Genomic DNA, 115,343 nt, shown 5'->3' with positions numbered 1-115,343 from the left:
GATGATGCAGGAACACATCCTGCTCGTCCAGGACATTGAATAAATTGCGGCGCTGATGGATAAAGTCAGGATATTGCACATTGAGGGGAGGATAGTTCAAATCAGGCCGATCGATTCGATTAATAGCACTGTAAAAGCGCTGTAAATTGACAGGGCCGTCGCAGTAATAGGTATCCTCATGGTGGAGATGATGTTTCTGCAATAGAAAATCAACAATGTGCTCCGGACATTTTTTATCCACCTCCAAACGAACAACATGTCCATAATGTCTTGAAAACAGTTCCCTTTGTACGGCGACGGCTAAATCTTCAATTTCCTCCTCACGCAAAAACAGATCACTGTTTCGGGTCAGGCGAAACGGGTAACAGCCATTGATTTCCATACCGGGAAACAAGCTGCTGATATGCGTTTGAATAATTGAAGAAAGATAAACGAAATAGCTGCCGCCATCGGTACATAACTCGGAAGGCAAATGGATCATTCTGGGCAGCGAGCGTGGCGCATGGACGACCGCATAGTCAATGTTTCGATCAAAAGCGTCTTTTCCACGCAGGGAAATTATGAAATTAAGACTTTTATTAAATAACCTTGGAAACGGATGTGCCAAATCCAGAGCAATCGGGCTAACGATAGGCAGGATCTCATTTTTAAAATAATGCTTGGCCCATAAATGAATATCATCCGTCCATTCTTCGACATTTAAAAAATGGATATGCTCTTTACGCATCTCAGGCAATAATTGCCTGTTGAAAATATTATAAAGCTCATCGCTTAAAATGTGAGCCTTCTTACTGATCTGGCTGAACACTTCCTCGGCCCGCAAGCCGTCAATATTTAATTTTGGAGAGGCTATGGCTATTTTTTCTTTAAGACCCGCGACGCGAATCTCAAAAAATTCATCCAGGTTTCCACAGCAAATACAGAGAAAACGCATTCGCTCCAGCAAGGGGATCCGCTCATCCTTAGCCAATTGCAACACTCGTTCATTAAAAGCAAGGGCAGTAAATTCGCGATTAATAAAAAATTCCGGATTGTCTAAATTCTTACTCAAGATCGCTCCTGCTCGATATTTAAATTATTCATTATCAGGTATGGACCAAAAAGAAGCAGATGCCAATATAGGCAATAAAGCCCCAGAATGGGGATAGTTGTAGATATACCAAAGCTAAGAAAAATAAGATACAGGCGATTACAACAGGCAGCGAATAATAGCTTTGAATAACGCCTTGCGCCACTGAATAAGAGGCGGCAGCTAATAACGCCAGAGCCCCGTATTGCACGGCGATCATTATTTTCTGAGCGAAGGGAGAGTTGTGATTGTTTAGGAACTGATAACCCACTACAGCAAGAACTAAACCTGGTAAATTCAAGGCAAGAACCGCCAGAAGCAAGCCGACGTATCCGGCCAGCTTGTATCCTATTAATGCTGAAAGTTTTACAGCTGTTAAACCGGGGAAGAGAAAGCTCGAGCCCACCATCGCGATAAACTCTTCCTGACCCACCCAATGGCGATGATTAACCACTTCCACTTCAATCAGTTTAAGCATCGAATTGCCGCCGCCCAGAGAAACTATACCGATTTTTCCAAAGCTTGCGGCCAAGTTAAGCAAGGTATTATTCATGGAAATGAGTCTGCTTTAAAAAACGCACATAATCGCAGGAAATATGCTGTCTCATCAATAATTGACTCAGGCGAGAAACCAACGGCTGAGAACGTCCTTCAATACAGACACTAAAAAATCGCTGATCCGCAATACCAAGTCTTGCCAATTCAAGCTTTATTGTCGGGCTGAGGGGGAATTTATATTTCAGAGCGACCTTGTCGACTCGAATCATTCGGCTTTCCTGCTGAACTTTAGCCAGCATTTCCCTGACGGTCAGTACTGGGTCTCCGGAGAGTATGTCTTCCGGTGCCTGATCCAGCAGGTTGGTTTTATGCCCAAACCCCTGGCATCCCCCTTTTTCTTCAAGTAAAGGTTTGTATAATAATTGATCGCGTCGATCTTTGATATTAAAGTATCCCTCCCCAAGGAGATGATATACATCAACTCGTTGCTTGATTTGATAACGGGACAGATCGAGAAACTCCTCTCCTAATCCATATAAGGTGATATGGCTGTCTGCCGGCCAGAAATAACGAATTTCCCAGCGCAGCGAATCGGACTCCTCCTGAGGAAAAGCAGTGAAATCGATTAAATCGTCAGGGTCAATCTCAAAATTCCAGACCAGGCGGTGTTTTAACATACCTTCGTTTTCCTTCACCAAATAAATCTTTAGCAAGCGACTCTCGCAAAATTAACTGTAACGAGTATATACTACAAAATCAAATGCTTAATTGCTCATTTGCAACTCATAATAAATTAAAGGAATAAACATGGCTACAATTCTGTTTCTCATCTATCTCGTGTTTACTCTGATCATCTTGTATCGCGGTTTGCCCGCAATTGTATGGGAGATTGGCTCGGCAGTTTATCTGATTCTGGCTACTTTTTTTATCGGTATGCACTGGTTGCCAGGAATTTTAATTTGGCTGGCTATTCTTGTGACTGTCATTTTATTACACGTTGAGCCCGTGAGAGCCGCCTTCGTTGATTTTATCTATAAGCGCTCAGTTAAATCCATTCCCAAACTGTCTAAAACTGAAGAAGAAGCACTGAATACCGGGGATACCTGGATTGAACAGGACATATTTACAGGCTCACCGGACTGGGAAAAATTATCTGCTATTTCTTCAGAGCTTACTCCTGAAGAACAATCCTTTCTGGACAACGAAACACAAGCGCTTTGCAATATGCTGGATGAGTGGAGCATAGGACAGGAAAGGGATTTACCAGAAACCGTATGGAATTTCATCAAGGAAAAAGGCTTTCTGGGCCTCGTTATTGCCAAAGAGTACGGCGGTAAAGGATTTTCTGCACGGGCTCATTCCGATATCGTTATGAAAATTGCCAGCCGTTCGGGAGTAGCCGCAGTTACGGTGATGGTTCCCAATTCTCTTGGTCCAGGCGAACTCTTGCATTATTACGGTACAGATGAGCAAAAAGCAAAATACCTTCCCAATCTGGCAAAAGGGATTGATATCCCCTGCTTTGCGCTGACTGAGCCAGGCGCTGGAAGCGACGCGACTTCCATACAATCGGAGGCAATTGTCACTCAGAAACAAGTCAATGGGCAGACTGTTCTTGGGTTAACGATTAATCTGAACAAACGCTGGATCACTCTGTCTCCAGTTGCCACCTTAATCGGTTTGGCTGTAAATCTTAAAGACCCGCAAGGTCTGTTGAACGGAATCGGGGAAGAAGGGATTACCTGCGTATTAATCCCAAGAAATACCGAAAATCTGGAAATTGGTAATCGCCATTTACCGGCGGATCAGCCCTTTATGAACGGAACCATTCGTGGAAGGGATATCTTTGTGCCTATCGATACCATCATTGGCGGGCAGAAAAATGCCGGTCATGGCTGGCAAATGCTGGTGGAGTGTCTATCCATTGGACGTTCAATTTCCCTGCCGGCACTGGCTGCGGCTTCCTCCTCAGTTTGTTATCTGGTTAGCGGGGCTTTTGCGCGCATTCGTCGGCAATTTAGTGTGGAGATTGGCCAATTTGAAGGGATTGAAGAGAAACTGGCTGAGATTGCCGGCTTGAATTATCTGATTAATGCCACTCGCTTATTAACGGTCGCAGCCGTAAATCAACATATGAAACCTTCTGTAGCCTCGGCCTTAACCAAGTACTTTAATACCGAGCTGGCACGCAAAGTAATAAACAATGCGATGGATGTGCATGCTGGTCGCGCGGTAGTCGTTGGTCCAAGAAACTACTTAACCAGCTTCTATGTCAGCCTTCCCATTTCGCTGACTGTTGAAGGGGCGAATATCATGTCCAGAAATCTGCTCATATTTGGCCAGGGTTCGATGGCTTGCCACCCCTTTGTACGCAACGAGTTTTATGCAATTGCCAAAGAGGATAAAAAAGAGTTCGGTAATTTGCTTTGGCAGCATATCCATTATTTTCTGCAGAATTTTGCGAAAAGTATTTGCTCAGGCTGGACCGGTGGTATTTTCATCGCAGCTCCAGATAATGCGCTGAAAAAACAATATCGAAAGTTAGCCCGGTTAAGCCATGCCTTTGCCTGGCTCGCTGATCTCTCCCTGATTTATCTGGGCGGCGAGTTAAAGCGCAAAGAGCGTCTGTCGGCACGTTTGGCAGATGCCATGTCTTATTTGTATCTGGCAATGGCCGCGCTAAGACTTTATCAAAATGACAAGGGCAATACCGATCAGCAACTGCATGCGCTTTGGGCAACCTCTTACTGTTTTTATCATGCGCAACAGGCAATGATTAATTTCTGCCAGAATTTTCCTTCACGGATAATTGGCGGTTTAGTGCAATTTTTACTCTTTCCTCTTGGTCAGAGTATGCGTTATCCCTGTGATCGGCTCGACAAGAAGCTGTCGCGTTCAATGATGGGTAATAATCAATATCGCGACACTATCAAGCACTGGGTATTTCTGAGTGGTGATAGCAGTCAACCCGTTGATCGTATGGAAGAAACCTTGCAACTGCTAATCCAGAATGCCGGCTTGTATCAGAAAGTGGGCGGCTTGAAGCGTTATGAGTTTGACAAATTGCATGACATTCTCGAGACCCGGGTTGCAAAAGGAGAGCTTACCCAGGAAGAAATGGATACTTTAATGAAAGTAGAAAAAGCACGCTGGGATGCGATTCAGGTGGATGAGTTTACGTTTGATTCAATGAAAAACAAAACTTACTCGTCAGTGACAGATAAAATAGCGACACCTTTTGATTGATTTACTATTCTTTAACAATCGAGGAACTTATTTTAATCAATCGACTCTGTTACTCTTTTGCTATACTTTGTTATATTTTTGACAAATGTAACTGCTTGCTCGCCAAAGAAAAAAGGCTGGCAAGCAATTACGAATGCATCCTATCTGTGAGTTAAATGACATGCTGAAAACTACCAAAAGAGGCAGTACAGTTGCCGAGAATATGCCCTATTTCAAAGCAATCAAGCAAGCCGGCGAGGTAGCCTCAACGCCCGAAGCAGCAAGATATCTGGTAGATCAAGCCACTAAAAAAATGATTGCGGTGGGTAAACTGGCTGATGCACAAACCATGCTTAAATCGCTTGAAGAATATCGCCAAAACGTGGAAATGCAAAGAGATAGACCCTCACCGCAATCTGGTGACGGGCCTGTACGTTCTGACTTTCAGAATCTGCAGCATAATCTCGCTGAAGCAGCCATTGAATCGATAAAGGGCCTAGCCAAGGGCAGCGTCAAACTCGATTTTGCGCTGAATGATCAAACTAAAATATTGCGCGGCTTTTCAATGAACGGTGATCTTATCCAAAAAGGAGAGCCTTTACTGGATGCGCTGGACAAAGCCCTTAATGCCTGGCTTGCTGAAAGGAATATGGTGAGCAAGGGAAGTATGATTTATGAATGTGATCAGAGTGGGCAGATTAAAAAAGACTCCGCGGGAAATCCAGTCAAAGCCGATCCGGTTAAACTGGGACAAATGATTAATGATCGGGAACAGGGCTTTCAGAAGACCCTCTCCTCAAAAGGCGTTGACATCAATGTATCGCAGCATCGCTATCCGGAGAAACGCGCCGAAGCCCAGCAAGCCGCACAAGCACAACAGAGACAAGAGCAGGAACCGGAAGCACCTACCTCAGGTTCAGGCATGGGGGCTTAGCGTCAGCTTGGGAGAGGCTTTAATCAATCTCACCTTAATCTCACTGACATTAAATTAAGGGAATTCTGTAATTAGCTAAATGCCATCGTTCGAGAGAGCCTATGTCTATCCAGCTGCCGGCATAATGCTCGCCGCTGATTAGGCCTTTCGCAGCAGTCTCTCGCCAAAGAGGAGTCACTGAAAAACGACCAGGCTGATAATGGTTGAAAAACTGCGGATGGTAACAGGCAATTCCTGAATAGGTGTATTTTTTATCTTCATTACTTACTTTTCGGTATTCATTCAGGCCGAAATCCCCTTTACTGTTATGAGAAGGATTGTCAACCAGAACCAGATGTGCAAGGGATCTCTTCGGTAACTGGATATTTGAAAAATCATAATCAGTAAATATATCGGCGTTCACAGTAAGAAATGGCGCATTACCCAATAATGGCAAGGCATTGATAATACCTCCGCCTGTCTCCAGCCCCCCGGGCGGCTCAGGGGAATAGTGAATATCCACCCCCCAACGGCTGCCATCTTGCAGGTGATGTCGAATTTGACTTCCAAGATAGGCGTGGTTGACAATAATTTTCTCAAAACCCGCAGAGGCCAGATTGTTAACATGATGCTCGATTAAAGGCATGCCCTGAACACGGCACATTGCTTTGGGGCAGGTTTTAGTAAGGGGTTTTAGCCGCTCTCCTCTTCCTGCCGCCAAAATCATCGCAGTTTTCATGGCAAATGGATCCTTCGTTGAATAAATTGATAGAATGGTTTCAATTCCTCATAACTCTCAAGACAATCAAGTACATAATGAAGAGTTAATGGCAAATCTTTTAAGTAACCCGGTTTATTATCGCGCAAATAAAGCCTTGAGAAAACACCAAGCACTTTCAAATGCCTTTGCAAACCACATAAATCAAATGCACGCTGAAACTCTTTGAGACTCATCTCTTCCGTAAGCGTGGACTGATCATAGAAACATTTGACCCATTCATGAACACGCTCTCTGGGCCATTGAATATAACAATCTTTTAATAAAGAAACCAAATCATAGGTGCAAGGGCCTTTCATGGCATCCTGAAAATCGATCAGGCCCAATACTTTTGGCCTGTCACTCAGAATCATCAGATTACGTGAATGAAAATCGCGATGAATCATGGTTTGCGGCTGAGCTGATAACTGGTCCACCAGCCAGTCAAAGGTATTCGCTAACAGACGTTGTTCCGACTCGTCAAGCGTCAGTTTCAAATAGGCATCAACAAACCATTCCTTAAACAGAGACAGCTCCTGAAGCATAAAGCCAGTATTAAATACCGGTAGTTTGCCAACAGTACATTGCTGTAAACGTAATAGGTTATCAATCGCCACAGCATACCAGTCATCCACAGTGTCTGCCTGCAAATGGGCCAGAAGCAACTGGTCGCCGAAATCCTCCAGCACAATAAAGCCCAGCATCTCATCTGCTCTGTATATCTCGGGAGAACGCAAACCATGATGGTTTAATAACTCGGCAATAGCCAGAAAGGAATCGATTTTTTCCCTTTCAGGGGGAGCATCCATAATGATCCCTTTGAAATTGGCATATTCAATCCGGAAATAACGCCTGAAACTGGCATCGCCAGTCAGTGGCTTGATTTGATACGCTTCGCCTACCCAGGGTTTTAACCAATTGTGCAGTGCGTTTTCCCGTTCTTGCATGCTATACTCCAAAACCTTGTTCATAGACTGCTGAATCATCAGCAATCATTAAAATGTTGTGCACTTTGTGCTCGTGGATCATAAGGTATTTTGGTGACGGTGAAAATCAGGTTTTATCAGAAGATCCTATCAATGAACAGCAAAACGATTTCGCGCGCGTTTTGCGCAGGTAGTCTATTGGCTGCGGTTTCGGCCAGCCTGTTTTATTTCCGGAGCGTCAATGCGGAAACTGCCATCATCGAGCCTGTGCAAGCTTGTGTTATCAAACCCAATATGGAAGATAACGACTACAATCGTGCTTTATTTGCGCGCTGTCTCAATTGGCAAACCAATGCCGCAGTTCCGGTTTGCCGCGGCAACTACACAGAAATAAGCATACCGCCATTAGACGAGGATGAAATTCGTCTGCAGGCGGATAATGTATCCTTTTACCGCGAGGGCCGTTCTACCTTATCGGGGGATGTGACCGTTCAGCAGAATGAGCGCATTGTTAATGCCCAAACGGCTTATGTGTATCGAGATGACAAAACCAATGAAATTACCCATGTTGAGTTATTAGGCAATGTCCGCTATCTCGAACCAGGCCGGTTGATGGTCGCCCGCAAAGTCACCATTAATATGCAGGACAAGTCAGGTAAGGCGGAAGATGTTATTTACCGTTTTAATACGCGGAAACAGGGTTCGATTCTGCCAGCCTGGGGACGAGCAAGCCTCATAGAGCGCTTTGCGAACAAAGATTATTTTCTGAATAAAGCGACTTACAGCACCTGTGCTCCACAGGATAGAGCCTGGGAAATACGCGCTGAAAAAATCACCCTGGATGACTCTGAGAAAATGGGGGTCGCTCGCAATGCCCAGCTTTTAATCCGGCGTGTACCTGTTCTTTATACTCCCTATTTAAGTTTTCCCACTTCTAAAGACCGAAAATCAGGTTTTTTAATCCCAACCAAGGGCTATTCAAATGTAGGCGGCTTTGATTTCTCACTGCCTTATTACTGGAATATGGCCCCGAATTATGACGCCACCATCATCCCTCATTTGTATACTAGGCGCGGGCTAATGATGGGCGGGCAATTCCGTTATCTTACTGAAAACTCCAGTGGAAACATCAATGGTCGTTTTTTACCGCATGACCGTGCCTATGCTGATTTTTTACATGACAATCAACTGGATTTTCCTGAGTTGCGCGGTTTATCAAAAGATCGCTGGTCGATGCAATTCTTTGATGTGACCCGCATCAATCCGAATCTGAATCTGCGAATTAATTATCAGCAAGTCTCGGATGATTATTATCTGCAGGATTTCAGCAGTAATCTTGCTGTGCTAACCGAGCGGCAGCTTTTACGTGAAGGCGAACTGGATTATACAACGGAACACTGGCTGTTTCGCGGTTTGCTGCAAAGCTATCAGACTCTGCAGCCAATCAACGAATCCCGAATTGCTGATATTTATCAGCGTTTACCTCAGTTGCTGGCTCATGGCGTTTATGAGGATTTACCCTTTAACGGCAATTTGAGTCTGCATGGTCAATTCGACAATTTTGACTGGCCGAACAGTTTGTATTACCAGCCGGAAGGGCCGCGCTATTACTTCAACCCTATATTGTCTTTCCCGCAGCTTCGACCTTGGGGCTATATCACTCCGAATATCGAGCTGGTGGAAAATTACTATGATGTACGGCGTTATTACAGCGATATCAACCGGGATTTTAACAATACAACCCCCCGTTATTACCTGGACAGTGGTCTTTATTTTGATCGCTCAAGCAGTCTGTTCGGCCAGGCATTTAATCAAACGCTGGAACCTCGTCTGTTTTACCTCTATGTTCCCTTTCATAATCAGACTGAAATACCGGTCTATGATTCGGCCTATACTATTTTCAATGCCGATCAATTGTTCAGAACCAACCGCTTTTCGGGTTATGATCGCATTGGCGATACCAATCAATTATCCTATGCGGTGACCTCCCGTTTTCTTTCTGATGAAACAGGGGCCGAAAAAGCCAGTTTTACCATTGGGCAATCGCGTTATTTTGCCAATCGCAGAGTTCAGCTTTGTCAGTCACCCACCGGCTATTGCAAAGATGTACCTTACACTCTGGGTTATCTATCGCCCACAACAGATTACTCGCCGATTGCCTCTCGAGCCTTGTATCGGTTGAACCCCTCCTGGGTAGTCACCGGTGACTATGTCTGGGATCCGCATACTCGCTCGACTGACAATGGCAATATTAATTTTCATTACCAGCCCGAAGTCAATAAAATTATAACGCTGGGATATACCTATCTGGTTAATGGCGATATAGTGGAGCTTTCTGAAATACCTCTGCAGAAAAATGCGCTGCACCAGGCCTCGGCCTCGTTTGCCTGGCCAATTAATGACGCATGGAGTACATTAGGTGCTTTCAGTTACAATATCAGCAAACGCTATGACATGATGACTTTTATGGGCATTCAATATGACAATTGCTGCTGGGCAGTCAGGCTCGTAGGAGGACGCGCGTTCAAGAGTCTAAGCCAGGCTGCGCGGCCCCAATATAATGATAATGTGTATCTGCAACTCTTGCTAAAAGGCTTGGGTTCAGTGGGGAATAGTGATCCTGCGACCATTATTCATACTTATATTCCGGGTTATCGGGACAGTTTTCATCGTTACTAATTGATTTGTATAATATTGATTACGACTTGTATTTTGTTTAAAAATAACCCAAAATCGCAGAAAAAATAAAATGAGGAAGCCAGGCATGTTTAAACGTTTCGCAGTATTGAGTCTGCTGATATCCTTTTGTGCACCCACACTGTTTGCTGAGCCATTGGATAGAGTGGTCGCCGTGGTTAACGATGGCGTCATTACTTCCAGTGAATTGAATCAGCAGGTCAGTATTCTAAAAAAGCAGTACGAAGCCAAAAATATGCAGGTTCCTTCCGACAAGGTATTGCGTAAACAGGTTTTGCAGCATCTGATTGATGTGGATTTACAGCTGCAATTAGCAAAGCAAAATGATATCAGCATTGATAATTCAGAGCTTAATGAAGCGATTTCCAAGATTGCTGAAACCAATCATATTTCCCTGACCGACTTGCGCGAGGCAGTAGAAAATCAGGGCTTAAGCTGGAATAACTATCGCGAAAATATTCGCAAGGAAATTCTTTTGGGGAGACTGCAGCAAAAAGCGGTTGGCCGGGATCTTAACATCACCAATCAGCAGGTAGAGGATTTCCTGAAAACCTCTTATCAGCAGGATAAAAGCCAATTGACTTATCATCTGCAAAATATTGTGATTCCCTTACCTGAAGAACCCACCACCGATCAATTAAAAAGTGCTGAGAAAAAAGCCAGGGATCTTCTGAAAAAACTTCGCCAGGGCGCTGACTTCAGCCAGATTGCCATTGCCGAATCCAGTGGGGAATTTGCATTAGAGGGCGGTGATCTGGGTGAGCGTCATTTAGCGGAATTACCAGATGTATTTGTCAGCGAAGTAACTAAAATGAAAGCAGGCCAGATTGCCGGCCCGATTCGCACCGGAAATGGTTATCAGTTAATTAAGCTCACAGCCATTGGCGGCGATAATGGTAAGCATGAAGTGGTAAAAACCCATGTTCGTCATATTCTGCTTAAATCCGACTCCAGTCTGACTCCTGCTGAAGCCAGCCGGCAAGCTAATAATCTCTATCAGCAAATCAAATCCGGGAAAGACTTTGCCCTGCTGGCCAAACAGTACTCTCTGGATGCCGCCAGCGCGGTTAAAGGGGGAGACCTGGGCTGGGTCACTCCAGGAGAGTTAGTTCCTGAATTTGAAAAGGCAATGGACGGCTTGCCGCTGCATAAGGTCAGCAAACCGGTAAAATCAGTCTTTGGCTGGCATTTAATCGAGGTGCTTGAGCGGAAAAAAGTGGATGATTCCGCCTCATATCAAAGACAACAGGTTCGACAATTCCTGCAGCAGAAGAAATTTACTGAAGCCGTACAGAATTGGCAGCAGCATTTACGCACCGATGCCTATATCAAAATTATGGATAAGGAATTGGCATGAAGCCTCTGCTGCTTAGCAGTGGTGAACCTGCCGGCATCGGGCCGGATATTTGCCTCGCTTTAGCAGAGGAAGAATATCCGGTGGTGATCGCGGGCGATCCCGATGTTTTAGCCGAGCGCGCCCGTCAGTTAAATCTTGCGGTGGAATTGAAAGAGTTTCGCCGCAGTACTACATTCAGCCCCCGCCAAGGCTGTCTCCAGATATTGCCATTTTCCTGTGCAAAGAAAGTAACCCCTGGTAAGCTTAATGCGCAAAACGCGCCAATGGTCATTCAGATGCTCTCGGAAGGCATAGACGCCTGTCTTGCCGATGAATTTGCAGCCTTGGTGACCGCTCCCGTGCATAAAGCCATTATTAACCAGGCCGGTATTCCATTTACAGGGCATACCGAGTTTTTGGCCGAGCGCTGCAAAGCGGATACCGTGGTAATGATGTTGGCTTGTGAAGCGATGCGCGTTGCCTTGGTTACTACGCATTTACCGCTGCGCGCAGTGGCTGACGTGATCGATGGGCCGCTTATACAATCCGTGATTCGGCAATTGCACCAGTCGCTGCACACTGATTTCGGGATTCGCAATCCCCAAATTACAGTGGCAGGTTTAAATCCCCATGCCGGTGAAAGCGGCTATCTGGGCCGCGAAGAAATCGACGTGATTATTCCTGCACTGCAACAATTGCAGGCCGAAGGCATTGCGGTTCACGGCCCCTTTCCAGCAGACACAATGTTTACTCCTCATCACAAGGCAGATGCCTTTGTCGTCATGTATCATGATCAGGGCTTACCGGTGCTTAAATATGCAGGCTTTGGTGATGCGGTGAATATTAGTCTGGGCCTGCCGATTATCCGCACCTCGGTAGATCATGGAACGGCGCTGGAATTGGCAGGCACAGGCAAAGCGGCTTGCGGTAGTCTGCTTGCGGCTGTTAAAACCGCATTGGCCATGGCCCAACATAGAGCAACATATGAAACTAATTAGCTTAATTGCAGCCGTTGACGAAGCCCAGGGACTGGGTAAGAACAATCAGCTGCTCTGTCATCTACCGGCTGATCTGAAATTTTTCAAGCAAATGACTTTAGGTAAACCCATTATCATGGGACGAAAAACTTTTGCTTCAATCGGAAAAGCGCTTCCAGGCCGTCAAAACATTGTGGTTAGCCGCTCGTCTTTTTCCGCAGCAGAGATTGAGGTGGCTCACTCTCTGGAAGAGGCGCTGAAACTTGCTGATGCGGCACCAGAAGTAATGATCATCGGGGGCGCCAGTATTTATCAGCAAATCCTGCCGCAGGCGCAGCAGATTTATTTGACGCAGATTCATCATCGCTTTGACGCAGATGTGTTTTTTCCAACACTCAATCAGGAAGAATGGAGTTGTGAGAAAATTGCGCAGCATGAGCAAGATGAAAAAAATGCTTATTCAATGAGTTTTTACCGATATAAACGAAAATAATTGAGATCTTCGGAGAGGCTGTCGTTGGTGCGTTACAATGCACTATCCAATAAGTGATACAGGCAATGGCTCTCCTGAGTCTCTGAGCCGCAACTAAAACATTATTATGGCGATCTATGAAATGCTTTAGGCAACCTGCTGCCCCAGGAGCACACCACATTTCAACTGCAATCTCCCTATCCTACACTTGATTTTGGTTCAGCCAGGATAAGTCATTACCTATATGTTTTATAATAGACCAATATTAATCAGTTCGCGATAATAATGATCAAAAGCTAAAGTAATGGCTTATTGTGGCTATATATGGGGCCCTTCTTCCCCATTCACCTACGTACCGCACATAAAGCTTTATCCTTGACTCCAGAAGATCAATTGTGTAGGAAGAAGCCCCCTCGCCCGCGGAAGAAATTCGAACAGAATATGTATGTTTTTCGCGGGAGAGGGTTGGGGAGAGGGTAAAAATCAGTTTCAGCTTGAATGAGAGCACAAATCAAGAATAATAAATAGGAACAGGAGATATTCAATGCCACCTATCCGTCATCGCATTATTCCCTCTCCCCGACCCTCTCCCGCGATGACCAACTGGATTTTAATCAGTTTTCTTGCGCGGGCGAGGGGGCGCCACATCATAAATTCTTATGCCGAAACAAACTTAGGCTAATTGGAAACATTAAGCGTGCAGGGCACAGGCACTTGGGAGCCTGGAAGTGCAGACCATCGGATCTTAATCTCGAAAATTTTCAAACTGTAATTCCACAGGCACTTTTTCCTTTTTCAATAAGGCAATTACTTCCTGCAAATCATCGCGTTTTTTGCCGTTAACCCGCACTTTATCACCCTGAATAGACGTTTGGACTTTGAGCTTGGCCTCCTTGATAAGATTGATGAGCTCCTTCGCTGCAGGCTGATCAATTCCCTGCTTGAACTTCATATTCAGCGTATAGGTTTTTCCGGTATGAATGGGCTTATCTTCGATCTCCACACCGACTAAACTCACATTACGTTTGGTGCAGTGATTACGGAATAAATCTTCAAGTTGTCTAACCTGAAAATCAGACTCTGATTTTAGAGTAACGGTTAGCTCTTTCAAATCGATGCTGGACTCTACGCCGCGAAAATCAAAGCGGGTTCCCATTTCCCTGATGGCATTATCGACTGCGTGACGCAGCTCCACCAGGTTGATTTCAGAGACTATATCAAAAGAAGGCATAATATTTCTTCAGTTAAGGGAATTCCGGTCAATTGTAACAAAAATTTATTTTTTTCGATGCCTTTTTCTGCCAGAAGCAGCACTGGCGGGTTTAAATAGCTTGTTAATACGATTCTCAGTGTGATAAAATTTTACTCACCTTTTGTTGGTGTTTAATAAAACCTTAAGCAAAACCATTTATAATTTTTTCAGATTTTTTACCTTAGGAGTTGGTATGTCAGTTGAACAAATAGCTAAGCAAGCCAAAACAAATCTTTTGCAGATGCTGCAAGAGACAATAACGCTTCCCGAAAATTATACTGAAGGGATGAAGATACCCGATCTTAGACTTCAGAGTACTCAAAAAGCTATTCTTGATAACATCAACAACATTTTGGATGGTGCTTTTCAAGCGATTGAAGAAGTAACCAGAAAGGAATTTGCGGAAATTCATGGAAATAACTTTCTGCGTAAAAAAGGAATGGAAAAAGAATTTAATGATGCAAAAACGAAAGCAAGAAAAGACTTATATAAGAAATTAGCGCTGACTCTTCACCCTGACAGACTTCAACATGACAGAGCCTTACGATCCTATTTTGACTATACTGGCCTTGAGATTCAAGCTCCCTTTCAACTGCTGAAAGCTTTTGAAAATAATACCAATCTTATTAATGAAATGGCTAAAGATCCGATTAGTGGATTTACAGCAGCCATAAAATATTTTCTGGACGCATTCAAGTACATCTTTAATGCTAAATACCGCTATCCGCAACCTTTAAAAGGTTTTGCTATTGCAGTCGATGGAGCAATTGCAGTGGTCGTTCTGCTCACCAGCGTTTTGTATCTGATCCCGTTTGGTATGATTCATGGATTGTCTTCCCTGATGCGTTCAGCAGCTGCTGGTTTTTCCAATCTTGTTACTTCCAACAAATTGGACAAAGTCGCTGAGGATTATCGAAATGATCCGGTGAACTTCGTAGCCGCTGAAACTCAATACTTGGAAAAAGTGCGTAGCACGATGATCTTGGCAGTCGAGCTTATGGCTATACAAAAAGCCGAATGGGATAAAATGGAAGCACAGGGACTTCGCCCCGAACGTACTGCACTTCCTAATATAACCGTTGAAGAAGTTCGAGCAATGACGCGAGAGCAACTTCGCCAACACGTGTTTGCCCAAAAAATGCAAGAAGCTCAAATGCAAATGGCATTCTCAGAGATGACTCGGAACTTACGCGGTGAAGCTCCCCAGGTCACTGAAGAATTTGTTAACCAGCTGATTGATGAAGACATTCGTAATGAATATCTATCCTCCACAGGGTTCACCCGAGTAAAACATACAGCGCAGGCTTTCGGCAGGGCGGTTTTTGGTCCCCTTCCTGAAGGATTCGGCAACAAACTGCTTTCGATTTTTGTCGCCAGACCCTTACAGTTAGCGTTGTCGCCCTTCGCTGTCGCTGCATCTGCTTTTGCAGAGACACTACGCTATGCTAACGTTGCCATGCTTTTGGGAGTGGTTACTGCTGGAGCTCTCGCTTATACAGCCTTCAACATCATGATTAGTCTTCCTGTTCTGGTAGTTGATGGGATTGCAGCAATTGGACGCGCGTTGACTTCTGGATGCTCAAGCAAAGAAGAACCGGATGTAGAAAAAGGCTTCGGGCACTCGCACAGCAAAATGCCAGGTTTTGGCCCAAGGAACGAAACTGGTCATACGCAGAGCAGTAAGCAACGTTACGGCTACGATGGCGAGTCTTCATATGGCTCAGTTCATTCACAGCCTTCTGACAGAAGACCTGCCCCCCGGCAACAAATCGAAGTCGAAGGTCCAAGTTCTGGATGCACAGTTAGCTAATTTATAGTTTTCTTAAAAGCCCCGCTTCAGGGGCTTTTTTATTAGAGCGATTGCTTAGACAACTCTGCACATTTTTCTTCCGCCTCTTTTTGACACTGTTCGAGACAGTCGGAATTGCTGGCCTGGATGCAGACCGACTCCTGACAGTCTCGCACCGTTTCCTGAATGCAAATATCCATATCAAAGTCGTCATCAGCGGCATAAGCAGCCATCGTCAGGCAATTTAAGGATAAACAAAGACAGATTGGAATGAGTTTCATTGTTATTCTCGTCGTGACTATCCATTGTTAATGGTAGACGATTTAGAGAGGATTGGATGAGTCTGATAGGTTCCCCACCCGCGTTTTATGCGGGTGTCAAACTGAATGAATAAACGACTGGTTAATTATTGGAAATCCCAAAGTACATCCGCTTTTTCCCGGGCGGCCGATTTCAACATGTTGACCAGGGGAAATGCCCGATTTGACAAGCTAACCGGCTTTTCTTCCTCCTCATCGTCAAAGCCCTGTTTTGAGGGGGCCTGACGTTGTTTTTCGAGAGCGGATTGCAACATGGCCAAAGCTTCGGGAATCTGCTCTTCTGTAAGAGCGCCGGGAATTTCGCCGGAATGCCCCATCATGCTTATCAATTCCCTGGCTACTTTTTCAAACATCACAATATTTTCATAGGCATCACTGACAAATTTAACGAGCATAGAAATCTCCTTTGCATTGTATTCAGGCAATCGGCTATTAACTCATTTTTAAGCGCACAATGCTATAGTGAAATAAAGGACTGTGAAATATTCGGTCAGGGAGGATGTATCATGGACGGAATCTCAATGTGGAATGCGCTGGAAGTGAGCTCGCAGCCTGCAAGCTCTTTAGATCAGGATCTCGATGTTGAAATTGCCATTGTCGGTGCCGGCATTACAGGGATCACAACAGCCCTTTATCTAATTAATGCTGGAAAAAAAGTAGCTATTTTGGAAGCAGATAAAATAGGAGGCTATACGACTAGCCGCTCGACAGGAAATCTTTACACCGCAGTACAACCCCTGTATCAGCAGATAGAAAAAAACTTTGATCTCGAAACCGCTAAAGCAGTCGCTCAGGCTCGGCAAGCTGCCATTCAGTTAATTGAAACGAACGTCAATAATGAGCAGCTCGATTGCAATTTTTCTCGCCGCCCCTGGTATGCCTATAGCAATGGGCCAAAAAAATCTGTCTTTGATAACGAAGTCGAGGTGTTCAATAGAATGGGTATTGGATTTGATGAAGTTTCTGAGCTGCCCTTCCATTTCCCCTTTCAAAAGGCCATTGTGATGCCAAACCAGGCACGCTTCAATCCTTTACGCTATGTCAGAGCACTTGCGGATAAGATACAAAAGGCAGGCTGTATGATTTTTGAAAATACCCGCGTACTCTCCATTAAGGACGACTCTCATCCTGTACTCTATACTTCGCACAATCGAGTACGCGCTGAGAAAATTATTCTGGCGACCCATACCCCGATTGGAGTGCATGCGATACAAACCTTCACTGCTCCTTATCGAAGTTATGTTTGCGGTTTTAAAATGCCGGAATCCTTATGCCCAGAAGGGCATTTATGGAATTTTGATACCCATCATGTGTTATCTACCCATGCCTTTGATGCAAACAACAGGCCGCAAATCGTTTTTATTTCTGGCGCACATCATAAAACCGGACAGGAAAAAAATCCCGAAAAACACTATATTGAACTGGAGTCGGATTTCCTCAGCAGCCAACCAGAAGCCAAACTGGCATACCGCTGGTCTGCACAGCATTATCAATCAGCTGACGCCATACCCTATATCGGCTTTACTAATAAGAAAACACAAACTGTACTAATGGCTACTGGTTATTTCGCTGATGGTTTGATTTATGGTAGTTTGGCAGGATTGATTCTTGCTAATTTGATTATTGGCAAAGATAATGAGCTCAACCATTTATTTAAGGCGGATCGCAAAGCAAGTTTTGCCAGTTTGCCGAGCTTTTTTAAGGAAAATATGAATGTTTTAAGTCAATATTTAAGCGACTTACCGCAAATTAAACAACCGCTCGTAAAAGAAATCCAAATGGGTGAAGGCCGAATCATCGAGATGGATCGGGCAAAGTTTGCTGTGTCACGTGATGCCAATAATCAACTTCATGTGGTATCGGCTGTGTGCCCGCATATGAAATGTATTGTGGACTGGAATCATAGCGAACAAACCTGGGATTGTCCCTGCCATGGCAGCCGTTTCAGCCCTGACGGGCAGGTTCTGGAAGGCCCGGCAATGCAAAATCTGTCGATAAACTCCAATTTTAAAGAAGAATAATAAGGAACCAACATGCAACTAGTATTAGTCATTTTATTTTGTTTAACGGCTTTGGGTGGAATATATCTGGCCAGTTATGTGTTTAGCAATAAGGAAACTCCTAAGGGTGTGGCCATGGCGCATGGTAGTCTTGGCGCTATCAGTATACTATTTTTTGTCGTACTGGCCTTCTTCTATTCTTTACCTTTAGCAGCGCTTGCCCTCTTTATTCTGGCGGCAATGGGCGGTATTTATATTTTCCTGAGGGATATTAAGGGTGTTCCGCCTTCAAAACTGATGGTACTCGGGCATGGACTATTGGCTTTGTGCGGCGTGTTCATTCTAATCCTGTGGATAGTGAAACAATGACCTATGTCAAATACTAATCGTAACGAAAACAAGTTAGACTGGTCGGCTTTGTTCGCGGGCGCAATTGGCGGCGTTGGCTTGAATTTTTTACTTAATCTTCTGGCTTTAGCCATTGGGTTAAGCAGTTTTTCAATCGCGCAGGAAGGGAGTACCCGCTTCTCACTTGCCGGCTATTCTCTATTTTGTTTTTCCGCTTTTATCGCTATGTTTTTTACCGGATGGCTGGCCGGCAAATTGTCGTCGGGCTTGTTGTTGCGAAAAGCATGGGGCTTGGTGCATGGTTTTCTGGCCTGGTGTCTGCTGTTGCTATTCACTGTAATGCTGATTACCAATCTGATTCAATACACCGCCTTTCATGCAAATTTCACCTCGAATCTTGCAGGTATAAATATAAGCGCCAATTCACCGATGATGACTGAAACCCTGTCTGAACAAAAAGGAGTTTCTGCCATTCCGGATACGGAGAAAGCTAAAAAAATTCTGCGAATCAATAGCTTTCAGACTTTTTTTCTTTTTTTAATTGGCGCCGCCGCCAGCTGCCTGGGCGGCTACCTGGGCTTTATCCCGGGCACTTTGGGAAGACCAGAGCATGAACGAAGCTGATTGTATAATTGACCAAATTGTCGCTGGAAAAGAAAAGGCTTATGTGGTCTTTGAAGATGAGCAATTCATTGCCTTTCTCGATCACCACCCCCTGTTCCCAGGTCACGTTTTGCTTTCCCCTAAAACCCACATCGCCAATTTCGATGAGCTGCCAATCGCGCTTGTTGAGCCATTATTTATATTGGCCCAAAAGCTGAGCAAAGCAATAATCAAGGCCATGCAAGCCAGCGGCAGCTTTATAGCCACGAATAATAAAGTGAGTCAAAGTATCCCTCATCTTCATATTCATATTGTCCCCAGAAATAAAGGCGATGGCTTGAAAGGTTTTTTCTGGCCAAGACAGCGATACCGAAACGATGCGCATCTGCTTGAGACGCAACGAAAGATAATCGACTGTTTGAAAGAAACATAAACAAAGCTGGTTTGTTTTAACCGATTTCCCCGTATAATAAATCTTTTTACAAAGTCGGTGTACATCGTGTCTCAATTCAAAACGTTTCGGGCCTTTTTAAACAATTCCTGGAATTCCTATGAGAATTGTCGCAAAACGCTCTGGTGGCCATACAGCTTTTTATTACTCACCCCGCTTGCAGCGCTGGTTCTGGCATTTGTTGTTCCGGCATTAATGGCCAAAGCAGGATTATTTTCCGATCATTTTATGGATAGCAAACTGTATCATTGCTTTTTGCTAGTGCTGTTTTATTCAGTTGCCGGCCTGTTTATTCATGCCTGTAATCTGGTATGTATGACGCATATTGATGGGGGAGCAATTAATGAAAATACTGGTTTTGTGAGTATACAAATGACCTGGAAAACGGTACTGATCTTCACTGGCGCCTCCCTAATCACCTGTCTTTGCTTTGCGCTATCTCCTATCCTGGGAATTTTAGCCTGGCTGGCTTTTTTATTAGCAGCAACAAGCGCATCCTCTTCACCGACTAGATCATTTAAATCAATTGTACAAACCAACCTGCATTTATACAAAAATCACTATGGCAAAATAATCGGCCTGGGCTTGGCCCGTCTGCTGGTTTTACTGATTTTTGTTAGCCCATTAATACTATTTGCATTGTTTCAGCACAGCCCAGTCGGCCTTCGCTTTTTGACTGCCTTGCTTGCCTTCCCCCTGATGGCTTATTTATTTGTAAGACTTCTTCCCTTTTATGTGTTTCTTCCTAATTATTTTTATAAACACCTGGCTTAGGATCCAGGGTGTGTTCTTAACACACCCTGCCCCCCCAAACCTCTTTGCTCATTCTTAACTCACAAATCTTAAAATTAAAACTATACTTAGGTTGTGTGGAAAAAACTTTATAAAAAAGGATCCATTATGAAGATACAATCTCTAAGTATTTCTAAAGTTTTAACTCCCCTTGCACTGGGTGCGCTTTTGACACTCGGTATAGCTTATACCTCCAGTGCCAATGCAGCTCAAGGTTGCGGCTTTGGTAATCATATGAATTATTGGGGTCGATGCGTGCCTAATGAGCCTGGTCCCTGGGCAAAACCTGTTCCTGGCAGACCTGATTGCTGGGTAAATGATCATGGGGCTTTTCGCTGCTATCGCTGATATTTTCTTTGCTCATCACTCGTTGATGGGCAAATTTCTTTGTTGAGATAAATCAGAGTATTCAGAAGGGAGAATTAGTGGGCTTACCACCGGCCTGTTATGTACAGGTGGAAGTCTGGTTACAGGCTTTAGGCTTCTTCAAATGATGAAGCATGCACACGGCCTGCAAGAGCTGACCTCCTGGGTAATAGTTTGAGCGGTGTAAGCCCAACTAATTCTTTCAATTAGATTAGCGCAATTATTGCTCGTTTACAAGAGCTATTGTCTTTAAAAAAGACATTTTCAGCCAAGCCCAGGACCAGTTTTTCTGCCTTCTAATCGTGGTAATGGATCCATTTTTGACTTTCCATTAGCAAAGTCGGCAATGCTGGTGGCCTGAACACTGTTATAAGACCCATAACTGCTGAGATGCGCGCAAAGCTGCTCGATCACCGTATAACTGTTTCGCTGATTCATCCCGCGATAGACATAATCCTTTAACGTACGACCACCCTCTTTGCTTATCAACAGCGTGTGCAAGGCAAGCACTTTGTTATCCATAGTTACTGCACCGCTTTCAAATAAACGTTGATAAAACAATGCTCTATTCACACCCAGTTTTCCATGATAGCGGGCGCTGAAAAAGCCGTCATGTGAAAATTGGAAACCACTATGATTTTGATAATCCTTGATATAATCCTTGATACCCTGCAAGGCTCTGCCGATCACCTCATCAATGTTGGTTTCATCAATTTTTAAAACTATCGCATCGTATTGCTGCATTTTTTTAAAATAGGAGGCAGCGATCTTCTGATCATCATAACCTGGCTTCGGAATATACTGGCTATCATCAAAGCCTGGGTATACGATACGTCCCTTTCGTGATAAACGACCTTCCTCTATGATTTTGTCACGGTGAGGGATGACTAACTCAGGAATGATATTTTTGACCATTACCTCTGAAGAAACCCGCTTCGCAATCGGCAGACGAGAAGGATCGAAAACATCCCGAGTCCGGATAACTTCAAGCGTGTCCGCCATATTGATCAGCTGGCGAATATAATCAGCTTTTGGATGGATTGCCGCATGCAGGTCCATGAACGTGGTTTGATTATCTTTAAAGCGAACAGCATCCCCAAAGAATTTGGCTAATTTGATTTTTTGTTCATTTGAAAGTTTCTTAAATTCAGGTCCTTGCAGATAGACATCGCTGAAATATTTTTGACAATTTTTCCCACTGTCTTCATCCCAGAGATCCATGCCATCACCCAGGCGGCCGGTATCGTGGAATAAAGTAGCAATCTGAACCATTTCGAGAAGCAGGGCAATATTATTACCCAAACCAAGCTGCTCACAAATTTCCAGCATGGAGTTGTCATAGTCGGAATCGTATTTAGTGTAGATTTGATCAATTCGGGTAATCGACTCCATTGCGGCTGATGCGTGGGGCATACCATGCGATAGTCGAATATAGGTTTCAAAAGTGCCAGCTTCTTTTTGAATGGCAACATCTTCTCGTTTATATTGTATTTTTTTTAAAGATACAGGATAAGGGATTTGCAGTTTGCGCAGGTTAACAATGCTTAAAGGCTTGGAATAATAATTGAAATTTGCGTAATGGACCGCTTTATTGATATTGGACATGTTCGACAACTCTACAACAAAAGTGCGCTTATTTTATCCCATTTGCGCATATATAAACAATAGAGAGGATGTAAAAAGGAAACTATTTCTGCTTTTTATCGTTGGGCCAAGGGCCTAATGGCGCTGCCTTAACATATTTATCTACGTCCCTCGGCTTGTCCGAGGGATCCAGAGATCCAATCCTGGCATGAGATTCCTGGATCCCTCGGACAAGCCGAGGGACGTAGGAGTATGGGTTTAAGTCTTAAGGCAACGCCATTAGGACACTTTTAAAAGTACATCATTTACAACTCATTGACGAGCTGCTTGATGAACTGCAGGACATCTCTTTGTCTTCATGAGATTCCCCGATGTGAAAATCAGTCACATCCTTAATCCTTTTTTGATAAGTATACGGAAGCAGAGACTTAAGCTCAGCCTCCGACAGATTGTTAGCAAATGTTATTTCTATCAATCGGCATTTCTTTCCAAACCCTAGCCTCAGCGTATACTGCTCACCCTGATTCCACTCAATTTTTATGCATTCGCGATTGAAACTATCCAGCTTACGGATAGACACATACCAGACATGGGATTCAGGCTGGCTGGTTTTTTCCAGGAGGTCACAACTGCTCTTGACTGTCTTGGGTAGCATCTCAGACAGCTGATTAAAAGTGAGCTTTGCACTAATTACTATCATCAACCAATGGGAACCATTAGTACGCTGTGCACTTTGCTTTCCATTACTATAAAAACCGGAAAGAAAAAGCTGCTCATAACTAAATCTGAACCTGGTCTTTTTTATTTCTTCTTCCAAGAGAGGTAGCTGTTCAGTAGATAGGGGCAAATAGAATTTTGGTTTTGTAAAAAATTTAGACTCTAAAAACTTTTTGACCGGCTCAACGGGCTCCACTGTTTTTTTTGACTTAACTAAACTTCCAAAGAATGATGAGGATTGCTTTTTGGAATACATACCCTGAAACAGTAAGCAGTCCTCCCTTGAGAAAAATAACAAACTCTCCACTGGTTTTGATGGATCAGCAGGACTGTCAGTTTTCTCTGCATCGGGTATGAATTGCCAGAAATTAACCGGTCCGGAAGTATCCTCAACTACTGAACGGTTAATATAGTAAACACTGCGCGAGGTTAAATGCGTGAGATAAAAAGAGTCTGGATTATCTAAATGTTTTGAAATGACAAAGGGCAATGGCTCTGGAGCTTCCGCACCTAATTCGCCTGCGTGCTCTCCACAGGCTATTGACTGAGTTTTATTATCTTTTACATATTTTTTAATATCATTGAATGAAAGATTATCGAAACTTAATAACACAGCATTCTCAGCCAACCAGGTTTTGGATATCTTGCGCATAACGATTGGCATGCCTCTCTCCTTCTCAAATCTATAAAAGAAGGCATTATACACAAAATAGATAAAATTTACACAGCAATGAAATAATTTAATCGGATTTCTGGTTAAATTATGGAAAGCCATTTCCCTATCAATTGTCTTTGCGAGCTTTAGCGAAGCAATCCAACTCCTGGCCCTGTTCAAATCTTGATCTGGATTGCTTCACTTCGCTCGCAAAGACGACCGCTTAGTTTGCTTGGTTCTATCCACACAACAATGCTTCGTGGAAATGACAGAGGCATGAGGTTGTGCTTGACTCTCCATAGCCAAAGCCTTCACCCGATTCACAAAGTCTGGGCCAGGATCAGTTTTTGAGCGCTCATATTCTGGATCTTTCTCCAGCCAAAGTGCGCTATTTTTGTATCCAAGATATTCATGATGGCCAATCACATGCTCAATTTGCGGATACTTATTTTTTAAATAGCAAACCAGAAAGGCATTGGCCTCTGCTTGCTGCTCTGTTAAATCATCCTTGCCATCAATTCCGCCGACATTTTCAATGCCTATGGCATAATGATTCAGCCCGATTATATGTCTGGCCATTAAATTATCCGGCATAAGCTGATAAATACTACCATCACGGTCCACCAGATAATGGCTGGATACATTCAGGTCATCCGGAATTTCATTCCTGCGGGGGGAATTTGCAGGTAAAGCCGCGGGGTTAAATACGCGCATAGCAAGTTCAAGACTTGGTAAGCAGGTCCAATGAAGAACGATCATTTTGGGTTCGATCTCAATAGAGGAGGAATCGATTCCATAATGAGTGAGTTGATATAACCGGGTAAGCTCCACTCGCTTTTGATCAAATTGTATTGGTTTTTGCTTAATAATTTGCGGTTGATGGCAGGAAAATGCCTGCAGTTTGGCTGCAAACAGGCATAAGAGCAGTTTAATCAGATTCATAAACTCATTGAACTTTTAAAACCTCATTGTTGCAGATTTATGTTGAACAATACAGTTCTCTCAGCTGCTCAGCTTAAAAAGCACCGGTGTAACAGACTGTATTGAATTTGACATCCCGGGGAGATGGTCTACTTTTAAGTAGTGAGCTTTTTTTATGCTCAGTGATATTTATTTCTAACAAAATATAACAAGGAGAGTTAATTATGGCTACTCAAAATCACGGCGGTGGACGAGGTTCTAACCTGACTCAGGCAGATCGTAAAAAAGGCGGTGAACACTCCCACGGCGGTCAAGGCAAAGGCCAAGGCTCGCTGAAGTCTAAAGGCGGCAAAAGCGGCAGTTCTAAAAATAAATAACTCTGAAAGTCCGAAGCTGTTCCTGTAACTCTTTAAAACCTTGAACCGCTTTACTGCTCAAGGCTATGGGTTTTTATACAACAGGCCCGAGCAGTGAAGCATTCAAGGTTTTTCTTTGGATCTATGCAAAAGCATAAGACCCATGGTCCTTTACTTCTGTTTCCTGATGGTATTCAGGATATAATTTTTTAAATTCCGTATAACACTCCTTGAAGCGCCCTTTTTGCAATATCACCAGATGTTCCTGAAGCTCAGCGGTCTTACTCTCCTGCAGACAAACTGATAATAATTTCTGAACAGCAAACAATTCTTTTCGGTTATGCGTTTCATTAAAAAAACAGCCGCCTCTGCGAATGGCACGTTGTAAGCTGACTATTTCCTCTCTAAGTTTATCTTCAAATCCCAAACGAGCGATGTGATTGTCGAGTGTTGGCGTTAATTCGGTAACTGACTTTTGGGTGAGCTGTCCATAAGAAGCCAATGCCTCACTGCAAAGCGCTCTGGTACTGCGATTTATTTCCTCATTGGTCTGAGTTACAAAAAAATCAGCAAGACGACTCCAGAACGAAGTCTGTTGCCGGGCATGGTACTGCATCTGCGCCAGCACCTGAATAACCTTTGGAGCCCAGACTTCCGTATTATAATATGATCCTTGCTGCGCCATGATGTTGAGAGTCGAGACTAACTGACGCAATTGTTTTAGTTCCATCTGAAAATTATGCCGATAGCGGCCAGTTAGAACACTCCACCAGGAACCATAGTTTTGCGTTTGCCGTACCAGCCTCTGTTCTGCCAGAAGATCGGTAATAATCGCCTGTGTTAGTTGCTGATGATACGGATTACTGTCTTTCATAAATAAATCAAGCTTCTGGGTGAACGGCAAGACATTGATAATTCCCTGCGGATTTACAGCGCCTACTCTAGTGGGATCTTGCATCTCCCGGGGATTAAGCTTTATTGATTTAACTCCGGTATTTAATTCATCTGCCAGACGTCTTATTTCAATCACTACCTTCGAGCTGTTAGCAACACGTTCAACACTGAAATGATAATTACGATGCGGAAAGCATTGCTTCAGTTTTTCAGCGACTCGATCGAGCACTTGCTGCGGACTGCTTTTTGAAAAGAACGTCTCAGTGGGAAGCGTTAGTTTGGCATGACTGATGGTTTCTGGCGCCTCCAATAATAGAGCATCGACCAGTGAGTCCAGCGAGTAATAGCTCTCTTCGGGTTCTGCCCATAATAAACCTGTTTCCTTTGTTTTATAGGATTCCGGAAGTTGTTTGTTGTCGCCTACAATGACTATCGAATTATCATAAATCTGGGCCGCGTGCAGCAGGTTGTCTTTTCGGATGAACTCACTGTTTCTGATTAGCTTACTGTCAGGTCCTGTGAATTCATTATCCAGAACAATCAGGGTGCCATGTGCATTGTCTGCCAGAAGCGAGCCGACTTCTGACTCCAGCGGAAATTGTCCATAATAGGACGTATTCCACACAGCGACTGGCTTTTGGGCAATGCTTGTCAATTGCTTCATCCAGAACTGCACTGCTTCAGGAGAAGTTTCAGCATTGATTACCAGCGTAAAACCTCTTTCTGAACGCTGGTATTTGGGAGTGACCTGTACCGTAAAAACCTGTTGCTGAATCAGCGACATGGATTTATTTCTATCAATAGGCTTTAACTGTAAATTGGCTTTATATTCACGCCTTGAGCCAAAGGCGAAGTGCTCATCCAGTACAATACTGGCCTGCAGTTTTTCAGTTTGATCAGGCCCTAAGGTATCCACTGCCTTTGCGGCGAGCACGACTGAATTGCGTTCATCTTCCTCTACAATCTGCAGAAAAACATCTCGTCCTTCCTGACGGCCCAAGGCTTTTTTGGAGATATTCTTAACCTCCAGCTCCAAATCCAAAGGCTCACCAATAGCGGCTGTGTAAAATTTTTTTCTGGGCAACAGTTGAACAGGATAGGAGACTCTGATTGGCGATAAGTCCGACTCAGCATAGGGGCGATCAAGTCTGGTATTCATCAGTTGAACACGAAGATGGGTGGTTTCAACATAGGGCTCACTGCATGCGCCTTTTATGATAAGCGGTTCCCTGATTTTCAAAGTCAGTGGAGCTGACTGATTGTCAGCACTACCACCGGCAGGAATATTCCCCCGCACTTGCCCTGCTCCAGTTTGCTGGAAAATGCTTCGCAAAGACAGATCAACATTAACAGGCATCAACTCGACTGGGGAAGGCATACTGATTGACTGGTTGTGGATGTCGTAAACCACTTGCACTGTATCGCCCGGTTCAAACAAACCATGCTGCTGACCTGTCCTGTATCGCGGATTAGTTATTCTTAGCTTATAAGGAGCTGTATATGTTGATTGAATTATTCCCTGAGAGAGAATGTGATACCTGACGCTGCCGTCAACACCCGGAGCACCTGGATATAAAATTTCTGTTGGCGTATTACCATCTGGGCCGTCTTTACCATCCGGAGCATGGCTATCAATAAAGGGCAAGGGATTGTAGGGTTCAAAATCTTGATGGGGGTGATGATGGTGGTGACGGTGGTAGTGAAGGTTTCCAGGGTCATCAAGGTATCTTCCACCCTTACCGCCCTTGCCTCCCTTGCCGCCCCGACCATGCCTTCCCGCTCGGCCAGGCACTCCTGCACGAACATCTATATTGCTGACCAGGGAGAATAATGACAAATCAGCAGGATCCTCCACGCAAATCTCAACCTCTCCTCCATTTCCGGCAGGACCGCCATTTGTTCCCTTTTCACCATCTTCCCCTCTCTTACCATCCTGGCCTCTTTCAGCGGGAAGGTAACAGGTGGCATCACTTCCCCAAGCACCGTCAGCTCCTTTTTTACCGTCAGCCCCTATCCTTCCATCAACGCCATTTCCACCACGCGCGGATACCTCAAGACTGTCTTTTTTGGAGATAACCCCATTGATACGCTGTTGCCCGGAAGAAGCAGTCTCCACAGTTCCCTGATATCTCACAGAAGAATCAGAATCTTCTGTAAGCGTAATTTTAATCTTCCCCGCCGACTCTCCTGTGTTTCCTGAAACCGATAACTTCATGATGACGACCTCTTCTTGTGAAAATCAGATGCCTTAATCAATCGCCTCTTTCTGCTCTTCCTTCCTTGAAATACCCAACTTTTCCTTTAATCTGGCGACTGCATCAGGATCATATTGCTTGGCAGTTTTATGTTTGACAATAATATCGGCAGCGGATTTGCCTGACTGCTGTACTGGTGAAGGATAGTTACGCTCACCAGGCTGGTTATAATCATAGCTGGAAGAATAATGCGTGTAATGATTATTCGTAGATTTTGATGGCTCAATACGGGCCGATGAGGGACTCACGGGTTTTATCGTTTGTAATTTTCTGGCATTACGAACGCTTTTTTCAACCCGTTTCTTGATCTTTGTCGCGGCTCGCTCGGCTTCGTCTTCGCTTACCTGACTTGTGGCATTGCCTTGTAAATCAACTCGCATTTCACGTGCCTTAAGACAGGCCAGATAATCAAGACGCCGGGTAAAAATGACTACCGCTTCACGTAATTTGCTGCGTGAGATTCCATCTTCTGCTGCTTTGTCTGCATACGCAAGGATATCGTCCATAATCCCGTTCTTTAACGGGCGGATACGCTGCGTGTTATCAAATGCCTGGGGAAACTGTTCGCAAAGCCATATCAGAGCCTGATTGCGTGATTTTTTTGACTGATTTTTCTGTGATTTATTAATCACCGCTGTTCGTGGATGAAGCTCTTGTCTTCTCATTCTGATACCTTGAGTGGATAATGATTAGAGAATTGAAAATAAACCTCGGCCAATCAACAGTCGTTGATGTAATCGCGAGGAAAGGCAGCCATTCTACAAAACAAAAAAATAAAAGTAAATTTTAACTACGCAAAATATGTACTTCATGAACAATAATATTTCTTATTCTTCAATAATATTTTGTCTTGTATGTTATTGACTGCTTCTCTATAGATGCATCGCATCGCCAAATACGATGCATCGGTATATAATACTCTTAAATAACAGCTTTTTAGATGTTGAATGTTTTTTTGCCTGCTTACTGCGGTTTGAGTTGGATGCCCCGGACAAGCCGTGGCACGTAGGGGGAAGTGCGGAGGTCTCGGACAAGCCGTTAAACCTGGGCAGAGGGCACTCCCAACGTCACCGGCTTGCCCTACGTCACCCGACTTGTTCGGGTGATCTAGCTTACTCAAAGGACGGGAGTGAGGATGCCCCGGACAAGCCGTGGCACGTAGGGGGAGGTGCGGAGGTCTCGGACAAGCCGTTAAACCTGGGCAGAGGACACTCCCAACGTCACCGGCTTGCCCTACGTCACCCGACTTGTTCGGGTGATCTAGCTTACTCAAAGGACGGGAGTGAGGATGCCCCGGACAAGCCGTGGCACGTAGGGGGAAGTGTGGAGGTCTCGGACAAGCCGTTAAACCTGGGCAGAGGACACTCCCAACGTCACCGGCTTGCCCTACGTCACCCGACTTGTTCGGGTGATCTAGCTTACTCAAAGGACGGGAGTGAGGATGCCCCGGACAAGCCGTGGCACGTAGGGGGAAGTGCGGAGGTCTCGGACAAGCCGTTAAACCTGGGCAGAGGGCACTCCCAACGTCACCGGCTTGCCCTACGTCACCCGACTTGTTCGGGTGATCTAGCTTACTCAAAGGACGGGAGTGAGGATGCCCCGGACAAGCCGTGGCACGTAGGAGGAAGTGCGGAGGTCTCGGACAAGCCGTTAAACCTGGGCAGAGGACACTCCCAACGTCACCGGCTTGCCCTACGTCACCCGACTTGTTCGGGTGATCTAGCTTACTCAAAGGACGGGAGTGAGGATGCCCCGGACAAGCCGTGGCACGTAGGGGGAAGTGCGGAGGTCTCGGACAAGCCGTTAAACCTGGGCAGAGGACACTCCCAACGTCACCGGCTTGCCCTACGTCACCCGACTTGTTCGGGTGATCTAGCTTACTCAAAGGACGGGAGTGAGGATGCCCCGGACTGGCCGTGACATGTAGCGGGTTAGGGTCTTATTATTGGACTTTCATGAAACCTTGGAACCAAAGTTAGGATTATCATCCATGAAATGGTTAATGTCTCTTTTAGCGCTATTTTTTCCCTGGCTGGTATTATTAATTTATGATAATCCCGGAGGTGCTATCGTCGCATTGGTGATGCAGGCCACTCTTTTTGGCTGGCTTCCCGCCAGTATGTGGGCATTAAGAGTCGTACGGGAAAATTATAAAGAGAAAAAGCGGGTTAAAAAGGCAAAAAAAGCTAAAAAGGATGAGGTGGAGGCGGAAGACTAGCCAGCTTCGCCTACGTACTGCGGCTTGACCGCAGTATCCAGGAATGGTTGCAGGAGGTCTGAATTGGATCAGCCAGTTTGAGCTGGATACCCCGAACAAGTCGGGGTACGCAGGAGGAGGGTTTACGCCGTGGTGGTTCAGATAAGAAATATAATAGAAGGAGAGTATATGACCATACGGGTGATTGTTAATGGTGCCTCAGGCAAAATGGGACGTCTTGCCTGTGCAACACTCCAGGCCCAGGAGGAATTCCAATTGGTCGGAGGCCTTGGCCGTGAGGATAATCTGGAAAGGGCGATTGCTGAAACACAGGCGTCTATCGTAGTTGACTTAACCCGTGCGGACTCTGCTTTTAAAAACGCCATGACCATTATTAATGGAGGTGCCCATCCTGTGATTGGGACCTCCGGTTTATTACCCAACCAAGTGGAAGAATTGCAGGCAACTTGCGCTAATTTAAAACTTGGAGGCATTATTGCTCCCAATTTTTCGATCGCCGCTGTAATGATGATGCATTTCGCGGCACTAGCCGCTAAATTTTTTCAGAATGTAGAAATTATTGAAGCGCATCACCCGCAGAAATTTGATGCGCCTTCGGGCACTGCCATTAAAACAGCTGAAATGATTGCCCAAAGCCGCCAAATCCCGCCGGAAGAAACGCTTACACAGGAATCCATTCTGGGAGCTCGCGGCGGCCAGCATGAAGGGATCCCCATTCATTCTATCCGCCTGCCCGGAATTTTGGCCCGCCAGCAAGTCCTGTTTGGCAGTCAGGGAGAAACCCTGTCTATTGTTCATGACAGCATTGATCGCAGCTCGTTTATGCCAGGCTTGCTGCTGTCATGTCAAAAGGTTACTCAGTTAAACCAGATGATTTACGGACTGGAAAACCTGCTGGACCTCTAGGCCTTTCCATTCCATTTTTTGCCCCGCTAGTGCAGGGCCGCAATCTCTGCCCTGCCCGCTGTGTCGTCCATTAAGGGGATTGCTGCATTCTTCGCAAAAGCCAGGTCTCTCGTTTGCTTAAGCGTTTTCATGGCCGCGCTATACTCCTCACCCGGAGGATTTGCGTCTCTCAGTTTAAGAATGGCCTCATAAACCGCCTTGGTATCTTTATCTCGATAGTCCGATGTGCGGCTTCCCAAAGTATAATAAATCTCCGCTAGAATGCGGGTGCAATCATCCTGCCTGCTGGTCGCCTTCTGCATAAAATCGATACCACCGGGCATGGCATCGACATAAGACGTTTTATTCCAAAAAGGAATACTCTTACCAAATACATAACGCTTATCTTTCCAGAAAGCTGTTTCACCGGTTAATATTTTTATTGATTCCAATAAATCCACGGTTTGCTGATTGTCCAGTCGTTGCGCGGCCATAATGCACTTGGAAAAGCCATAAAATATCAAGCCTTTTTTATGCCCTTCTGCCACCTGATAAGCCGCAGCCTGCTTAAAAGCAGCTATCTTTTTCACTTCATTATTCGTCGCGTTTTTATCGTCGCAAAGCAGTGAGTTTTTAAACGGTTTCATCTTTTCTTCAATTGCTTTTGCAATATCTTGAGGAAAATAATTTGCGGGGGTTTTAATCCCTTCGGTACCCGGCGCGTTTTCATCAGCAAATTCATGAGCATGTCGATCAACGTAAAGATCGGAAACAATATCCACAAAGTTTTCGCGATTTATTCCATCTTCATTAAATTGCGGCCATTCACCATAAAGTTCATAGTAAATCTGCATTGCATCGGTATGTATGATTTCCAGTGCTTTCCTATCCTTACCGCTGACGCAGGATCCATAACTGGCCGCATTGATAAAATCAGCCAATAAATGTTCATAGGAGCTTAAGCTCAGTTCTCTACCGGTATAGTCTCGAAAATTGCTTGTGAATGGCCCAGACTCCAGCGTTTTCTGGTAAGCCTCAATTAACTTATCCAGCGCAGGAATCCTTGGCCACACCGCCTTCGCCGCATAGAGCAACTCCAGACAATTTGCATCATCTGCTGCCGTATAGAGAAGCCGCTTTGCCATATTGAGCGCATGATTTTTACTGAGTATTCTAAACTTGTCTTTGGGCGCATTGGCAATAACCCATTTACGCATTACATCGAGATACTGATCAGGTACCCCAACCAATGAAGCGCCAATCACAGGGCTAATCAAGGTTTGAACAAAAGCAATACTCTTCTTGTAACGCTGCTCAATAATTTCAAGAATTCGTTTAAAATTACGCAGCGCATGCAATTCGCCGATAGGTTTGGGTTGCGTCTTCACATCACGAGAAGCCAGATGGCTGCTACGCAGCCTGGGTGTAAACTTCTTTTTTTCGCTGCAGTCAGCATACAGCATTGCACAATTGTGTTCAGCCAGATTCGCCAACCCTGGAATACTTCTTAATCGGCTTGGCAAAAAATGCACTACATCTTCTATTCGTTCACTTCTATCAAGCGCCGCCTTTAGCAGTTTCTGTTCGGCAAGGGGCAGATAAACAAACCAGCCTGGCAGGTCACGAATCGTTTTAATATATTCGTCTGTAGTCTTGGTAACATTCTGACGAAGCTTCTCGCCCAACTCATGAAGTCTGCCCTCAACGCGTTCAAAACTGTTACCTTCCGAGATCAGCAATACCCGGATTACCTGCCGGCGATTCTCTGGGATACCCTGGAACCATTTTGGCTGTTTTTTTACTGAACCATCGACAATTGCCAGATAATCCGCATTGCTGAGCGGCTTGGCTTCAGTTGCCTTGCGCCACCAGGCTATGATCGCATTATTTTCGCTATTTAACTGCGTGGCTGTCTGGCATTCCTCAGGGGACGTAAGAAAGAAAATCTGCTGATAATATGGAAGTGAATCCAGCCATTTAGGTAAATCAGAAAGATAGGTCTTCTTGATCTTGGCAAGATCATCGATAGTTTCCTGGGAACAGGCGGGTAATGTATTCTCCCAATTCAGGATAAAACCTTCCCTGAATTGCGACACTTTACTGAGCGAGGCTAAGTTGTTACGCCCTTTCTGCATAATGACATATTGCTCAGCCCGATTGAGTAAGCTCACTGCATCCCGGACTCGATAGGGCCAATTCCAATTGTCAATCAGTGAGTTCACCAGCATACCGGTAAAACTGGCTAATACTTCCTGATATTTATCCTGGTCGCCCAACTCGGGCAGCTGGTTACTATGTTTACAAAATTCCAAATAGTTCCGGAGTTCTTCAGGGGTACAACTTGAAGGTGTAATCGATTGATAAATAAACTCAAAAGCCTCAGCCAGAATATCCAGCCTGCGTTGATAAATTTCTTTTAAATCAGGTGTCTTTTCGTGTTCCTTAATCACTAAATCGTCAAGACTATCCAATTTAAGCTGGGATTTCAGATTTTGCTTCATTTCTGAAGTCAGAACGAGTCCTTTTTCAACCCTCAAGATTGTTTTTGGCATTTTGCATCGATCCTTGCATGCTTAGGTCATTTTATTATTGATTAAAAAGCCAAACTTAACAATTTTTTGTTAGTATTTTCAAATAGAAAATTGTTTGCCCTTCATTTTTCCAAAAAAAAGGACGATTTTTCAAGTCATTTCTTTCATGTTAAGATGCTTGTTTTAATCAAGAAAGGTTAAAGGATGACCCTCATCAATACAAGAGATTACACCGGCTATTCAGAAAGTAGTCTGGAAGAAGCCATTGCCCAGGCGCTCGCCAAGTCAGGCAAGGATCAAGATCAGGTCAAAATCATTGAAACCCGAAGCGCTCAGCCTCAGGATAACAAGCGCTATTATCAGGCGACCTTGTCTGCATTTAGCGAATAATTGATAAGAAAGCCGGCCCTTTCTTAAACAGGAGTGAAAAAATGGATACTTCCATTGGGCATTTTATTAATGGCAAAATAACCATTAACGACAGTAAAAACACGCAGCAGGTTTATAATCCAGCTCTCGGCGAAATCATTGCTGAAGTCCATTTTGCAGATGAACAGGTTTGTGAACAAGCTATTTCCGCCGCTGAGAAGGCAGGCAGCGCCTGGGCTGAAACACCTCCGCTCAAACGGGCCCGCGTTTTTTTCAAATTTCGCGAGCTGCTTGAAAAAAATCAGAATGAATTAGCTGCGATCGTAAATCGGGAGCATGGCAAAACCATCGATGATGCGAAGGGTTCTATTGCCCGGGCCATTGAGGTCGTTGAGTTTCACTGCGGGCTGGTCAGCCATTTGCAAGGCCAGTTTTCCGCTGAGGTTTCCTCAGGAATTGATAGCCATACTCTCTATCAGCCACTGGGAATCTGCGCCGGTGTTTCACCTTTCAATTTTCCGGTTATGGTTCCCGTATGGATGATGATCCCGGCGATTGCCTGCGGAAATACGTTTTTATTAAAACCCTCAGAGCAAGATCCCTCTGCACCACTTCGCCTTCTGGAATTACTTGACGATGCCGGGCTGCCTCCGGGAGTAGCCAATTGCATTCAGGGTAATAAGGATACCGTGGACTATCTGCTTCGGCATCCCAAAATCAAAGCGTTCACTGCAGTCGCTTCGACTCCAGTCGCCGAATACATTTATACAGAAGCCTGTGCGCATGGCAAGCGCGCGCATACCTTCGGCGGTGCCAAGAATCACTGCGTCATTATGCCAGACGCAGATTTCGCCCAGGCGGCTCAGGCAGTCACCGGAGCTGCCTATGGCTCAGCCGGGGAACGCTGTATGGCTATTTCGGCTGTAGTTGCTGTAGGCGATGAAACAGCTGATCGTTTCATCAATGAAATAAATCCACTGATTAGAGCCATCAAAGTGGATGCCGGCGATGCGGCAGGCTGCGATATGGGACCTCTGATTAGTAAAGCCCATAAAGAACGTGTTGTTGAGGCTATTTCGAATGGCGTTGAGGAAGGCGCCAGGCTCTTGATAGACGGACGCTCATTTACCCATCCAGAGCATCCTCAGGGATTCTTTGTCGGGCCGACCTTATTTGATCATGTCACTGAATCCATGAGTATCTACCAGAAAGAAATTTTTGGCCCGGTGCTCATTGTACTCCGTGTGAACAGCTTTGATGAAGCCCTGGCTCTGGTTAACCGTAATCAATATGGTAATGGTACCGCCATCTTTACCCGTGATGGCTATACCGCCCGAAGATACAGTCAGGAAGTTCAGGTCGGCATGGTCGGCGTTAATATTCCGATTCCTGTTCCTATCGTTAATCATCCTTTTGGCGGCTGGAAGCATTCTTCTTTTGGCAATACCAATATGCATGCTCTGGAAAGCATTCATTTTTATACTCACCGTAAAACGGTGACCAGCAAATGGCCTTTAACCAATCTGAAGCAAAATGCGTTTGTAATGCCGACTCACGATTAATTGCAAGAGAATAAGGAGAGGCCGCATGGCAAAAATTGGATTTGTTGGATTAGGCCATATGGGATTGCCAATGGCTATTAATCTGGTAAAAGCGGGTCATGACGTGACTGGCTTTGATTTACAGGCAAGCGCTCTTGAAGCCCTGATTGCGGCGGGCGGTTATGCTGCCAGTAAACTTCATGACACCGCCAGAGATAATGAAGTGATTATTACCATGCTGCAATCAGGCTCGCAGGTCGAGCAGGTTTGTCTGGGTGAAGACGGTCTATATGCGACAGCCAGACATGCCATCCATATCGACTGCTCGTCAATTGATGTACAGACCAGCAGGAAGCTCCATCAGCTGGCTGCTGATAAACTGCTGCTGTCTCTCGATGCGCCAGTCTCTGGCGGCGTTGCCGGGGCAAAAGCGGGTACGCTGACATTCATGGTGGGCGGCAGGGAATATGCTCTGGATAAAGCCAGAACCGTGCTGAACAGCATGGGGAAACGGATTATTTATGCTGGAAACGCGGGAAGCGGTCAGGCGGCAAAAATCTGCAATAATATGATTCTTGGAGCCACCATGATTGCGGTTTCAGAAGCGTTTAATCTCGGTCAGGCCTTGGGCCTGTCGGCTGAAAAACTCCATGAAGTGGTTAATTCCTCGTCAGGCCAATGTTGGGTCACTTCAAAATATATGCCGGTGCCGGATGTTATACCCGATGTCCCTGCCAATAATAATTACCACCCCGGGTTTACAGTGGCCATGATGTTGAAAGATTTAATGCTGAGTCAAAAAGCGGCCACCATGACTGGAGTGCATACTCCTATCACCGGAAGAGCAGCCTTGCTCTACCAGCAGTTTAGCGAAGCTGGATTTAGCGAGCTTGATTTTTCTGCCATTATTAAGGCATTGAACGCATAAGGTTTTTTATGAACAGTCATTCAGGCGCTCCTTCGTTTACAGAGGACTTCTGGTCTTCAGTTGCCAATAAACAGATTAGTTGGTATGCCCCCTGGAAATCAGTTAAACAGGGTGATTTCAGGCAAGGATCTATCCAATGGTTTGTCGATGGCAAATTGAATGTATGTTTCAATTGCGTCGACCGGCATTTGCCTCACCGTGCTGAAAAACCGGCAATTATTTGGGAGGGTGATGAAGAACATGAGCAACGGATTCTAAGCTTTGCCGCCTTGCATGAGGAAGTATGCCGTATGGCAAATGCCTTGAAGAAGCTGGGCATTCATAAAGGTGATACGGTCGCTATTTATTTACCTATGATACCGGAAGCTGCCATTGCAATGCTCGCTTGTGCTCGCATTGGGGCAATCCATACTGTCGTCTTCGCCGGATTTTCTGCCCATGCACTGCGGCAAAGAATTCAGGCGGCGGCTTGTAAATTATTGATTACCGCTGATGGCTATCAGCGTGGCGGTAAATTTTATGCCTTAAAAGAGCAGGCGGATGAAGCCAGTGCAAACCTCGCACTAAAAACTATGATTATACGCTCTACCCATCGCGCGATTGATTTTAACCCGGCTGTTAACTTTTACTGGGATGAACTGCGTGAGCAAGTGAGCAATGATTGCCCGCCGGAATGGATGGATGCTGAGGATCCGCTGTTTATTCTTTATACCTCCGGAAGCACCGGACAACCTAAAGGACTAGTACATACCAGCGGCGGCTATATCGTACAGACTACTTATAGCCACCAACTGGTCTTTGGATGCAAGGAAGAGGATGTCTTCTGGTGTACTGCTGATGTCGGGTGGATTACCGGTCATAGCTATGTCGTTTATGGCCCTTTGGGAAATGGCACCACAACACTGATGTATGCCGGCATCCCCAATTGGCCCAATCCATCACGCTGCTGGAAGATTATCGATAAATACAAGGTCAATGTATTCTATACGGCACCTACCGCTTTAAGAGCCCTAAAACGGGCTGGCGATGAATGGCTAAATGACAGCTCCAGAACATCGCTACGCCTGCTAGGAACAGTAGGCGAACCCATTAACCCGGAAGTATGGGAGTGGTACTATCAGCAGGTCGGCGCCGAGCGTTGTCCGGTAGTAGACACCTGGTGGCAAACCGAAACCGGCGCTATCATGATAAGCGAACAACCGCCCTATCATCATCAAAAACCGGGGTCTGCCTCCCAACCTTTGCCAGGTATTTTTCCCATACTGCTCAGTGATGAAGACGAAGAACTGCATGGAGCCGCACAGGGGACACTGGCTATAAAATTCCCATGGCCGTCAATGGCGAGAACTATTCAGGGGGATCATGAACGTTACCGCAAAACCTATTTCAGAGGCGATTACTATATTACTGGAGACGGCGCCAGACGAGACGAAGAAGGAAACTTCTGGCTTTTGGGAAGAATAGACGATGTATTGAATGTTTCTGGCCATCGCCTGGGCACTGCGGAAATTGAAAGTGCGCTGGTGTTACACCCAGCAGTTGCCGAAGCCGCTGTGGTCGGCATCCCTCATCCTATTAAAGGAGAGGGCGTACTAGCCTTTGTCAGTTTAAAGACCGGTTATCAGGCAGAACCCTCATTAAAACAGGATTTGATGAGATTAGTAATTGACGAAATTGGCGCCATTGCCAAACCGGAAAATATTCTATTGGTTACCGACTTACCTAAAACGCGATCCGGGAAAATAATGCGCCGCATCCTTCGACTGATTGCCGCGGGAAAAGCGACATCCATTAGCGATCTGGGTGATATTTCGACGCTTTCTAACCCGCAGGTGGTTGAGGAACTGTTAAGAATAAAGATTGAGTAGTCAAATAGTCTGATGGCGCTGCCTTAAGCATATTTACCTACTTCCCTCGGCTTGTCCCTGAGAGATGGCCACAAAACTTAAACGTAACACATTGATTTATAATTATAATGTTAAACCCTACGCACCCCGCTTTATGCCTGAGGGCTCCCCTCATAAATAGGGATATTAAAAAGTGGCAGTGCATGAAGATATATGATCAAATAGTTTTGCGAACAATTTTGATTAGGATATCTCATGCACATAAAGCGATTTTTACACAATTTGCTATCAAGTACTATCCATGGAAAACGATTTAATACTCTTAATTTATTTATCAATGCCTTACTCAGGGAAAAAAAGCTGTCGTTAACTCAGTTGGGGCGAGCATTAAAAAATAAGGCTCAAGAAAAGAATAATATTAAACGCTGTGATCGTTTTTTAGGGAATAAAAACCTGCATGGAGAGCGATTCTCGATATACCAAAAAACAGCCCATAGGTTAATTGGAACAAATAGTCGTCCTATTATCCTGGTAGATTGGAGCCATGTTCCTAATACAACGCATTATTTGCTTAGAGCCTCATTAGTCGCTAAAGGCCGTGCGTTATCAGTCTATGAAGAGGTATTTCCTCGCCAATATGAAAATAGTGACAAAGCGCATCACTTATTTTTACAGAATTTAAAGCAAGTTCTGCCTGAGACAAGTCTCCCGATATTAGTTACGGATGCTGGTTTTTATAATTCATGGTTTCGGTTGGTGTTAAAACAAGGTTGGGACTATGTTGGCCGTATCCGGGGTAATATATGTTATCGATTGGATACCCATACTTACTGGGAATATTATTGTGATTCAAAGGAAAAGGCGACCGAACAAGGACAATCTCTGGGGTGGGGCATTGTCTCTAAAACAGACCCAATAGAAACATTTCTTTATTTAATAAAGCTATCCGGAAAAAAACGTACACGTTTTAATAAGTACAAAAAGAAAGCGCAAAGCAAGAAAGACAAGGTGTATTCAAAATCAGCCAATGAACCTTGGCTTTTAGCAAGTTCATTAAACAATACAGAAACATCGTTTAACCCTTTTTCAATCTATTTCAAACGCATGCAAATAGAGCAGAATTTTCGAGATTTGAAGTCATCTCAATATGGCTTTAGCTTTGAACATGCTTACTCAAAATCAATAGAGCGAATTCAAGTGTTACTAATGATTGCTATGTTGGCTACTTTAATTGCTTATTTAACCGGCTTCGTTGCTGAAAACAAGCGATGGCATCTCTCTTTTCAAGCCAACACATCCCAAAAAAAACGAGTGCTTTCTTTGTTCTATCTCGGCTGTCGAATCATACAAAGGAAATTTAAACATAGAATTGATTATGATAAAGCCGTCGAGGCCCTGCAAATAGAGATACTAGTTGCAGGGAGAGAATTATGAGGGGATCCCTCAGGCTTTATGCGGGGTATCCAGGCAATGCGTCTGATTGGCAAAAGCATTTAAAACTCACTACCATTGTTATGGATACCCCGCATAAAGCGGGGTACGTAGGCTCTTATAGGGGGCATGTAGGCTCTTATAGGATGGTTAAATTTTGTGACCATCTCTCAGGGACAAGCCGAGGGACGTAGGGCTAGGGGTTAAAACCTTAAAGCAGCGCCATTGAGTGATAATCCGGGTTGTCGCATGGTCTTTACATGCCTAGCTTGATTTTGTCCATATCAGATTCGTCTTCTATATCCATCTCAGACTCATTCTCTTCAGCATCATCAATTTCTTCCAGTTGCGGGGGCATTTCTTCAGGTTTTACAAAGGCGCCGCTATAAAATAGCGCAGATGCAGGTTGGGTCAAAGTGAACTGACTTTTCTCATTTGCAGGCTTCCCGATTAAATGCTCAGAAAATTGCGCAATTAGCTCATTCAATTGTAGCTTGTTGAGTGCTCGCAAACGAACAGGATCCCAATTATGACGCTCGAGCGTACGTATTACATCTTCAGTAAGACAAGTTGCAATGAACGGGGTCTTAAGTTCATGGGCTGGCAGCGTCACCATGAATTTTAAACAGTGGATTGCCCAGGATACCGCTTGAGATGGGTTAGCATAATATCCCAGCAATGCATAACCCGCCACCTGACGCAAAGCGAGGGGATGCCCGAGCTCAGCGGCTGTCTGTAAATACTGTCCATCACCTTTACCCAGAAACGGGTAGCCTTTTTGCAGATCGGCAAGTATATAATAGACATCAGCCGTTCTGGCTTTTTCTCCTAGTTTAGTAAGAAGAGACGCCAGCTTATTGCGCATAGCATCCGGTTGCTCTTGCTTGCAAAGTTCCTCCAGGCGCCTGACCAGATTATAAAAAGATAGTGCATCATTTTCAGGAAGTTCGTCGATTGCCTTCTCCAGCAGCAGTCTCTCCTCATCAGCAGAGAAAAGCTTTACAGGTACAGGCCTGAAAAAACTTGAAATCATTCTTTACTCAGGAATTTAAAACTGAACTCATTTTATACTTAGTGAATATCTTTTTTCAATACTATTAATACCAGGGCTACAAGAGGTAATCATTGAACCAGCTATTAGCCAAATGCGAGACTTCTTCAAGCTTACCTGATTCCTCGAATAAATGATTCGCACCGGCAATAATTTGCAGCTCAGCATGAGAATTCATTTTCATTTTGGCATCCTGGTTAAACTTAATCACCCTACTATCATAACCGCCCACGATTAAAAGAGTGGGCGCTTTTAAATCCTGTAAATAAGCCAAAGCCAAATCAGGCCTTCCTCCTCTGGACACAATGGCTTTGACCTGATCCGGATCGCGAACAGCCGCTTCTATTGCAGCCCCTGCGCCAGTGCTTGCACCGAAATAACCAATACCAGAAGGCATGGGTTCCAAAGTCTGCTGACACCAGTGCTTGGCATCGATCAAACGTGAAGCAAGCAGGGAAATATTGAAGCGGATTTCGCGGGTAAAACTATCGATCGCCTCTTCTTTTGGCGTCAGGAGATCAAAGAGTAACGTCGCATGCCCCATATTGTTCAGAGAACGGGCAACAAAATGGTTGCGGCTGCTTAAGCGGCTGCTTCCGCTCCCGTGGGCAAAAAGTACAATACTTTTTGCCGATTCCGGTATGAATAGAAGGCCATCCAGACAGGCATTGCCACTGGGGATACGAATAGTATGCATTTTGTTTCTGAGAAAATTATTCATGCGCTTTCACAATGCCAGGCCCATATGTTTAATAGTAGACAAGTGCGATCAATTGTGGTGAATATTTATTCAATTAGTCGTGATATTTGCCCAAACCATTGAATTGTAAAGGATGGGCAAATAGTATAAAATGCGTCCAGCTTGAATTGATAGAAGCAGAATATGTTATCTTCTTTTTTCCCCCCTGAAACGACAAGAAACCGCAAGGTCTATGTCCCTGTACCATTACACAACCTCTCTGAAAGCCAATCGGATGTGTCCATCGGACTTAAAACCGACTATGCGAGTTTCTCGGAAAAACAACTGACAGTAGCAATAAGCCTGGAAGAGGTTGCTGGTGTATTATCACGATATTGTTCATCGGTCAGGCGTCAGGTCGGTCTGGACCCGAGTGAAGCGGATAAAATTGTCAATCAAAATGGTATCACCATGTACTACATGATAGTCGAGGCCAACTTGAATGAACGCTATTTGTCTAAAGAAAAAGAATCAGCCTCTTTTGGCAAAGAAGGCTTTCATTTCATTGCCAAAGATAGCAAATTTTCTAAAGTTAACATCATTTCCCTGACACCAATGGTCAAATACAGTACACGTACTCCTCGTAATACACATGACATAACAAAACCGGAATCGCTCTGGCCGAAGGAAGTTAATGGGGAGTACATCACGATTTACAATCCAGTCTATGCTCCCTCGCAAAAAACCTTAAAACCGCCTCAGCCTGCTATTACCCCCAAGGCCTCAACTCGCCTGCGACCCGCTACGACATCTACTCGAACGCCGGCCCCTCAGGAAGTGAGAAAACAGCTCAGTCAGGATATTTTTAATTTTTCTGATAGAACCCCTGAGACATTCGCTCAGCTTGCTGAGCGTGTTGAGCAGCAGTTTAAACTATATGGCGCATCAGCTGAAACGCGGGCAGAACTCACCAGTCTGTTTGATCTACTGGCCACTAAAGCACAAAGCGCAGAAGAACATTTCAGACTTTCCCATTTACAGGCACAATATAAATATTTAGGCGATAAGGCGGTCTTGCAAGTTCAAAAGGCTGCACTACAGGGATACCCATTGGCTCTATGCCAGGTGGCTCATTATGCTCTGCAAGGACTTTACTCTGACAAAAAGAAATCAGTCACCTGGGCAATAAACTGCCTTGAGTTCCTGACCAAGCTCCCGACCAGTCATCACGCTGATGCTGGCAAACGTCTGGACTTCCTGCAAAGTTTGCGATGCGTATTGGAAGCTCATTCCCTTGATAAAGATAACCTTCCCAAAAGCGGTTCTTCCTTGAGTGCCTTGATTAGCAAATGCAAGCAGGGAGATAGTTGTTTCTTCTTAAAAGATCCCGCGTCCTTTTTGTTTTATAAGCATTCGTTTGCGGCGGGTGATCTGGACGTTCCTCCTCCCCTGGAAGATTGTGAAGAGAGTGTTGGTTTTAGATACAGTTAGAAGAATATTTATATATCAAATCAACCCTCACCCTAGCCCTCTCCCAACTTGGGAGAGGGGATTTTCTCTCAGAGAATTTCTCTTAATACTCTCTCCCCTCGGGGGAGAGAGTTAGAGAGAGGGGTTTTAAGAGGACTCGTTCTGAGGATCGGCCAGGCCATACCATTGATTTAATTGTTTAATCAACTCCTCTACCCCTTCTTTCTTAAGGCTGGAAAAAGTCTGAGCCGTGATCAGGTCAGGCATTAAATCGTATTGTTTTTTCACCTTCAGCAAGGTATTTCTGGCTTCGCTTTTGCTGATTTTATCCGATTTGGTCAGTAGGATATGCACGGGAAGCTCGCGATCCAGTGACCAGTTAATCATCATCTGATCGAGTTCTTTCAGAGGATGCCGGCAATCCATCAGCAATATCAAACCTCTCAGGCACTTACGAACTTCGAGATAATGCGCCAGATTTTTCTGCCAGTCCTGTTTAGTCTTTAAGTCCACTTTGGCAAAACCATAGCCCGGCAAATCGACCAAGCGACGCTCTTCATCCAGACTGAACAAATTAATCAGCTGGGTTCGTCCCGGGGTTTTACTGGTTCTCGCCAGTTGCCTGATGCCGGTTAAACAATTGAGCGCACTGGATTTGCCTGCATTGGAGCGGCCAGCGAATGCTACCTCGTAACCTTCATCGTCGGGTAACTGATTGACACGTGCGGCGCTTTTCAAAAAAACGGCCTGCTGATAGGGATTCTTTATCATCTTGTGAATTTCATTTTGGGATTTTTGCCGAGGCAGTGTAACATTATCCTATGCGATAGGGAATTTAAGTTCATTGCTCGTTAAATAGATACAGTGAACTTCTAAAAATCAGAATACTAGTCTTTGGTGCGATATGAAAAAAATAATCCTTGCTGCGATGCTGTTGGCTTTCTCCACTGGTTTTGCGGCTCCGGAATCCGAAGCTTCACAGAATCGGCCAGAAAAAATCAGCTTATGCTCTGCCTGTCATGGGGAAAATGGCAGCAGCAACAATCCGCTCTGGCCCAATCTTGGCGGCCAACATGCCGATTATTTATTGAAGCAGCTGCAGGATTACAAGGCGGGTAAAACCCGTGCCGATGCCAGTATGACCGGCATCGCGGCCACTCTGACCCCACAGGATATGGAGCTTCTATCCGCTTATTATGCAAAACAACCGGTAGCGCTTGGTAAAGTGCCTAAACGCTATGTAAAACGCGGAGAAGAACTGTACCGAGGCGGGGATTTCGATAAGCACATTACCGCATGCATCGCTTGCCACGGTCCACGGGGAACAGGCAATGGACAAGCCGGCTTTCCTCTCTTATCAGGACAGCATGCTGCCTATACGATTGCACAGCTGCAGGCTTTTAAAAACAAGAAACGCAGCAACGATATCAACCACATCATGCAGGATATCAGCAAGCGTATGAGCGATGAGGATATGGAAGCAGTGGCTTATTATATTCAAGGGCTGCACTAGAGGCTGTATTTATTTCCAATTGGAGCATTGGCCTGTTTCGGAGTACAATAGCAGCCATTGCTCCTTACTTTGATTAAATGCGAGAATTATTATGTTAAAAGCGCTTTTATTATCAATTCTGTTATTCCCCGTCATGGGCTTTGCAGAAGATTTTACCGCTGGAAAAGACTTTGAAGTACTTGAATCCGCTTCACCCAAAGCCAGCAGCCAGGTCAAAGTCACTGAATTTTTCAGCTACGGCTGCCCCTGGTGCTATCGTCTGGAACCTAATCTTGAAAAATGGGTGGCACAGCAAGGTAACACGATCAAATTTAACCGGGTTCCGGTGGTCTTCAAACCCGATTGGGGATTTTATGCCAAAGCCTACTACGCAAGCCATCTGCTAGGCTTAGGCGATAAGCTCAATCCGGTTTTATTCAAGACAATTCAAATTGATAAAACCCCATTAAATTCTAATGAGGCAATGATAAACTTCTTTATTTCTCAAGGAGTCGATAAGGATATTGCCGAAAGCGCATTCACGCATTCAACCACTATTGATATGAAAGTAGGCGAAAGCAATGGCTTAATGGCTAAATACCGGGTTAACGCAGTACCGGCATTAATCGTGAATGGCCAATATAAAATCGATTTGCAAATGGCAAAAAGCGAAGAGCGTTTGTTTAAAATCCTGGATTATCTGGTGGCCCAAACCAAGGCAGGGAAAACAGCCTGAGTTTAATTTGTAGCAGCCTGCGTACTAAGTACCAGGCTGTTCTTTAAGAGGAACAGCAGTGACTCCCTTGCAGTTCGCCGTCATCGGCAAGCCCATCACCCATAGCCTCTCGCCGGCTATTCACCAATCATTCGCAGCACAATTCGGAATAAATCTGGAATATCATCGGCTACTGGGCGATGAGCAACATTTCGCACAGCAAATCTCTAATTTTTTCAAGCGAAATGGGAATGGCATGAATGTCACTCTGCCATTTAAAGAGCATGCTTTTCAACTGGCTCAAGTAAGCACCGAGCGCTGCCAGAAAGCGCGATCAGCAAATACCTTATGGAAAAAACATAACCAGCTGCATGCCGATAATACAGATGGCATTGGTTTAATCAATGATTTAAAACGCCATCTTGTTTTAGACAGACTGAACGTTCTGATTCTGGGAGCAGGCGGGGCAGCACGCGGCATCATTTATCCCTTGCTTGAGCAGGGAATAAAGCAGCTGGCAGTTTATAACCGCAGCCCGGAAAGGCTAAAAGCATTAGCCAGTGATTTCCCAGATATCGATCCTCTTCAGCGGGGAGATTTGCGTACTGCTTTCGATCTCGTTATAAACGCAACGTCAAGCAGTACCTTGCAGGAAGCGATACCCCTTCCCGAGGTTTTATGGTCAGCAAAGCCCTTTTGCTATGATTTGTCCTATCAAAAAGAAGCGGATACTTCGTTTGTTTCTATGGCTAAGTCCAAAGATTGCCAGGCAATCGATGGATTGGGAATGCTGGTTGAACAAGCCGCGGAGGCCTTTTCGATTTGGCATGGAGTCAGACCGGATACACAGCCGGTACTGGAGATGCTGCGCGGCAACCAGGTTAAAATCCAATGACTGGAGTATTCAATCCTCAAAAAACTCCAGCACAATTTCCCTTGAAGCAAAGGTATCCTCGTAGCCCATTTTCCACAGTTCGCGAGTAAAGGGGCTTTCAAATAACAGGAAACTTAACAAGTCTCCTGAATGGCTTTTAGCCCCTAGCATGTTTAACATTAGGCGCAGTAGAGAAGGCATTGTATTATATTGGGCCTGTGCAATCGCACCGATATCAGTGCTCGGCCGCAAATGTAAGGTTTGCACCCCCCGCCAGGGCGCATTTCTTTTTTTCCACAGCGACAGCAGCTTGGAAATCTCATTCATTCGATTAACCATTTCTATATCACGATCAAGATTATCCAAAAACAGTCCATTGAGCATACTACCCAGAATCCTGGCAAAACCAATTTCGCCATTGTGTAATTTTTCATGATGAAAAACAGGCAATTGACGAGTTCCCAATATCAATATTTTTTCGGCCTTGAAACGAATCGCACCGCGTAAGGGCGAAACCAGCCCCATACTGCCATCGCCATAATGGAAATTATCGATACGAGTGGTTGGAAAAAACAGAGGTAAAGCGCTTGAGGCTAAAATATGCTCCATCTCAATCGTTGCAGGTTCACTGATATGACGTGGATAATGCCAGTCTTCAAATCCATCCGCATGAGTCTGATAAAAGGAAATCGTTTGCTGGGCATCGTAACAATAGGTAATAACTTCCATTGTACCCAAATGATTTTTAAGAATATTTTCCTTAAGAGTCGAGAAATTAATATTACTGCTGATAAACTCCCGCAAAGGGCTGGTATCCAACAAGTGACCAGATTGTCTTTGTTTGATTACCAGGTTACTGACATTGCGAAAAACGGATTTGCTCAGCGCATAATTACTGGCATTAAAGATCTGCTGGCAATAAATGTTGCTCCACAAATGTTCCAGCTTCTCTGCTGCTTCGAGAAAGTTTTGCGCATTTTCTGCCAGCACCGCCGCATTGATGCTGCCGACGCTAACGCCGCTCACCATCGCGAAAGGCAATTCTCTTACATTAAGGATTTCTGCAATTGCTTTAATCACTCCGGCCTGATAAGCGCCACGCGCACCGCCACCGGCCAGATAAAGGGCTACTTTTGCCATGTTCTTATTATTTATTGGTATCCTGCTAGGAATATAGAGGAGAGCATGCAATGATGGCAAGTAAGAACTTGAAATTTCTATCCTCAAATGAATTGGCATCATTTTTTGTTAATGATTACTTGCTATATTAAAGACAATAACGGGTAATTAATTATGAAAGAGAAAGAAACCGAAATCGAAACATCGACTAATCCCTGGCAGCAGAAGTTGAACAAGCTGCAGCGGATCAGAGAACCGCTTGGCATTACCCCGGTACCGCCCCGGAAAAAAGCCCTGGTACTGGAAGCTCTTAAGCGAATTCCTTTATTTTCCGGGTTTCTTCATAGTGTGGACGGCGCTGGAAATGCGTTTAGCAAACTGGCGATGGTTTCGGGCAATATTTCAGCTCCTGTGCAGAGTGCCAGCCGCGGATTTCAGATTGGCAACGCGGTTTTATCCGGAATTGATTTTATACGAATCCCGCTGATTTATCTGGCAGCCTATATGCTAGGTGAAAAACCTCCGATAAGCCTCTCCAAAAATGCCCGCCTCCTTTATTCGGCCGCTCTGCTTGGCCTGGCCATTACCGCACTGGCAATACCCCCCATTGCCCCAATCATCGCAATGACCGCAGCAGTGATGGCGCTAGGTCTTAGTTTTGTGACCTTGGGAAAGCATCTCCATTCAATCTACGCAGCAAAAAAAGAGATCGCATCGATTAATACAGCCATTGAACTCGAAGAACAAAATCTTAAGAATATTCAGGAGCAGGCTGAACTATTTGAGCGCAAACTCACGGCAGCTATCGATTCAGGGGATGAAGAGGCCGCCAAGCAGTTATCCCGCCATATTGATAAGCTGGATCAGGATTATGAAGCGGTTAAAAAATCGCTGCAGGGCTTGCACGATCGCCGATTTTCACGAGAAGAGAAGCTTAAACGGCTAGGAGGAATGGGGATTGTCGATAAGGTCGTCGGAATAGGTTTATCCTCTCTTGTTATCGCAGGAATGGTGTTAAGTCTGTTTTTTCCGCCGGCAGGTCTTGGTATTGTGGCAGGAAGCGCACTGGCGGGCGGGCTATATGTGTTAGGCCGAGTAGGCATTCCTCTGCTTAAACTGGGGTGGCAAAAAATAACCGGTAAAAATAACGCAGCCGAAGACAAGGCAGAAACACCTGATGATGACGATATAGAAAATGAAAAACAAGAGCTCCTGCAGGAGAGTAAGCGGGATCAGCTTGAATCGGCATCACAATTAACACAGACGCCTGACCTGCCTGATAATGAATCTTCACTCATCTTAAGCTCCACCTTACAAACCGAGTTGAGTCTTGAAGCCCCCAACTCGCCTGCTGTGTTAAAGCGCAAACTGGAGCACCTTCATTGGGTTGGAGAGATAGAGCAAGAGTTGGACAATGCAATCGAGCATTCCAATCAAAGGGATATATTAAAAATCTTTAATCAGATTGCAGTTCATCTCAATGAAAGCCCTGAAAAAATGAATAAAGACCAGGTTAGCGACTTATTGGAGGATTTTGATTGCATGGACTCTGCACTCAATTTGCTCAAGCAGGCAAAGCAGTCCATAATCGAAAACAAGCTGGATATAACTCCCCACGAGATCAAGGATTTCATGGGCTTTGCTCCATTAAAAACCGCTCTTGAAGAACGCAACTTCGATTTCCAGCCCCTTTCCGAGGCTCTTGAGCGGCAAAACTCTGGAGGCAGCGAGGGAGATCAGGATACCGAGCAGGAAGGGATGAAGGAAGAAGCCAAAAACGGCTATCATTAAACGGCAGTCCAGCATAAACAGCCCGGTTCCAGACTTTGCGAGGCGTATTGCAAACTCAGGTAAACTCGTATAGCTTAGATAGATGTGCGTTCAAACAGCGGTATGAAATACCGAACCCACTCACACAATTAATCTAGGCAAAGGACTGATCAACATGCTGAAACTGTTTCGGAAGCAACCCCGGGCTTTTCATATGATTTTCATGCTGGAGATTTGGGAGCGTTTTGGTTATTACACTGTACAGGGAATTTTAACACTTTATTTTATTCGCTTTTTAGGTTTTAACGAAACCGAGTCTTATTATACTTTTGGTGCGTTTTCTGCACTGGTTTATGGAATGGTCGCTTTTGGCGGCTTCCTGGGTGATAAGGTGCTCGGCACGAAGCGCACTATTATTCTCGGCCTGATTATTCTTTCTCTGGGCTATTTGTCATTAGCGCTTGCAGATAGCGAAACTGTTTTTCTGGCATTGGGGCTTGTTTGTGTGGGGAATGGGCTTTTCAAGGCCAACCCTTCCAGCCTGCTTGCGAAATGCTATACGGAAAATGATCCGCGCCTTCATGGCGCCTTCACACTTTATTACATGGCAATTAATTTAGGCTCAACGGTTGCCTTATTTATTGGACCTGTATTTGCCCATCGTTACGGTTATTCCTATGCCTACTTCGCAAGCTTCATAGGCCTGGTATTGGGGTTGGCTAATTATTTTTTTCAAAGAAAACATGTGGCGCACATCAATACACCAGCGGAGCTTAAACATATTCCGCTCTGGCAGTGGCTTACTATAGGGGCTAGCATTGTCGCTGCCACGTTAGCTTCCGCCTATCTTTTGCAGCATGTCAATATTGCCCAAGACTTGGTGTGGCTCGTAACTGCCCTGGTCGTGGGAATCTATTTTATTTATATGCGCCGCGAGCAAAAAGCCGGATTTATGCGCATGCTGGTGGCGTTTATTCTTATGCTGGAAGCTATTGTCTTTTTTACCCTTTATCAGCAAATGCCCACCTCTTTAAACTTGTTTGCCGTGAATAATGTCGTTCCCAGCCTCTTAGGACTAAGTATCGACCCTCAGAGCTTTCAGGCATTGAATCCCATCTGGATTATTATAATGAGCCCGGTGCTGGCAATGTGCTATGGCAAATTGCATCATCAGGGCATATCGTTTTCCATACCTTACAAATTTGCCCTGGGCATGCTCTGCTGTGGAGTCAGTTTCGGGCTCTTGTATTTTGCCCGCTTCGCGCATGATGGCAATGGCATTGTCTCATCCTGGTGGCTGATTATCAGTTATTTCTTCCAGAGCACTGGCGAACTACTGGTTTCTGCCTTGGGCGTGGCAATGGTTGCCGAACTTGTGCCTGCCGGAATCGCCGGCTTCGTGATGGGGATGTGGTTTCTTACTTCTTCGGTAGCGGGCTTTATCGGCGCATCGGTCGCCTCGCTGACCGCCTTGCCAGAACATGTCAAACCCGGAATAGCCTCCCTGGACATCTACACCAATGTGTTTGCTGGAATTGGCGTGGTGACTCTGGTCATTGGGGCGATTATGTGGCTTTTGGCAGGAAAGCTGAATCAGTTCATTCATCCTGGCCTAAGCAAGCCACAATCAGCTGCTGACCAGGGGGCGGGCCCTCAGAATTTAAATCTGTTGGAAACTCCTTAGCTGGTCTCTTATTAGGGCAATAGTGCATTGCCCTAGTATTCTTTTGTCAGAGAATCAGGTAGCTTTACTATTTGCATTAATCATCAAGGACAAATCATGCAAAACTTTATTAAATTTTCGTTACTCAGCAGTGCAATTATTTTTAGTTCAGCCTGCAGTATGAATTCAACAGATTATCTGGAAAACAGCACGCCTGTTCCAATGACAGCCGCACAAAAAACAACCGATGGAAAAATAATTGCCGGACTTATTGCATTAAATCAAAATGAAATTGCTGCAGGACAGCTCGCAGAAACAAAAGCAGTCAATCCTTCGGTCAGGAATTTCGGACAAATGATGGTGAGAGAACATGGTGCTAACCTGTCAACCACTGAAACAGTTGCACAACGCACAGGAATTACTCCAATCAACGGCCCTGTCGCTCAGACTTTAAAATACAAGGGAAGAATGGAGCTTGCCAAGCTAAAACGCCTGAATGGTCCTGCTTTCGACAAAGCCTATATAGCAGCAATGGTGAAGGGGCACGCCGAAGCTTTAAAGCTGATTGATAATAAATTAATGCAACAGGCTGTTAATCCGATGCTGCGCGCTCATTTGGAAAGAACACGCGCTCACGTAAGCCAGCACTTACAACAAGCGCAGGCAATTCAGCAATCACTTTAGAAAGCCTTTAAGCCTCACCCTGGCCTCTCCCAGCTGGGAGAGGTAATTTTGTTAGTTGCGCTATGCGAAGAAAATCCTCACTCCATCCTCTCTCCCTCAGGGAGAGAGTTAGAGAGAGGGATTGTAAATTAGAGTCTCTATCGATTTCCCGGTTTAAAATGAGTACAATACGGTCTTTTCCAATAGAAATGATTATCCATGCAAACCTTGCAAGCTACCTGGCAGAGACTGTCGACCTATAATCTGCCCCCCCTCTTTTTGATCGGCTTATTCTTTGTTGAACCCTTAAGTTCAACAGCAAAAAGTATCTTCCTGGGGCTGGCTGTTCTTTCAATTATTTTTACTCCTCATTATCGTGATAATCTGGCGGCTATATTTCGTAAACCCTGGAGTTTGCTTGCGTTATCCCTGTTTTCTTTGGCACTGGCGGCCAGTTTCTGGAGCCCTGCAAGCTGGGGAGAAAAATTGCTGGTCATTGAAAAATATAGTAAATTTGTCTACTTGCCTTTGTTAACCTTGGGATTTGTGGAAGCGGACACCCGCCGAAAAGCAGTACATGCCTTTCTGGCAGGAATGCTTTTAACCTGCATTTTATCCATTTTACAATCCAAAAATGTCATTCCGGGCGGCAAGGTTAATGCCGATGCGGTTTTCCGTAACCATATTATGACCGGCATTATGATGTCTTTTGCGGCCTATCTATCCGCTTATTACTTTTTTCAGCGCAAGACCACAGGCCGCTATGCGTATGCCCTGATTTATCTGCTCTGCACTTACCAGGTACTTTTTATAAGCACAGGCCGCACAGGCTATGTCATTTATTTTCTTTTGATGATGACCCTTGCCTGCCAGCTTTTTAGCAGAAAACAAGCCCTGATAGCGATTACTCTGATTCTGGCATTATTTGCTGTATGTTATAAATTAAGCCCGGCAATGAATTTCGGGATTCACCAGGTGAAAGCGGAGCTTGATTATTACCACGCTTATAAAGATACGTCGGTAGGTTATCGCTTACAGTTTCATAACTTCGCTAAACAGTTATTCAAACAACATCCCTTGTTTGGTAATGGAACTGCAAGCTTTACCTATCAATTCAAAATGCATAAACCAGTGCCCTCCTGGGATCGGCGGTTACTGGAACCCCACAGCCAATACTGGCTGATCGCCGTTGAATTCGGCTTGACAGGTATTCTACTGTTTGCTGCCTTTTATCTGGGACTGCTTAGTGCCGCCAATCGTTTAAAAGAATATCGCTTCACGGCTTTAGCACTATTGCTTGTCTTTGCGGTAGGCAATGTCTCTGACTCTCTGCTTTTTTACTCAGGGTCGGGATACTTTTTTATTGCGTTTATGGCGCTTTGTCTGGGAGAGTCTTTGCAAAATAAGGGCCAGAAGGAGATTACTCATTAAGGGATTTTTCCTATAAATCCTCTCTCCCCTCAGGGGAGAGAGTTAGAGAGAGGGGTTTAAAATCAACCCTCACCCTAGCCCTCTCCCAAACTTGGGAGAGGGGATTTTCTCTTACGTTTAGGCACGCCCACGCTGGCGCATGAATAACAAACAATTCCTTAACTTAATGGCAATGACCTTGCCCTCTCCCAACTTGGGAGGGGATTTTCTTATTGGTGAATTACATAATTAACATAAATAAAGCCATTCCAATCATCATTAAATTTTCAGTGAGCGAAATAAACCCCAAAGGGACCTTACTGTCGCCTCCCACACAGGCACACTTAAGTTCTCGCTTGTCGATATATACCGCTTTAAATACTGAAACAGCCCCTACAGTTCCAATAAATAATGCAATTGGAACAGAAAGCCAGTTTAAGGCGCCCGCAATCATTAATATCCCTGCCAGGCCCTCTGCAAATGGGTAAATATAGCTGTAAGGAACCCAGCGCTTGGCTAGCAGATCATAGTTTAAAAACATGGTGGAGAAGCTTTCGATATTCTGTAGTTTTAACAAAGCAAGGACTGACATGCTAAAAGCGATAAACCAGCCTAAGGCATGTGGCGTAAACGGATTAGTAAAGCTAGCGTAACTCATTGCCATTGCCATGAGTGCCGTCACGGCGAAAAGTGCAATAACAGGGCGATAGCTTTTTTCCTTTGGATCTCTTATTTTCTTTCCAAAATATACCCGTAAATCGTCATAACCACCTATTCGCTTACCATTAATGAACGTTTGGGGCGTGGTACTTACATTATGTTTGAGCTTAAATGCATCGACCTGCTCACGCGTTGTTAAATAATTGTCTTCTACTTCATAGCCTTGACGCTTTAATAGATCTTTCGCTTTAAGGCCATACGGGCAGACATGCTGTTCCATGACCATGCGATACAAAACCGCTTTTTTAATTGGACTATTATTCATTCCTGCCCTTGTTTGATTATGCTCTGTAATTAGTAATATAGAGTACGCAATCACAGTACGGAGTCAAGTCAGATGCAGAAGGGGGGTTTTTACCGCGGAATCAAGTGCCTCCAGGCGCAGGCGTAATCATAGGGTCATCTGAGAGTTCCCCTGCTTTCAGATTTTCAAGAATTGCTTTCTTTTGCTGAAATAAGAGGTTTTGCGTGGTTTGTGATAGATCGACAGCAGCTTGCTGTGTTTTACTAAAGAAAAGCGAACGTCCTGCAACCCCTCCGCCAAAGGCGGCAGCACTGCCAAAAAACAATGCGGCTACTCCCATGGCAATAGCCGTCCCCAAGCCTGCGCCTTTGACGGCACCGACCACACCGCCAACACTCGCTCCAGCGAGTCCTCCAGCCACATTCCCTACCAGAGTACCGACCAGCGCCCCGGTCACCAAACCGACAGCCGCACCGATAAGAGCTCCCAATAAAGCCCCCACTAATACACTGGCTGCGATGGCAAATTGCTGTTTACCGCTGGGTTTGATGGTTTCCTTCTCAAACTTCTTCACTGAGTCAATGAATTCGTCAATAGCTGCGAGGCGCACTTCGGGGGCCAGACGAGAATCGTTGACTCGGTCATACTGTACCCTGAAAGCCGACATTAACTTTGCGGTCTCTGCAACGATTTCACCAATGCGTTTTGACTCACCTTTGAGATTATCTTTAAAATAAGCATTACATAACCGACTATGAAGAACAGATTTAAATTCATCCAATCGGGTGCCAATGACCAGTAGCTGCTCCTGGGTCTGCGTATTCTTCTGCGTCCAGATTTCACTGGGCAGCATCAGTTCATCAATCTGTTGCAGGGCGATAAACAACTCTTCATTTTCCTGCCATATATTTTGGTAGAAGGCATATAAGATCTGATCACGCTTTAATGGCAGACGACTGACATCTGGTTGCAGAATATTGAGCAAATTAACCTGCTCGGAGCGTTGTAAACGGCAGAAGTGATTTAAAAACAGAGTCTTTGCATGCTCCTGCTTTGAAATCATATCCTCTAAAACAAACGTTTTTATTGAATCGCCTAATGCGGGCAGATTGGTCCTGGCATCTCTTGGTACAGGAGCCCCAACCCGTTTGGCAAATGAAATCAAAATCTCAGGCTTATCTTTATAGATATCTATCGCCCGGTCAATTTCGGCTGTAATTTTATCACTCAATCTGTTTTTATGGATCGTGGAGAATCGAGCTAAAACATGAAAAAATTCATTGCCTTCCGTCAGAGCGACTGGCAGTTTTTTATGATAAGCGGGCGGCCCATAACGTGAGGGACGATAACGGATAAGATCCAGAAGCTTATTAACATGGATTTTTCCATCCAAATGCCGATTAAGCAAACGAAAATCACCCAGAGACCCGCCAAAGTCAATATGTGCGGCGCGTGTATTATTTCTTGCTGGAATAATAAAAGGTTTGCCATTCGTTTCGACACAGTATTCAAGGACTTTATCTGAAACCGTTTCAAGATTAGGTATGCCGTCAACTGGCTGTAGCTCCTCGGCCTCAGCATTATATTGATGGACCTGTTGCTTATAATAAGTCTGAGAGCCAATTTTGACTGGTTCATAGCTTTTGGAGTTATCGGGAACTTTTGTCCAGAGTACGAACCCTTCATAGCGGCCATTCGTAATAATAGGGAGATAATTTTCCGAACCTGAACGTTTTATGGGAACAGCGCCGATATTTTCGTAATGCAAATCAGGATCGTCTGGAATAGCTCTTAAAGCAAGGCCTACCGTTAAATCACGATAACGGCCCGACTGAATCATGACATCGATGGCTTCATCGTGCTGAAAATAGGAAGGACGCTGATTGGGTAAGACCTCCCAATTAGGCACCTGGGCTCTTAGCGGCTTATCTGTAGGCAAATTATAGGCAAGATGAGCATCTAAAAATAAATCACGGTATCCGGTGAATACGTTTGATGCGATGTACACGCCCTCATTCCGGGTCGGAACATAATCCACATTGGCAATAATGTCTGGATTTTCGCCGGTTTCCTCTGCAATGAAGCGCATTAGCTGGCTGGCAAATACTTCACAGATATTCTTGTCTTCCTGTGGGTCTTTTTTTAAATACACTAAGACGTCTTGCTGCTCTTCTGATTTAACCTGGTATAAGCCGCCATGTTTACCGCCGTCATTGGCACCGCCGCTTTTTCCACTGAGAAAACGCCAGTTTTGCAATAGATATGAAAAGCTCGACTGCTCTTTGTCATAACCATCAAAAACGGGCAATATAGGAGGCATAATAAGGACAAACCTTTGAAACACTACCCTTATTATAGAAAAAAAAACTTAAGAAATTATTAGCAATCCGGAATAAATTAATTCACTTCAAAAAATAAACGATTGGCCTCTGGCCACGAATCCCAAAAACCCATCTTTTTTGGCATCCGGTAATTGGCCGGGATTGTAATGATATAACCAGATTTTCTGCTTAAGTTCCGGCGGAATAGTGACCAGCTCCTTATAATGAGCATGCACGCCGCTAGGAAAACTCTGTGTTTCACAATCATGAAAAATAATATCCGCTTCTTTATAGAAAAGCATCATCTGATCAGGCACATACTGGGTATCGGCAGTAAAGAAAATTTTAGTTGAATTGTATTCAAACATTAAACCAAAACAAGGCATTAAAGAATAATCATTAAATACATGGATCATTTGTATTAACTTGAATGTGATCCCTTCCCAGACAAATGTTCCATATTTGTTGATCGAGTGAACATTGAAATAGGTCTGTAAACTGGCTCGCTGATTGGGTAGAGTACTTAAGCCCCCTGCCAAAGACTTTGACCATAAATCACCCACGACGCTATCAGAAACAAACAGATTGGGCTTGCCCTGATATTGCGGATCAAAAAAAGTACTTAAAGCGAACCACTCCAGTCCACCAATATGATCACTATGCAAATGACTGATATAAACGCTGCGAATATTATGGTAATCGATTTTTAAATCATACAGGGCAAACCTGACATCAGAACCCGCGTCAATTAGAAGACTTTCCCCATTTAATTGAAGCAATACATTGGATTGAAAATTATTACTTCCCACTGTAAATGCAGAGCCTGTTCCCAGAAAAGTCATCTTTAGCGACATATTTGCCTACCTGTTAGTCCAACTATTACTTTATGGAGGGATGTCAGCTCCATTTGCAGCGAAGGCGCTTGTCGATTGCCCCCTTTTCGCACTCCATTGATACACTTCATAATCATCGACTGTTTTCCCATTGCTCACAAAACCGCTGGTGTCCTCGGATGGTTTTATTGAGGTCTTTGAGATAGCAATGGTACCCGGCTCAGCATGCTTTTGCATGTGGCCTGCTATGTCAATAACCTGATCGGTTATCTCCTCCAGGGGCAAACGCTCATCATAATAAATCACACCGGCATGAATCCCGCAACGAACCGCGAAATCCCTGGAAATTTGCTTAACCTTTGCATTAAAGTGCTCTAATTGAATTATAGAAGCTTGCGCAGCATTCACTGCATTATCCACCGTGTTAAAACACGCCATAACGCCATCAGGGGTCCAGGCAGATTTCACACAGCCATTTTCATCGAGATTCTTCTGCACCATTTTCTTAAATCGTAAAAAATCGAGTTGAATAAGGGAGCGATCTTCTTTCGTTTTCATGCCGGTAGAATTCACCACATCGATGGACAGAAACGCAAAATACCTCGACATTGCTTCCAGTTTCTTTTTAAGAGCCATGAACTCCTGATACAATTTCTTAGAAACTCTTTTGTTTTTAGTACTATTAATCTGCTCGAGTTTTTCTTCCAATGCAAGATATAAACTACTATTTCGAGCAATTTTGTTCTGGCTTCGCCAGGCAAGCAAATCTTTTTTCTGCTTGAGATAATAAGAGTAGCGTTTAATGCGTTTGTGCAGGTATTTTATGTTGGATAATATAATCAGAAATACAATGATTTTAATCAAACCGGTCAGGTCATGCTCCTTGTTAGGAGGAACTAACTTGGTAATGACTGAATCAATCGGTTTTGAAATCGGCTGTTCAATTTTTTCAAGCGTGGTCACATATTGATTGTTCGCCCATTCAGGTTTCCATTGTTTCAGATAGGGAATCAGAAATAACAGAATAGCGGCGAATAATGCCACTCGAACTAAAAGCAACACCAGGGATACTGTTCTCAGTAAGAAAACCAACATTCTGTTCCTCCTTAAAAACCTGCAAGAACTCTCTAAACCAGTAAATCGTGCGTTCTGAAAATGACTTCGCCATTTTCAATCCATGCCTTGGTAATGGAGTATTCGGGAAGTTCTATCCAGGTTGTTCTATCATTGGTTAAGGGCTCTGAAGCGAATAAAATATTATTCCGCTTATTGAAGCCATGCATTTTATATACCCCATCATACACACCGTACTGCTCACCAAAGGTGACCCATAAACTGTGATATTCCAGAAAAGCCTTTTGTACCTGTCTGGTGTTACGGCCGAAATCATAAACAAACCGGGTTACAATCAGATATTTTCCATTAGTGACAAAAAGATTAACCGGTGACGCCAGCTCTATTTTGCAAAGCTGCCGCACTTCACGAAGAATTCTTAATGTTTCAATCAGTGATTCCCATGCTTCGTCGAGCGAAACATCCGCAGTGTAATCTCTGAGTTGAGAGAGAAATAAAGCATAGATCCATTCACTATCAGTAGTTCCTCTGATTTGCGAAAATACATCCGGTTTGATTCGCTGGGTGAGAACCTGCTTCATTATCGATATATGTTCCAAAGTACCATTATGAGCCAGGGCCAGTTGAGTATTGTCCAACTTAAACGGGTGAACATTCTGCTCGGATACAGTCTCCTCTGTGCTATAGGCAACACCTCTTACATGTCCGAGAAAGCAACTGGCCGATATCTTTTTTGATAATCGATGCAGGTTTTTATCAAAAAAAGGCAATTGCGTGGTTTTATAATAAAAAGGCTCGCTATCATTATACGAGTTGGAAGACCAGGCACAAAAGCCCAAGCCTGCCAAATTCTGAATATGATGCATTAACTGAGGCGCATAGCTTTGATGCGCCAGTGAATTATCCGGCCCATAAAGCAAATCATAAATCGGGGTTTCCTGTTGGCCCAGATAAATGAGTACCCTGCACATACAATGCCCTCACTTCAACAAATGATGATATTCGGTATCGATTCGGATAAATTGTCTATTGACTATATAAACCGAACGGGCGATACCCCGGTGAATATACTGGCTTATTTTATAAAAAATTTCAGGATGCGTTTTTTGCAAGTTCAAATAGTCGGCATCATCGAGTTCCAGAACAATACTTTTTTCACAGATGACGTAATTGGCGTGCTTTCTGAATTCGGCAAGAAAGAAATTTTCCATAAATATCTCGCCCACTCCAAATACCGCAAGTGATTTCTGCAATTTTCCATCTTCTTTAAAGAAAAGCATCACAGCTCCCGAATAAATCAAGGCCAGACGGCGATTGTCTGAATCGTCAGTGATAAAGCGGTAGCCTCGATCATAACTGCGAATGGACATCTGTTTTATCAGAAATCCAAACTGCTCTTTGTTCATATCCTGAAAAAAATTCATGCGTCGAACATACCCTAAATCCAAATCCGTTAAAGTCAGTTCCTCACTGTTGGCTGTGGGATCAGCTAATCGTCTGGCATGGGCACTGGCCCAGTATTCTTCCGGCAACTGATGAAACAATTCACGCATATGATGAAAATTGGCGACAATCTTCTCAGCGGTCTGGTAAGCGATCGCTTTTTCAATTTTATACGCAATTTGCGGAGCCGCTACCCTCAGCATTAGAAGAACATCCTGGGATAAAATAAAGCAGAAGGTGTCTACCTCGGCGATAATATTGGCCGTAAACGGAGCATGAGCCAGAAAGGACACTTCACCAAAACATTGACCTGGCTGCAACGTGGTGGCCTCCTTAGTGTAATCTCCTGGTAAAGCAATCCATACAGATACCAGCCCATCTCCAATCAGATACAAATCACCACCCATGCGTCCCTGGCGTAGAATGGTTTTACCCTGAGAAAACACTTGTTCCTTGATGTAATCAGCAAGAAACACCAGTTCTTCTCGAGTAAGCTGCTCGAAAAACACCATCCTGGTTAATGTTTCAAAATTATTTTTATTCATGATCGTGAATTAGGGGGTCTTACGTGCAAGTATAGACCAACCCAGATAACCTGTTTAAAATCAATACGATTTTGGCAGAGAGCTTACCGGGTAAATACTTCTTTGTTTCATGCAATTCACTAGTCGGTGTAAGATGTTGCCAGCACTGGTAAAAAGGTTTATAGTGAAGCGAATTCTGAACTCTTATCTGTTTTCTTTGATATTAATTCTGGCATTTATTCTGGGGGGCGTTTTTGCTTGTTTTTTTAAACAAGAAGTGAAATATCTTAAACCTGTGGGTGATATTTTTCTTAATTTATTATTTACCGCCATTGTTCCGCTGGTTTTTTTCAGCATCACATCGGCAATATCCCGTCTGGGCTCTCTGACACGCTTGAAAAAAATAATGAGCTATATGGCTTTAGTTTTTTTATGTACCAGTTCTGTAGCCGCCCTGTATGCTTTAGCTGTTGTGAAGCTCTTCCCTCTGGATGGCTTATCAACCTTGCTGATGAACAGTCCACCCCCAATGGAGACAATTAAATTGGGGCAGCAGGTGGCGAGCATTTTTACTGTTCCTGAATTTTTTCAATTGCTGTCCCATCAACACCTGCTTTCTCTTATCCTTTTTTCCTTGTTAGTGGGCATTGCCTGCGCTGAGGCTAAAGAAAAATATGAGCCTTTTATTACGCTGCTACAAATTGGCGAAACGCTGTTCATGCGGATTTTTTCATTCATCATGTATTTGGCACCCCTGGGGTTTTTTGCCTATTCTGCTTCGCTGGTGAGTGAGCTTGGTCATGAGATTATCGAAACTTATTTTCACATTGCTGTCACTTACTACATTGCCGCCCTGATCTATTTCACTCTCTTTTATAGCTTGTATGCCTTTCTGGCGGGGGGATGGACAGGCGTTTCAACCTATTGGAAACATATTTTTCTACCTGCAATCACCAGCCTCGCTACCTGCAGCAGCGCTGCCAGTATTCCTGCCAATCTGGCGGCCACTCGTCAAATGGGGATCCCTGCTGATATTTCAGAAACTACGATCCCTCTGGGCTCTCTCATTCATAAGGACGGCTCAGTCATTGGCGGCATGTTTAAAATTGCCTTTCTACTGACTATTTTTCAATTGAACTTTGACACGGGCAGTGTTCTGTTAACCGCGCTAGGTGTTTCTTTACTGGTAGGGACAGTGATGGGGGCCATCCCCAGCGGCGGCATGCTGGGAGAGCTGCTTATCCTGAATGTTTATGGCTTTCCTCCTTCGGTGCTTATTGCGATTGCGGCGATCAGTATCATCATTGATCCGCCAGCGACATTATTAAATGTTACGGGGAATACCGTCAGCAGCATGCTTATTGCGCGCTTGAGTAAAGAAGAGAAAATCCCCTCTCCCAAGCTGGGAGAGGGCTAGGTGAAGATTGATTTAAGCCCCTCTCTCTAACTCTCCCCTGAGGGGGAGAGAGTATTTCCAAAGAAAGATATTAAACAAGCCTTTGACGCACCGCTTCATATAAGGAAACCGCTGCAGCTACAGAAACATTCAGGCTTTCAACACTACCAAGCATCGGCAGCGAAAAAAGACCATCGCAATGCTCGCGGGTCAATCGGCGTAAACCACTGCCTTCAGCACCCATCACCAGCGCAACAGACGAGGTTAACTCGAGTTGGTAGATACTATCCTGAGCCTCGCCGGCGGCTCCATATAGCCATACACCTTCCTGTTTGATGATTTCCATCGCACGCACCAGATTGGTCACTTTGACTACAGGAATGGATTCGGCGGCGCCGCAGGCTACTTTACTAACCACAGGAGTAATTCCCGCGCTCTTGTCTTTCGGAATAATAACAAAATCCACCCCGGCCGCATCAGCCGTACGCAAACAAGCCCCCAGATTATGAGGATCAGTAACGCTGTCAAGAATGAGGATTAAAGGCGGCTTTTTGCAAGCCGCTATCATATGCGCCAAATCACTCTCACCGTATTCTGGTAACCTGCCTGTAACCGCCAGCACACCCTGGTGCGCCAGGTCAGGATATTGTTGTTTCATCTTTTGCACAGAAAGGAATTCCATTGGAACTCCTGTCTCTTCAGCTAATTTGACTAGCTGCTGCATGCGCTGATCCTGACGTTCCTGGCTCAGCAGTAGTTTATGTACAGGGCGATGAGGTTTTTTAAGTAAAGCGGTCACCGCATGGAGACCATAAACTATTTGATCAGCCATTCTTCTTTTCCTCATCGACAGGTTCAAAGTCAATCTTTCGTTCATCCAGATCAACACGAGCAACCAGAACCGTCATTTTATCACCCAGGCGATAGGTCTGATTCGTCCGCTCGCCTACCAGCCGATGTTTTACTGCGTCAAAAGAATAATAATCATTACGAAGAGACGTGACATGCACCAGCCCTTCGACGTAGATTTCATCCAACTCCACAAAAATTCCAAAGCCGGTAACCGCAGAAATCGTTCCATGAAAAGTCTGACCCAGTTTGTCCTGCATATACTCACATTTTAACCAGGAAACCACTTCTCGGGTGGCTTCATCAGCTCTTCTTTCCGTCATTGAGCAATGCTTGCCTAATTTATTCATCTCATCATGCGAATAGCCGAATGAATCAGAATCCTTTTTATCCAGTAAGTGCCCTATTGCACGGTGAATCAACAAATCCGGATACCGGCGGATGGGAGAAGTGAAATGCGTATAGGCAGGATAAGCCAATCCAAAATGCCCTTCATTATCCTCACGATACTGCGCCTGTTTTAAGGAGCGCAGCATTACTGTTTCAATCAGGTGCCGCTCATGCTTGTCATGGATCATTGACAGGGTTTTCTGAAAATCTTTGGGGCTTGGCTTTTTTCCACCTTCCAAACGCAGACCGAGCTCTCCCAGAAATTGCCTCAAAGCAGTTATTTTGTCTTCTTCAGGCACTTCATGCACGCGATAGAGAGCAGGTATTTCTGCTTTTTCGAGAAAACGGGCAGTGGCCACGTTGGCTGCCAGCATGCACTCCTCAATCAATCGATGGGCATCATTGCGGACAACCGGTACAATTTTCTTTATTTTACGCTTGTCATCAAATTCAATTTTGGTTTCGGTGGTTTCAAAATCCATCGCACCCCGTAATTTTCTTGCTTTAAGCAGCACCCGATACAAATCGTACAGATTTTCCAGCATCGGCCACAGCGGCTGGTGAGTTTCATCAGCATTTCCCTGCTCAAGCCAGTCACCCACCTGGTTATAGGTCAGTCTGGCATGGGAATGAAAAACTGCCCGGTAAAAGCGGGAGCGAGTAATCTTTCCTTCAGAGCTGATGGCCATCTCCGCCACCATGCACAGCCGATCCTGGTGAGGGTTTAATGAACAAATTCCATTTGATAAAGCTTCCGGGAGCATAGGCACCACTTTACCGGGAAAATAGACTGAATTACCCCGTCTCGATGCCTCCTGATCCAGTGCCGAACCTACTTTTACATAATGACTTACGTCGGCAATCGCCACATAGAGCTGGAATCCCCCTTTGGGCTTCTTATAGCAATACACCGCGTCATCAAAATCCCGGGCATCTTCACCGTCAATAGTGACAAAAGGGAGGTCCCTTAAATCGGTTCGTCCTTTTATCTGATCCTCGGTGACGCTTTGCGGAACACGAGTCATCTCTGACTGCACTTCCGGGGGCCATTCGGCAGGGATGGCATGTGCATGGATAGCCACTTCAATTTCCATTCCCGGGGCCATATGATCCCCAAGAATATGAACAATCTTGCCAATCGCCTGATTTCGTTTGGAAGGAAAAGCGATGATTTCAGCCAGAACCATCTGGCCATTTTTGGCCTCAGCAGAAAAGCCTAGCGGAATAGCGATATCCTGGGTAAGACGCTTGTTATCGGGTATGACAAAGCCTACGCCATGTTCGGTAAAAAATTTACCAACCACGCTAAGATTCCCATGTTCAATCACTTCATGGATTTGTCCCTCCGGACGACCACGCCGATCAAAACCGGATTGGAAGGCTAAAACTACGTCGCCGTGCATCACTGCGCGCATTTCCGTGGCAGATAACACAAAATCATCACTGCCATCATCAGGGATGAAAAACCCAAAACCATCCGGATGTCCCTGGACAGTTCCACGCTGGAGATTAATGCGTTTCAGCAGGCAAAAACGATTGCGGCGGTCTTGCATAATTTGACCATCACGCAGCATCGCCTTTAAGCGATAGCCAAGAACTTCCTGTTCATTTTCATCCTCTACAGCCAGCCGGGTTAATAGCTGCTGACGCGTCATAGGACGTCCGTACTCCTCCAGGACCTGCATAATAAACTCGCGGCTGGGGATAGGAACCTCGTATTTTTCTTTCTCCCTTTTATAGTAGGGATCCTTTGATTTTTTGCTCACAATTCTCAATCTAATAATTATATAGTTCAGTCTACCATTTATTGAGACTGATCAGGTAATTTAAATCCTCGTCCACCCAGGTTTGCTGACAGGGAGGCAAGGGGCATATTTTCTGCAGCCCAGAAGGTGCCGGCATTCTTTTCCGGAATTTTTACACCGGTCCAGGCACACACTGCGATCGTTCCCTCACAGGGAATCTGTTGCTCATGGCCCGGTCTGGATTCGATACAACTTAGCTCAAATTTCTTTTTATCGAGACTCAGCGCCGACCAATTACCAGCGGTCAAACGACTGCTCCACCCGGCACTTGCATCGGGTTCGGAAACCGGGTGAGTAATCCATAAATCAGATTCAGATAAATTATGGATCAAGATAAGGACCGGCTGCTTTGTCTTCAACATCACGGTTTCACCCTGAACCGTCACAGGCTGGCAGGTGGTCGGAAAATTGTCTGCTCGACTTATTAAAGAGGGCAATAGAAGCAAAGCAGCTATAATTAATCTCATTAATAACCTCCTGGTGGTGATAAACCTCGCGTTTCTGCGAAAGGCTGGCAGTTGTCTACTGATAGTATCACAATTTTATAGACTGTACCTCTTGCATTAGCTAGGCTATAGTGACTGATAGTCACTATTTTTTATCCATTCTCGAGCTTGATTCAATAAGGTTTATGCAATGAAAAAATTGGCGTTGGGGGTTTTACTCCTGTTAAGCAGCGTTTTACACGCAGAAACCCTCACTGTTGGTACGCTTCCCTACGCTCCTCCTTTTGAAATGGCCGCTGACAAATCCAATCATTTCTTTGGATTTGATATTGATATTATGGAGGAGGTTTGTCGTCGCATTCAGGCTGACTGTCAGTTTATTCCCATGACTTTTGAACAATTAATGGTAAAAACTTATAGCGGAGATATTAATCTGTCCATCGCAGCGATTACTATAACCGATGATCGCAAGGAAAGCTATCTGTTCAGTCTGCCTTATCTTCCCAGCAGCGGCCAGCTCCTGACCAGTTCCAAATCACCGATTAACGCCTTCAATGATCTTGCCGGAAAAAAAGTAGGCTCGGAAAAAGGCACAATTTTCAAAGAAATGCTGCTCGATAAATTTAACAGTAACATACAGATTATTGAATACTCAACGCAACCCGAAATTTTTCAGGCATTGAACAATAACGAGATTGACGCCCTTATTCTCGATGAGGGTTCCTCCAAATACTGGAGCGCTAATGGTGATTTCAAATTAATTGGTTCTGAAATGAAAATTGGTATCGGCTACGGTATTATGGCCAATAAAAATGAACAGGCGCTTGTTGACCGCATCAATAAAGCCTTGCTGAGCATGGAAAATGATGGCACTTATGTCAAAATTTATTCCCAGTATTTTGATCAGACCCAGTAAGTTTCACTGCGGACAAAGATACATGCTACACTAGCGGCTTTTTACATCCCGGGTTTTAACATATGCTTATTGATCTTGATGCGCTTTTTGACTTGCATGAACAATCCATCATCCGCTGGAAAGCAGAAGCACTTCGCTTCACTCAACAGGACTTTTTTGCTCTGGTCGAAGAAAACCATGCCTTTAACTTCCAGTTATGGAATGCTGAAGACAGAGCTCGAAGAGACGATCAAGGCTATCAGTATGTCTATGAGGCAAAACGAGAAATTGACGGTTTTAATCAGCAGAGAAATAACCGTATGGAAGCAATGGATGAGTGGTTGTATAACAACTTATCGCCCAGCACCTCAGCCAGCTGCCCTGTCCATTCCGAAACACCCGGTATGATTATTGATCGTTTATCCATTCTGGCTCTTAAAACCTATCATATGGATTTACAGACAAGACGCGAGGATGCCAGTGAAGCTCATCGTCAATTATGCCAGCGAAAGCTGGATACTCTTCACCTTCAACAGCAACAGTTGCAGCAATGTTTACGAGAATTCATTGAGGAAATCAGAGCAGGAAGCCGGACATTCCGAGTGTATCATCAGTTTAAAATGTATAATGATCCTACATTAAACCCATTCTTGTATCAGAAGAAATGATCGATGTACCCGCAGCGTAAGTGAGTCCTGAGCTTTTAGTGGGTTTGGAGTTATCAGATCGGCTAAACATTCCCCGAGATCTGGGTGAATTCAGTGCTTTTATAGAAACGGCATCATCTTGCGAAGGTCTGCTTAGGGATATATCAGATTCAGGGTGACTTGAGAGGGAAAACATGGACGTTGAACGACGATGAAAACTATTACGGGAGTCAGGATGTCGTTCAACAGGCCGTCCTGATCCCTGTTTCGATGTGGGGCGGGGTTGCTCCTTAAGATCTTTGACCTTGGCTTCATCATACGTTTTGTCTTCTTCGTAGTCATCGAATGGCGGATAATCCTGGCCTTTACCAGCCATATTCTGCATTTCAATATCCTGGCTGTCCTTTTTGGACACCGCATCAATGGCATCACGTCCAAACCCTCGCGCCAAAGCCCTGCCGCCCAAAATCAGCGAATGCACGACTGAACTCACCACCCCCAGCCCAACCATCAGCGGCGTATCATGATAATGCCCATTTTGATCGACATCCTGTAATGGATTGAGGAGAAAATCGGTCGCTTTGAGCCCTTTGTTAGGGTTGGCCGCGCGCACTATTTCAAACCACTCCTGAAAAGGCTGTTGCGGTGAAGGATCGAGTAGAAGCCCCTCTGCGAGAACCGCTGCTACTTCTTCCTGAGCACTCATTTTTTCAGGATTCTGTAAATCAGTACAATTTTTCAGGAAATCGGAAAGGCGGGAGTATGGATCTCTCTTTTCTGGTGTTTGTTGAATACGGTGCTTGTAATTGGCATACATTGTATAAGCCACAAACCCAATCAACAGAGCCAGACCAGAAGACACAAAAGCAATCACTAGCAGGGGTGGAAATGGAACAGCGGCTAAAGTCAGAAAAGTGGCAGCAGAGAACACCATACTCGCCACCGCACCGTAGGCTGCCAAACCATTTTTTAAACCCGCAAGAAAAGCGGAAGAATCTGAAAGTAAAACCAGGTCTTGCAAATACTGACGCCGCTTGGCAAAGCCCTGCAATATTTCATAGATTTCAGAAGTTAAAGCGTCGTGCTGCTCTTTAAACTCTTTGTAATTGTGCTTTTCCCGGGGCTGCGTGTATTCCTCGAGATGTTGCTTTTCATCAGCCGATAGGGCATCAAGCTCGGTATCTCCAAGAGCCCGCTTGGCAAGAGAACCCAAATAAGCTGAACTTCTTTTAGAAATTTCCAGCGTCAACGGCTCCAACTCAGCAAACTTCTGAGTCAGGATATCGCGGTATTCCTGGGTGTAAAGCGCTAATTCAATTTTAGCCTGTGTGATGACAAGCTTGCGTTGATAGTCATACTCTTCATAGAGACGAGTGGCGACGCAGGTCACACAGTAAATAAGACTGAACGCCGTCATGATAGCAAAAGCAGGTATAGACAGCGGACATAAACTCATTACCCCCAGATAAAGGTAAAGGCTATCGATGATTCCGCCATAGGTAGCCGCCATAAGGGCCATCACTCGCACACGAGTAGTCTGCCTTCTGACCGCCGCACGAAACTCTTCAATCTCATTCGCAGCCAGGTCTTTTCTTTCCTGAATCATATCCAGATATTTGGCATTCAGACGCATTGACTCTTTGCGTATGCTGAGCATGTGCCGATACCAGATGCGGTTGAGTGCTGCCAATATTCCAAAACTAAGTCCCATTGGCAAAATCAGAAAGTTAAATGCCTTGCTATTGTCAAGAACATTTGCAATTTGCAAAAGACTTCGTATTCCCTTATACGCATTTTTTAATGCTTTCATCACATCGCGCAGGTAGGGCCAATAGGTGGCGACCGTGCTCTTAAACCAGTTTTTGTCTTTCTCATCGAAATAATTACCCATGACCGACAGGGCAATAAGACTGATGGATTCAGTAATTGCAACGGAGATTCCAACTGGTGTTAGCAGCCAGTCGTGCAGGGCATCGGCAGAGTTTCGAGAAGAGTTTGTAAGAAGTAAATCCCAAAACAGTTTCAGATTGCTAATGGAGAGATTGAAGGCATCTGTTACGGAATAGGCAATATAAATATCGCCGTCATCATGGAGCTTTTTGGCAAGCAGTCTGGCTTGCGCGTCTAACCTGCCAGGAATTGCCAGCATGAAGGCGAGTGCTTGCGACAACCCTTTTTTATACATTTCTTCTGCATCGGGTTTTAACTCTTCTTCAACTTTTTTAAAGCTTTCAGACTTCGACTTCATGCTCGTCAGGCAACGGCTAAGATGCTGCGCATTCTACCGAATTACAGGATAGATGGCAAGAAAATTTTCACATTGATTTCAAAAGATACAAAAAGGCAGGACAGTCAACAATTTTATCACATTAATTTTTTTTTACAACCTATTAAAATAATCAATTTGTTCGTTTTTTGATTCTTTTTTAAAGAAAACCGGTTTAAATCCTTTGAGGAGACTGTATTCTATTAATTATTAAAAAGTCAATAAAAACAGTGCATTATATACATCACTGCTCCCGCCACGACTCCAGCTGCCGGAATGGTCAGCAGCCAGGCAAGAAAGATTCGACGTATGATTGACCAGCGTGTTCCTGCCGCTCCCTGGGCCTCAACCATTCCAACTCCCGCAATCGCACCTGTAACTGTATGCGTGGTTGACACCGGAACTCCATATTCTGTCGCTACAAAAATGGTAATGGCAGCTCCTGTTTCCGCGGCGCTGCCTTTGAGCGTATTCAATTGGGTTATTTTATTCCCCATTGTATGCACAATCCGCCACCCACCGGCGAGAGTTCCCAGGCTTATCACCAAATGACAGGAGATAACTACCCAGAATGGGATATAAAACTGATCACCCAACCAGGACGCTGAGAAAAGCAGGACTGCAATAATGCCCATGGTTTTTTGCGCGTCATTGCCGCCATGAGTCAGACTGAGAAATGCCGAAGAGGCTAGCTGCAACAGTTTAAAAGTCCGCCGTATCTGTCTGGGATGAGAATTGCCAGCGGCCATTTTATAAACACCTGTAAATAGAAAACCCAGCAGCATTCCAAGAACGGGAGAAATGAAAATACCGGCAATCACTTTAAGAAAGCCCATTGGGACAAGCGCTGTAAATCCGGCTTTGACAACCGCTGCTCCCGCTAATCCTCCGACCAGAGCATGAGAGGAACTGGAAGGTAAACCATAATACCAGGTCAGCAAATTCCATGAGATAGCACCGATTAAGGCAGCGAAAATTAATGGCGCGCTGACAATGGAAGTGTCAATTAAGCCGCTGCCAATGGTTTTGGCAACCATTAAATTAAAAACCAGAAAAGCGATAAAATTGAAAAAAGCGGCCCATAACACGGCTTGGCGAGGGGTTAATACACCAGTGGTCACAATGGTGGCGATTGAATTGGCGGCATCATGAAAACCATTAATAAAATCAAAAACAAAGGCAATCATGATAACCAGAATGATGAACCAGGCAGAATCCATAATTGTCATTTCCAGTTATGCGTTGATCTGACCTTTTGGCCAGAGTTTATACCAATGGCGCTTACTTAAAATATTTATCTACGTTCCTCGGCTTGTCCGAGGGATCCAGAGATCCAATCCTGACATGAGTTTCCTGGATCCCTCGGACAAGCCGAGGGACGTAGGAGTTAGGGTTATAAAGCCTTAAGTATGTGCCATTGGGCTTTACACGGCTAAACCAAAACACGATGCCACTTAAGCTATATCTATTTAAAATCCGTCTGTTAATTAATCATTTTCTCTGACAAGAGGTTTAATTCGCACTTTGGCAATCCTCGCACCCTGCATCTGTTCAATCCTGGCGATAAAATCATTAAACTCAATGCTTTCACCTTCTGCCGGCACCGATCCTAACTGATGCAAAATTAAACCGGCAATGGTTGCCGCCTCTTCTTCCTGCTCTTCAGATAAACTAAGCTCCCTGTGCAAGGCACGCTCAATAGTATAAAGCGGGCAATCGCCTTTTACTGTGAGCGATCCGTCTTTATGTTCAACCCAGGCATCCTGCGTTTTATGAAACTCGTCTTTAATTACGCCCAGAACCAAATGCAGGAGATTATCCAGGGTGATAAAGCCAATTATACCTCCCTGACGACTGACAATCAGAGCAAAATGCGGCATTCCTTCCTGGAATCGTCTCAGCAAAACCAGTGCCGGCATGCGATAAGACACTTTAGGAATGGGCCTTACCAATTCCTGAAGATTCAAAAGACCACCCTTTTCTGTCCTATGCAGCAAAGGTTGTATGTCTTTCACATGCAAAAGGCCAATGATTTTCTTTGTTTTCTGATCAAAAACGGGATAGCGGCTGTAGCGATAACGGTTCAAAATTTCTATCAGACCATCCTTTTCAACAGGATTGGGCAATTTAATCATGTCATTGGAGGACTGCATAACATCATCCGCACGAAGATCAGCAAGCTCTAAGGTTTGCGCCAGAATATTGCTTTCCTGAGGACTCAACTCGCCATGCTGCTGACTGGATTGCAGGATTAACTTGATTTCCTCGCTCGAATGGGATTGTTCCCCGGGATGAATCACGTCAAGCCCTAGCAACTTCAGAAAAAAATTGGATGAATAATTGAGCATCCAGATAATAGGAAACATCAACCAGTAAAAATAATAGAGAGGAGCAGCAGTCCATAGTGAGATTTGCTCGCTTTGCCGAATCGCCAGGGATTTGGGCATCAGCTCTCCGACAACAATGTGTAAAAAAGAGAGCAGCGAAAAGGCAAAGACGAAGCTGATGAATTCAACGAGCCCCTGACTTTGAATACCCATTTGATGCAGCAGCGGGGAAATCAACTCGGAAAAGGCTGGTTCTCCAATCCATCCAAGACCAAGAGAAGCCAAGGTAATACCTAACTGGCAGGCAGAAAGATAGGCGTCAAGCTGACTATGCACTCTGGCGAGGATGCGGCCGCGCCAGGGATATTCCTCCGCGATAATTGCCGCACGAGTCGTGCGCAAACGGACCATGCCAAATTCTGCCGCCACAAAAAACGCATTGAGCAGAACCAGGAGAAAAGCTGCGGCAATTAATAAAATAGTCATGGTTAGATGTAATAAGCGGTTTTAGTCATTATTTTAGAGACTACAGACATCATCTTTTTTATCGGCAAGGGCAGCTCCATTGCTCCCGCTTCAATCGCCTCATGGGCATGATTAGTTTCATCCTGTTCCATTTCCTCAATAATTGCACGTGATTTGCGGTCCTGAGCCGGAAGATTTTTTAAATGATTTTTAAGATGTGTGGAAACCTGATTTTCTGTTTCGGCCAAAAATCCCAGGCTCACTTTATCGCCAGCCAGACCGGCCACAGCTCCCAGCATGAGAGAGCCTGCATACCAGACGGGGTTTAAAATACTGGGTTCACTGCCGAGTTCCCTCAGACGCTGCTCACACCAGGCGAGGTGATCTACCTCTTCACTGGCAGCCTGAGTCATTTTTTCCCTGACATGAGCCAGGTTAGCGGTGAGCGCCTGCCCCTGATATAAGGCCTGCGCACATACTTCTCCGGCATGATTCACGCGCATCAGCCCGGCAACATGCTTCCTTTCCTGCATGCTTAAATGCGGCTCCTTAAGCCCCTGAGCCGGCGAGACTCTCGCCGTTTCCCGTTTTTCCGGCGGCAAAAGGCTGCGAATTGCCGTATCAATTTGAGCAAGACATTGATCAAGCAAGTTAAATTCCCGCATTATCTCATCCAGTTAAACAGTTCAATATCTATTATGTTAGCCTGTTTATCGCTTGAATACGAGCCTGTGCAATGAGTCCCTAAGACGAGCCAGGGAGGGCCAATAGTATTACTTTTCACAATTGGTATCGCAGTGTATAATTTCAATCCAATTAAAATCCTGCAAAAGTTTTATGACCATCTTCTTTAAGCAGCCCCCTGCCCTTAAACGGGCTATTCTAGTCCAAATGCCTGCCTGGGTTTTATTTGAACACTATCGTCGTTGGAGTTGTCATTTTAGAAGCCTTGCCGAACAGGCGCTTTTTTTAAAAAACGATGCGGAGGCTGTTGGATACCAGAAAATATTAATGGTTCAATGGGCTCTCTCCCTGGAGACGTTTATCAGCCATCGAGGTCCTGACCATTTGATGGTTCTTGGCACGCAATTAGAGAAATTGATTGAAAGGCCTGAGCTTAGCCCCATTGAACGGTTTTGTGGCTTAAAGTTGAGCGCAGCCATAAGAGGGCTCTCTCTGTCAGAAACTATCCCGAAAGAGGAGCAGTTTAAAACACGATTAGCCCTTAAATATAACCAGGTTTCTAGTTATTACGATTATCAATACCTAATCCAATTAACTTTTGTTACTGGAAAGCAATATGTGGCCGCTATTATGAATAGCCTATTTGAACGGCTCTGTAATAGTGAAGAAAGTTCTAATTCAAGAAAATCCGCAGCCCGCATCCTCAACTACTGGTTCAGCCAATTAGACAAGCCAGAAATTGAAAAGACTGGAACAGCGCTTGCCAAAAAACTCGAACTCCGCGATAAAGTTCGTACGATGGTTGACGCTTGTATTGATTTACATGATCAGCTATCAGGGGGGAACGACGACTTATTTACCTTGAAAATGAAAAGGGAGACTGATTCAGCAACGCTGCAAGTCCTGGCCCCTATTTTGGAAGGCGCGACATTAAGAGACAGGATGACAGTCCTTGTTGACCGCTTTATGGATAATTCCAGATCAATTGAAGAAAGAACACAGACTTTGGGAACCATTGAAATCTGGGGTTTGTATATGGATCAGGAATCGCTTATCGCTTTGCTGCCCAAACTGAAAGAAAAACTTGCCGAAACTGAGGTTGAGCAGTTTCCTTTGGCGATTCTTAACTGCTTGCAGACGTGGAAGGTTTCATTGAATAACAGACCAGCAGTCGCTCTAAAAATGGTTCAGGATCTTGCCCCGCTTCTGAAACATAGCAGTTTATTGATTCGCAAATCAACTGTGAATTGTCTCAGAACATGGGCGGCTCTCCTTGATAAAAAAGATCTTGAAGATTTAAGTAAAACCATATTTAAGCACTTTTCTGATTATGAGCTCGGTTATGAATGCGTACGCTATTTTAGTCGATTTATTTCGCTATTACTCCCAATCCCTGCGGAGGATAAAAATGCTCCAATACAACCATCTATCGGTCAGACAATAATCGATGAAGTACTGAGAAAATTTAAAGCAGGCCAGTTAAATAGTCATGCACGCAACGAGTCAATGGTATTTTTAAGAATATGGATTAAAGAAAAGCCTCTTTTGCTCGAATTGGCTCACTTAATCATACAACAGCTCTATCTGGCTAGCTTGATAGATTATCAGGAAATCTCACGCTGTTTAATTGTCTGGCTCCCACAACTGGATAAAGCAGAGCAAAGTGAAGCAATAAGCAATCTTGTTTTGAACCTGAAATCACCTAATCAATATGCCCGCAAAATAGTATTGGACTGCCTTGGTACAGTCTTGCCGACCCCTGATTCTAATGGCAATAACCCATATAATATAAAAATGATATTTGACAGTGATTCCAGTAAAATGGTTCGCCTTGCCGCAGCCAATTGCCTGGCCTCATGGAAATGTTCCGTTGATCTGAGTCATTACAAAACCCGACTGCAGCAGGGAGATGTCGCCGTCCGTGAAGAATTATTGCAATCTTTAGCCTTCCTGGGCAGTAATTTAGCGGTGGAAGCTCGTCATGAATTACTTGATTACATCATTCAACAGCTTGATAATAATTCTTACTCGGTATGTCTGGCTGCAATCAATTGTCTTAGCGCCTGGGCTAGTTCACTCGATATTAAGCTTGAATTACCCCGGGTTTGCAACGCAATTGCCATTCAACTCAATCATACGAATAAGCAAGTGCGCATGACTGCGCTTAATTTCCTGAACAACTCTTTAAGCCTTACTGATAACCGAATTAATCCGACAATCAAACTTGACTCGGTGGAAAGTTTATTTCTGAAGCAAATGCTTGAATTATCAAAAAGTATTGCCGCACATAAAGTAGAAGCGCATGATTTGGTATTGCAGGAAATTAAAGAGGCTGCAGCACAGAGTATCCTGAGCTAAACTATATAAAACTGCTTCCATATAGAATAGAGCGATGAATAGTGATGCATTTAAGAAGCTGAATGATAGAAAGGGAAATTACTCTGATGAGGACATTGATGCGCTTTTCAGGCAAACCAATGACCTGCAGGACAAGGAGCTTGCTAAAAAAGAGAAGCAACGCGAAAAATACGATCCTTTCAATGAAGATGAGTTTGAAAGCTTTGATCCGAATGAGAACTAGTCGATTTTACTAGTCTATCTTATTTGACTATTATTAAAGTGAGAGGCATTGAACGATGCCATTAACTTAAGATAGGGAGATCTCTATGTTAGGATGGGCACTTATTTTTCTGGTGATTGCAATTATCGCAGGCGCCTTTGGCTTTGGGGGAATTGCATCCACAGCAACCAGTATCGCTAAAATTCTGTTTTTCCTGTTCCTGGTTGTGTTCGTTGTTTTACTTATTTTGAACTTGTTTGGCGGCGGAACGCCACCACCAGTTTAATCCTTGCAATGGTAAAAAAGACACCTTCGGGTGTCTTTTTTATTCAGGCATTAAATAACATTTGCAATTGAGCAGTTAACTGTCCATATCCGGCTTCAATATTAATATAATTTTCCTTTCCTAAAAAATAAGACAGAGAACCGTCATCCTGGGCATGGTCTGATTGTAATGCGACATTAAATGCCAGACGCTTTAATCTTTGAAACTCTTCTTGACGGGTCACAAAGAAAAAATTGCGGAAATTGGAATTGCGCAGATAATTTAATGCCTTGGCATCCGGTGCCAGGGGATGTTTAGGAAAATACTCCTGAATCGAATAGCCTTGGTTGTTGTGGACCGCAATGACTTTGCCGGGAGGAATCAACTCAAGAATGGCTTTGGCGAATCGTCTGACTTCACGATGCGCAGAAGGTGAATAGTTACCATACTGGGTTAAGGTTTTTTTGATGCCTGCATCAGTAAATATGCGATTGGGGTCAAATTCGTAGCGCTGCTTTTTGAGATAGAAAACAATGTTCCGTTTTCCGGAATGATGTAAGGTAATTAATGTGCCGCCGTTAGAATCCACATAAAGTTTGGCAGCCTGAAGCGCGGTACTCTCATTTTCGTGCAAATGCACCAGGGTTTTTCCCTGGCCAGCCTGTCGGATGATCTGGATTTTAGCATCGCCTAAAAAGAAGGGGTGAATTTCAGTATGAAAAATTCCTGTAAACAGAAAATAAAGATAGCTGAAATAAATCATGTTGGGTCCATTGATTTTCCAATGGGCAAATTTTATACTTTTCTTCAGAAAAAAGCACCTGCTGAATTTATAAAAATTCAATTGAAAATGATTATCATTCGTGTATGATATTCGGCTTCTAGCTTAAATGGATTTAAGATGAAATTAGCCGGTTTTTGTCTCTTGGCCCTTTGCAGCTCTGCATTTGCTTTTTCACCGCGCTGTGATGTTCACACCTGGCATGACATCCGTAGTACCGAAGGCAGTTGGAAAATAACGATGAGAATGATCAGCCAGGCAGGTTTACTGGTTGACGAATCCTGTCAGCCCGTTAATGAATTTCAGATTTCACCCACGCGGGGCTTGCGATATGGATTCGGTTTTTCTGATGATGCCAGTTTCGATATTGCCTACACGATTACCGCCATCAAGGAAACAACGGGATTTGAATCCCAGACCTGCGTTTTTGTAGTCACTGCCAATGGACCAGCACAACCAGACATTAATGCACTGGCGTATCATGGCGCATACTGCGACTGGAAAGTAGTTCCAGGCATTGGAGAAGATTTTACAGTAGGTTAAACTGGTTATTTATGGTCACAGCCTATTCAGGGATTTTAATGCCTGGCCATCCGTTTTAATTAAGCAGGAGAGAATATGTCTCTACTGAGATCTGCATTTGCTGGTTTAGGAACCGCATCCGGAGTTGCCTGGCCTTTTTTAGGGCTTTCCGTAGCCATCTTTGGGCTGGCTGCAGGCAGCAGTGCCGCAGTTAGCCTCGGAGTTTTAAGCGGCGGCCTTTTTGCTCTGGTATCGATACCGGTCCTTTACTGGACCTATCAATATTTTCAGAAAAAAGAGAACAAATTATCCGATAAATTCAAGCGCTACTCAGAAGAATATCTCAATCAATTTTACCTGCTGATTAACCAGGCTCAACTGGCTTACCAAAGGCAATGCGAAGCGAATAATGGCTTCAATCAGGACTTTTATCAGTTTCTCAGAAACTGGCTTAATGAAACAGAATTAAATTCCGCTCAGGATTTCTCGCTCAACGTGCAATTCCTGGCTTGCCTTACACGAAATAAACAGCAATGGTTACGTGTTCTGACCTTGCAGGGCGATGCGCGCAAATCGGCTTTAAGGGAGCCTTTATATGAGTTTTTACTGCTTAGCTTTCATTCAGAACATGTAAAAGGGTCAACCGCTGAGCAAAAAAGGGAAATCGCATTTATCGTATTTGCGGGGGCCTTTGGTTCGGTAGCAGGATTTAGTTCAGGATTCTCGGGGTTGTTAAGCAGTATGGGTTTATTTGCCGGATTTGGAAGTTTTCCTGTTCTCGGCCTTGGGATATTGGCTTTGGCCGTGGGTCTTGCATGGTTTGCCGCCAGCCAGGCCGTCGAGCTGAGCGACCAGCACTCCAAAAAGAAATGGCTCTATAAAAGCCTTAAAACATCCAGACAGCATTTGGAGACACTGCAAAATGAGCCGCTTTTTTCTGCAGAACAATCCAAATCAGAGATTAATACAAAAGATGCTGATCATTATCCCCCCTTGATTCATAATACGGCAAACAAGCCTGAATCATCTGCTACATGCGGCCAGGCTCCCGGTTTTAACACAGGACATGGCCTGGGATAATTGGCTGTAGTTTTTGGAATTATTCATTATGCAAAAATCAAAAAAAATTAACTGCCCCATCTGCGGCAAAACGAATACCTGGAAGCCGGAAAACAGCTTTCGCCCTTTTTGCTCGGAGCGCTGTAAATTAATTGATTTAGGCGAATGGGCCTTTGAAACCCGCAGAATCCCCGGCGCTCCGCTCCCTCCACAGTCAACCGATGGCGGCGAGGATGATTTTTCATAGGCTTAGGGCGCTTTTTGACCTAAAGCGAGGCGGCAATCGCCTTACTGATATCTGGCATTATATTCTCCGAGCCAATCAAATCATTCACTCCCGCTTTTTCCAGTTTGTGAGTCACCCGTGTGTTCGCTCCGGAAAGAATAACTTTCACACCGCGGCGCTTAAGATTGCCAATCGCTTCTTTCAAGGTTTGCAAACCGGTGATATCAATAAATGGCACCCAGCGCAAATGGATGATCAGCACTTTGGGGTCGGTATGTGTAGCGGCCAGCGCATGTTCGAAATTTTCAACCGCTGCAAAAAAGAAAGGACCTTCGACTGTATAAACCTGAGTGCCCGCTGGCAGTTTTTCAATGCCATTATCTTTTAGTTCCTTCTGGATATCTTTTTCATCCGCCTCACGAACTTCAACACTGGAGGCCATACGGCGAACAAAATGCAACACCGCCAGAATCACCCCAATATTTACCGCAATCACCAAATCAGCAAAAATGGTCAGTGCAAAAGTGACCAGGAGAATGACAATATCCGCGCGCGGAGCCTGCTTAAGCATTTTGATGAAATGACGGGCTTCACTCATATTCCAGGAAACGACAAATAAAATGGCCGCCAGAACCGCCAGAGGCACATTGACCGCCAGCGGAGCCAGCACCAGAATAATCAGCACCAGCATTAGCGCATGAACTATTCCGGATAAAGGACTGGTTCCACCATTACGAATGTTGGTCGCTGTTCGCGCGATAGCGCCGGTGGCAGCAAATCCGCCCAAAAACGGTGCGACAATATTGGCCACACCTTGCCCTATCAGCTCCTGATTAGAATTATGTTTTGTACCTGCCATTCCGTCTGCTACCACAGCAGACAAAAGAGACTCAATGGCTCCTAGCATGGCAATAGTGAACGTCGGACCAATCAGTTCAATAATCCTTGCTGTTGTGACCGGAGGAAAATTAAGTGAAGGCAAGCCTTGCGGAATCCCGCCAAACGCCTTACCAATTGTGTTAACACCGTCAAACTGAAAGATGGCTTGCAAAGCAGTGGCAATAACCAATGCGATCAACGGAGCGGGGATACGCTTTAAAAAAGATATACGCGGTGCAATGATAAGCACTGCCAGAGAAAAAAGAGCAAGCAGGGTAGTTGTCAGATGGAATTGCGGTAAGGCTTGAATTAATTGCCAAAGTTTTTGATGAAAATGTTCACCCGAAATCGCTGGTAAACCAAAAAAGTCCTTCCATTGTCCAACCCAGATAATAACAGCTATCCCTGCTGTAAATCCGACAATCACTGGATCAGGGATAAATTTGATGATTACTCCCAGACGGGCCAGTCCTAAAAAGAACAGCATAAAACCCGCCATAATGGTGGCAATCTGCAGACCATCAATGCCGTATTTAGCGGTAATGCCAGAAAGGATAACGATAAAAGCACCGGTTGGTCCGGCGATTTGTAAACGGCTGCCGCCAAATACAGAAACGAGAAACCCGGCAACGATCGCCGTGTAAATGCCCTGCTCTGGCTTCGCCCCGGACGCGATAGCAAATGCCATTGCTAAAGGTAAGGCCACAACACCTACAATAGAGCCTGATATAATATTGGACAACCAGAATTTGCGGTTTAATAATCCGGCACGATACGCTTCAAGGATGGCAATCATGAATTACTCACTGAAACAAAATTGTCCAGAATTATAACCTATTGCAGAGAATCCGAACAGCCCCCTGCTAATTTTCAGGTGGCAATGGATACTCGGGAAGCTCTCTTGCTTTTCCAGTCCCTGTAGAAAGCGATGGAGAAACTACAAAAGGCAAGATAGATGACTGCATAGAGCAATGAGGCCATTTCAGGAGAGGTCCATCCAAAAGCCAGTTGCGTCAGATAGTTTTTGAAATTAAGCATCTGGCCTTCTCTTTCAATATGAATCAGAAATTGCAGCTTGAGAAAGACGATGTGAAATACGTACAAACTTAAAGCATTCGCTCCCCAAAATTTAAAGAGCCCGCATGCTTTCTGCTTTTTCTTCAAATCAATGAGCCAATAGCAAAAGCTAAACGCTAAAATAGCCAGGCCGCCAGTCCACAAAACAAAGGAGCTTGACCACAGGCTCTTGTTTATAGGAAACCAATGCCCCCAGCACCAGCCAAAAACACAAAGCAACAATCCCAATATAATCAGTATACAAAGCCGATTTTTTTCTCTGGTGCCGAGAAGGATATGAGCAGTTAGATTACCAAGCAAGGCTGTGCTGATGGCCGGAAAGGTCGATAAAATTCCTTCGGGATCATAAAGTGGGTGATATAAATGCGCCGTTGGAATAAGCAGCCTATCCACATAGGCCGCCAGATTGGATTCCTGAGTTAAACTGCCAACTACTGCTCCCGGCACCGGAAAATAGGCCATGAAGAGCCAATAAGCTATTAAAATCATCACGGTAAGAGCCACTTGAAAGCGTATACTGGTTGAAAGTTCTAATACGGCCGTGAAGAAATAACAGATGGCGATGCGCTGTAATACGCCTGGAATTCTTAGCGTTTCCCAGGAAAAATGAGGGATTGCGTTGAGTAATAATCCACATAGAAACAGCATGATACTGCGTTTTAAAATCTTCAGGAGCAATTGTTCGGTCTGCAATCGGGAGCGGCTGGACTGAATTGAGAATACGGCAGAAACACCCACTATAAAAATGAAAAAAGGAAATACCAGATCGGCCAGACTGCAGCCGTTCCAATGAGAATGAGTCAGAAATCCGTAACTTTGCGGATTTCCCGGGCTATTGACGAGGATCATCAACGCCACTGTGATTCCGCGGAAGACATCAAGCGACAACAATCGGGGAGGACTCTTGTCAGTGGGAATGGCGGCAGTCAATTTATTCCTTAGGCAGCATGCTTTGTTTAAATTTGACTATATGTTCATAGGCTTCGTCAATGCGTGATTCCTTAATTTCTCCCGATTTGACCTTGGCTTCAATGATATCGATTACCTGCCTGGGATCTTGTGCCTTGTCGGTAATCTGATTACCGAAAATGAACATATCAACCCCGGCATTAATAGCCAGCGGCAACGAATCTTCCAATCGATAATGCTCACTGACCGCCTTCATCTGCATGTCATCGGTAATGATGACCCCATTAAAATGCAGGGTTTGTCTCAAAAGACCTGTCAGGATTTTATGCGACAAGGTTGCCGGCAGGCCGGACTCATCGAGTTGCCTGTTGACAATATGGGCAGTCATAATCATACCGCAGGCTGAATTGCTGTTGATTAAATCGCGATAGGGGCTCAACTCATAAGCCTGCCAGGTTTGGGTCACATCAACAAAACCCAGATGCGAATCCGCTGTTGAACTGCCATGACCGGGAAAATGTTTGTAGGCACATTGAACGTTTTCTTTTAAAAAACGACTGGACATCACATCCGCATAATAACTCACCTGTTCCGGATCGGCTGAGAAACTTCGATTCAGTAAGCCGATAATCGGATTTTGGGGATTCACATTGACATCAAGAATAGGCGCAAAATCAAGATTAAAGCCTGCTTTTTTAAGGGTAGTCGCCATTGTTTGGGCCGCTTGCCCTGCCTCAGCCTGACTCATTTTACCCACATCCACTGCAGACCAGGTTTTAGGAAAACCATAATCCTGCTTCAGGCGATCCACAGATCCCCCCTCGTAGTCCACAGAAATAATCAGAGGTAGTTGAGGACGCTGGGCTTTCTCATTGGCCAAACGGGTGAACTTCTGCAGATCTTCATTGAGTTTTTTAACCTGAGCAGGGCTTTCGATGTTTTTATCAAATGACAGGGTTTTGTAGTTATAATCAAACAGAATTACACCGCCCAGATTGTATTGCTCTATGTCTTTTATAATCGCGGCATGGGAGTCAACATTTTTACCCTCAAAGCCGACGATCAGCATTTGCCCAATTTTTTCGCGCAGAGAAATTTCCTTGGAAAAAACAGAACCATTGAACAATGCCAGTGACAAAGCGAAAATGGACAGTTTTAATTTCACACTTAACTCCTAGTCAAGAAATGACAAAAATGCTGCCAAATTATATCAACAGGGGTAAAAAAACACAAACTCATCCTGTTTACCCCAATTAACTACATGCCTTTCTTCTCTTCAGCGACATAAAGAACGGTAGTACTCATCCGTATTAAAGTGCCCAAAACTTAATACATGATAATATATTATACTTATAGTGCACAAACCAACCATTCCGTTTATTATGCCAGGAAAAAAAAACTCTGGAACAAAGTCTGCGCGAGAAGCCATTATTGCACCCGCAGATCAGCTATCCGAAGCCGAATTAACCAGACTTCGTCAATTGAGTGATCATCAGCAGGCATTGATAGAACAATTAGCTCAGTTCAGCAGTAAAAAATTTGAAATTGCACCACAGCTTATGGAGGGAGCCGAGCTCCTGGATGAGCTTGGGAAATTTCTGGAAATAATCCCCCCGTTTGAGCAGCGTATGAGAAGAATCGAATCCAATCAGTTGACGACTGAAGATAAGGCAAGTCTGATTGGTTTGATTGAAGCTGAGCAAAAAAAATTGCTGAACGAGAAGTCCAATCTGGAGCAACAATTACGGGGGATATCCGATGGTGCTCTGAAAGGAGCAACCCAGAGCACCATCAACGACATCTCACAAAAAATCAGATTTCTGCAAACAGTTATTGTTTCTGTTGAAAAAAATCACATCACCGCATTACAGCGAATGCAACTCTCACTCCTGATGCTTCCAGAACGAATCAATCAGTTACAAAAAACTTTAGAAAATATTCAGCCATCCTATACTCATTTACAGTCTCTGGAAAAGACACCTTTGGCATCGATAATTACTGCTGCCAGTGAATTGTATGCAAATGCCAAAGCGGAACTGAATAATCAGCGCAGCAATCTTAGCGAGCCACAGACTGTTGCTGTCAGTCAGAATGCTCGCAGGATCGATTCCTGGTTGGCTGAAATAGAAAAACTAATGCAGGAGTTTTTAAGCACACGCGACGCAATGCCCACTGCAGAAAACCCCCAGAACAATCTGATCAAATTATCCAATCTCAAGTGGCAGCTGCAGCATAAGCATTTTGAAATTCGTCAGGGTATTAAATTAATGGCAGACGAACTGGAGATTAATAAAAAAGATGCCGAAATTAATGATAAGCAACAGCAAATTCCTGAAAAAACAGGATGCTTAAAGCAAGTCCTGGCTGCTATCCAGCTCAACCAGATTACACTTCCGCAATTTAAAGAACTAGAGCGTCAGATAGTAAGTGTTTTAGAAGAAAATGAAAAAGCTGCGGCTCTTGCTCCTCTGAGCAAGGTTGAACTGCAATGGGATAATCGAAGCGAGCTGGCACCTGCTTTGCTTGACCAGCGCGATACGCGTCTTAAGGCTTTGAATCAACAAAATCATCGTCTCGACGAGCTATCAGGCAAAGTCTGTCAAACAATGGAAGTTGAAAAACAGCGGCTGCAGCCCCTTCAGGAGCAGTTAATTTTAGCCTCCAGGAAACAGTCTCTTCTCGTTCAATTAGGACTCACTCAAGAACGCAAAAATTTATTTCGCAACTTTAATCTGCTATTTAACAGTAATTTTAATACTCTGCAGGCGAATAATCCTGGCAATACGATGCACAGCGTATTAAGCCTCTTTCGTTGGGAAGACCCGCAATTTAAAGCAGAAAAACTCATTGCTCAAATTAATTCAGAAACAGCAGCAGCTAAGAAACAGTTTAACAGCAATTATCCCGATTTAAATATCGGAAGTAATTCCTTCCAATATAATGGAAAAAGCTATGACTCTGCCGCTATCATTTCGCTTTTAATAGCAAATCGTAGTTTTCTAAATAATCTCCCTTCCTTTAAAACTACCAATGAGGATTTGAAAGCATTGATTAATAATGCTAACGAAAGGGAGCTCTTACGGTATCTCGAAAAACAGCTGCATGACTATCTGATTGCCTATACCAAACTATCAACGGCATTTGCAGAAGGAGCGAATGATAAAACCGACTATTCTGCAGCCCTGATACAACTGAATGAGAATAAACCTGTGTTAGACAGTATGCTTACGCTCGCCGGACATGCAGCCGATCATGAGCGTATCATCAAACAGCGTGAACAAAATGCAATTGACGCCGCTGCCGCTGCAGAGAAAGCTGCTCAGGAACAGCAATTGCAGAAACTGCAAACTGAAGCAGCCATTAATAACACGGTAGATATATTAACCGCGCAACTGAAAGTCCAGCTAAATAAAAATCTGCTGCTGACTCAACAGGTCAAAGAGATTATTGACAAACTTACAAAAGAGGAACAACGTATTAGTAAAAAAGATCCCGCCGACCCAAGAATCAGCGTACTGCGAAGTATTAGTCAGCAGGTTTTTGCTCCCTTTCAGGATAAACTTAAAGATCTTAATGAGCGAATTCAGCTATCGAGTACTCAACTGACGGCAGATACAATGGAAACTACAAAAAAAGAGCTGGCCAAATATGTTCAGGAAACTAATCAGTTTGTCGTCTCAATACCCAATCAGGTATCCCGGCAACTCAACGATCAGCAGCTTGAACAGCTGTCTGCTGTCAAACAAAATGCCTTTTTGCGATTGATTGACTGGCTTATCCGGCCCTTATATTCCAAACGTTCAGACAGTCTATTCGCCACAGCACTTGAAAAAAATCTGAGCAGTTTTAGAGAAAAGTTTGTATCACAAAATCAAACCGACACGACTATCGAAGAGGATATTGATAGCATTCAGATCCCTCAGAGAAATTAATAATTTAATGCGCACCTAAGGTTTTCTGAATAAGTTGCGCCTGCTTTAAATTCTCGACAAAATCCTGTTTGGAGGATTCAAGATAGTTTTTGATGGCAGGATGAGTTGCAATGGGTTTAAAATCCTGCTCAAAAAGCGTTAAGGCCTTGCTGGAATTACGAATCTCAAATTCGAGATATAAGCTATCCAATTGGCTGTTTTCCGCCTCAGAAAGTGCTTTTAACTCCTGATTTTTTATACCGCGCAATTTCAATGCTGTCGCTGCATCAATAGTTGAAATGCCTGTCGTTTTGCTTAAATGATAGATTTCCTTTAAATGGTGCCTGGCTTGCTGATCAAGTTTTAAGGCAAATTGCTGTATGATCGAATTATTTGATTTTTTATAAATATATCGTGCCAGCGCAGACTGGTTTTCATTAATCACCAGCAGGTTAGCAAGCACAGCCCCATCTTGTTGCTGGGGCAAAGGACCCAGGACTGAATGCTGATTTACGGCAGCAATTTGCAAGAGCCCCAGCAAAAGCAGGCAGATAATACCCATTTTTGTCTTCATATTCAGGAATCATAGAACATCGGCTTAATTTAATTATAGCGATTAACAAATTGATTTTATAATTCTACTGTATCTGGCATTTGCAGGATTATAGCTTTCACGCTTTTCAAAAAGACTGTCGATATCAACCCTTATGTCCTTCATCAGGGCTAATTTAAAATTTCGCCACTCCGGCAAATGCCCTGATTTACTGCCATTACTTACCTGATAGGCATGCAGTTGCTTACTGCCATTCAAAATCCCGTAATGATGGGGTTCAACCCGGCGAGCATGTCCATCATAGGAAAAAAGCAAATGGCATTGCCTCATGATCGCCGAGGTAATAATCGTCTCTAGAGATGACATGAGTCAGCCTATTGCGCTTTCACTGGCGTTTTAACCGTTTCAAGTATCTTGATGTTGTCTACAAAACATTTGGTTTCACCGCTCCACGGAAGCACAAACTGATCACAATGATATCTGAGCACGACATGCCGATTATTTTCCATCGCGGAAATGGCCTGTTTAACCAGATCGGATTTGAATTGTCCCAAAGTGAAATGGAACTCTCTGCCTGTGGCACCACTGGCATTGTCCAGACCTCCGCGAATCAGTTCACCCTCCCAGGTTCCCCAATAACGACCTTCTTTCGCCACCTTAACGATGATGCCGGATTTCTGGCCTTCCTGGACCGTCCAGCAGCCTGTCAGCAGGGGGGTTGTTGCCAGAAGTATTCCGAACAACAGCTTTTTACTCATTCTTTTCTCCAGAACAGTTTTAGAGGTATATCTGCTAAGTATAGAGAATTTCTGGAATTTTCCGATAGTTTTTTACTCGTGTAATGTTATTTCCTGGAGAATAATCTAACGCAGGTTGGGCCAAGGCCTAATGGCGCTGCCTTAAGGCTTAAACTCATACTCCTATCTCCCTTTGCTGTACACAAGCCGAGGGACGTAGACAAATAAGTTAACTCAGCGCCATTAGGCCTTGGCCCATTATGCTTTTTGCCATCTCACCCGATAATGATGATCGAGCCAGCGTAACTCTGCTTCGCTACCCGCTGATATTGAAGTCACACCGGCTGGCGTACCGGTATAAATGATGTCTCCCGCTTTGAGCGGAAAAAATTGACTGATGTAAGCGACTACATCGGCAGGTTTCATCATCATGTGGGCTCCTCTGGCCGATTGTCTGACAACTCCGTCGATAAGCAGTTGGAATTCTGCCTCCAGGTAATCAGGGAATTGGTGACAGGGAATCCACGGGCCAAGAACTGCCGCATCTTTAAACACTTTGGCAGTAGTCCAGGGATGCCCCTGTTTTTTGAGCAGGGTCTGACGCGCTCTTAAGGTCATATCCAGCCCAAGCGTCACATCTGAAATCGCATTTGAAGCCTCTTCAACACTCATCTGATACCCATCGCGGGCAATGCGCAAGGCAATTTCACATTCAGGCTGAACCGCTGAATCCTCAGGAAAATACAAATCAGCTTCCTTATCCCAATCATTGAGCTGTCTCAGCACACTGGCAGGTTTTAAAAATAACACCGGCTTTTCCGGTACCGCATCGCCAAGCTCCAGAGCATGCTCGAGATAATTCTTTCCAACACACACAATTTTATCGATAGACATTGTTAGTACCTTCTTTCTTTTTCAGGAGTTTAGCTTAAACCTGTAGAGAGGCAAACGCATCCAATTTATGAATGTCACGGATAAAGCCTTCAATTAGCCTTAACGGTCTCAAGGACTTAGGTAATTCCCGCGCGGCATTGTTGCGTAAATTAAGATGGGTGCACAAAAAACTGTCTTTGCGAGCGTTAGCGACGCAATCCAGGTCCTTACTTTATGCAAGTTTCGATCTGGATTGCTTCACTTTGTTTGCAAAGACGACAAGTTAGTTGCTTGGCTCTATTTGCGCAACAACGCCTTCGCGGGGATGACAGTTAATATACAATTCTACCGGTTAAAAACTGTTGACGGAAACATCATCATCTCTGTCATTCAAACGTTGACACAGGATTCGATGTAGGAATCGGGCCTTACCAGAATAACCAGATCATTATAGGGTGAATTATTTGTCCAATAACTGTCTTGTTGATGGGTTGTATGAATCTGAATGCAATGGACATCTTCGGATAAATCCGGGCTGATAGTCTGATTGCCAAAAACAAGCAGAGTGAATTTGCGATAATCCAGAAGCGAATAAATTCTTGTTCTGGCCTCTCCCTTAAAAACTTCAAAATCAAAAAGCCGCGTACCGCAAAGTGCAGATTCTCCGTAACGGATACCCATGCCGGTTATATTCCCAGCTCGCTTTTCTATTATTTTTACGTAATCCTGAGCATGACTACCCTCTTTCGCATATTTGGTCGAGCGAACCAGCTCGGCGGAGGTTTCTATCACCGAATGCGCGACTGGTTTGCGCTCTTCCTCATAGGTTTGCAATAGACTGGCAGGATCATGGCCCTTGATTACCCTGTTCAGCTTCCACACCAGATTGAAGGCATCCCCAAGACCCGTGTTAAGACCTTGCCCGCCATTCACCGAATGGATATGGCATGAATCACCCGCAAGAAAAATACGCTCCTGTACAAAGAATTGTTCGGCAACCGATTCTTTAACTGAAAATTGAGAGAACCAGACAATTTCTTTAAATTTAAGACGATGGGGTTTAATTGCCCGATTAATTTTGTCGATTGCATCCTCAAGACTAAACTCTTTAGTATCCATTCTGACGTAAAATCGGTCGACAGGTTCTTCCCTGGGGATCCAGGCGACATCAGAAGTTTCTGCCTGGAACACAATAATCTCCGGAACTTTGGGGAAGTCAGTTTCAATAATTCCATCGATTACCGCCCAGATCAGTTGGGGGCGAATAATATTAAACGCTATGTCAAAATGATTACGAACAAATGAGCGCGCACCATCAGCACCGATTACATAACGTGACTGCACCTGTTCACCATTGGCGAGTGTTGTCAGACAGCCCTCATTATTGAGCTCAATATGCTCAATTGCTATTTTTCGTCTAACCGGAGCGCCTAAGGCTTTTAATTTATTGTCTAAAAGTTTTTCCAGATACGACTGCCCAAGCATCAGAAAATGCTTATGAAAGCAGCCCTCCAGAGACTCCCACCATGAGGATTGACGAGAAGTGAATTCTCCATTGGCCCAGACTGAACTGGTATTACAGGTTTTTCCAAGCGGATACAATTCGTTGAACAACCCCGCCACCTCAAGGAGCTGCAGGCTTCGTGCATTGAGCGCGTCCGCCCGGCCAATCTCCAAAGGGCCGCTGGACTTATCCGCAATAAGCGTTCTAAGACCCGAAATCTGACCGAGGTAGGCACACATCAGCCCTACCGGGCCAGCCCCCACAATTAAAACATCAGTGGCGGTTTTACTCATTGATGAAATTCCAGATTAGGATTCTCAAAAGGCGGATCACTTAAAACATGCACCCGCTGCAGATGTCTTGGCGACTTGGAAACAAATCCTTCGCGTCCATGTAAAAGTGAAAAATTATCGGCAATCACTATATCATTGGCCTGCCACTCATGGGCATAAAAATTATTCGGGGCATAGAGGGCATTTTTTAAGCTGTAATGAAATATTTTTAACTCTTCAGGACCAAGTCCGATGAACTCAAGATCAGGAGGGTTCACAAAATGCCCTTTTTCCTCTGAGCATGGCTCATTGTAACGAATAACAGAATAACCTTTATAAGGATGTTTATTGATGATGGGTGATACGGTTTTACTGTTATAAAATTCCATTTTTCTTTTATAAACTCCTGTTACTTTATTCCATAAATTTCTGGATTCAGTTGATGCGTTTTTTAAAGCAAGCACGGTGTTTGAAAAAGTGGTTCGGCCTCCCTGCCCTGACAGAGGCGCTTTAACGCAATGAAAAATCTGAAACTCGGGAACTTGCGGTCGATACATTCCATCCCAGTGCATGGGCACATAACTGTGATCAAATATGTGATCTTCAGGCTTCTCCTGCTCGATTAATTCGAGTACTTTTCCAAAAGGCCAGACGCTGATTTCCCCCCAGTTTTCACAATAGTCTGAAAACTCCGTTGAATTATTGAACGTCTCAAAGCCTCTTAACAAAATCAACTGTTCTTCTCCACATAACTGACGCAGATGCTCAATGTCGAGTTCATTTACGCTGGTATTGGGATAATCAGGCATAAGACAAAGCCCGAAAGGCTTAAGCCTGCTGATCTTAAAATTCATGAATCCTCTCCCTGCTCTCGTCAGCAGATAATGACTCGGGCGACCATCATCGGAATGAATTAATGTGGCACCCAAACCCTCGGCTTGCGAGCGCTTAAGCAAAATATATCCCTCGTCAGTGTCAACCGCTACACCATGCCAGGGAGTCATCCAGCGTTCGTTTGCAATTAAACGGATCCCCAATTTTTTTGAACCACAGATTTGCGGATGAATTGACAGCCTTATTGCATGCGGGAAACGCTCAGCAATCAACTCACTCCAGGCATTGCTTCTTCTGATGACCTCATATGCTTTATCCCGTGCCTCTTTTTGAATTGCCGAGCGGCTTTTCGTTTGTCCAGAATGAAGAGAGTCTTCAAATAGAAAACGAGTGATACCGCGATACATCCGATTGGCCTCCTGGTCATCGGCATCGGCCAAAGGCTTTGCCCCATTGCGTATTTTCTGTTTTAGATTGTCCAGAGAGTTTCCATAACAGTTCATTAATCGCTCACGCATCGCCTTAAAACTCAGTGACTCATAACAATGGTCGAGATTAAACGTTGACAGATCGCAAAGCGACATATCAGCTATTAACTTATCCAGCTCATGCTGGTAAGCACTGACATGCGTTTCTGTCATACCTACCACATCGCTGAATACTCTTCCATCAGAACATAGCAAAATGCGAATGCCCGGGAAATAATATCTTCTTACCTGCTGACAAAGAGAACCGAGAAAAGCCAGAGAAAGCCGCTCTGCATGATCTGGCAAAGGGCTTAACACTTTTTCGAGATTGGGTGATTTTCCTGGAAAAGCCGGCAATACAAAAAAAACGGGCTCGTTTCGTCTAACGGCAGACCAAATTTTAGGTAAGTGGATTGAATAGCAGCGTGGACAACCCGCGTCCCCACATGATTCACCTGATTTCGCAACACGCCGAAACGCCATAATCTCAGCGAAAATTTTTGTTGCAATTCTAAGCGCCTCCGAAGAGCCGGGGGCAAAATTTCTAATGGTATGATTCTGAGGTATTATGGACTGCATTGCTGTATTTTTCATATTTTTCTCCTGAGTTAAAAAAATACAGGCTTTCAAAGAATAAATAAAATAACTATTTAATATGATTGTGATAAGGATTTCTTATGTCATTAGGTTTGGATGATATCAAGTATTTCATAACCGTTTGTGAAACACTAAACATTACCAGAGCATCGGAAATCATTGGCATATCTCAACCGGCGCTAAGTTATGCGATTAAGCGGCTGGAAAATGAACTGGGCGGAGAGTTGATTATTCGCCTTAAAAATGGCATTCAGCTCACCAAACTTGGCGAGGAATTCGTATTACGCTCCCGCCGTCTTCTCTATGAGTGGGAGCAGGCGCAAAATCTGGCCACATCTGATTCTGGTCTTATTCAGGGCAGCTATACTATTGCCATGCACCCCTCTGTCGCGCTTTATACCATCGGTTTTTTTATGCCTAAAATTCAGAGCGAATTTCCAAAGCTCAATTTTAATTTTATTCATGGCCTGTCGAGAGAGATGACTGAGAAGGTGATTAGCTGGGAAGCTGATTTAGGAGTGGTCGTAAACCCGATAAAACATCCTGATCTGGTAATAAATCATCTATGTAATGATGAAATCACCATTTTTTTTGCAGAGAATGCGGCCAATAAACTCATTTATGATCAAAACCTTGCACAGTCTCAATATATCCTCAAAAAAATTGGCAAAAGCAATTGCTTTGACGGAACGCTTAATTCTGCAAACCTTGAGGTAGTCGCCAAACTCACCTCTCTTGGTCTTGGTTATGGGCTTTTGCCAGCCCGACTTGCTTCACAATATCCTCATCTAGGAAAATTAGCGGATGCGCCAGTGTTCAAAGATGAAATCTGCTTGATCTATCGCCCGGAGAAACACAAAAATTCGGTGAGCCGACGTATTATAGACACCATCAAATCGACGGTGAGCCACTGTTGTAACAGCTGGCTGGATAAGTCATAAACCTAAGTACGTAGCGGTTAAGCCTATTTTTTGAACACAATTTAATTTTAAAAATTATTATTTAATCGTTCTAAAAGGGATTTAATTTGATGTTTTTCCTCTTCTTTAAAGCCGCTTAATGCAAATTGATTCAGTTCACATGCACATTGTTCGATAATGCGCTGGCAATTTCGACCCTTTTCGGTCAATCTGATTTCAATCGCTCGCCTGTCTTTGGGACTTCGAGTTCTGATGATTAAGCCATCACGCTCCATGCGATCCAGCGTTCTGACCGCTGTGGGTTGTTCAATACCGATTTGCTTATGCATTTCCGATTGAGTTAAACCATCTTGCTGGTAAAGAGCCATCAGAAAATAGGTATAAGCATCAGTAAGACCGTAGGGCTTCAATAATTCATTGGCCCTTTTAATTAATAAGCGGCTTGCTTTTTTGATAAGAGTTGAGGAATACATTTTTCTTTCAATTTACATAGCTTGCTATATATTAACAAACTATGTAAGATTAATCCAGTTTCTTTAAAACCGAGATTCGCAATGACTAAACAGACCGATTTCCAGGAGGCTGCTCATGACGCTTAAGTTATTATCACTCTCCGAGGTGAAACAATGTATCAGTATGCCTGAAGCTATCGACGCCATGGAAAGGGCATTTATTCAATTAGCCCAACAAAAAGCAGCCTTGCCTTTACGAACGGGTATTCCTGTAGGCCACAATGGATTAACGCTAACCATGCCTGGTTATTTATCTGATGAGAAAATTCTGGGATTAAAAGTAGTTTCTGTCTTTCCTGACAATATTCAACACAATAAACCATCGATTAATGGGACTATTTTGTTAATTGATGCAAGCACCGGTGAGCCACTCGTTCTCATGGACGCGGCTTATTTAACAGCCCTACGCACGGGCGCTGTTTCGGGTCTGGCAAGCAAATATTTTTCACGCGATGTACCTTCAACGGTCAGCATTCTGGGCGCAGGAGTACAGGCGATGACCCAGCTTGAAGCAGTGGCTGCAGTGCGCCAGATTGAACAGGTATTTGTGTGGTCGCGGCATTTGGAAAGTGCAGAAAAGTTTGCCAGGGAAATGGGCGCTTTCTACAATATTCAGGCTTGTGAGCAGTTATCTTCTGCCTTGAAGAACTCAGATATCATTTGCACCGCAACAGCAAGTACGGAACCTTTGGTGAATATTGATGATCTTAAACCCCATGTACATATTAACGCCATTGGCTCACATCATCCCTCCATGCAGGAAATTAGCGGGGATGTGCTCCAGAAAGCAGTGGTCGTAGTGGACCAGATAGACGCCGTAATGAAAGAAGCAGGTGAAATAATTAATGCGGTAGAGCAGCAAAAAATTAAAAGAGAATCCATTATTGAGCTCGGCTCCTGGTTATTAGAAAAAGCGGCTCCGGTTCAGGAACGGCTCACCGTCTTTAAATCAGTTGGCCTGGCGATTCAGGATTTGGCGGTTGCAGAAGTAGTTTATCAAAATGCCTTGAAAATGAATTTAGGCACTGCGTTTAAGCTTAATTAACAAGGATAATCCCATGCAGTTTCTACATACGCAAACACCGCTTATTGAGTCTCAATATTTAAAAAATAAACTCAATAAACAGGTTTATTTTAAACTGGAATGCTTACATCCTCCTGGCTCATTCAAACTGCGGGGAATAGGGGCATTATGCCAGGAAGAGCTTCAGCGAGGCGCAAAAACGTTCGTTGCTTCGTCAGGAGGCAATGCCGGGATTGCGGTAGCCTATTGCGCAATGAAATTGAACGTTCCTGCTACTGTAATTATTCCTGAAACCAGCAATCCCATCTATATTGAAGCGATTAAATCCTATGGTGCAAAAGTCATTGTAGCGGGAAAAGTATGGGATGAAGCACATCAAGCCGCTTTGGATTTTGCTAAAGAACATCAGTCCGCTTATATTCCGCCTTTTGATCACCCAACCTTATGGAAAGGGCATGCGTCTATGATTACCGAGACGATTCAACAAGGGCTTTCTAAACCTGATGCGGTTGTCCTCTCTGTGGGTGGCGGCGGTCTTGCATGTGGGGTTTTGGAAGGAATGCACCAGCATGGATGGGAAAAAGTCCCTTTGATTGCGGTTGAAACTAAAGGAGCAGATGCGTTTTTCCAATCAGTAAAGGCTAATAAATTAGTTACTTTGGACACCATCACCAGCAAGGCAACCAGTTTAGGCGCAAAACGGGTGGCGCAAAAACTAATGGACTGGACAAAAATTCATAAAATAGAAAATGTCGTTGTCAGCGATGAAGAAGCAGAACAAGCCTGTTTCAGTTTTGCACAGGAACAAAGAATCCTAGTCGAATTATCTAGCGGCGCCTCATTATCCCTGCTCTATAATGATCATCCCGCCCTTCGTAGTGCCCAATCCATTTTGGTAATTGTTTGCGGCGGGGTTAATACAAGCCATTTTAATATATTTGGACATCTACATACCAACTGACATTTAGCTCCCCCATCTGAAAACCATAGGTATCTACACATCTGAAAACAGGCTGGGGATTTTATTCATTATCATGTGAGCTTCTGGCTTGTTCCCGGATTACCCGCTAAATAAGGTCTATTGATTCAAATCTCGACTCATTGTTTCTTAATCAGTTTTACTAAACTTTTCTGTGATTCAGTTAATTCTATTGCTAAACCTTCATCCCGACACCACTCAAGAGCGACATCAATGAACTCTAATTCTCGATAAGTATGCCATTTCTTTTCAAGATCCAGGCGGATTACAACGATAGAATATTAACTGTCTATTGCCAAATTATTTTTATCTGCTGTCATCGGCTGTATTAAGAAAAATCATCATGAACATAATGAAATTAAGGAATAGTCCTGCTTTCATTTGCCCATTCCAATTGGGAGATTGCCACATTGCAAACCACTCGCCACCTATCACAAGAAAACCCACCATGTAGAGTAAAAAGCCTAGAAACAAGCCAATAAATGCAGTCTGCTTATATGAATCAAAGTCTTTATTTTTTATTTTGGAGACAAGAATAAAACAACCAATCCAACAGAGAGTCGCCGCTATCACTTGCCATATGATAATGAAATAATACGCCAGTTTCTGGAGGTTAGAATCGGTGATCGCTCGCCCCATAAGAGCAGTTTCATGGAAGGTAGTATCCATACTTAATACGTGATGTACAAAAAGCCAATTACTGTTGAAATCCACCACATTATTAAAAGCCACCAGACTTAAAAACAGAGCGACGGAGGCCAGCATACCAATTTTTATATATCGCAAACTATAGTTCATTTAAATGATGTGACTGTTACCTTAAAGACAATAATAAGAAAATTAGCAATTGGAATCTACGAAACCTGACGTGATGTAAATATTTTCTTGAGCACTAATTTATTTAAATTTTGAACCCGAGAGTAAACCAGGCTCTTCCTTGTCATTACCTAAAATTTCTTGTTTAAATTTGTCAAGGGCTTTCGACTCATCTGTTTGTTCAAGAGTAAAGAATGTATGTGCAAATTTTTGCCTATGCTCTGACTTAGCCAAGCCTTGATTAACTACTGAGCCCAGAACCATGCCAATGCCAACGAATAAACCAACCACCGATTTAATTACTACTTCAGTAATGCGATATAACCAGCCATGTCCCATAACGTTGTCCGCGGCTTTAATGTGCTCCTTACAAGAATTACGAAAATCAATTATTGTTTTTTTTAATTCCTTTTCAGTTAAATCCAAGGTCAATGTGCTAAAGAAATGCTCCTGATTCTTAAATAAAGCCCTATATAACCTCTCTCCCTCGATTTTGGAAGGTGTATTAATTCCGCTGGCTTTGTTGAGTTCTGACTGTAGAGCCGTCAAATGCTCCAGAAATTTCTTTTGAATGTCGCGTTTATTTGCTTCAAAGCGGGCAATGTTTTTTTGAAGCGCTTCTTCAGACGGCTGAGTCAGAGCAGTATCTTCTGCAGAAACTCTCTTTTCCTCCGTTAAAGGCTGGGCTATGACAGAAGCAGTCAGTTGTTTTGAATTTTGATGGCGATGATACAAAACATCAAAAGCGGCAGTTGCTGGTGCTTCTCCATGTAGAATATCCTGCTCAATATATTCTTCCAGGTCATCATTTAAATCATTAACAAGGATATTTGGGCAATTTAGTAAATTAGAGACTCCGGGTACATCCAGGCAGGTGGCTACATGACCACTACCTATGAGTGCTATATATTTTCCACCCTCATTAAATTCCCTGTACCGCTCAAGCATTCCCATATTCATTGCAGAAAACCGCTCTTTAATAGCGTTGGTATGTTCCAGATCACCCAATGAGTAGGTAACCGCCAAACGATAAGAGGCTTCAGAATCAATCGCCACTATTCTGATCTGATGTTTTTTAGCTGCTTGAACTACCGCTTTAAATGTAGCACCTCCTGATAGATTGCGCTCTTTATCCAGATAATTTAAATAGAGTTCCAAGTCACGCGGCATATCGGCATCGTGCTCTGAATGTAAATAGGCATCGAGTAATGCCTGGTGGCGCTCCTGAAGTAAGTGCTCCATATAGATAGTGTTGACGCCTTGAGATTTAAACAAAGCCATATTATCAACTAAAAACTGCTTGGGACTTTTATGTTCATGAACCTCACCGACAATCAGACCTTCATTGCTGTCAAAGCATTTAGTAATAAATTCAGCTTCGTTGAAGTCTCTTGTATCTTCAATACTGACTTTTCTTTTAGTAGCCAGTGGTTGCGGGGGGAATTCGATGGCCGCAGTTGAAAGAAGACGTTCTTTTTCAGCATTTAGAAAAATTTGGTAATCGTCCTCTATATAGTCCTCTAAAAAATAATTTAATGGGGATTTTCCAAAATAGCTCACACCGCCCAGAATCGTTTTATCAAATACTCCTCCATGATTAAAGAAATCAGGAAATAATGCCGAAATTTCTTTAGGGCCATAACCGATGTCAACACGCAGTGCCTGGTCATCAAAAAAGATTAGTGGATTGCTGAGATTGAGTTCACTAATTTTTTGTTTAAAATACTCTTTGACCCTATTATATCGTGCCGTATGTTTCTCCAGGCCGCTTAATAATCGGCTTGCTGGTTCATCTAAACTACGACTTTGATAATACGCGATCGCTGTAGCTTTTGCGGCTTTTGCATCCTCTGCATTAATAGCGTCACTTACATCCTGCCTGTGAAATTGAATATCGGGTATCTTTAAATACTCAGCCAGTTCTTTAGGCCATTTTGCTATTTTCTCTCGGTCTGTACTTGCAAAAATCTCAAAAGCCACTCGAAAAGGCGCTTTTTGAGGGTTTTGCAGAGCATTAATCATTTCAGACGTATTTTTCATGTTCGTTTAAATTTACAACCAGATGTTCTAATATGAACCATTATAGCATGTGTCTGAAATCAGTTTCGATAAGATGCTGTTATTCTGCATGAAGAACAACAGCTCATTAATAATATCTATCATGAATGTCGATGTTATGTGGGCTAAAAAGATACATTCAAAAAGCTTGACCTTACTTCTGCGTCAACCTTTATCCTTTGCCTTGTCAGTCATTGAGCCAAGTTTCTGTTTTTGATCAGAAACAAAATACTTTAGCAAGCCCAATTCCGCCAAGGCGTCAGCTTTATTGGTCTGAATATCCTGAAGAATAAAATCCAGAAAAGCAGCATTAAGATGATTCCAGTCGATCATAAAAGGAACCCCTTTGGCTTCAGTCGAGCGTAAAACTCAGCAAAACTAAACGTACCTCTCTCTAAATTTTCAAAAATAATTGTGGAGATGAGATAACCAGAGAGAATAAAGAAGATATCAACTCCAATAAAGCCGCCCGATATCCTGCTTGGGAATGCGTGGTAGAGAACAACCGAGAGAACAGCGATGGATCTCAAACCGTCTATATCAGGACGGTACCCAGGGGTTGAAAGACTGATTGCTCCTTTGGTGACAGATGACCCTTGTTCTACGCTCATACGCTTCCTTTGCTTTCCAATATATGAGGAAATTTAGTAGAGCTACAATAGTATAACTGGAATCAAAAGACTGCCGGGTTGGTTAGCAGGTGATGCAAGAATGAAATATATGTCGTTGTTGAAAGGCTGCATAACCCCGACTTGAGTGTGAAAGAACTGAGAGGTATTGGCTTGGGCTGTGGCCAGCTTATCCAGAGGTGCACTGCTCTTTGTACAGGCTACGGAATCGGATGAATTCCCGGAATTGTTTTTCTTCTCCAGTTAAATAAATAGCCATTCCCAAGAAGCAAAGCAGCGCGAGAAAGCTTGGGAATTGACTCCCCAATGATAAAGTTCGATAAATTTTTACCCAGCCTAATCGCCGGTTGTTCGATAAATTTTTCAGAGAAATGTGCTAAAGGCAAAGTGACTATAAATACACACACGGCAATTAATATACCAAACTCTAGCGGATGAAGTTGTACAAAGGTAAAGCGGGCTAATGGTAAAAATAAATTTAATACCATTACATTCCATAAGTATAAACTAAAACTTATTTTACCTAAGTACTGAGAAAATGGTAATTTTAAGAAAGAAGAAAATTTATCTTCTGGATCACTGCTTAAGTAGAGTATTAATATCGCAATGCTGAACCCTTGCAGTAAATTGGCTGTAATACTGGAGTGTATAAAAAAACCTCTAACAAACACAAGTGTAAACAGTGGTAGAAACCATCCTATTTTTTTTATGCCGTTTTTTAATTGCTCTGGAAAAATTGCACAGCAAAAACCTAAATAAAAATAATATACCCAGGTGTTGGCCGCATGAAAATTAATTTTAAAATCATTGTCTATTATTAATATCGATAATGAAGTTAAAATTAATACTATCTTAGTACCCCATTTTTTATACCCGTAAAACGTAAAAAGAATTAATGGGATTGCCCAAATTTCAGATTGTAATGTCCAGCTGGCGCCGTGAAGTGTTATTTTGTAAAGGAAACAATTCTGTACAAAGGGATGAAATTTAATATGAGGGTAAATTGTGGGTAAAAAATAATGCAGACAATTAAAAACCAGATAAAAAGCAGACAGGCATGGAATGAGAGGGAGATAAATTCTAATTATTCTTCTTAAACTAAAAGTGATAATCGGCAGCTGCCCTCTCTTGCTTTTTAATAAAGTAGTAAACAATACCATTCCACTTAAAACGAAAAAAATATTGACTGCGGTATGACCATTAAAAAGCAGGAGAAAAAATTTAGTGATTTTATAATAGTTTTCTTTGATTTGATAAATAGGCGTATACAAAACATCTGTAACTATATAATTACTTAACATTAAGATACTGTGAAATACTAGCACAGCCAGAGCCGCATACCCTCTTAAGCCGTCTAAGAGCTTATTTCTTAAGCTAAAACCATGAGCGGGAAAAGTATCTGAGTTATACATCTCTTAATCCTAGCCGCTAGCTCCATTAATTATCACAACTTAGGAAGGACAAACTTCCAAGTCTTTTTTCAATACGTCAGTAATTTTCAGCTAAGTATGTCTTGAAGTGTACTCGTAGAATATTAGGGGAATTTTTTTTACCAGAAACCATGCTAGATATGGCTCCCCGGACAGGACTCGAACCTGTGACCTAATGATTAACAGTCATCCGCTCTACCGACTGAGCTACCAGGGAATAAGGCGGAATCATAAAGAGATCCCGCTGATGAGTCAAGCGTTTTGTTAATTTTTTTTATCTTTTACAGAAACGACTTAGGCGGTCAAGGGCACTGCTTAAGTTATCCATACTGGTGGCAAATGACAGTCTTATACAGCCCTCATTTCCGAAGGCAGAACCCGGAACCAGGGCCAGACCTTCGTCCTGTAATAATTTTTCAGCAAACTCGACATCGTTGGCATAACCCCGTTTTTCGATAATCGCTTGAACGTTGGGAAAGCTGTAGAAGGTACCATCCGCGGGGATGACTTCAATCCCTGGCATGGTTTGCATACGATCCACCAGATAATCGTGTCGATGATGAAAGGCCTTGACCATATGGTGAACGGTTTCATCGCCGCCGGTCAGCGCTGCTAAAGCGGCTCTCTGCGCGATGGAGCAGGCATTTGATGTGGATTGCGACTGCACCGTTTTCATAGCGTTAATTAAGGCAGCAGGACCCGCCGCATAGCCAATACGCCAGCCAGTCATTGAATAGGCTTTGGAAACACCGTTTAGGACAACAGTTCTATCATATAATTCAGGACAGGCATTAAGTATATTGCAAAAGGCTTGCGTCCAGATAATGTGCTCATACATATCGTCAGTGGCAATCAAAACCTGCGGATGCTTCTTCAGTACTTCGCCCAAGGCTTTTAGCTCATCAAAACTATAGGCAACTCCTGAAGGATTGGATGGACTGTTTATAAAAAACAAACGGGTCCTGGGAGTAATTGCCTGCTCCAGCTGGGCGGGGGTAATTTTATAGCGCATGGCAGGCGTTGTCGGAATAATGACTGGTGTTGCATCCGCTAATAAAACCATATCAGGATAAGAAACCCAATAAGGTGCCGGTATTATGACTTCATCGCCCTCATTCAGAAGGGCCTGGCAAAGATTATAACAGCTTTGTTTTCCACCGACCGAAACCAGAATTTGATTTAACTGGTAAGCAAGTCCGTTATCGCGATTAAATTTTTCTCGAATCGCCTGTTTTAAGTCGCTGATACCATCCACTGGCGTGTATTTGGTAAATCCGGCATTAATCGCTGCGATAGCAGCATCCTTGATATGCTGAGGCGTATCAAAGTCGGGCTCTCCCGTGCCGAGATTAATAATATCCATGCCCTGTGTCTGCATTTGCGAAGCTTTGGCGGCCACTGCAAGCGTGGGCGAAGGCTTTACCTGCTTTACCCGATTAGCCAGTGTAATTTGCATCAATCACTCCTCTTTCTAAAATATTGCCTCTAAACTGACGTGAATTCCTGCTGTTTTGTCATTTGTACATCAGGCAATTATTTACCGCTGTACGACAGATGAAACTATAATGCAGGTTTGCTAAAAATCAAGCTGTAAAAAACTTGCATCTTTTCCTACAAAATGTATATAGTTCTTATTATGAAAAATGTATTTAAAATTTATTCAAATTTTCAGCCCGCAGGCGATCAGCCTACTGCCATTTCTTCACTGATCGAAGGCGTTGAATCCGGGCTGGCAAAACAAATACTTCTTGGGGTTACCGGCTCAGGTAAAACCTTCACTATTGCTCATGTCATTGAAGCAATGAAACGCCCTACATTAATTATGGCACCCAACAAAACATTAGCGGCTCAGCTTTATGGAGAATTTAAAACTTTTTTCCCAGATAATGCCGTAGAATATTTTGTATCCTATTATGATTATTATCAGCCCGAAGCTTATGTTCCTGCTTCAGATACGTTTATTGAAAAAGACGCATCAATTAATGAGCATATTGAACAAATGCGCCTTTCTGCAACCAAGGCGCTTATTGAGCGCAAAGACGCCATAATTGTTGCTACGGTTTCAGCCATCTATGGATTAGGCGATCCGGATTCCTATCTGCGTATGGTATTACACCTCTCGCGCAAAGAACAATGCGACCAGCGTAAAATTTTACGCCGTCTGGCAGAAATGCAATATACGCGTAACAATCAGTCTTTGGACAGAGGGCAATTTCGGGTTACTGGCGATGTGATTGATGTATTCCCTGCTGACTCGGAGAAAGAGGCTATTCGTATTGAATTATTTGATGACGAAGTGGAGCGTATTATGCGCTTTGATCCTCTGACAGGCGATATCATTCAACAACTTCCGCGCGTCACTATTTTTCCCAAAACACACTATGTGACCCCGCGCGAAAGACTTCTGGAAACGATTGAGCAGGTTAAGGAAGAGTTACGGATCAGAGTGGATGAGTTTACCCGGCAGAATAAACTTCTTGAAGCACAGCGCTTGCAGCAGCGCACCTGCTTTGATATCGAGATGATGCTGGAACTCGGTTATTGCTCGGGTATTGAAAATTATTCACGTTATTTGTCAGGCCGCAATGAAGGCGAGCCTCCACCCACTTTATTTGACTACTTACCACCAGAGGCCTTGCTGATCATTGATGAGTCGCATGTCACTGTTCCACAGATTGGCGGGATGTATCGCGGGGATCGCGCCCGTAAAGAAACCCTGGTTAATTATGGTTTCAGGCTCCCTTCTGCACTGGATAATCGTCCCTTACGTTTTGAAGAATTTGACAGCCGCTCACCACAAACCATTTATGTATCTGCAACCCCGGGTCCCTTTGAAAAAGAACAGGCCGATAATATTGCAGAACAGGTCGTTCGCCCTACTGGACTGATTGATCCTCAGGTCATTGTCAGGCCGGTCAGAAATCAGGTGGATGATTTACTTTCTGAAATCCGTCTGGTTCAGGCCCAGGGTGAACGCATTCTGGTTACGACCTTAACCAAACGGATGGCAGAAGATTTAACTGATTATCTGCAGGATCAAGGGATCCGCGTGCGCTACCTGCATGCGGATATTGATACCGTCGAGCGGGTTGAAATTATCCGTGATTTAAGACTGGGTGAGTTTGATGTGCTGGTCGGTATTAATTTGTTGCGAGAAGGACTGGATATGCCTGAAGTGGCATTAGTTGCTATTCTCGATGCCGATAAGGAAGGCTTTTTACGTTCTGATCGCTCCCTGATTCAAACTATTGGCAGGGCGGCCAGAAATCTAAATGGCCGTGCAATCTTATACGCGGATCGCATGACTGGTTCAATGCAGCGCGCCCTGGACGAAACAGAACGTAGGCGTAACAAACAATTAGCCTACAACGAGCAGCATGGAATTACTCCCAAGGGCATTAAAAAATCCATTGAAGATATTATGGAAGGCGCATACAGTAATAAGCGAAAGAGTCAAATTGCCGAACGCCAGCCGCAATATGAGCTTCTGCCGCCGGATCAGCTTGCCAAACGAATCAGACTACTTGAAAAACAAATGCATACTCACGCCCAGAATATGGAATTTGAAATGGCTGCCAAAGTTCGTGATGAACTCCTGGCCCTTAAAGATCAATTGAAAGCCTGAGTGATGCTCTAATGGAACCAAGCATATGACAATCAGTGTAGGTCAACTAAAGCTAATTCTTGACAAGTTTGCAATGACAAATCAGCACCATGAATCTAACAGCAAGTCAGAGCAGCTGGCGGCTTCTCTCGCTTCATTGATCCGCAATATCAAGAATCCAGAGCAAATCGTTGATGCTGAGCTAAAAGCAAAAGTGATTAGATACATCGATCAGTTCTGGCAGTGGGCAGTTGCTAACATTACCGAGGCATCATGGCGAAAAAACCCTCAGGTGGGCAGCTGGATTTCATTACAGAATAATCTGGAAAGTAATGGTTTTAAAGGCGTTTACCAAAGACACTACCCGTTTTTCTTTGCCCGCCACTCAGAGAGTTTTTACAACTCAAAACAGTCATTTTCTCTTGAGCAGGTTTTAGCGCTATTCAAGGCGACAGCCAGAGTCTTAGGTTATATAAGGGTAGAGCAGATTGAAAACCATCCCTTCGCCAGATTTCAGGATCTGCGAGCTCAAATTGAAAAAGGAATTAGCACACAGCATCCACTCCTGGTGGATGCCGCCACCTTATTCGCATGCTTATTTTATCTTCTGCATTTTCATTTGGACGAAAAGCAAATAGTCTTATTGCCGATTCTTATTCGCTGCCGGCCTGAAACCACGGATGAAGAGCGGCATTCTGAAACTGCTTTATTTATCAGCATATATGGCTCCAGCGCTTTATGCAGTATTCAAATTGCCTCTTTAAAAGAGTACCTCGATTATTTAACTGTCCGTTCGCATGAAGCGACCAAACCACTTCTGCACGTTCTTCCTTCTTCCCGTCTGGATCTGGTAAATGTATTTGTTGAAGTTAAACAAAAGCCAGCCGCATTACCATTAGCAACGGCGTTCAATAATGATTTACTGAAAGTAAACCCTTCTAAAGACAAGGCAAAAGGGGTGTCTAAAGTAGAGAATCAGCAAGCATTTGAGAAGGCAATGAATTTTGTCAACTACACGCTGGACATGATAAACACGATTCAACTGGACCAGCCAAAAACAATAATCCAGCAATTACACAAGGGCTGTCTGCAGTATTATCTGGATACCCGGCAGAGTGAATCCCCTTCAATTTTTTCCTTTACTCCTTTTTCTGATAAGGCGAAATGTCAGGTTGCCATGCAGTTGCAACAGGACAGTAACGCGCAGCTGGGCTTCTTCTCAGGCTTTACCAGCCGGCAGGGGAGATTAGGTGTTATTAATGAAATATTTGAAACCGCGTATAAGCCATTGACTGAAAAATCCAGCAATGCGGCTCCCCGCGGATAAATTTGCGCCTTTACTGGTTTAATCATCGCCCATGTAATATTTATGATAAATTGAAGTATAGGTGCCGTCATTTTCTATGTTAAAGATGGCCCTGTTAATTTTCTCGATCAGCGGGGCTTTGTCAGGCAGGCCGATAATGCCATAGCCTTCCCCTAATTGAATGCTCTTTCCCACATTTTTTATATTGTAAATGCTGTTACTTATAAACATATAAGCCACTACATCGTTCAACCCAATGACATCGATTTTATGATTGGCCAAATCAGAGATCAGATCATTCATGCTGTTATAGGCAATAATCTTGTTAATATTCCCATAAGGACTTTCTACTAATAAGGTATAAAATGTGTCCTTCATTGCTCCAATTTTTTTATTCTTGATATCCGCTAACTTGTCAATCCCACTATTTTGCAAAGCGACAAATTGCATTTTACTGACTGCATAGGGAATACTGGCTGCATATTGATCCAGCTCAAAAGGTGTATAGGGGTTAGGCATAACCAGCAAATCGATTTTTCGGTTATCGAGCAGCTCGAATTGATTATGCAGTGTCACACTCTTATATTCACAGCGTCTTCCGATCTGCTTACAAATGGTATTCATTATATCGATGCAAAAACCAAAATAATATGAGCCTCGAGCGCTATCTACCTTCTGGACAATAGGAAGCCCCGGCACTGTGACCCCAACAATCAGGGAGGAGCAGAAACCAGAATTACAGAAAATCAGTAAAATGAAACACAGCGTCATCCCTGGCTTCAAGGCTCGATAGATATCCATATGATCTCTTGGGCATTTTTATTAAATTTAGGAAGAGGATTGAAAATTGTCAATTACGCCGAAAGAGGATCAGAATTCTTGTCATTTCATTGACAAAAATGAATGGCATTAATACACTGAATTTTTATTCAAAATTTCAACCCCTATGGCCGTTGATTTTTTTAACCCTTTCTCAGGGATCCAGGAAGCAAAACGCACCCCTCACGCCAGGACTTTGAGAACCTCCCTTTCGCAAAAAATAAAAGATACTTACTTCATTTTTGCAGGTAATGAGAACCATGTAGGCATCTATGATTATGCCAGCTTATTCATACCGCGGCTTCTTGAAAATGTGTTGCCCTGGAGATGGGCTTTCGCTTTCTACATTCTCCGCGCAATCATCAGCGGTGCGGCTACAACTCTGGTTTTGCCAATTGTGTTAATTGTACACGCTGTTTCGGAGAGCATTGCCTGGAATTATAAAAGACAGGCGATGGAACTTAAGGGGTATGATATTGGCGGTGATCTGGAAAATGGAAAGCTGCAGGGTTTAAGCTGCGCTGAGTTTTTAGAGAAAAACAATCTGGACATCGAAGACATTCAGGTCACTGTTGAAGAACTGAACCCTTATCTTCAAAAAACATTCATTCACACCTCCCATCAGCTGAGATTCTGGCGGCATCCACAGCAGGAAAAAAAGAAGGAGGAAATCACTGATTTTGTAATCCCATTACGGCGAGGAACGGACACGGGTCTGTATTCGTTTTTTCAATTAAATGTTGGACGGGTAGTCAGTACTATTGAACACTGCAATCATGTCCAGGAAACAGACATTAATAATGAGTTACTTAAGCGTTATACGGGATAACTTCAGAACCAAACAACTAAACCCGCCGTCTTTGCGAACGCAGTGAAGCAATCCAGATCGAAGTCTGGACAAGGTTAGGAGCTGGATTGCTTCGCTGACGCTCGCAATGACGGTTTTATACTCTATCTTCATTGCCAGGCGCATAGAACCTTAAGATAAGCCCTCAGCCTGAGCTGCTTTAAATTGACCTCTGCTTTGCCATAAACTACTGATTAACGGTGGAGAACACATCAACAGCAATCCAAGGATTAAAGTCAATTCATAACGGCCTGTGCTTCCGACATTAATATTTTCCGGAGGCATGAAACTGACAACCAGGGTAGCCAGTGTTCCAATGATGCCAACTGAACTAACGAACAGTAAGCCCGCTTTGCCTCCGGGAATGCGAAACGCGCGATAATGATCCGGAGCACTGAATCTTAATTTGATTGCTGCAAGAAACATCATTAAATACATCAGCATGTAGAGCTGGGCCGCGAGAGCCGTCAATAACCAGTATGAACCATTCACACTGGGCATAAACAGGAAGAGGGTTGATAAAAGCGTGACAATAACTGCCTGGGTAATCAACATCACCACTGGGGCATTTTGTCGATTGGTGCGTTGAAAAAACATCGGCAGATTACCATCCTGGGCTGCCACAAGAAGTCCTTTGGTAGGCGCAATAATCCAGTTACTAACGCCGCCAAGACCACCCATAACCAGCATCAAAGCCACTATTGGCATCATCCACACCAGGTGATATTGCTTAAAAAACGCGTTGAACGCCTGCATAATCCCGGCCACCAGATTGATTTCGCTGTTAGGTAATACCACAGCAATAGCCAGTGAACCTAATATGAGGGTGCTTAGAATGATCAGGACCGAGTAAATAAGCGCACGAGGAAAGGCATGCTGCGGATTATTGACATCATTCGCATGTACCGTGGCTATTTCTATCCCGCAGAATGACATCATAATCGCCGTTAACGAAACCCACATGGAGCGATCCTGCCAGTGCGGGCTGATACTTTGCAAGTCAAACTGAACTTGCAGAGGATTGCCGCCTGCCAGCCAGACAGCTCCCAGGCCAATGATTAAGCCCATCGGCAACAAAAGACCAGAAATAGCACAGATATTGCTAAACAGAGCAGATGATTTCATACCGCGCAAATTGACCAGAGTTGCTCCCCAGAAAGAACACACAATCACCAGCCATAAAAAATAAGGATTGTCCGCCATTGCCGGATTAATCAGATAACCGATTGTTCCTGCAACAAAGGAAAGGATAGTAGGATACCAGATGACATTTTCAATCCATTGCAGCCAGATGGCCAGAAAACCGGCTCTTTTACCAAAAGCCTCTTTAACCCAGATATAAATGCCGCCCTGTTTGGCCCAGCCGGAAGCCAGTTCGGCAGAAACCAGCGCGGTAGGAATTAAAAAAAATAAAGCTCCGAGAAAGAAAAAGGAAATCAGCTGGCTGCCAAACAAGGCCGTTGCAGGTAAATTCCGGATACTATCTACCGAGCCTACAGTAATCATTGTCAGACTAAAAATGCTAAGCGCATGCTTATTACTCATTACATTCCTTCACTGCTGGTCCACACTTGCTGAAGCTATTATATTGGCTTTAGCTTAAGAAAATCTTAATTATTGAATAATTAATGGTCAAAATGAGCTATTTATTTTAAACGAATTAAAATAAATTATCAAAATGCATCACTCTACGCCACTCTTTCGCATTTGTAAATAATGGATATGCTGAATAAAATTTGCTCATTTAAGACTACAGTAAATTGCAGGTATTTAACACTGATTGTTTATTCACATCTGAGTTATAATATCTCCTTTCTATTCGCCTGATTTTAATCATGGAAAATACGCTTTTGACCCAGGTGTTCATCTTTTTGGCGGCGGCCTCCCTTATTGTTCCGCTCGCTAGCCGTTTTAAGCTGGGTTCGGTTCTGGGCTATCTCTTAATCGGTATCGTTATTGGTCCTTATGGTCTGCGGCTTATGGGTAATGCCGAGCAAATTATGCATTTCGCGGAATTCGGGGTCATTATGATGCTTTTTCTGATTGGCCTTGAGCTTGAGCCTCCCATGCTTTGGCGCTTACGAAAAGCCATAATCGGCCTGGGCAGTTTGCAAGTGGGCATCACCACACTGGTCCTGACCATGCTTGGTCTTTTATGGGGCTTTAAATGGCAAACCAGCCTCGCTCTAAGTATGGCTTTTTCCTTGTCCTCAACCGCTCTGGTTTTGCAAATGCTGGAAGAAAAAAACCTGCTGCGGACTGTTGAAGGCGAAACCTCTTTTGCCGTTTTATTATTTCAGGACATTGCCGTAATTGCGATATTGATTATTCTACCCTTACTGGCAGCCGAGCCCGGCCTGGCTGCTGCCAGCGAAGCTCATGCAAGCCGTTTTCTGAACTTGCCGGAATGGGCGCATGCCATTACCGTCGCCACCGTCATCAGCTTGCTGGTTATCTCCGGTCACTATTTTTCACGTCATCTGTTTTCAATGATTGCCCGTACCAATCTGCGCGAATTATTTACTGCAACCTCGCTGGCTCTGGTGGTCGGTATCACTTTATTAATGCAAACCATCGGTGCTTCCCCCGCTCTGGGAGCATTTGTCGCCGGCGTGGTTCTCGCTAACTCCGAATACAAGAGAACACTGGAAACTGATATCGAACCGTTTAAAGGCTTGCTGCTGGGTCTTTTCTTTATTTCGGTAGGCATGAGCATGAATTTCAATTTGCTGTCTTCCCATGCGGCATCGGTTCTCACCGGAGTTTTCCTGATTGTGATTATCAAAGCAGTCATTCTGATCGGACTTGGCTATTCTTTTGGATTAACCCGATTACAAAACCTTGGTTTTGCCCTTTCGCTTTCTCAGGTTGGGGAATTTGCGTTTGTTCTTTTAAAGTTTTCTGCCTCACTTGGAGTTATTTCTCTACAAATCAGTGAGTTGAGTATATTAGTCGTGGCGCTTTCAATGTCCATAACGCCCTTTCTGATGCTATTGTATTACCACATTCTCGTACCCCGGTTTATGAGCCGGATTCCAAAGCCTGAATTCGATACCATCAAGGAAAATCATCCTATTATTCTGGCTGGCTATGGACGTTGCGGCCAGATTATCGGACGTTTTCTTACTGCACAAAAAATTCCTTTGACTATTCTGGAAAGGGATCCTGAGCAAATTGAACTGCTTCGTAAATTTGGCTTCAAAGGCTATTTCGGCGATGCCACACGTCTTGATTTACTCCAGAATGCCGGCGCTTCCCATGCGAAACTGCTAATTATTGCAGTGGCTGATCCGGAAGTAAGCCTTGAAGTCGCCGCGATGGCTAAAGAAACCTTTCCCCACTTAAAAATCTTTGCGCGCGCCAGAAACCGCCGGCATGCCTATGAATTGCATAAACTCGGTGTGGATTACTTCAAACGGGATACCTTTGATTCAGCGCTTAATATGGCAAAAGATATTATGATTGAGCTTGGACACAACCCCAAACACATGGCAAAAAAAATGCAAATGTTTGCCGAACTGGATGACGCTTCACTTAGAAAATCCTTTGCCTTTTTTGATGAGGAGTCGACTTTAATCAACTTTTCGAGACAAGTGAACTGGGAACTTGAGAAAGTCTTGCAAACGGATTTGGAAGCCCAGCATGCCGTATCAAGAAAAGAGGTTGAGGCTTAAAGAGTATTTAGTTAAGGAATTATTGTAGGTTGACCCTTGGCACACGCAAAGGCATTGAACCACTCCAGAATTCAATGTTGGGCCAAGGGCCTAACCTACAGGCAATTGCAGAATTTTCTTGGACTTTATACTTATTTAACTACCATAATCCATTTGGAAGAAGGGTCAGTTCGTTTGTTATTATTTGGATTACCTGCAGTGTAATGTTTGCTCATCAAGGTACTGGTATTGCCATCAAATTTATTATTGCTGATGTGTTTTTTCAGACACTCACTCACGGTTTCTCCCGTTGTTTTTCCGCAGAAAGCCTGAGTGAAGTCATAATAAGGCAGAAGTTTGCTGCTATCCGCATTTTTTCCGATGAAATGATAGGTTACATAATCTTTTAATCGCCATGCACTGCCTGAATTTGACCTTGAAAAGCTCAGGGTTTTAAAGGAGGAAGCATTTCCATGGTCCACGCCAAGGCCTGCTGAATAAACGATGGGGATTACATAGCTTTTGTTGCCAACGACCATTGCGTGAATTTCATCATAATGCGAGTGAGCAGCCATCATGCCAATGACGACCTCAGGGTAAGCCTTGATTATTTTTTTGAATGAATTCTGGTAGTCTGTTTCCCAGGATTGTGGAGGAACATGCATTGCAAGTACCACACTGTTATTTTTTGCACGACTGGATTTCAGCTGACTCTCCAGCCATTGCATTTCTTCCCTGGCACCCTCGCGTGAAGGAGAAAAACTGGGTCTGTTCACAAATAACACGCTGTTTATTGACAGCATTTTGAGATGATCACCTAAATAAGCGGAGTAATAACCATATTTTTTATTTTCACTGCTAATACAGGCCTGACCCTTGTATGGGCATTTAGTCCCGGTTGAAAGAAAGCCATTGCCATTTCCGGTTATTGCTTGCAAAAGCGTATAGGCTGAATCATCACGATAACTAAATGGACCGTAGTTTCTTTGTAATGAATCGTTATTTCCAAACACGGAAAAGAAAGGAGCAGGATTTATCTTTTCCTGAAGCGCTTCGAAAACGCCATTAATATCATCCCGGGAGGTTTTACGGCTATAGCCATTATGAGCCGGCAAATCGCCAAGTAACACGACAGAAGGATTGGCAGATCTCTTCAGATCAACCTGTTCTCCGAGTTTACTGATTAGTGTCTGATAGCTTCGTTGGTCCAACTCATTCCTGAGATCAGCCGGCGGATTAATATTGGTTGTTTTGCGAAGCGTGACATCCATATGCGGATCAGAAATTAAAAACAACTCAGCCTGATTACCGTTGCCTGCAGCTATGGCTGGAATGTTGACGGCATAGAGCAGGCTTGCAGCCATTACCATCATCAATTTTTTTGTGTTCATCATTGTCTCCTAATAAACAGGTTGCCAGTAAGCACTATTAGCGTTCACTTGATTACAATGATATCGATTGAGATTTAAGCCCTCGTTAAAGGCTCTACGCATTTTTTGCAAAACAGGTTGAAAAATCAGAAATAGTCTGTTTTCTTGTGGATTTCTAGAAAAACTGCCTTTAAATGGCCCTGCATTCAAAGGCAGATATTCAGACTTAAGCGTTATTATTGTTGTTCATCATAGCGTTTAACGCTGGACAACACTTCCTCTCGGGCCGGTTCGATGCCAGCCCAACCATCGACTTTCACCCATTTCCCTTCTTCGAGATCTTTATAATGCTCAAAGAAATGTTCAATAGAAAGCAACAGCGGCTTAGGCAAATCCTGATAGGTTTCAACGCCTTCATACATTTTGGTTAACTTGTGAGCCGGCACAGCTAAAAGCTTGGCGTCTACCCCTTTTTCATCAGTCATTTTCAGCATGCCCAGTATACGGCAGGCAATCACAGATCCACTGATCAGAGGTACAGGAGTAACTACCAGAACATCAACCGGATCACCATCTTCCGAAAGCGTATTCGGGATATAACCATAGTTTGCCGGATAATACATGGCCGTTGCCATGAATCGATCGACAAATAAAGCGCCGGACTCTTTATCTACTTCGTATTTTACCGGTTCTGCATGCATAGGAATTTCAATTACCACATTAATTTCATTGGGTATGTCTCGACCACTATTAATCCGCATTAAGCCCATTTTCTTCATCCAAAAAATTTTTTCGCAGGTATTATGCTAAAAAGTGCTTTAAAAGGCAAAATTAGTCACTCTCAAGCAGTAAACTTTGAAGTGCCTGCCATCTCGGAGTATAATCATTTATTAAGCCAAATTCAGGAAAACTATGGATTGCTTGTTCTGCAAGATTGCAAAAGGTGAACTCCCGTCAACGATCGTTTTTGACGGGCCTGAGATCATGGCCTTTCGGGACATTCGCCCTCAGGCACCGACTCATATTCTGGTCATTCCCAAGCAGCATATTGCTACAATTAATGACACAGACAGCAAGGATGAGCAACTCCTCGGAAGAATGATCCTGACCGCCAAAAATCTGGCTAAAAAAGAACATTTAAGTGAACAGGGATATCGGCTTGTTTTTAATGTGAATTCAGGTGGAGGGCAGGAAGTTTACCACATTCACTTACATCTTCTTGGCGGCCGTCAAATGACTTGGCCACCAGGTTAGGACATTGTCAATGCATGAACTATATACAAAAATACTTGAAGAAATTGGTGAAGATCCTAATCGTGAGGGTCTGAGAGATACTCCAAAACGAGCAGCCACTGCTTTTCAATATCTGACTAAAGGCTATAATGAGGATCTCCAGGATATCATTAACAACGCCCTATTTGAGTCAGACATGAGCGAGATGGTGATTGTTAAGGATATTGAATTATATTCTATGTGCGAACATCATCTTTTACCATTTCTGGGCAAATGCCATGTGGGTTATTTGCCAAACGGCAAGGTATTGGGATTGTCCAAAGTGGCTCGCATTGTGGAATATTTTGCCCGCCGTCTGCAGATTCAGGAACGTTTAACTATGGAAATTGCCAGTTGTATCGAATCCATTACGGGTGCGAAGGGTGTCGCAGTAGTCATTGAAGCCAAACATCTGTGCATGATGATGCGCGGCGTGGAAAAACAAAATTCAAGCATGTTGACTTCGGTTATGTTAGGCGATATGCGTCAAAATGTGAGCAGCCGGGCTGAGTTTCTGTCTCTAATCGGTAAATAAAATCTCGAAGTAATTACATCGTCTCTCGGCCTCCCGTGAAAGCGGGAAATCCGTTGGCATCCTGTTTATACCCCTTTTATTCATCGAATCGCAACCAGAAAATTGATTGTTTTTTAAACAACTACTATATTTTATTTACAATATGAGTAGTTTATTTCTGGAGCAATCAGCCATGGCCAAAGCTCGTAAAACCTATGCAAAAGAAAACAAAATAATAGCGGATGAAAATCTGGAAAAATTGTCAGGCGGCTTGAATATCCAGGTTATAGGATTTAAGGAAGGAAAAAATACAAAAAATAAAGGGAAAAAGAAAAGCCGTTGATTGATGCTGAACGGATTAGGATTGATTTCTTGAATTGTTGATACAATTTTTTTATGAGAGATCAAAAATTATCAGGTTAGTACTGGAGGTAATTTAGTATGGCCAAAACACCCAAAACCACCGCAAAAGACAAAAAGATTACCGATAAAAATCTGGAAAATTTATCCGGTGGAACTATGCGTACACCCAAAGCCGAGATAATGGGTTATGTATTCGAAGGTAACCCAAACTCATCTCCCTCAAAAAATACAAAAAAGAAACGGCAAACTACAGTTAATCGGCCTTTGTAGGTGTTGGAGAAAAACAAATTGAAATAGCGGAGGACCAGCAATCCTCCGCATTTATTGCTAGAGATTGTCAGAATGCTCAGACAAATACTCTGCGACTCCTTTTGGTGAAGCTTTCATACCTGCCTTACCTTTTTCCCAGCCAGCAGGACATACTTCGCCATGTTCTTCAAAAAATTGAACTGCATCGATTATGCGAATAATTTCATCGATGTTGCGGCCGATTGGTAAATCATTAACGATTTGTGAACGGACGAGACCATTTTTATCGATGATAAAGGCACCACGGAACGCGACACCAGCCACAGGATGCTCGACACCATAAGATTGGCAGATGGTGTGCGTCATATCCGCAGCCAGAGTGAACTCAACAGCGCCAATACCACCTTGCTTGGTGGGCGTATTGCGATAAGCATTATGGGTGTACTGAGAGTCAATTGACACGGCGATTACTTCGACGTTTCTGGCTTTGAACTCATTCATACGGTGATTAAGAGCAATCAATTCAGACGGGCATACAAAAGTGAAATCGAGGGGGTAAAAGAATATCAACCCGTAACGATCTTTTAAAGCACTGTGTAAATTGAATTTATCAGTAATTTCACCATTGCCCAACACTGCAGGCACAGTAAAATCAGGGGCTTTTCTTCCAACTAAAACACTCATTCCTGCTCTCCTTTTTCGGCACATCGCAATGTGCTTAATTCTTATTATTTTAAGAGGTTACTGCTTCACGCAAGATCGCTTCCAGCTCACCTTGCTGATATAACTCGGCTATGATATCAGATCCTCCGATTAATTCACCCTTTACATAGAGCTGGGGAAATGTAGGCCAGTCAGCAATTTGCGGCAGAGCCTGTCGGATATCGGGATTGGCAAGCACATCCACGTAGGCGAAATTAACGCCGCAGGCATCAATGCATTGGACAGCGCGGGCCGAAAAGCCGCATTGGGGCATTTTGGGACTGCCTTTCATGTAAAGTAATATAGCATTCTCTTTGATCTGCTGTTTAATTTTGCTTATAACATCCACTGAAATTTCCACAAAGGCACCTAAAAAAGTTTCGATAAAACATAATTATGGCGAAAATAAGTTCAATTAGCAACTGAACAGCAATCCAGGCCGGTCATTTCAATCAATTTTTATTACAGATCCCCCGGCCCTTCTCATCATTTCCTCTATTGAGAGCTTTGATTTAATTGAATATGCTCAACATCCTGCTACACTTACCCATTCAACTTACTTATTGGAGAAATCATGGCTTTTTCACTCCCTCCACTTCCATATGCAATGGATGCTCTGCAACCCCACATTTCCAAAGAAACTCTCGAATATCACTATGGTAAACATCATAATGCCTATGTTACCAATTTAAATAAATTAATTCCCGGCACCCAGTTTGAGTCCATGTCTCTGGAAGAAATTATCAAAAACTCAACAGGCGGTATATTTAACAATTCAGCCCAGGTGTGGAACCACACGTTCTACTGGCACTGCCTGAGCCCACAGGGTGGAGGAGAGCCTGCTGGACAGTTATCCGAAGCGATTAACAAAACGTTTGGATCTTTTGCAGCTTTCAAGGAACAATTTACCCAGGCAGCGATTACTACCTTTGGTTCTGGCTGGGCCTGGCTTGTTCAGGACAATGCCGGCGATCTCAAGATCATTAGTACCAGCAATGCAGGTACGCCGATGACGGAAAATTTAACCGCCCTACTCACCTGCGATGTCTGGGAACATGCCTATTATATCGATTACCGCAATGCGCGACCGGATTATGTGAACGCATTCTGGTCATTGGTGAACTGGGATTTCGTAAGCAAGAACATGCGTTAATTCAGGAGTTCATTTTTAATTTAAATACTGCTATTTTAGGGGCGATCGATATCGTTCTCGTTCGCTCCGATATCTCTCAATTCCTGCATTAATCCATGCAGCAGCTCGAATAACCCGGAAAAGGAATATCATGGCAATAATAACCAGTTACAGCCCAATGCCAATTTCATTCACTCATGGAGAGGGAGTATGGCTGTTTGATGAGAATGGAAAAGCCTATCTGGATGGCTTAAGCGGCATTGCCGTCTGTGGACTGGGACATGCGCATCCTGATATCACTCGAACCATTCAGAATCAGGCGGCAAAACTTTTACATACTTCCAATGTGTTTCATATAAAAGAGCAGGAACTTCTGGCTGAACGGCTTACCAAAATGACCGGCATGCAGCAGGCATTTTTTGCTAACTCGGGGGCGGAAGTCAATGAAGCAGCTATCAAACTGACTCGTTTATACGGGCATAAAAAGGGAATTGAAACCCCTTCAATCATTGTTATGGATCGCGCCTTTCACGGAAGGACCATGGCAACATTAACCGCTTCCGGCAGCAGAAAAGTGCAGGCAGGATTTGAGCCGCTGGTACCAGGTTTTATCCGCGCACCCTTTAACGATATTCAGGCGCTGAAAACCATTGCTGAAAACCGCGATGATATCGTTGCCGTCATGCTTGAGCCTATTCAGGGTGAGGGCGGCATTTTTCCAGCAGAAAACTCTTATCTGCGCGCAGTATCCGATTTATGCCATCAGCATGACTGGTTACTGATTCTCGATGAAATCCAGACAGGAAATGCCAGAACCGGCAAACTGTTCGCTTTCATGCACGCCGGAATTCAGCCGGATATTCTGACGACAGCCAAAGGACTTGGCAATGGCATACCCATTGGAGCCTGCCTGATGAGCGGCAAGGCCTGCGACTTGTTTAAGCCAGGAAATCATGGCTC

106 protein-coding genes, 1 tRNA gene and 1 other RNA gene (2 of these 108 running past the window's edge) are annotated in these 115,343 nt (G+C 44.0%); 52 read left to right on the top strand and 56 right to left on the bottom strand.

What is annotated here, in order from left to right; all coding sequences use genetic code 11:
* The 3 genes in view from ppk1 to DYH61_RS01020 are tightly spaced (at most 34 nt apart) and all read right to left on the bottom strand, a layout consistent with a single transcriptional unit that may run on beyond the window.
* Positions 1-1,051, bottom strand: partial view of a polyphosphate kinase 1 gene (gene ppk1 / locus DYH61_RS01030; RefSeq protein ID WP_103989417.1) — the 5' portion only. 1,028 nt of this gene lie to the left of the window's left edge; 1,051 of the gene's 2,079 nt are visible here — the first part of the coding sequence; the start codon lies at positions 1,049-1,051; its stop codon lies beyond the left edge, outside the window.
* Positions 1,052-1,085: 34 nt separating this feature from the next.
* The gene (locus tag DYH61_RS01025; protein ID WP_058506308.1) at positions 1,086-1,622 is read right to left on the bottom strand and encodes a chromate transporter; all 537 of its coding nucleotides are present in this window, start codon (positions 1,620-1,622) and stop codon (positions 1,086-1,088) included.
* Positions 1,615-2,244: a hypothetical protein gene (locus DYH61_RS01020; protein WP_058506309.1), complete on the bottom strand. Its 630-nt coding sequence runs from the start codon at positions 2,242-2,244 to the stop codon at positions 1,615-1,617. Before DYH61_RS01020 ends, DYH61_RS01025 begins: the two co-directional genes overlap by 8 nt.
* A 130-nt stretch (positions 2,245-2,374) precedes the next feature.
* Between DYH61_RS01020 and DYH61_RS01015 the strand changes: the two genes are divergently transcribed.
* Positions 2,375-4,813: an acyl-CoA dehydrogenase gene (locus tag DYH61_RS01015; RefSeq protein WP_058506310.1), complete on the top strand. Its 2,439-nt coding sequence runs from the start codon at positions 2,375-2,377 to the stop codon at positions 4,811-4,813.
* Positions 4,814-4,946: 133 nt separating this feature from the next.
* Entirely contained in the window at positions 4,947-5,726 is a 780-nt protein-coding gene (locus DYH61_RS01010) for a hypothetical protein (protein WP_058506311.1), read from the top strand.
* A gap of 49 nt (positions 5,727-5,775) precedes the next feature.
* On the opposite strand, the gene murU is transcribed toward DYH61_RS01010, so the two are convergent.
* Positions 5,776-6,444 carry an N-acetylmuramate alpha-1-phosphate uridylyltransferase MurU gene (gene murU / locus DYH61_RS01005; protein WP_058506312.1) on the bottom strand — a complete coding sequence of 223 codons (669 nt, stop codon included), beginning with the start codon at positions 6,442-6,444 and terminating at the stop codon, positions 5,776-5,778.
* Positions 6,441-7,409, bottom strand: a complete 969-nt coding sequence (locus tag DYH61_RS01000) for an aminoglycoside phosphotransferase family protein (protein WP_058506327.1) — start codon at positions 7,407-7,409, stop codon at positions 6,441-6,443. The genes murU and DYH61_RS01000 overlap by 4 nt, the downstream gene beginning before the upstream one ends.
* 132 nt (positions 7,410-7,541) lie before the next feature.
* On the opposite strand from DYH61_RS01000, the gene DYH61_RS00995 reads away from it, so the two are divergent.
* From DYH61_RS00995 to DYH61_RS00980, 4 genes are all read left to right on the top strand, one after another.
* Entirely contained in the window at positions 7,542-10,067 is a 2,526-nt protein-coding gene (locus tag DYH61_RS00995) for an LPS-assembly protein LptD (protein ID WP_083499139.1), read from the top strand.
* A gap of 85 nt (positions 10,068-10,152) precedes the next feature.
* Positions 10,153-11,442: a peptidylprolyl isomerase gene (locus DYH61_RS00990; RefSeq protein WP_058506313.1), complete on the top strand. Its 1,290-nt coding sequence runs from the start codon at positions 10,153-10,155 to the stop codon at positions 11,440-11,442.
* On the top strand, positions 11,439-12,419 hold the full coding sequence (gene pdxA, locus DYH61_RS00985; RefSeq protein WP_058506314.1) for a 4-hydroxythreonine-4-phosphate dehydrogenase PdxA: 981 nt from the start codon (positions 11,439-11,441) through the stop codon (positions 12,417-12,419). The genes DYH61_RS00990 and pdxA overlap by 4 nt, the downstream gene beginning before the upstream one ends.
* Positions 12,406-12,891, top strand: coding sequence for a dihydrofolate reductase (locus tag DYH61_RS00980; protein WP_058506315.1), 486 nt, complete (start codon positions 12,406-12,408; stop codon positions 12,889-12,891). The genes pdxA and DYH61_RS00980 overlap by 14 nt, the downstream gene beginning before the upstream one ends.
* 724 nt (positions 12,892-13,615) lie before the next feature.
* Here the strand turns inward: DYH61_RS00980 and DYH61_RS00975 are convergent.
* The gene (locus DYH61_RS00975) at positions 13,616-14,101 is read right to left on the bottom strand and encodes a YajQ family cyclic di-GMP-binding protein (RefSeq protein ID WP_058506316.1); all 486 of its coding nucleotides are present in this window, start codon (positions 14,099-14,101) and stop codon (positions 13,616-13,618) included.
* Between the two features lie 214 nt (positions 14,102-14,315).
* Here DYH61_RS00975 and DYH61_RS00970 point away from each other — a divergent pair, with 214 nt between their 5' ends.
* Positions 14,316-15,932: a hypothetical protein gene (locus DYH61_RS00970; protein ID WP_058506317.1), complete on the top strand. Its 1,617-nt coding sequence runs from the start codon at positions 14,316-14,318 to the stop codon at positions 15,930-15,932.
* 41 nt (positions 15,933-15,973) lie between these two features.
* On the opposite strand, the gene DYH61_RS00965 is transcribed toward DYH61_RS00970, so the two are convergent.
* Positions 15,974-16,192 carry a hypothetical protein gene (locus tag DYH61_RS00965; RefSeq protein ID WP_058506318.1) on the bottom strand — a complete coding sequence of 73 codons (219 nt, stop codon included), beginning with the start codon at positions 16,190-16,192 and terminating at the stop codon, positions 15,974-15,976.
* 125 nt (positions 16,193-16,317) lie between these two features.
* Positions 16,318-16,626 carry a DUF1840 domain-containing protein gene (locus DYH61_RS00960; RefSeq protein ID WP_058506319.1) on the bottom strand — a complete coding sequence of 103 codons (309 nt, stop codon included), beginning with the start codon at positions 16,624-16,626 and terminating at the stop codon, positions 16,318-16,320.
* A 111-nt stretch (positions 16,627-16,737) separates the two neighbouring features.
* Here DYH61_RS00960 and DYH61_RS00955 point away from each other — a divergent pair, with 111 nt between their 5' ends.
* From DYH61_RS00955 to DYH61_RS00930, 6 genes are all read left to right on the top strand, one after another.
* A complete protein-coding gene (locus DYH61_RS00955; RefSeq protein ID WP_065236105.1) occupies positions 16,738-18,252 on the top strand; it encodes an FAD-dependent oxidoreductase in 1,515 nt (504 codons plus the stop codon).
* Between the two features lie 12 nt (positions 18,253-18,264).
* The gene (locus tag DYH61_RS00950; RefSeq protein ID WP_058506321.1) at positions 18,265-18,600 is read left to right on the top strand and encodes a hypothetical protein; all 336 of its coding nucleotides are present in this window, start codon (positions 18,265-18,267) and stop codon (positions 18,598-18,600) included.
* 3 nt (positions 18,601-18,603) lie between these two features.
* Complete coding sequence (locus tag DYH61_RS00945) at positions 18,604-19,203, top strand: hypothetical protein (RefSeq protein WP_058506322.1); 600 nt, start codon at positions 18,604-18,606, stop codon at positions 19,201-19,203.
* Positions 19,190-19,615 carry an HIT family protein gene (locus DYH61_RS00940; RefSeq protein WP_058506323.1) on the top strand — a complete coding sequence of 142 codons (426 nt, stop codon included), beginning with the start codon at positions 19,190-19,192 and terminating at the stop codon, positions 19,613-19,615. The genes DYH61_RS00945 and DYH61_RS00940 overlap by 14 nt, the downstream gene beginning before the upstream one ends.
* Before the next feature lie 66 nt (positions 19,616-19,681).
* On the top strand, positions 19,682-20,407 hold the full coding sequence (locus DYH61_RS00935; RefSeq protein ID WP_058506324.1) for a hypothetical protein: 726 nt from the start codon (positions 19,682-19,684) through the stop codon (positions 20,405-20,407).
* 126 nt (positions 20,408-20,533) lie between these two features.
* The gene (locus tag DYH61_RS00930; RefSeq protein ID WP_058506325.1) at positions 20,534-20,773 is read left to right on the top strand and encodes a GCG_CRPN prefix-to-repeats domain-containing protein; all 240 of its coding nucleotides are present in this window, start codon (positions 20,534-20,536) and stop codon (positions 20,771-20,773) included.
* A gap of 68 nt (positions 20,774-20,841) precedes the next feature.
* Here DYH61_RS00930 and ssrS read toward each other — a convergent pair.
* The 4 genes from ssrS to DYH61_RS00910 form a co-directional block, all read right to left on the bottom strand.
* A non-coding RNA gene (ssrS, locus tag DYH61_RS00925) (6S RNA) lies at positions 20,842-20,993 on the bottom strand.
* A 62-nt stretch (positions 20,994-21,055) separates the two neighbouring features.
* Complete coding sequence (locus DYH61_RS00920) at positions 21,056-22,396, bottom strand: hypothetical protein (RefSeq protein WP_058506326.1); 1,341 nt, start codon at positions 22,394-22,396, stop codon at positions 21,056-21,058.
* A gap of 280 nt (positions 22,397-22,676) precedes the next feature.
* Positions 22,677-23,756: a hypothetical protein gene (locus DYH61_RS00915; RefSeq protein WP_115343293.1), complete on the bottom strand. Its 1,080-nt coding sequence runs from the start codon at positions 23,754-23,756 to the stop codon at positions 22,677-22,679.
* A 189-nt stretch (positions 23,757-23,945) separates the two neighbouring features.
* Positions 23,946-24,689: an N-acetylmuramoyl-L-alanine amidase gene (locus DYH61_RS00910; RefSeq protein WP_083499303.1), complete on the bottom strand. Its 744-nt coding sequence runs from the start codon at positions 24,687-24,689 to the stop codon at positions 23,946-23,948.
* A 203-nt stretch (positions 24,690-24,892) separates the two neighbouring features.
* Between DYH61_RS00910 and DYH61_RS15570 the strand changes: the two genes are divergently transcribed.
* Positions 24,893-25,045: a hypothetical protein gene (locus DYH61_RS15570; RefSeq protein ID WP_157072317.1), complete on the top strand. Its 153-nt coding sequence runs from the start codon at positions 24,893-24,895 to the stop codon at positions 25,043-25,045.
* Positions 25,046-25,166: 121 nt separating this feature from the next.
* Here DYH61_RS15570 and DYH61_RS00905 read toward each other — a convergent pair whose 3' ends face one another.
* Complete coding sequence (locus DYH61_RS00905) at positions 25,167-28,133, bottom strand: collagen-like protein (protein WP_058509044.1); 2,967 nt, start codon at positions 28,131-28,133, stop codon at positions 25,167-25,169.
* A gap of 33 nt (positions 28,134-28,166) precedes the next feature.
* Complete coding sequence (locus DYH61_RS00900) at positions 28,167-28,838, bottom strand: ProQ/FinO family protein (RefSeq protein WP_058509045.1); 672 nt, start codon at positions 28,836-28,838, stop codon at positions 28,167-28,169.
* Positions 28,839-30,163: 1,325 nt separating this feature from the next.
* On the opposite strand from DYH61_RS00900, the gene DYH61_RS00890 reads away from it, so the two are divergent.
* Together DYH61_RS00890 and dapB are read left to right on the top strand one after the other, a co-directional pair.
* Positions 30,164-30,391 (top strand): hypothetical protein, encoded by a 228-nt coding sequence (locus DYH61_RS00890; protein WP_058509046.1) that lies wholly within the window; start codon positions 30,164-30,166, stop codon positions 30,389-30,391.
* Between the two features lie 168 nt (positions 30,392-30,559).
* Complete coding sequence (gene dapB, locus DYH61_RS00885; protein WP_058509047.1) at positions 30,560-31,297, top strand: 4-hydroxy-tetrahydrodipicolinate reductase; 738 nt, start codon at positions 30,560-30,562, stop codon at positions 31,295-31,297.
* 26 nt (positions 31,298-31,323) lie between these two features.
* Here dapB and DYH61_RS00880 read toward each other — a convergent pair whose 3' ends face one another.
* Complete coding sequence (locus tag DYH61_RS00880; protein WP_058509048.1) at positions 31,324-33,828, bottom strand: hypothetical protein; 2,505 nt, start codon at positions 33,826-33,828, stop codon at positions 31,324-31,326.
* Between the two features lie 183 nt (positions 33,829-34,011).
* Between DYH61_RS00880 and DYH61_RS00875 the strand changes: the two genes are divergently transcribed.
* The 5 genes from DYH61_RS00875 (at position 34,012) to DYH61_RS00855 (ending at position 39,926) form a co-directional block, all read left to right on the top strand.
* Positions 34,012-34,197 (top strand): hypothetical protein, encoded by a 186-nt coding sequence (locus DYH61_RS00875; RefSeq protein ID WP_058509049.1) that lies wholly within the window; start codon positions 34,012-34,014, stop codon positions 34,195-34,197.
* Positions 34,198-34,238: 41 nt separating this feature from the next.
* Positions 34,239-35,738 carry a CoA-acylating methylmalonate-semialdehyde dehydrogenase gene (locus DYH61_RS00870; protein WP_058509050.1) on the top strand — a complete coding sequence of 500 codons (1,500 nt, stop codon included), beginning with the start codon at positions 34,239-34,241 and terminating at the stop codon, positions 35,736-35,738.
* A gap of 25 nt (positions 35,739-35,763) precedes the next feature.
* Positions 35,764-36,645, top strand: coding sequence for a 3-hydroxyisobutyrate dehydrogenase (mmsB, locus tag DYH61_RS00865; RefSeq protein ID WP_058509051.1), 882 nt, complete (start codon positions 35,764-35,766; stop codon positions 36,643-36,645).
* Positions 36,646-36,653: 8 nt separating this feature from the next.
* Positions 36,654-38,513 carry an acetate--CoA ligase gene (gene acs / locus DYH61_RS00860; protein WP_058509052.1) on the top strand — a complete coding sequence of 620 codons (1,860 nt, stop codon included), beginning with the start codon at positions 36,654-36,656 and terminating at the stop codon, positions 38,511-38,513.
* A gap of 234 nt (positions 38,514-38,747) precedes the next feature.
* Positions 38,748-39,926, top strand: a complete 1,179-nt coding sequence (locus DYH61_RS00855) for an IS4 family transposase (RefSeq protein ID WP_115343291.1) — start codon at positions 38,748-38,750, stop codon at positions 39,924-39,926.
* 253 nt (positions 39,927-40,179) lie between these two features.
* On the opposite strand, the gene DYH61_RS00845 is transcribed toward DYH61_RS00855, so the two are convergent.
* Complete coding sequence (locus DYH61_RS00845) at positions 40,180-40,956, bottom strand: hypothetical protein (RefSeq protein ID WP_058506766.1); 777 nt, start codon at positions 40,954-40,956, stop codon at positions 40,180-40,182.
* 76 nt (positions 40,957-41,032) lie between these two features.
* Positions 41,033-41,695, bottom strand: coding sequence for a dienelactone hydrolase family protein (locus tag DYH61_RS00840; RefSeq protein WP_058506767.1), 663 nt, complete (start codon positions 41,693-41,695; stop codon positions 41,033-41,035).
* A 162-nt stretch (positions 41,696-41,857) separates the two neighbouring features.
* Here DYH61_RS00840 and DYH61_RS00835 point away from each other — a divergent pair, with 162 nt between their 5' ends.
* Positions 41,858-43,144, top strand: coding sequence for a hypothetical protein (locus tag DYH61_RS00835; RefSeq protein WP_058506768.1), 1,287 nt, complete (start codon positions 41,858-41,860; stop codon positions 43,142-43,144).
* 126 nt (positions 43,145-43,270) lie between these two features.
* Here DYH61_RS00835 and yihA read toward each other — a convergent pair whose 3' ends face one another.
* The gene (yihA, locus tag DYH61_RS00830) at positions 43,271-43,894 is read right to left on the bottom strand and encodes a ribosome biogenesis GTP-binding protein YihA/YsxC (protein WP_058506769.1); all 624 of its coding nucleotides are present in this window, start codon (positions 43,892-43,894) and stop codon (positions 43,271-43,273) included.
* Positions 43,895-44,027: 133 nt separating this feature from the next.
* On the opposite strand from yihA, the gene DYH61_RS00825 reads away from it, so the two are divergent.
* From DYH61_RS00825 to aroE, 3 genes are all read left to right on the top strand, one after another.
* Complete coding sequence (locus DYH61_RS00825) at positions 44,028-44,636, top strand: c-type cytochrome (protein WP_058506770.1); 609 nt, start codon at positions 44,028-44,030, stop codon at positions 44,634-44,636.
* Positions 44,637-44,727: 91 nt separating this feature from the next.
* Positions 44,728-45,351, top strand: coding sequence for a thiol:disulfide interchange protein DsbA/DsbL (locus DYH61_RS00820; RefSeq protein ID WP_058506771.1), 624 nt, complete (start codon positions 44,728-44,730; stop codon positions 45,349-45,351).
* 58 nt (positions 45,352-45,409) lie between these two features.
* Positions 45,410-46,225, top strand: a complete 816-nt coding sequence (gene aroE / locus DYH61_RS00815) for a shikimate dehydrogenase (RefSeq protein WP_065236117.1) — start codon at positions 45,410-45,412, stop codon at positions 46,223-46,225.
* A gap of 9 nt (positions 46,226-46,234) precedes the next feature.
* On the opposite strand, the gene DYH61_RS00810 is transcribed toward aroE, so the two are convergent.
* On the bottom strand, positions 46,235-47,344 hold the full coding sequence (locus DYH61_RS00810; RefSeq protein ID WP_058506772.1) for a patatin-like phospholipase family protein: 1,110 nt from the start codon (positions 47,342-47,344) through the stop codon (positions 46,235-46,237).
* A 153-nt stretch (positions 47,345-47,497) separates the two neighbouring features.
* On the opposite strand from DYH61_RS00810, the gene DYH61_RS00805 reads away from it, so the two are divergent.
* The 4 genes from DYH61_RS00805 to DYH61_RS00790 all read left to right on the top strand — a co-directional run bounded on the left by DYH61_RS00805 (position 47,498) and on the right by DYH61_RS00790 (position 52,850).
* Entirely contained in the window at positions 47,498-49,114 is a 1,617-nt protein-coding gene (locus DYH61_RS00805) for a hypothetical protein (RefSeq protein ID WP_058506773.1), read from the top strand.
* A gap of 154 nt (positions 49,115-49,268) precedes the next feature.
* A complete protein-coding gene (locus DYH61_RS00800; RefSeq protein WP_058506774.1) occupies positions 49,269-50,777 on the top strand; it encodes an oligopeptide:H+ symporter in 1,509 nt (502 codons plus the stop codon).
* 96 nt (positions 50,778-50,873) lie between these two features.
* The gene (locus DYH61_RS00795) at positions 50,874-51,440 is read left to right on the top strand and encodes a DUF4142 domain-containing protein (RefSeq protein WP_058506775.1); all 567 of its coding nucleotides are present in this window, start codon (positions 50,874-50,876) and stop codon (positions 51,438-51,440) included.
* Between the two features lie 198 nt (positions 51,441-51,638).
* Positions 51,639-52,850 (top strand): O-antigen ligase family protein, encoded by a 1,212-nt coding sequence (locus DYH61_RS00790; protein WP_058506776.1) that lies wholly within the window; start codon positions 51,639-51,641, stop codon positions 52,848-52,850.
* A gap of 220 nt (positions 52,851-53,070) precedes the next feature.
* Here the strand turns inward: DYH61_RS00790 and DYH61_RS00785 are convergent, their stop codons facing one another.
* From DYH61_RS00785 to DYH61_RS00760, 6 genes are all read right to left on the bottom strand, one after another.
* Entirely contained in the window at positions 53,071-53,814 is a 744-nt protein-coding gene (locus DYH61_RS00785; protein ID WP_058506777.1) for a MauE/DoxX family redox-associated membrane protein, read from the bottom strand.
* A 100-nt stretch (positions 53,815-53,914) separates the two neighbouring features.
* The gene (locus tag DYH61_RS00780; RefSeq protein WP_065236118.1) at positions 53,915-56,113 is read right to left on the bottom strand and encodes a glycine zipper family protein; all 2,199 of its coding nucleotides are present in this window, start codon (positions 56,111-56,113) and stop codon (positions 53,915-53,917) included.
* 87 nt (positions 56,114-56,200) lie between these two features.
* The gene (locus DYH61_RS00775) at positions 56,201-56,968 is read right to left on the bottom strand and encodes an MBL fold metallo-hydrolase (protein WP_058506778.1); all 768 of its coding nucleotides are present in this window, start codon (positions 56,966-56,968) and stop codon (positions 56,201-56,203) included.
* Positions 56,969-56,998: 30 nt separating this feature from the next.
* Positions 56,999-58,042 carry an adenylate/guanylate cyclase domain-containing protein gene (locus DYH61_RS00770; protein WP_058506779.1) on the bottom strand — a complete coding sequence of 348 codons (1,044 nt, stop codon included), beginning with the start codon at positions 58,040-58,042 and terminating at the stop codon, positions 56,999-57,001.
* A gap of 32 nt (positions 58,043-58,074) precedes the next feature.
* A complete protein-coding gene (locus DYH61_RS00765) occupies positions 58,075-58,992 on the bottom strand; it encodes a class II glutamine amidotransferase (protein ID WP_058506780.1) in 918 nt (305 codons plus the stop codon).
* A gap of 9 nt (positions 58,993-59,001) precedes the next feature.
* Positions 59,002-60,009: a cyclic nucleotide-binding domain-containing protein gene (locus tag DYH61_RS00760; RefSeq protein WP_058506781.1), complete on the bottom strand. Its 1,008-nt coding sequence runs from the start codon at positions 60,007-60,009 to the stop codon at positions 59,002-59,004.
* A 163-nt stretch (positions 60,010-60,172) separates the two neighbouring features.
* Between DYH61_RS00760 and DYH61_RS00755 the strand changes: the two genes are divergently transcribed.
* Complete coding sequence (locus tag DYH61_RS00755) at positions 60,173-61,405, top strand: dicarboxylate/amino acid:cation symporter (RefSeq protein WP_234999818.1); 1,233 nt, start codon at positions 60,173-60,175, stop codon at positions 61,403-61,405.
* A gap of 70 nt (positions 61,406-61,475) precedes the next feature.
* Here DYH61_RS00755 and rlmB read toward each other — a convergent pair whose 3' ends face one another.
* Genes rlmB through DYH61_RS00740 form a run of 3 tightly spaced genes read right to left on the bottom strand, consistent with a single transcriptional unit; the run spans position 61,476 to position 64,895 of the window.
* Entirely contained in the window at positions 61,476-62,216 is a 741-nt protein-coding gene (rlmB, locus tag DYH61_RS00750; protein ID WP_058506782.1) for a 23S rRNA (guanosine(2251)-2'-O)-methyltransferase RlmB, read from the bottom strand.
* Positions 62,209-64,389, bottom strand: coding sequence for a ribonuclease R (gene rnr, locus DYH61_RS00745; RefSeq protein WP_058506783.1), 2,181 nt, complete (start codon positions 64,387-64,389; stop codon positions 62,209-62,211). The genes rlmB and rnr overlap by 8 nt, the downstream gene beginning before the upstream one ends.
* 38 nt (positions 64,390-64,427) lie before the next feature.
* On the bottom strand, positions 64,428-64,895 hold the full coding sequence (locus DYH61_RS00740) for a hypothetical protein (RefSeq protein ID WP_058506784.1): 468 nt from the start codon (positions 64,893-64,895) through the stop codon (positions 64,428-64,430).
* A gap of 169 nt (positions 64,896-65,064) precedes the next feature.
* Between DYH61_RS00740 and DYH61_RS00735 the strand changes: the two genes are divergently transcribed.
* Together DYH61_RS00735 and DYH61_RS00730 are read left to right on the top strand one after the other, a co-directional pair.
* Positions 65,065-65,790: a transporter substrate-binding domain-containing protein gene (locus DYH61_RS00735; protein WP_058506785.1), complete on the top strand. Its 726-nt coding sequence runs from the start codon at positions 65,065-65,067 to the stop codon at positions 65,788-65,790.
* A 62-nt stretch (positions 65,791-65,852) separates the two neighbouring features.
* A complete protein-coding gene (locus DYH61_RS00730; protein ID WP_058506786.1) occupies positions 65,853-66,437 on the top strand; it encodes a DUF4254 domain-containing protein in 585 nt (194 codons plus the stop codon).
* On the opposite strand, the gene DYH61_RS00725 is transcribed toward DYH61_RS00730, so the two are convergent.
* From DYH61_RS00725 to coq7, 4 genes are all read right to left on the bottom strand, one after another.
* Complete coding sequence (locus tag DYH61_RS00725; protein ID WP_058506787.1) at positions 66,403-68,664, bottom strand: hypothetical protein; 2,262 nt, start codon at positions 68,662-68,664, stop codon at positions 66,403-66,405. The genes DYH61_RS00730 and DYH61_RS00725 overlap by 35 nt on opposite strands.
* Before the next feature lie 236 nt (positions 68,665-68,900).
* On the bottom strand, positions 68,901-69,902 hold the full coding sequence (locus DYH61_RS00720) for an inorganic phosphate transporter (RefSeq protein ID WP_058506788.1): 1,002 nt from the start codon (positions 69,900-69,902) through the stop codon (positions 68,901-68,903).
* 267 nt (positions 69,903-70,169) lie between these two features.
* A complete protein-coding gene (locus tag DYH61_RS00715; protein WP_058506789.1) occupies positions 70,170-71,495 on the bottom strand; it encodes a hemolysin family protein in 1,326 nt (441 codons plus the stop codon).
* Positions 71,496-71,497: 2 nt separating this feature from the next.
* Entirely contained in the window at positions 71,498-72,139 is a 642-nt protein-coding gene (gene coq7 / locus DYH61_RS00710) for a 2-polyprenyl-3-methyl-6-methoxy-1,4-benzoquinone monooxygenase (RefSeq protein WP_058506790.1), read from the bottom strand.
* Between the two features lie 172 nt (positions 72,140-72,311).
* On the opposite strand from coq7, the gene DYH61_RS00705 reads away from it, so the two are divergent.
* The 3 genes from DYH61_RS00705 to DYH61_RS00695 all read left to right on the top strand — a co-directional run bounded on the left by DYH61_RS00705 (position 72,312) and on the right by DYH61_RS00695 (position 75,004).
* Entirely contained in the window at positions 72,312-74,516 is a 2,205-nt protein-coding gene (locus DYH61_RS00705) for a HEAT repeat domain-containing protein (RefSeq protein WP_058506791.1), read from the top strand.
* A 34-nt stretch (positions 74,517-74,550) separates the two neighbouring features.
* Positions 74,551-74,739, top strand: coding sequence for a hypothetical protein (locus DYH61_RS00700; protein ID WP_058506792.1), 189 nt, complete (start codon positions 74,551-74,553; stop codon positions 74,737-74,739).
* Positions 74,740-74,824: 85 nt separating this feature from the next.
* Positions 74,825-75,004 (top strand): DUF1328 domain-containing protein, encoded by a 180-nt coding sequence (locus DYH61_RS00695; RefSeq protein WP_058506793.1) that lies wholly within the window; start codon positions 74,825-74,827, stop codon positions 75,002-75,004.
* Positions 75,005-75,047: 43 nt separating this feature from the next.
* Here the strand turns inward: DYH61_RS00695 and DYH61_RS00690 are convergent, their stop codons facing one another.
* Positions 75,048-75,746, bottom strand: coding sequence for a hypothetical protein (locus tag DYH61_RS00690; protein WP_058506794.1), 699 nt, complete (start codon positions 75,744-75,746; stop codon positions 75,048-75,050).
* Positions 75,747-75,884: 138 nt separating this feature from the next.
* Between DYH61_RS00690 and DYH61_RS00685 the strand changes: the two genes are divergently transcribed.
* From DYH61_RS00685 to yacG, 3 genes are all read left to right on the top strand, one after another.
* Entirely contained in the window at positions 75,885-76,307 is a 423-nt protein-coding gene (locus tag DYH61_RS00685) for a hypothetical protein (RefSeq protein WP_058506795.1), read from the top strand.
* A gap of 75 nt (positions 76,308-76,382) precedes the next feature.
* A complete protein-coding gene (locus DYH61_RS00680) occupies positions 76,383-77,366 on the top strand; it encodes a hypothetical protein (RefSeq protein WP_058506796.1) in 984 nt (327 codons plus the stop codon).
* Positions 77,367-77,394: 28 nt separating this feature from the next.
* Positions 77,395-77,592 (top strand): DNA gyrase inhibitor YacG, encoded by a 198-nt coding sequence (gene yacG / locus DYH61_RS00675; protein ID WP_058506797.1) that lies wholly within the window; start codon positions 77,395-77,397, stop codon positions 77,590-77,592.
* A 19-nt stretch (positions 77,593-77,611) separates the two neighbouring features.
* Here the strand turns inward: yacG and DYH61_RS00670 are convergent, their stop codons facing one another.
* The 3 genes from DYH61_RS00670 to DYH61_RS00660 form a co-directional block, all read right to left on the bottom strand.
* The gene (locus tag DYH61_RS00670; protein ID WP_058506798.1) at positions 77,612-79,246 is read right to left on the bottom strand and encodes a SulP family inorganic anion transporter; all 1,635 of its coding nucleotides are present in this window, start codon (positions 79,244-79,246) and stop codon (positions 77,612-77,614) included.
* Between the two features lie 74 nt (positions 79,247-79,320).
* The gene (locus DYH61_RS00665; protein ID WP_058506799.1) at positions 79,321-80,457 is read right to left on the bottom strand and encodes an acyltransferase family protein; all 1,137 of its coding nucleotides are present in this window, start codon (positions 80,455-80,457) and stop codon (positions 79,321-79,323) included.
* A 1-nt stretch (position 80,458) separates the two neighbouring features.
* On the bottom strand, positions 80,459-81,601 hold the full coding sequence (locus tag DYH61_RS00660; RefSeq protein ID WP_058506800.1) for a glycoside hydrolase family 3 protein: 1,143 nt from the start codon (positions 81,599-81,601) through the stop codon (positions 80,459-80,461).
* 217 nt (positions 81,602-81,818) lie between these two features.
* Between DYH61_RS00660 and DYH61_RS00655 the strand changes: the two genes are divergently transcribed.
* Positions 81,819-84,368, top strand: coding sequence for a coiled-coil domain-containing protein (locus DYH61_RS00655; RefSeq protein WP_058506801.1), 2,550 nt, complete (start codon positions 81,819-81,821; stop codon positions 84,366-84,368).
* Positions 84,369-84,372: 4 nt separating this feature from the next.
* Here the strand turns inward: DYH61_RS00655 and DYH61_RS00650 are convergent, their stop codons facing one another.
* From DYH61_RS00650 to DYH61_RS15805, 6 genes are all read right to left on the bottom strand, one after another.
* On the bottom strand, positions 84,373-84,921 hold the full coding sequence (locus DYH61_RS00650) for a DUF4142 domain-containing protein (RefSeq protein ID WP_083499169.1): 549 nt from the start codon (positions 84,919-84,921) through the stop codon (positions 84,373-84,375).
* 42 nt (positions 84,922-84,963) lie between these two features.
* Entirely contained in the window at positions 84,964-85,266 is a 303-nt protein-coding gene (locus DYH61_RS00645; RefSeq protein WP_058506803.1) for a WYL domain-containing protein, read from the bottom strand.
* An 8-nt stretch (positions 85,267-85,274) separates the two neighbouring features.
* A complete protein-coding gene (locus DYH61_RS00640; protein WP_058506804.1) occupies positions 85,275-85,658 on the bottom strand; it encodes a hypothetical protein in 384 nt (127 codons plus the stop codon).
* A 237-nt stretch (positions 85,659-85,895) separates the two neighbouring features.
* On the bottom strand, positions 85,896-86,531 hold the full coding sequence (locus tag DYH61_RS00635; protein WP_058506805.1) for a fumarylacetoacetate hydrolase family protein: 636 nt from the start codon (positions 86,529-86,531) through the stop codon (positions 85,896-85,898).
* Between the two features lie 369 nt (positions 86,532-86,900).
* Positions 86,901-88,307: an FAD-binding protein gene (locus DYH61_RS00630; RefSeq protein WP_058506806.1), complete on the bottom strand. Its 1,407-nt coding sequence runs from the start codon at positions 88,305-88,307 to the stop codon at positions 86,901-86,903.
* Complete coding sequence (locus DYH61_RS15805; protein ID WP_234999819.1) at positions 88,304-90,181, bottom strand: L-tyrosine/L-tryptophan isonitrile synthase family protein; 1,878 nt, start codon at positions 90,179-90,181, stop codon at positions 88,304-88,306. Before DYH61_RS15805 ends, DYH61_RS00630 begins: the two co-directional genes overlap by 4 nt.
* An 83-nt stretch (positions 90,182-90,264) precedes the next feature.
* On the opposite strand from DYH61_RS15805, the gene DYH61_RS00615 reads away from it, so the two are divergent.
* Positions 90,265-91,125: a LysR family transcriptional regulator gene (locus tag DYH61_RS00615; protein WP_058506807.1), complete on the top strand. Its 861-nt coding sequence runs from the start codon at positions 90,265-90,267 to the stop codon at positions 91,123-91,125.
* Positions 91,126-91,172: 47 nt separating this feature from the next.
* Here the strand turns inward: DYH61_RS00615 and DYH61_RS00610 are convergent, their stop codons facing one another.
* Positions 91,173-91,577, bottom strand: a complete 405-nt coding sequence (locus DYH61_RS00610; RefSeq protein WP_058506808.1) for a MarR family winged helix-turn-helix transcriptional regulator — start codon at positions 91,575-91,577, stop codon at positions 91,173-91,175.
* Positions 91,578-91,692: 115 nt separating this feature from the next.
* On the opposite strand from DYH61_RS00610, the gene DYH61_RS00605 reads away from it, so the two are divergent.
* Together DYH61_RS00605 and DYH61_RS00600 are read left to right on the top strand one after the other, a co-directional pair.
* On the top strand, positions 91,693-92,661 hold the full coding sequence (locus DYH61_RS00605; protein WP_058506809.1) for an ornithine cyclodeaminase family protein: 969 nt from the start codon (positions 91,693-91,695) through the stop codon (positions 92,659-92,661).
* A 13-nt stretch (positions 92,662-92,674) separates the two neighbouring features.
* A complete protein-coding gene (locus DYH61_RS00600) occupies positions 92,675-93,601 on the top strand; it encodes a pyridoxal-phosphate dependent enzyme (RefSeq protein ID WP_058506810.1) in 927 nt (308 codons plus the stop codon).
* 324 nt (positions 93,602-93,925) lie between these two features.
* Here DYH61_RS00600 and DYH61_RS00595 read toward each other — a convergent pair whose 3' ends face one another.
* From DYH61_RS00595 to DYH61_RS00570, 7 genes are all read right to left on the bottom strand, one after another.
* Positions 93,926-94,405 carry a DUF2165 family protein gene (locus DYH61_RS00595; RefSeq protein WP_200823624.1) on the bottom strand — a complete coding sequence of 160 codons (480 nt, stop codon included), beginning with the start codon at positions 94,403-94,405 and terminating at the stop codon, positions 93,926-93,928.
* A gap of 111 nt (positions 94,406-94,516) precedes the next feature.
* Positions 94,517-96,475: a membrane-targeted effector domain-containing toxin gene (locus DYH61_RS00590; RefSeq protein WP_115343289.1), complete on the bottom strand. Its 1,959-nt coding sequence runs from the start codon at positions 96,473-96,475 to the stop codon at positions 94,517-94,519.
* Between the two features lie 183 nt (positions 96,476-96,658).
* Positions 96,659-96,826, bottom strand: a complete 168-nt coding sequence (locus DYH61_RS15565; RefSeq protein WP_157072287.1) for a hypothetical protein — start codon at positions 96,824-96,826, stop codon at positions 96,659-96,661.
* Positions 96,823-97,104, bottom strand: coding sequence for an acyltransferase family protein (locus DYH61_RS00585; RefSeq protein ID WP_058506813.1), 282 nt, complete (start codon positions 97,102-97,104; stop codon positions 96,823-96,825). The genes DYH61_RS15565 and DYH61_RS00585 overlap by 4 nt, the downstream gene beginning before the upstream one ends.
* A 218-nt stretch (positions 97,105-97,322) precedes the next feature.
* On the bottom strand, positions 97,323-98,534 hold the full coding sequence (locus DYH61_RS00580) for an acyltransferase family protein (protein ID WP_058506814.1): 1,212 nt from the start codon (positions 98,532-98,534) through the stop codon (positions 97,323-97,325).
* Between the two features lie 159 nt (positions 98,535-98,693).
* Positions 98,694-98,769, bottom strand: a tRNA-Asn gene (locus DYH61_RS00575).
* A 57-nt stretch (positions 98,770-98,826) separates the two neighbouring features.
* Positions 98,827-100,008, bottom strand: a complete 1,182-nt coding sequence (locus DYH61_RS00570) for a pyridoxal phosphate-dependent aminotransferase (protein ID WP_058506815.1) — start codon at positions 100,006-100,008, stop codon at positions 98,827-98,829.
* A 180-nt stretch (positions 100,009-100,188) separates the two neighbouring features.
* Between DYH61_RS00570 and uvrB the strand changes: the two genes are divergently transcribed.
* Both uvrB and DYH61_RS00560 read left to right on the top strand, forming a co-directional pair.
* Positions 100,189-102,177, top strand: coding sequence for an excinuclease ABC subunit UvrB (gene uvrB, locus DYH61_RS00565; protein ID WP_058506816.1), 1,989 nt, complete (start codon positions 100,189-100,191; stop codon positions 102,175-102,177).
* A gap of 25 nt (positions 102,178-102,202) precedes the next feature.
* Complete coding sequence (locus DYH61_RS00560; protein ID WP_058506817.1) at positions 102,203-103,483, top strand: hypothetical protein; 1,281 nt, start codon at positions 102,203-102,205, stop codon at positions 103,481-103,483.
* A gap of 18 nt (positions 103,484-103,501) precedes the next feature.
* Here DYH61_RS00560 and DYH61_RS00555 read toward each other — a convergent pair whose 3' ends face one another.
* The gene (locus DYH61_RS00555; protein ID WP_058506818.1) at positions 103,502-104,263 is read right to left on the bottom strand and encodes a transporter substrate-binding domain-containing protein; all 762 of its coding nucleotides are present in this window, start codon (positions 104,261-104,263) and stop codon (positions 103,502-103,504) included.
* A 145-nt stretch (positions 104,264-104,408) separates the two neighbouring features.
* Between DYH61_RS00555 and DYH61_RS00550 the strand changes: the two genes are divergently transcribed.
* Entirely contained in the window at positions 104,409-105,110 is a 702-nt protein-coding gene (locus DYH61_RS00550) for a hypothetical protein (protein ID WP_058506819.1), read from the top strand.
* A gap of 150 nt (positions 105,111-105,260) precedes the next feature.
* Here the strand turns inward: DYH61_RS00550 and DYH61_RS00545 are convergent, their stop codons facing one another.
* Positions 105,261-106,673 carry an APC family permease gene (locus tag DYH61_RS00545; protein WP_058506820.1) on the bottom strand — a complete coding sequence of 471 codons (1,413 nt, stop codon included), beginning with the start codon at positions 106,671-106,673 and terminating at the stop codon, positions 105,261-105,263.
* Positions 106,674-106,963: 290 nt separating this feature from the next.
* Between DYH61_RS00545 and DYH61_RS00540 the strand changes: the two genes are divergently transcribed.
* Complete coding sequence (locus DYH61_RS00540; RefSeq protein ID WP_058506821.1) at positions 106,964-108,802, top strand: monovalent cation:proton antiporter-2 (CPA2) family protein; 1,839 nt, start codon at positions 106,964-106,966, stop codon at positions 108,800-108,802.
* Between the two features lie 131 nt (positions 108,803-108,933).
* On the opposite strand, the gene DYH61_RS00535 is transcribed toward DYH61_RS00540, so the two are convergent.
* Positions 108,934-110,175 (bottom strand): metallophosphoesterase, encoded by a 1,242-nt coding sequence (locus DYH61_RS00535; RefSeq protein WP_058506822.1) that lies wholly within the window; start codon positions 110,173-110,175, stop codon positions 108,934-108,936.
* 212 nt (positions 110,176-110,387) lie between these two features.
* The gene (gene ppa / locus DYH61_RS00530) at positions 110,388-110,921 is read right to left on the bottom strand and encodes an inorganic diphosphatase (protein WP_058506823.1); all 534 of its coding nucleotides are present in this window, start codon (positions 110,919-110,921) and stop codon (positions 110,388-110,390) included.
* 142 nt (positions 110,922-111,063) lie between these two features.
* Between ppa and DYH61_RS00525 the strand changes: the two genes are divergently transcribed.
* The 4 genes from DYH61_RS00525 (at position 111,064) to DYH61_RS00515 (ending at position 112,570) form a co-directional block, all read left to right on the top strand.
* Positions 111,064-111,405: a histidine triad nucleotide-binding protein gene (locus tag DYH61_RS00525; protein ID WP_058506824.1), complete on the top strand. Its 342-nt coding sequence runs from the start codon at positions 111,064-111,066 to the stop codon at positions 111,403-111,405.
* A gap of 10 nt (positions 111,406-111,415) precedes the next feature.
* The gene (folE, locus tag DYH61_RS00520; RefSeq protein WP_058506825.1) at positions 111,416-111,958 is read left to right on the top strand and encodes a GTP cyclohydrolase I FolE; all 543 of its coding nucleotides are present in this window, start codon (positions 111,416-111,418) and stop codon (positions 111,956-111,958) included.
* Between the two features lie 172 nt (positions 111,959-112,130).
* On the top strand, positions 112,131-112,280 hold the full coding sequence (locus DYH61_RS15560; RefSeq protein WP_157072288.1) for a hypothetical protein: 150 nt from the start codon (positions 112,131-112,133) through the stop codon (positions 112,278-112,280).
* A 98-nt stretch (positions 112,281-112,378) separates the two neighbouring features.
* Entirely contained in the window at positions 112,379-112,570 is a 192-nt protein-coding gene (locus tag DYH61_RS00515) for a hypothetical protein (protein WP_058506826.1), read from the top strand.
* 57 nt (positions 112,571-112,627) lie between these two features.
* On the opposite strand, the gene DYH61_RS00510 is transcribed toward DYH61_RS00515, so the two are convergent.
* Both DYH61_RS00510 and grxD read right to left on the bottom strand, forming a co-directional pair.
* Positions 112,628-113,233 carry a peroxiredoxin gene (locus tag DYH61_RS00510; RefSeq protein WP_058506827.1) on the bottom strand — a complete coding sequence of 202 codons (606 nt, stop codon included), beginning with the start codon at positions 113,231-113,233 and terminating at the stop codon, positions 112,628-112,630.
* A 49-nt stretch (positions 113,234-113,282) separates the two neighbouring features.
* The gene (grxD, locus tag DYH61_RS00505) at positions 113,283-113,600 is read right to left on the bottom strand and encodes a Grx4 family monothiol glutaredoxin (protein ID WP_058507301.1); all 318 of its coding nucleotides are present in this window, start codon (positions 113,598-113,600) and stop codon (positions 113,283-113,285) included.
* A gap of 225 nt (positions 113,601-113,825) precedes the next feature.
* On the opposite strand from grxD, the gene sodB reads away from it, so the two are divergent.
* Together sodB and DYH61_RS00495 are read left to right on the top strand one after the other, a co-directional pair.
* Positions 113,826-114,404 (top strand): superoxide dismutase [Fe], encoded by a 579-nt coding sequence (sodB, locus tag DYH61_RS00500; RefSeq protein ID WP_058506828.1) that lies wholly within the window; start codon positions 113,826-113,828, stop codon positions 114,402-114,404.
* A 130-nt stretch (positions 114,405-114,534) separates the two neighbouring features.
* Positions 114,535-115,343: the 5' portion of an aspartate aminotransferase family protein gene (locus DYH61_RS00495; protein ID WP_058506829.1), read on the top strand. Its footprint extends 361 nt past the window's final position; only the first 809 of its 1,170 coding nucleotides appear in the window; the start codon lies at positions 114,535-114,537; the stop codon falls past the right edge of the window.

This window comes from Legionella quinlivanii (genome assembly GCF_900461555.1).
Lineage (GTDB): Bacteria > Pseudomonadota > Gammaproteobacteria > Legionellales > Legionellaceae > Legionella_C > Legionella_C quinlivanii.
The sequence above is the reverse complement of the archived record's forward strand: the minus strand, read 5'-3'. Positions and strand labels throughout refer to the sequence as shown.

What these genes read in the sequence shown, in the direction of transcription:
- DYH61_RS00585 (WP_058506813.1), bottom strand. Translation starts at nt 97,104, where the DNA reads ATGAGCGTAGAACAAGGGTCATCTGTCACCAAAGGAGCAATCAGTCTT.
- DYH61_RS00820 (WP_058506771.1), top strand. Translation starts at nt 44,728, where the DNA reads ATGTTAAAAGCGCTTTTATTATCAATTCTGTTATTCCCCGTCATGGGC.
- DYH61_RS00775 (WP_058506778.1), bottom strand. Translation starts at nt 56,968, where the DNA reads ATGTCGCTAAAGATGACTTTTCTGGGAACAGGCTCTGCATTTACAGTG.
- DYH61_RS00760 (WP_058506781.1), bottom strand. Translation starts at nt 60,009, where the DNA reads ATGAATAAAAATAATTTTGAAACATTAACCAGGATGGTGTTTTTCGAG.
- DYH61_RS00770 (WP_058506779.1), bottom strand. Translation starts at nt 58,042, where the DNA reads ATGTTGGTTTTCTTACTGAGAACAGTATCCCTGGTGTTGCTTTTAGTT.
- DYH61_RS00615 (WP_058506807.1), top strand. Translation starts at nt 90,265, where the DNA reads ATGTCATTAGGTTTGGATGATATCAAGTATTTCATAACCGTTTGTGAA.
- ppa (WP_058506823.1), bottom strand. Translation starts at nt 110,921, where the DNA reads ATGGGCTTAATGCGGATTAATAGTGGTCGAGACATACCCAATGAAATT.
- DYH61_RS00680 (WP_058506796.1), top strand. Translation starts at nt 76,383, where the DNA reads ATGTCTCTACTGAGATCTGCATTTGCTGGTTTAGGAACCGCATCCGGA.
- DYH61_RS00975 (WP_058506316.1), bottom strand. Translation starts at nt 14,101, where the DNA reads ATGCCTTCTTTTGATATAGTCTCTGAAATCAACCTGGTGGAGCTGCGT.
- murU (WP_058506312.1), bottom strand. Translation starts at nt 6,444, where the DNA reads ATGAAAACTGCGATGATTTTGGCGGCAGGAAGAGGAGAGCGGCTAAAA.
- DYH61_RS00610 (WP_058506808.1), bottom strand. Translation starts at nt 91,577, where the DNA reads ATGTATTCCTCAACTCTTATCAAAAAAGCAAGCCGCTTATTAATTAAA.
- DYH61_RS01015 (WP_058506310.1), top strand. Translation starts at nt 2,375, where the DNA reads ATGGCTACAATTCTGTTTCTCATCTATCTCGTGTTTACTCTGATCATC.
- DYH61_RS00870 (WP_058509050.1), top strand. Translation starts at nt 34,239, where the DNA reads ATGGATACTTCCATTGGGCATTTTATTAATGGCAAAATAACCATTAAC.
- DYH61_RS00785 (WP_058506777.1), bottom strand. Translation starts at nt 53,814, where the DNA reads ATGAATAATAGTCCAATTAAAAAAGCGGTTTTGTATCGCATGGTCATG.
- DYH61_RS00650 (WP_083499169.1), bottom strand. Translation starts at nt 84,921, where the DNA reads ATGAAGACAAAAATGGGTATTATCTGCCTGCTTTTGCTGGGGCTCTTG.
- pdxA (WP_058506314.1), top strand. Translation starts at nt 11,439, where the DNA reads ATGAAGCCTCTGCTGCTTAGCAGTGGTGAACCTGCCGGCATCGGGCCG.
- DYH61_RS00880 (WP_058509048.1), bottom strand. Translation starts at nt 33,828, where the DNA reads ATGCCAAAAACAATCTTGAGGGTTGAAAAAGGACTCGTTCTGACTTCA.
- DYH61_RS00915 (WP_115343293.1), bottom strand. Translation starts at nt 23,756, where the DNA reads ATGCCAATCGTTATGCGCAAGATATCCAAAACCTGGTTGGCTGAGAAT.
- DYH61_RS00970 (WP_058506317.1), top strand. Translation starts at nt 14,316, where the DNA reads ATGTCAGTTGAACAAATAGCTAAGCAAGCCAAAACAAATCTTTTGCAG.
- DYH61_RS15805 (WP_234999819.1), bottom strand. Translation starts at nt 90,181, where the DNA reads ATGAAAAATACAGCAATGCAGTCCATAATACCTCAGAATCATACCATT.
- DYH61_RS00780 (WP_065236118.1), bottom strand. Translation starts at nt 56,113, where the DNA reads ATGCCTCCTATATTGCCCGTTTTTGATGGTTATGACAAAGAGCAGTCG.
- DYH61_RS00835 (WP_058506768.1), top strand. Translation starts at nt 41,858, where the DNA reads ATGTTATCTTCTTTTTTCCCCCCTGAAACGACAAGAAACCGCAAGGTC.
- DYH61_RS00535 (WP_058506822.1), bottom strand. Translation starts at nt 110,175, where the DNA reads ATGATGAACACAAAAAAATTGATGATGGTAATGGCTGCAAGCCTGCTC.
- uvrB (WP_058506816.1), top strand. Translation starts at nt 100,189, where the DNA reads ATGAAAAATGTATTTAAAATTTATTCAAATTTTCAGCCCGCAGGCGAT.
- DYH61_RS00695 (WP_058506793.1), top strand. Translation starts at nt 74,825, where the DNA reads ATGTTAGGATGGGCACTTATTTTTCTGGTGATTGCAATTATCGCAGGC.
- DYH61_RS15565 (WP_157072287.1), bottom strand. Translation starts at nt 96,826, where the DNA reads ATGATCGACTGGAATCATCTTAATGCTGCTTTTCTGGATTTTATTCTT.
- DYH61_RS00920 (WP_058506326.1), bottom strand. Translation starts at nt 22,396, where the DNA reads ATGTCCAATATCAATAAAGCGGTCCATTACGCAAATTTCAATTATTAT.
- rlmB (WP_058506782.1), bottom strand. Translation starts at nt 62,216, where the DNA reads ATGGCTGATCAAATAGTTTATGGTCTCCATGCGGTGACCGCTTTACTT.
- DYH61_RS00900 (WP_058509045.1), bottom strand. Translation starts at nt 28,838, where the DNA reads ATGAGAAGACAAGAGCTTCATCCACGAACAGCGGTGATTAATAAATCA.
- DYH61_RS00855 (WP_115343291.1), top strand. Translation starts at nt 38,748, where the DNA reads ATGCACATAAAGCGATTTTTACACAATTTGCTATCAAGTACTATCCAT.
- DYH61_RS00690 (WP_058506794.1), bottom strand. Translation starts at nt 75,746, where the DNA reads ATGATTTATTTCAGCTATCTTTATTTTCTGTTTACAGGAATTTTTCAT.
- DYH61_RS00995 (WP_083499139.1), top strand. Translation starts at nt 7,542, where the DNA reads ATGAACAGCAAAACGATTTCGCGCGCGTTTTGCGCAGGTAGTCTATTG.
- DYH61_RS00670 (WP_058506798.1), bottom strand. Translation starts at nt 79,246, where the DNA reads ATGATTGCCATCCTTGAAGCGTATCGTGCCGGATTATTAAACCGCAAA.
- DYH61_RS15560 (WP_157072288.1), top strand. Translation starts at nt 112,131, where the DNA reads ATGGCCAAAGCTCGTAAAACCTATGCAAAAGAAAACAAAATAATAGCG.
- DYH61_RS00735 (WP_058506785.1), top strand. Translation starts at nt 65,065, where the DNA reads ATGAAAAAATTGGCGTTGGGGGTTTTACTCCTGTTAAGCAGCGTTTTA.
- DYH61_RS00795 (WP_058506775.1), top strand. Translation starts at nt 50,874, where the DNA reads ATGCAAAACTTTATTAAATTTTCGTTACTCAGCAGTGCAATTATTTTT.
- DYH61_RS00950 (WP_058506321.1), top strand. Translation starts at nt 18,265, where the DNA reads ATGCAACTAGTATTAGTCATTTTATTTTGTTTAACGGCTTTGGGTGGA.
- DYH61_RS00645 (WP_058506803.1), bottom strand. Translation starts at nt 85,266, where the DNA reads ATGTCATCTCTAGAGACGATTATTACCTCGGCGATCATGAGGCAATGC.
- DYH61_RS00910 (WP_083499303.1), bottom strand. Translation starts at nt 24,689, where the DNA reads ATGAATCTGATTAAACTGCTCTTATGCCTGTTTGCAGCCAAACTGCAG.
- DYH61_RS00545 (WP_058506820.1), bottom strand. Translation starts at nt 106,673, where the DNA reads ATGAGTAATAAGCATGCGCTTAGCATTTTTAGTCTGACAATGATTACT.
- DYH61_RS00800 (WP_058506774.1), top strand. Translation starts at nt 49,269, where the DNA reads ATGCTGAAACTGTTTCGGAAGCAACCCCGGGCTTTTCATATGATTTTC.
- DYH61_RS00725 (WP_058506787.1), bottom strand. Translation starts at nt 68,664, where the DNA reads ATGAAGTCGAAGTCTGAAAGCTTTAAAAAAGTTGAAGAAGAGTTAAAA.
- coq7 (WP_058506790.1), bottom strand. Translation starts at nt 72,139, where the DNA reads ATGCGGGAATTTAACTTGCTTGATCAATGTCTTGCTCAAATTGATACG.
- DYH61_RS00600 (WP_058506810.1), top strand. Translation starts at nt 92,675, where the DNA reads ATGCAGTTTCTACATACGCAAACACCGCTTATTGAGTCTCAATATTTA.
- DYH61_RS00940 (WP_058506323.1), top strand. Translation starts at nt 19,190, where the DNA reads ATGAACGAAGCTGATTGTATAATTGACCAAATTGTCGCTGGAAAAGAA.
- DYH61_RS00960 (WP_058506319.1), bottom strand. Translation starts at nt 16,626, where the DNA reads ATGCTCGTTAAATTTGTCAGTGATGCCTATGAAAATATTGTGATGTTT.
- DYH61_RS15570 (WP_157072317.1), top strand. Translation starts at nt 24,893, where the DNA reads ATGGCTACTCAAAATCACGGCGGTGGACGAGGTTCTAACCTGACTCAG.
- mmsB (WP_058509051.1), top strand. Translation starts at nt 35,764, where the DNA reads ATGGCAAAAATTGGATTTGTTGGATTAGGCCATATGGGATTGCCAATG.
- DYH61_RS00765 (WP_058506780.1), bottom strand. Translation starts at nt 58,992, where the DNA reads ATGTGCAGGGTACTCATTTATCTGGGCCAACAGGAAACCCCGATTTAT.
- DYH61_RS00550 (WP_058506819.1), top strand. Translation starts at nt 104,409, where the DNA reads ATGGCCGTTGATTTTTTTAACCCTTTCTCAGGGATCCAGGAAGCAAAA.
- DYH61_RS00875 (WP_058509049.1), top strand. Translation starts at nt 34,012, where the DNA reads ATGACCCTCATCAATACAAGAGATTACACCGGCTATTCAGAAAGTAGT.
- DYH61_RS00810 (WP_058506772.1), bottom strand. Translation starts at nt 47,344, where the DNA reads ATGGCAAAAGTAGCCCTTTATCTGGCCGGTGGCGGTGCGCGTGGCGCT.
- DYH61_RS00905 (WP_058509044.1), bottom strand. Translation starts at nt 28,133, where the DNA reads ATGAAGTTATCGGTTTCAGGAAACACAGGAGAGTCGGCGGGGAAGATT.
- DYH61_RS00980 (WP_058506315.1), top strand. Translation starts at nt 12,406, where the DNA reads ATGAAACTAATTAGCTTAATTGCAGCCGTTGACGAAGCCCAGGGACTG.
- DYH61_RS00740 (WP_058506784.1), bottom strand. Translation starts at nt 64,895, where the DNA reads ATGAGATTAATTATAGCTGCTTTGCTTCTATTGCCCTCTTTAATAAGT.
- DYH61_RS00640 (WP_058506804.1), bottom strand. Translation starts at nt 85,658, where the DNA reads ATGAGTAAAAAGCTGTTGTTCGGAATACTTCTGGCAACAACCCCCCTG.
- DYH61_RS00965 (WP_058506318.1), bottom strand. Translation starts at nt 16,192, where the DNA reads ATGAAACTCATTCCAATCTGTCTTTGTTTATCCTTAAATTGCCTGACG.
- DYH61_RS00945 (WP_058506322.1), top strand. Translation starts at nt 18,604, where the DNA reads ATGTCAAATACTAATCGTAACGAAAACAAGTTAGACTGGTCGGCTTTG.
- DYH61_RS00715 (WP_058506789.1), bottom strand. Translation starts at nt 71,495, where the DNA reads ATGACTATTTTATTAATTGCCGCAGCTTTTCTCCTGGTTCTGCTCAAT.
- DYH61_RS00720 (WP_058506788.1), bottom strand. Translation starts at nt 69,902, where the DNA reads ATGGATTCTGCCTGGTTCATCATTCTGGTTATCATGATTGCCTTTGTT.
- DYH61_RS00580 (WP_058506814.1), bottom strand. Translation starts at nt 98,534, where the DNA reads ATGTATAACTCAGATACTTTTCCCGCTCATGGTTTTAGCTTAAGAAAT.
- DYH61_RS00955 (WP_065236105.1), top strand. Translation starts at nt 16,738, where the DNA reads ATGGACGGAATCTCAATGTGGAATGCGCTGGAAGTGAGCTCGCAGCCT.
- DYH61_RS00840 (WP_058506767.1), bottom strand. Translation starts at nt 41,695, where the DNA reads ATGAATAATTTTCTCAGAAACAAAATGCATACTATTCGTATCCCCAGT.
- DYH61_RS00605 (WP_058506809.1), top strand. Translation starts at nt 91,693, where the DNA reads ATGACGCTTAAGTTATTATCACTCTCCGAGGTGAAACAATGTATCAGT.
- DYH61_RS00790 (WP_058506776.1), top strand. Translation starts at nt 51,639, where the DNA reads ATGCAAACCTTGCAAGCTACCTGGCAGAGACTGTCGACCTATAATCTG.
- DYH61_RS00705 (WP_058506791.1), top strand. Translation starts at nt 72,312, where the DNA reads ATGACCATCTTCTTTAAGCAGCCCCCTGCCCTTAAACGGGCTATTCTA.
- DYH61_RS00590 (WP_115343289.1), bottom strand. Translation starts at nt 96,475, where the DNA reads ATGAAAAATACGTCTGAAATGATTAATGCTCTGCAAAACCCTCAAAAA.
- DYH61_RS01010 (WP_058506311.1), top strand. Translation starts at nt 4,947, where the DNA reads ATGCATCCTATCTGTGAGTTAAATGACATGCTGAAAACTACCAAAAGA.
- sodB (WP_058506828.1), top strand. Translation starts at nt 113,826, where the DNA reads ATGGCTTTTTCACTCCCTCCACTTCCATATGCAATGGATGCTCTGCAA.
- DYH61_RS00540 (WP_058506821.1), top strand. Translation starts at nt 106,964, where the DNA reads ATGGAAAATACGCTTTTGACCCAGGTGTTCATCTTTTTGGCGGCGGCC.
- DYH61_RS01020 (WP_058506309.1), bottom strand. Translation starts at nt 2,244, where the DNA reads ATGTTAAAACACCGCCTGGTCTGGAATTTTGAGATTGACCCTGACGAT.
- DYH61_RS00510 (WP_058506827.1), bottom strand. Translation starts at nt 113,233, where the DNA reads ATGAGTGTTTTAGTTGGAAGAAAAGCCCCTGATTTTACTGTGCCTGCA.
- DYH61_RS00930 (WP_058506325.1), top strand. Translation starts at nt 20,534, where the DNA reads ATGAAGATACAATCTCTAAGTATTTCTAAAGTTTTAACTCCCCTTGCA.
- DYH61_RS00570 (WP_058506815.1), bottom strand. Translation starts at nt 100,008, where the DNA reads ATGCAAATTACACTGGCTAATCGGGTAAAGCAGGTAAAGCCTTCGCCC.
- DYH61_RS00630 (WP_058506806.1), bottom strand. Translation starts at nt 88,307, where the DNA reads ATGAGTAAAACCGCCACTGATGTTTTAATTGTGGGGGCTGGCCCGGTA.
- DYH61_RS00635 (WP_058506805.1), bottom strand. Translation starts at nt 86,531, where the DNA reads ATGTCTATCGATAAAATTGTGTGTGTTGGAAAGAATTATCTCGAGCAT.
- DYH61_RS00555 (WP_058506818.1), bottom strand. Translation starts at nt 104,263, where the DNA reads ATGGATATCTATCGAGCCTTGAAGCCAGGGATGACGCTGTGTTTCATT.
- DYH61_RS01000 (WP_058506327.1), bottom strand. Translation starts at nt 7,409, where the DNA reads ATGCAAGAACGGGAAAACGCACTGCACAATTGGTTAAAACCCTGGGTA.
- DYH61_RS00990 (WP_058506313.1), top strand. Translation starts at nt 10,153, where the DNA reads ATGTTTAAACGTTTCGCAGTATTGAGTCTGCTGATATCCTTTTGTGCA.
- DYH61_RS00700 (WP_058506792.1), top strand. Translation starts at nt 74,551, where the DNA reads ATGAATAGTGATGCATTTAAGAAGCTGAATGATAGAAAGGGAAATTAC.
- DYH61_RS00845 (WP_058506766.1), bottom strand. Translation starts at nt 40,956, where the DNA reads ATGATTTCAAGTTTTTTCAGGCCTGTACCTGTAAAGCTTTTCTCTGCT.
- DYH61_RS00825 (WP_058506770.1), top strand. Translation starts at nt 44,028, where the DNA reads ATGAAAAAAATAATCCTTGCTGCGATGCTGTTGGCTTTCTCCACTGGT.
- DYH61_RS00515 (WP_058506826.1), top strand. Translation starts at nt 112,379, where the DNA reads ATGGCCAAAACACCCAAAACCACCGCAAAAGACAAAAAGATTACCGAT.
- DYH61_RS00655 (WP_058506801.1), top strand. Translation starts at nt 81,819, where the DNA reads ATGCCAGGAAAAAAAAACTCTGGAACAAAGTCTGCGCGAGAAGCCATT.
- DYH61_RS00890 (WP_058509046.1), top strand. Translation starts at nt 30,164, where the DNA reads ATGAAATGGTTAATGTCTCTTTTAGCGCTATTTTTTCCCTGGCTGGTA.
- DYH61_RS00525 (WP_058506824.1), top strand. Translation starts at nt 111,064, where the DNA reads ATGGATTGCTTGTTCTGCAAGATTGCAAAAGGTGAACTCCCGTCAACG.
- folE (WP_058506825.1), top strand. Translation starts at nt 111,416, where the DNA reads ATGCATGAACTATATACAAAAATACTTGAAGAAATTGGTGAAGATCCT.
- DYH61_RS00685 (WP_058506795.1), top strand. Translation starts at nt 75,885, where the DNA reads ATGAAATTAGCCGGTTTTTGTCTCTTGGCCCTTTGCAGCTCTGCATTT.
- acs (WP_058509052.1), top strand. Translation starts at nt 36,654, where the DNA reads ATGAACAGTCATTCAGGCGCTCCTTCGTTTACAGAGGACTTCTGGTCT.
- DYH61_RS00730 (WP_058506786.1), top strand. Translation starts at nt 65,853, where the DNA reads ATGCTTATTGATCTTGATGCGCTTTTTGACTTGCATGAACAATCCATC.
- DYH61_RS00560 (WP_058506817.1), top strand. Translation starts at nt 102,203, where the DNA reads ATGACAATCAGTGTAGGTCAACTAAAGCTAATTCTTGACAAGTTTGCA.
- DYH61_RS01025 (WP_058506308.1), bottom strand. Translation starts at nt 1,622, where the DNA reads ATGAATAATACCTTGCTTAACTTGGCCGCAAGCTTTGGAAAAATCGGT.
- DYH61_RS00805 (WP_058506773.1), top strand. Translation starts at nt 47,498, where the DNA reads ATGAAAGAGAAAGAAACCGAAATCGAAACATCGACTAATCCCTGGCAG.
- dapB (WP_058509047.1), top strand. Translation starts at nt 30,560, where the DNA reads ATGACCATACGGGTGATTGTTAATGGTGCCTCAGGCAAAATGGGACGT.
- yihA (WP_058506769.1), bottom strand. Translation starts at nt 43,894, where the DNA reads ATGATAAAGAATCCCTATCAGCAGGCCGTTTTTTTGAAAAGCGCCGCA.
- yacG (WP_058506797.1), top strand. Translation starts at nt 77,395, where the DNA reads ATGCAAAAATCAAAAAAAATTAACTGCCCCATCTGCGGCAAAACGAAT.